The sequence below is a fragment of the Paenibacillus sp. CB74 genome (genome assembly GCF_055687625.1).
The window spans coordinates 5,419,858-5,535,200 of record NZ_CM146009.1; the positions used below are offsets into that span (position 1 = coordinate 5,419,858).

Annotated in this window: 89 protein-coding genes and 1 pseudogene (2 of these 90 only partly in view); 69 read left to right on the plus strand and 21 right to left on the minus strand. The window is 46.1% G+C overall.

Annotated elements, in window-relative coordinates; all coding sequences use genetic code 11:
- On the plus strand, nucleotides 1-1,472 hold the final stretch of the coding sequence (locus ACX9NY_RS24055; RefSeq protein ID WP_472475468.1) for an Ig-like domain-containing protein. It extends 4,807 nt beyond the left edge of the window; 1,472 of the gene's 6,279 nt are visible here — the last part of the coding sequence; its start codon lies off the left edge, out of view; its stop codon occupies nucleotides 1,470-1,472.
- Nucleotides 1,473-1,682: 210 nt separating this feature from the next.
- On the opposite strand, the gene ACX9NY_RS24060 is transcribed toward ACX9NY_RS24055, so the two are convergent.
- Nucleotides 1,683-2,309 carry a hypothetical protein gene (locus ACX9NY_RS24060; protein WP_253442194.1) on the minus strand — a complete coding sequence of 209 codons (627 nt, stop codon included), beginning with the start codon at nucleotides 2,307-2,309 and terminating at the stop codon, nucleotides 1,683-1,685.
- Between the two features lie 529 nt (nucleotides 2,310-2,838).
- Between ACX9NY_RS24060 and ACX9NY_RS24065 the strand changes: the two genes are divergently transcribed.
- The 6 genes from ACX9NY_RS24065 to ACX9NY_RS24090 all read left to right on the plus strand — a co-directional run bounded on the left by ACX9NY_RS24065 (nucleotide 2,839) and on the right by ACX9NY_RS24090 (nucleotide 9,967).
- Nucleotides 2,839-5,520: an Ig-like domain-containing protein gene (locus ACX9NY_RS24065; protein WP_472475470.1), complete on the plus strand. Its 2,682-nt coding sequence runs from the start codon at nucleotides 2,839-2,841 to the stop codon at nucleotides 5,518-5,520.
- A 222-nt stretch (nucleotides 5,521-5,742) separates the two neighbouring features.
- Complete coding sequence (locus ACX9NY_RS24070; RefSeq protein WP_472475472.1) at nucleotides 5,743-7,866, plus strand: 5'-nucleotidase C-terminal domain-containing protein; 2,124 nt, start codon at nucleotides 5,743-5,745, stop codon at nucleotides 7,864-7,866.
- 223 nt (nucleotides 7,867-8,089) lie between these two features.
- A complete protein-coding gene (locus ACX9NY_RS24075) occupies nucleotides 8,090-8,221 on the plus strand; it encodes a hypothetical protein (protein ID WP_339238836.1) in 132 nt (43 codons plus the stop codon).
- A 1-nt stretch (nucleotide 8,222) separates the two neighbouring features.
- Nucleotides 8,223-8,768, plus strand: a complete 546-nt coding sequence (locus tag ACX9NY_RS24080) for a 50S ribosomal protein L25 (protein ID WP_472475474.1) — start codon at nucleotides 8,223-8,225, stop codon at nucleotides 8,766-8,768.
- A 123-nt stretch (nucleotides 8,769-8,891) separates the two neighbouring features.
- Nucleotides 8,892-9,509 (plus strand): hypothetical protein, encoded by a 618-nt coding sequence (locus tag ACX9NY_RS24085; protein ID WP_472475476.1) that lies wholly within the window; start codon nucleotides 8,892-8,894, stop codon nucleotides 9,507-9,509.
- Nucleotides 9,510-9,634: 125 nt separating this feature from the next.
- Nucleotides 9,635-9,967 carry a hypothetical protein gene (locus ACX9NY_RS24090; protein ID WP_339238833.1) on the plus strand — a complete coding sequence of 111 codons (333 nt, stop codon included), beginning with the start codon at nucleotides 9,635-9,637 and terminating at the stop codon, nucleotides 9,965-9,967.
- Nucleotides 9,968-10,073: 106 nt separating this feature from the next.
- Here ACX9NY_RS24090 and ACX9NY_RS24095 read toward each other — a convergent pair whose 3' ends face one another.
- Complete coding sequence (locus tag ACX9NY_RS24095; protein ID WP_472475479.1) at nucleotides 10,074-10,796, minus strand: YheC/YheD family protein; 723 nt, start codon at nucleotides 10,794-10,796, stop codon at nucleotides 10,074-10,076.
- Nucleotides 10,797-11,126: 330 nt separating this feature from the next.
- Between ACX9NY_RS24095 and ACX9NY_RS24100 the strand changes: the two genes are divergently transcribed.
- The 4 genes from ACX9NY_RS24100 (at nucleotide 11,127) to ACX9NY_RS24115 (ending at nucleotide 17,247) form a co-directional block, all read left to right on the plus strand.
- Nucleotides 11,127-12,221 carry a GtrA family protein gene (locus tag ACX9NY_RS24100; protein WP_472475481.1) on the plus strand — a complete coding sequence of 365 codons (1,095 nt, stop codon included), beginning with the start codon at nucleotides 11,127-11,129 and terminating at the stop codon, nucleotides 12,219-12,221.
- Entirely contained in the window at nucleotides 12,221-14,512 is a 2,292-nt protein-coding gene (locus ACX9NY_RS24105; protein ID WP_472475483.1) for a glycosyltransferase family 2 protein, read from the plus strand. The genes ACX9NY_RS24100 and ACX9NY_RS24105 overlap by 1 nt, the downstream gene beginning before the upstream one ends.
- 10 nt (nucleotides 14,513-14,522) lie before the next feature.
- Nucleotides 14,523-16,382 carry a hypothetical protein gene (locus ACX9NY_RS24110; protein WP_339258054.1) on the plus strand — a complete coding sequence of 620 codons (1,860 nt, stop codon included), beginning with the start codon at nucleotides 14,523-14,525 and terminating at the stop codon, nucleotides 16,380-16,382.
- Between the two features lie 100 nt (nucleotides 16,383-16,482).
- On the plus strand, nucleotides 16,483-17,247 hold the full coding sequence (locus tag ACX9NY_RS24115) for a leucine-rich repeat domain-containing protein (RefSeq protein ID WP_472475486.1): 765 nt from the start codon (nucleotides 16,483-16,485) through the stop codon (nucleotides 17,245-17,247).
- Nucleotides 17,248-17,421: 174 nt separating this feature from the next.
- On the opposite strand, the gene ACX9NY_RS24120 is transcribed toward ACX9NY_RS24115, so the two are convergent.
- Nucleotides 17,422-18,513 carry a GntR family transcriptional regulator gene (locus ACX9NY_RS24120; protein ID WP_339261568.1) on the minus strand — a complete coding sequence of 364 codons (1,092 nt, stop codon included), beginning with the start codon at nucleotides 18,511-18,513 and terminating at the stop codon, nucleotides 17,422-17,424.
- A 439-nt stretch (nucleotides 18,514-18,952) separates the two neighbouring features.
- On the opposite strand from ACX9NY_RS24120, the gene ACX9NY_RS24125 reads away from it, so the two are divergent.
- From ACX9NY_RS24125 to ACX9NY_RS24150, 6 genes are all read left to right on the plus strand, one after another.
- Nucleotides 18,953-20,578 carry a xylulokinase gene (locus tag ACX9NY_RS24125; protein WP_472475488.1) on the plus strand — a complete coding sequence of 542 codons (1,626 nt, stop codon included), beginning with the start codon at nucleotides 18,953-18,955 and terminating at the stop codon, nucleotides 20,576-20,578.
- Between the two features lie 175 nt (nucleotides 20,579-20,753).
- Nucleotides 20,754-21,449 carry an L-ribulose-5-phosphate 4-epimerase gene (locus ACX9NY_RS24130; protein WP_047840995.1) on the plus strand — a complete coding sequence of 232 codons (696 nt, stop codon included), beginning with the start codon at nucleotides 20,754-20,756 and terminating at the stop codon, nucleotides 21,447-21,449.
- Nucleotides 21,450-21,764: 315 nt separating this feature from the next.
- Nucleotides 21,765-23,183: an L-arabinose isomerase gene (araA, locus tag ACX9NY_RS24135; RefSeq protein ID WP_472475492.1), complete on the plus strand. Its 1,419-nt coding sequence runs from the start codon at nucleotides 21,765-21,767 to the stop codon at nucleotides 23,181-23,183.
- Between the two features lie 164 nt (nucleotides 23,184-23,347).
- Nucleotides 23,348-24,229 (plus strand): AAC(3) family N-acetyltransferase, encoded by an 882-nt coding sequence (locus ACX9NY_RS24140; protein WP_472475494.1) that lies wholly within the window; start codon nucleotides 23,348-23,350, stop codon nucleotides 24,227-24,229.
- 42 nt (nucleotides 24,230-24,271) lie between these two features.
- Nucleotides 24,272-24,499, plus strand: coding sequence for a hypothetical protein (locus tag ACX9NY_RS24145; RefSeq protein ID WP_472475497.1), 228 nt, complete (start codon nucleotides 24,272-24,274; stop codon nucleotides 24,497-24,499).
- A gap of 132 nt (nucleotides 24,500-24,631) precedes the next feature.
- Complete coding sequence (locus tag ACX9NY_RS24150) at nucleotides 24,632-26,326, plus strand: histidine kinase N-terminal 7TM domain-containing diguanylate cyclase (protein ID WP_472475500.1); 1,695 nt, start codon at nucleotides 24,632-24,634, stop codon at nucleotides 26,324-26,326.
- Nucleotides 26,327-26,400: 74 nt separating this feature from the next.
- Here ACX9NY_RS24150 and ACX9NY_RS24155 read toward each other — a convergent pair whose 3' ends face one another.
- The gene (locus ACX9NY_RS24155) at nucleotides 26,401-26,748 is read right to left on the minus strand and encodes a helix-turn-helix domain-containing protein (protein WP_339238826.1); all 348 of its coding nucleotides are present in this window, start codon (nucleotides 26,746-26,748) and stop codon (nucleotides 26,401-26,403) included.
- A 165-nt stretch (nucleotides 26,749-26,913) separates the two neighbouring features.
- Here ACX9NY_RS24155 and ACX9NY_RS24160 point away from each other — a divergent pair, with 165 nt between their 5' ends.
- From ACX9NY_RS24160 to ACX9NY_RS24205, 10 genes are all read left to right on the plus strand, one after another.
- Nucleotides 26,914-27,717, plus strand: a complete 804-nt coding sequence (locus tag ACX9NY_RS24160) for a DNA-binding protein (RefSeq protein WP_472475503.1) — start codon at nucleotides 26,914-26,916, stop codon at nucleotides 27,715-27,717.
- Nucleotides 27,718-27,903: 186 nt separating this feature from the next.
- Entirely contained in the window at nucleotides 27,904-29,040 is a 1,137-nt protein-coding gene (locus ACX9NY_RS24165) for a WXG100 family type VII secretion target (RefSeq protein ID WP_472475505.1), read from the plus strand.
- Nucleotides 29,041-29,052: 12 nt separating this feature from the next.
- Nucleotides 29,053-29,598, plus strand: a complete 546-nt coding sequence (locus tag ACX9NY_RS24170; protein ID WP_339238823.1) for a hypothetical protein — start codon at nucleotides 29,053-29,055, stop codon at nucleotides 29,596-29,598.
- Between the two features lie 120 nt (nucleotides 29,599-29,718).
- The gene (locus ACX9NY_RS24175) at nucleotides 29,719-30,123 is read left to right on the plus strand and encodes an Imm7 family immunity protein (protein WP_339238822.1); all 405 of its coding nucleotides are present in this window, start codon (nucleotides 29,719-29,721) and stop codon (nucleotides 30,121-30,123) included.
- Between the two features lie 223 nt (nucleotides 30,124-30,346).
- On the plus strand, nucleotides 30,347-31,897 hold the full coding sequence (nikA, locus tag ACX9NY_RS24180) for a nickel ABC transporter substrate-binding protein (protein WP_472475508.1): 1,551 nt from the start codon (nucleotides 30,347-30,349) through the stop codon (nucleotides 31,895-31,897).
- Complete coding sequence (nikB, locus tag ACX9NY_RS24185) at nucleotides 31,897-32,844, plus strand: nickel ABC transporter permease (protein ID WP_472475511.1); 948 nt, start codon at nucleotides 31,897-31,899, stop codon at nucleotides 32,842-32,844. Before nikA ends, nikB begins: the two co-directional genes overlap by 1 nt.
- Nucleotides 32,841-33,695, plus strand: a complete 855-nt coding sequence (nikC, locus tag ACX9NY_RS24190) for a nickel transporter permease (RefSeq protein WP_472475513.1) — start codon at nucleotides 32,841-32,843, stop codon at nucleotides 33,693-33,695. Before nikB ends, nikC begins: the two co-directional genes overlap by 4 nt.
- The gene (locus tag ACX9NY_RS24195) at nucleotides 33,692-34,492 is read left to right on the plus strand and encodes an ABC transporter ATP-binding protein (RefSeq protein ID WP_472475515.1); all 801 of its coding nucleotides are present in this window, start codon (nucleotides 33,692-33,694) and stop codon (nucleotides 34,490-34,492) included. Before nikC ends, ACX9NY_RS24195 begins: the two co-directional genes overlap by 4 nt.
- Nucleotides 34,489-35,487: an ABC transporter ATP-binding protein gene (locus tag ACX9NY_RS24200; protein ID WP_472475517.1), complete on the plus strand. Its 999-nt coding sequence runs from the start codon at nucleotides 34,489-34,491 to the stop codon at nucleotides 35,485-35,487. Before ACX9NY_RS24195 ends, ACX9NY_RS24200 begins: the two co-directional genes overlap by 4 nt.
- Nucleotides 35,488-35,896: 409 nt before the next feature.
- Nucleotides 35,897-37,402: a malate:quinone oxidoreductase gene (locus ACX9NY_RS24205; protein WP_339238815.1), complete on the plus strand. Its 1,506-nt coding sequence runs from the start codon at nucleotides 35,897-35,899 to the stop codon at nucleotides 37,400-37,402.
- Between the two features lie 225 nt (nucleotides 37,403-37,627).
- Here the strand turns inward: ACX9NY_RS24205 and ACX9NY_RS24210 are convergent, their stop codons facing one another.
- The gene (locus ACX9NY_RS24210) at nucleotides 37,628-40,723 is read right to left on the minus strand and encodes a hybrid sensor histidine kinase/response regulator (protein WP_472475519.1); all 3,096 of its coding nucleotides are present in this window, start codon (nucleotides 40,721-40,723) and stop codon (nucleotides 37,628-37,630) included.
- 176 nt (nucleotides 40,724-40,899) lie between these two features.
- Here ACX9NY_RS24210 and ACX9NY_RS24215 point away from each other — a divergent pair, with 176 nt between their 5' ends.
- The gene (locus tag ACX9NY_RS24215; protein WP_472475521.1) at nucleotides 40,900-42,036 is read left to right on the plus strand and encodes a response regulator; all 1,137 of its coding nucleotides are present in this window, start codon (nucleotides 40,900-40,902) and stop codon (nucleotides 42,034-42,036) included.
- 286 nt (nucleotides 42,037-42,322) lie between these two features.
- On the plus strand, nucleotides 42,323-47,440 hold the full coding sequence (locus tag ACX9NY_RS24220) for a DUF8202 domain-containing protein (RefSeq protein WP_472475523.1): 5,118 nt from the start codon (nucleotides 42,323-42,325) through the stop codon (nucleotides 47,438-47,440).
- 83 nt (nucleotides 47,441-47,523) lie between these two features.
- Here ACX9NY_RS24220 and ACX9NY_RS24225 read toward each other — a convergent pair whose 3' ends face one another.
- Nucleotides 47,524-48,609, minus strand: a complete 1,086-nt coding sequence (locus ACX9NY_RS24225) for a hypothetical protein (protein ID WP_472475525.1) — start codon at nucleotides 48,607-48,609, stop codon at nucleotides 47,524-47,526.
- 399 nt (nucleotides 48,610-49,008) lie between these two features.
- On the opposite strand from ACX9NY_RS24225, the gene ACX9NY_RS24230 reads away from it, so the two are divergent.
- The 8 genes from ACX9NY_RS24230 (at nucleotide 49,009) to ACX9NY_RS24265 (ending at nucleotide 57,284) form a co-directional block, all read left to right on the plus strand.
- Nucleotides 49,009-51,117 (plus strand): TerD family protein, encoded by a 2,109-nt coding sequence (locus tag ACX9NY_RS24230; RefSeq protein WP_472475527.1) that lies wholly within the window; start codon nucleotides 49,009-49,011, stop codon nucleotides 51,115-51,117.
- Between the two features lie 167 nt (nucleotides 51,118-51,284).
- Entirely contained in the window at nucleotides 51,285-52,169 is an 885-nt protein-coding gene (locus tag ACX9NY_RS24235) for an AraC family transcriptional regulator (protein WP_472475529.1), read from the plus strand.
- Nucleotides 52,170-52,497: 328 nt separating this feature from the next.
- The gene (locus tag ACX9NY_RS24240) at nucleotides 52,498-53,670 is read left to right on the plus strand and encodes a rhamnogalacturonan lyase B N-terminal domain-containing protein (protein WP_472475531.1); all 1,173 of its coding nucleotides are present in this window, start codon (nucleotides 52,498-52,500) and stop codon (nucleotides 53,668-53,670) included.
- A gap of 9 nt (nucleotides 53,671-53,679) precedes the next feature.
- Entirely contained in the window at nucleotides 53,680-54,123 is a 444-nt protein-coding gene (locus ACX9NY_RS24245) for a polysaccharide lyase family protein (protein WP_472479387.1), read from the plus strand.
- A 213-nt stretch (nucleotides 54,124-54,336) separates the two neighbouring features.
- On the plus strand, nucleotides 54,337-55,314 hold the full coding sequence (locus ACX9NY_RS24250) for an SMI1/KNR4 family protein (RefSeq protein WP_472475533.1): 978 nt from the start codon (nucleotides 54,337-54,339) through the stop codon (nucleotides 55,312-55,314).
- 343 nt (nucleotides 55,315-55,657) lie between these two features.
- Nucleotides 55,658-56,392 (plus strand): SDR family NAD(P)-dependent oxidoreductase, encoded by a 735-nt coding sequence (locus ACX9NY_RS24255; protein ID WP_339238801.1) that lies wholly within the window; start codon nucleotides 55,658-55,660, stop codon nucleotides 56,390-56,392.
- Between the two features lie 66 nt (nucleotides 56,393-56,458).
- On the plus strand, nucleotides 56,459-56,878 hold the full coding sequence (locus ACX9NY_RS24260; RefSeq protein WP_339238800.1) for a MarR family winged helix-turn-helix transcriptional regulator: 420 nt from the start codon (nucleotides 56,459-56,461) through the stop codon (nucleotides 56,876-56,878).
- Nucleotides 56,879-56,909: 31 nt separating this feature from the next.
- Nucleotides 56,910-57,284 carry a winged helix-turn-helix transcriptional regulator gene (locus tag ACX9NY_RS24265; protein WP_472475536.1) on the plus strand — a complete coding sequence of 125 codons (375 nt, stop codon included), beginning with the start codon at nucleotides 56,910-56,912 and terminating at the stop codon, nucleotides 57,282-57,284.
- Between the two features lie 60 nt (nucleotides 57,285-57,344).
- On the opposite strand, the gene ACX9NY_RS24270 is transcribed toward ACX9NY_RS24265, so the two are convergent.
- Nucleotides 57,345-58,415: an SDR family oxidoreductase gene (locus ACX9NY_RS24270; RefSeq protein ID WP_339238798.1), complete on the minus strand. Its 1,071-nt coding sequence runs from the start codon at nucleotides 58,413-58,415 to the stop codon at nucleotides 57,345-57,347.
- A gap of 257 nt (nucleotides 58,416-58,672) precedes the next feature.
- Nucleotides 58,673-59,170, minus strand: a complete 498-nt coding sequence (locus tag ACX9NY_RS24275; RefSeq protein ID WP_472475538.1) for a DinB family protein — start codon at nucleotides 59,168-59,170, stop codon at nucleotides 58,673-58,675.
- 171 nt (nucleotides 59,171-59,341) lie between these two features.
- Between ACX9NY_RS24275 and ACX9NY_RS24280 the strand changes: the two genes are divergently transcribed.
- From ACX9NY_RS24280 to ACX9NY_RS24310, 7 genes are all read left to right on the plus strand, one after another.
- Nucleotides 59,342-60,505 carry a response regulator gene (locus tag ACX9NY_RS24280; protein ID WP_339238796.1) on the plus strand — a complete coding sequence of 388 codons (1,164 nt, stop codon included), beginning with the start codon at nucleotides 59,342-59,344 and terminating at the stop codon, nucleotides 60,503-60,505.
- Complete coding sequence (locus ACX9NY_RS24285; protein ID WP_472475540.1) at nucleotides 60,451-63,645, plus strand: hybrid sensor histidine kinase/response regulator; 3,195 nt, start codon at nucleotides 60,451-60,453, stop codon at nucleotides 63,643-63,645. The genes ACX9NY_RS24280 and ACX9NY_RS24285 overlap by 55 nt, the downstream gene beginning before the upstream one ends.
- A 168-nt stretch (nucleotides 63,646-63,813) precedes the next feature.
- Nucleotides 63,814-65,133 (plus strand): ATP-binding protein, encoded by a 1,320-nt coding sequence (locus ACX9NY_RS24290; protein WP_472475542.1) that lies wholly within the window; start codon nucleotides 63,814-63,816, stop codon nucleotides 65,131-65,133.
- Entirely contained in the window at nucleotides 65,105-65,998 is an 894-nt protein-coding gene (locus ACX9NY_RS24295; RefSeq protein WP_339238793.1) for a response regulator, read from the plus strand. The genes ACX9NY_RS24290 and ACX9NY_RS24295 overlap by 29 nt, the downstream gene beginning before the upstream one ends.
- 314 nt (nucleotides 65,999-66,312) lie before the next feature.
- Nucleotides 66,313-67,110, plus strand: coding sequence for a transporter substrate-binding domain-containing protein (locus tag ACX9NY_RS24300; RefSeq protein ID WP_472475544.1), 798 nt, complete (start codon nucleotides 66,313-66,315; stop codon nucleotides 67,108-67,110).
- Between the two features lie 17 nt (nucleotides 67,111-67,127).
- Nucleotides 67,128-67,784: an amino acid ABC transporter permease gene (locus ACX9NY_RS24305; protein WP_074092820.1), complete on the plus strand. Its 657-nt coding sequence runs from the start codon at nucleotides 67,128-67,130 to the stop codon at nucleotides 67,782-67,784.
- Complete coding sequence (locus ACX9NY_RS24310) at nucleotides 67,781-68,503, plus strand: amino acid ABC transporter ATP-binding protein (protein WP_339238791.1); 723 nt, start codon at nucleotides 67,781-67,783, stop codon at nucleotides 68,501-68,503. The genes ACX9NY_RS24305 and ACX9NY_RS24310 overlap by 4 nt, the downstream gene beginning before the upstream one ends.
- A gap of 98 nt (nucleotides 68,504-68,601) precedes the next feature.
- Here the strand turns inward: ACX9NY_RS24310 and ACX9NY_RS24315 are convergent.
- Nucleotides 68,602-69,220 (minus strand): annotated as a pseudogene (locus ACX9NY_RS24315) (NUDIX hydrolase).
- A 111-nt stretch (nucleotides 69,221-69,331) separates the two neighbouring features.
- On the opposite strand from ACX9NY_RS24315, the gene ACX9NY_RS24320 reads away from it, so the two are divergent.
- Both ACX9NY_RS24320 and ACX9NY_RS24325 read left to right on the plus strand, forming a co-directional pair.
- A complete protein-coding gene (locus ACX9NY_RS24320; protein ID WP_339261566.1) occupies nucleotides 69,332-69,418 on the plus strand; it encodes a DUF4180 domain-containing protein in 87 nt (28 codons plus the stop codon).
- A gap of 23 nt (nucleotides 69,419-69,441) precedes the next feature.
- On the plus strand, nucleotides 69,442-70,566 hold the full coding sequence (locus ACX9NY_RS24325; RefSeq protein ID WP_339261565.1) for an SGNH/GDSL hydrolase family protein: 1,125 nt from the start codon (nucleotides 69,442-69,444) through the stop codon (nucleotides 70,564-70,566).
- Between the two features lie 116 nt (nucleotides 70,567-70,682).
- Here the strand turns inward: ACX9NY_RS24325 and ACX9NY_RS24330 are convergent, their stop codons facing one another.
- Nucleotides 70,683-71,243, minus strand: a complete 561-nt coding sequence (locus tag ACX9NY_RS24330; protein ID WP_339238790.1) for a dihydrofolate reductase family protein — start codon at nucleotides 71,241-71,243, stop codon at nucleotides 70,683-70,685.
- A gap of 75 nt (nucleotides 71,244-71,318) precedes the next feature.
- Between ACX9NY_RS24330 and ACX9NY_RS24335 the strand changes: the two genes are divergently transcribed.
- From ACX9NY_RS24335 to ACX9NY_RS24350, 4 genes are all read left to right on the plus strand, one after another.
- A complete protein-coding gene (locus ACX9NY_RS24335; protein ID WP_472475548.1) occupies nucleotides 71,319-72,227 on the plus strand; it encodes a helix-turn-helix transcriptional regulator in 909 nt (302 codons plus the stop codon).
- A gap of 58 nt (nucleotides 72,228-72,285) precedes the next feature.
- Nucleotides 72,286-73,212: an oxidoreductase gene (locus tag ACX9NY_RS24340; protein WP_472475550.1), complete on the plus strand. Its 927-nt coding sequence runs from the start codon at nucleotides 72,286-72,288 to the stop codon at nucleotides 73,210-73,212.
- A 262-nt stretch (nucleotides 73,213-73,474) separates the two neighbouring features.
- On the plus strand, nucleotides 73,475-73,744 hold the full coding sequence (locus ACX9NY_RS24345) for a CD3324 family protein (RefSeq protein WP_472475552.1): 270 nt from the start codon (nucleotides 73,475-73,477) through the stop codon (nucleotides 73,742-73,744).
- Nucleotides 73,745-73,932: 188 nt separating this feature from the next.
- On the plus strand, nucleotides 73,933-74,481 hold the full coding sequence (locus ACX9NY_RS24350) for a hypothetical protein (protein ID WP_472475554.1): 549 nt from the start codon (nucleotides 73,933-73,935) through the stop codon (nucleotides 74,479-74,481).
- Nucleotides 74,482-74,571: 90 nt separating this feature from the next.
- Here the strand turns inward: ACX9NY_RS24350 and ACX9NY_RS24355 are convergent, their stop codons facing one another.
- Nucleotides 74,572-75,432 (minus strand): GNAT family N-acetyltransferase, encoded by an 861-nt coding sequence (locus ACX9NY_RS24355; protein WP_472475556.1) that lies wholly within the window; start codon nucleotides 75,430-75,432, stop codon nucleotides 74,572-74,574.
- 250 nt (nucleotides 75,433-75,682) lie between these two features.
- On the opposite strand from ACX9NY_RS24355, the gene ACX9NY_RS24360 reads away from it, so the two are divergent.
- The 5 genes from ACX9NY_RS24360 (at nucleotide 75,683) to ACX9NY_RS24380 (ending at nucleotide 88,212) form a co-directional block, all read left to right on the plus strand.
- Nucleotides 75,683-76,276, plus strand: a complete 594-nt coding sequence (locus ACX9NY_RS24360) for a hypothetical protein (protein ID WP_342571448.1) — start codon at nucleotides 75,683-75,685, stop codon at nucleotides 76,274-76,276.
- A 200-nt stretch (nucleotides 76,277-76,476) separates the two neighbouring features.
- A complete protein-coding gene (locus tag ACX9NY_RS24365; RefSeq protein WP_472475559.1) occupies nucleotides 76,477-78,627 on the plus strand; it encodes a sensor histidine kinase in 2,151 nt (716 codons plus the stop codon).
- Nucleotides 78,628-78,631: 4 nt separating this feature from the next.
- Nucleotides 78,632-79,330 carry a response regulator transcription factor gene (locus ACX9NY_RS24370; RefSeq protein ID WP_472475562.1) on the plus strand — a complete coding sequence of 233 codons (699 nt, stop codon included), beginning with the start codon at nucleotides 78,632-78,634 and terminating at the stop codon, nucleotides 79,328-79,330.
- Between the two features lie 397 nt (nucleotides 79,331-79,727).
- Nucleotides 79,728-80,531: a septum site-determining protein MinD gene (minD, locus tag ACX9NY_RS24375; protein ID WP_339257988.1), complete on the plus strand. Its 804-nt coding sequence runs from the start codon at nucleotides 79,728-79,730 to the stop codon at nucleotides 80,529-80,531.
- A gap of 592 nt (nucleotides 80,532-81,123) precedes the next feature.
- Nucleotides 81,124-88,212, plus strand: a complete 7,089-nt coding sequence (locus ACX9NY_RS24380) for an InlB B-repeat-containing protein (protein ID WP_472475565.1) — start codon at nucleotides 81,124-81,126, stop codon at nucleotides 88,210-88,212.
- A 179-nt stretch (nucleotides 88,213-88,391) separates the two neighbouring features.
- Here the strand turns inward: ACX9NY_RS24380 and ACX9NY_RS24385 are convergent, their stop codons facing one another.
- A complete protein-coding gene (locus ACX9NY_RS24385; RefSeq protein ID WP_472475567.1) occupies nucleotides 88,392-90,260 on the minus strand; it encodes an AbfB domain-containing protein in 1,869 nt (622 codons plus the stop codon).
- A 361-nt stretch (nucleotides 90,261-90,621) separates the two neighbouring features.
- Between ACX9NY_RS24385 and ACX9NY_RS24390 the strand changes: the two genes are divergently transcribed.
- A complete protein-coding gene (locus ACX9NY_RS24390; RefSeq protein ID WP_339257984.1) occupies nucleotides 90,622-91,398 on the plus strand; it encodes a glucose 1-dehydrogenase in 777 nt (258 codons plus the stop codon).
- 269 nt (nucleotides 91,399-91,667) lie between these two features.
- Here the strand turns inward: ACX9NY_RS24390 and ACX9NY_RS24395 are convergent, their stop codons facing one another.
- Together ACX9NY_RS24395 and ACX9NY_RS24400 are read right to left on the minus strand one after the other, a co-directional pair.
- A complete protein-coding gene (locus tag ACX9NY_RS24395; RefSeq protein ID WP_472475570.1) occupies nucleotides 91,668-93,113 on the minus strand; it encodes a DEAD/DEAH box helicase in 1,446 nt (481 codons plus the stop codon).
- 221 nt (nucleotides 93,114-93,334) lie between these two features.
- Nucleotides 93,335-93,691 (minus strand): hypothetical protein, encoded by a 357-nt coding sequence (locus ACX9NY_RS24400; RefSeq protein WP_472475572.1) that lies wholly within the window; start codon nucleotides 93,689-93,691, stop codon nucleotides 93,335-93,337.
- 430 nt (nucleotides 93,692-94,121) lie between these two features.
- Between ACX9NY_RS24400 and ACX9NY_RS24405 the strand changes: the two genes are divergently transcribed.
- Both ACX9NY_RS24405 and ACX9NY_RS24410 read left to right on the plus strand, forming a co-directional pair.
- Nucleotides 94,122-95,060, plus strand: a complete 939-nt coding sequence (locus ACX9NY_RS24405; protein WP_472475575.1) for a macrolide 2'-phosphotransferase — start codon at nucleotides 94,122-94,124, stop codon at nucleotides 95,058-95,060.
- A gap of 43 nt (nucleotides 95,061-95,103) precedes the next feature.
- Nucleotides 95,104-95,790: a hypothetical protein gene (locus ACX9NY_RS24410; RefSeq protein ID WP_339238772.1), complete on the plus strand. Its 687-nt coding sequence runs from the start codon at nucleotides 95,104-95,106 to the stop codon at nucleotides 95,788-95,790.
- A gap of 135 nt (nucleotides 95,791-95,925) precedes the next feature.
- Here ACX9NY_RS24410 and ACX9NY_RS24415 read toward each other — a convergent pair whose 3' ends face one another.
- On the minus strand, nucleotides 95,926-98,055 hold the full coding sequence (locus ACX9NY_RS24415) for a 5'-nucleotidase C-terminal domain-containing protein (protein WP_472479390.1): 2,130 nt from the start codon (nucleotides 98,053-98,055) through the stop codon (nucleotides 95,926-95,928).
- Nucleotides 98,056-98,472: 417 nt separating this feature from the next.
- On the opposite strand from ACX9NY_RS24415, the gene ACX9NY_RS24420 reads away from it, so the two are divergent.
- Complete coding sequence (locus ACX9NY_RS24420) at nucleotides 98,473-99,435, plus strand: endo-1,4-beta-xylanase (protein ID WP_339238770.1); 963 nt, start codon at nucleotides 98,473-98,475, stop codon at nucleotides 99,433-99,435.
- Nucleotides 99,436-99,570: 135 nt separating this feature from the next.
- On the opposite strand, the gene ACX9NY_RS24425 is transcribed toward ACX9NY_RS24420, so the two are convergent.
- Together ACX9NY_RS24425 and ACX9NY_RS24430 are read right to left on the minus strand one after the other, a co-directional pair.
- A complete protein-coding gene (locus ACX9NY_RS24425) occupies nucleotides 99,571-100,908 on the minus strand; it encodes a glycoside hydrolase family 30 protein (protein ID WP_472475579.1) in 1,338 nt (445 codons plus the stop codon).
- Nucleotides 100,909-101,219: 311 nt separating this feature from the next.
- Nucleotides 101,220-102,737, minus strand: coding sequence for a leucine-rich repeat domain-containing protein (locus ACX9NY_RS24430; protein ID WP_472475582.1), 1,518 nt, complete (start codon nucleotides 102,735-102,737; stop codon nucleotides 101,220-101,222).
- 372 nt (nucleotides 102,738-103,109) lie between these two features.
- Between ACX9NY_RS24430 and ACX9NY_RS24435 the strand changes: the two genes are divergently transcribed.
- The 7 genes from ACX9NY_RS24435 to ACX9NY_RS24465 all read left to right on the plus strand — a co-directional run bounded on the left by ACX9NY_RS24435 (nucleotide 103,110) and on the right by ACX9NY_RS24465 (nucleotide 109,183).
- Nucleotides 103,110-104,000, plus strand: a complete 891-nt coding sequence (locus ACX9NY_RS24435; RefSeq protein ID WP_339243251.1) for a diacylglycerol/lipid kinase family protein — start codon at nucleotides 103,110-103,112, stop codon at nucleotides 103,998-104,000.
- A 147-nt stretch (nucleotides 104,001-104,147) separates the two neighbouring features.
- Nucleotides 104,148-105,065: an aldo/keto reductase gene (locus ACX9NY_RS24440; RefSeq protein ID WP_253442051.1), complete on the plus strand. Its 918-nt coding sequence runs from the start codon at nucleotides 104,148-104,150 to the stop codon at nucleotides 105,063-105,065.
- 274 nt (nucleotides 105,066-105,339) lie between these two features.
- Nucleotides 105,340-106,722 carry a transcriptional regulator gene (locus ACX9NY_RS24445; protein ID WP_472475586.1) on the plus strand — a complete coding sequence of 461 codons (1,383 nt, stop codon included), beginning with the start codon at nucleotides 105,340-105,342 and terminating at the stop codon, nucleotides 106,720-106,722.
- A gap of 243 nt (nucleotides 106,723-106,965) precedes the next feature.
- The gene (locus ACX9NY_RS24450; RefSeq protein ID WP_339238766.1) at nucleotides 106,966-107,136 is read left to right on the plus strand and encodes an aspartyl-phosphate phosphatase Spo0E family protein; all 171 of its coding nucleotides are present in this window, start codon (nucleotides 106,966-106,968) and stop codon (nucleotides 107,134-107,136) included.
- 99 nt (nucleotides 107,137-107,235) lie between these two features.
- Complete coding sequence (locus ACX9NY_RS24455; protein ID WP_339238765.1) at nucleotides 107,236-107,616, plus strand: GntR family transcriptional regulator; 381 nt, start codon at nucleotides 107,236-107,238, stop codon at nucleotides 107,614-107,616.
- Nucleotides 107,613-108,488 carry an ABC transporter ATP-binding protein gene (locus tag ACX9NY_RS24460; protein WP_339257969.1) on the plus strand — a complete coding sequence of 292 codons (876 nt, stop codon included), beginning with the start codon at nucleotides 107,613-107,615 and terminating at the stop codon, nucleotides 108,486-108,488. Before ACX9NY_RS24455 ends, ACX9NY_RS24460 begins: the two co-directional genes overlap by 4 nt.
- Nucleotides 108,485-109,183, plus strand: coding sequence for a hypothetical protein (locus tag ACX9NY_RS24465; RefSeq protein ID WP_339257968.1), 699 nt, complete (start codon nucleotides 108,485-108,487; stop codon nucleotides 109,181-109,183). The genes ACX9NY_RS24460 and ACX9NY_RS24465 overlap by 4 nt, the downstream gene beginning before the upstream one ends.
- 169 nt (nucleotides 109,184-109,352) lie before the next feature.
- Here the strand turns inward: ACX9NY_RS24465 and ACX9NY_RS24470 are convergent, their stop codons facing one another.
- The 3 genes from ACX9NY_RS24470 to ACX9NY_RS24480 form a co-directional block, all read right to left on the minus strand.
- A complete protein-coding gene (locus ACX9NY_RS24470; protein WP_472475591.1) occupies nucleotides 109,353-109,868 on the minus strand; it encodes a hypothetical protein in 516 nt (171 codons plus the stop codon).
- A 52-nt stretch (nucleotides 109,869-109,920) separates the two neighbouring features.
- Nucleotides 109,921-110,706 (minus strand): isocitrate lyase/PEP mutase family protein, encoded by a 786-nt coding sequence (locus ACX9NY_RS24475; RefSeq protein ID WP_339257966.1) that lies wholly within the window; start codon nucleotides 110,704-110,706, stop codon nucleotides 109,921-109,923.
- A gap of 74 nt (nucleotides 110,707-110,780) precedes the next feature.
- Nucleotides 110,781-111,842, minus strand: coding sequence for a bifunctional transcriptional activator/DNA repair enzyme AdaA (locus ACX9NY_RS24480; protein WP_472475593.1), 1,062 nt, complete (start codon nucleotides 111,840-111,842; stop codon nucleotides 110,781-110,783).
- 306 nt (nucleotides 111,843-112,148) lie between these two features.
- Here ACX9NY_RS24480 and ACX9NY_RS24485 point away from each other — a divergent pair, with 306 nt between their 5' ends.
- Complete coding sequence (locus ACX9NY_RS24485) at nucleotides 112,149-112,526, plus strand: LysM peptidoglycan-binding domain-containing protein (protein WP_339238758.1); 378 nt, start codon at nucleotides 112,149-112,151, stop codon at nucleotides 112,524-112,526.
- A 453-nt stretch (nucleotides 112,527-112,979) separates the two neighbouring features.
- Nucleotides 112,980-113,549: a hypothetical protein gene (locus ACX9NY_RS24490; protein ID WP_339257963.1), complete on the plus strand. Its 570-nt coding sequence runs from the start codon at nucleotides 112,980-112,982 to the stop codon at nucleotides 113,547-113,549.
- Nucleotides 113,550-113,901: 352 nt separating this feature from the next.
- On the opposite strand, the gene ACX9NY_RS24495 is transcribed toward ACX9NY_RS24490, so the two are convergent.
- On the minus strand, nucleotides 113,902-114,819 hold the full coding sequence (locus tag ACX9NY_RS24495) for a phosphatidate cytidylyltransferase (protein WP_124116831.1): 918 nt from the start codon (nucleotides 114,817-114,819) through the stop codon (nucleotides 113,902-113,904).
- 96 nt (nucleotides 114,820-114,915) lie between these two features.
- On the opposite strand from ACX9NY_RS24495, the gene ACX9NY_RS24500 reads away from it, so the two are divergent.
- Nucleotides 114,916-115,343 carry the 5' portion of a hypothetical protein gene (locus ACX9NY_RS24500; protein ID WP_339238756.1) on the plus strand. Its footprint extends 127 nt past the window's final position, so the window shows 428 of its 555 coding nt (coding positions 1-428); its start codon is at nucleotides 114,916-114,918; its stop codon lies off the right edge, out of view.

A 115,343-nucleotide genomic window follows, 5' to 3' on the forward strand; every position in this document is an offset into this window, starting at 1 on the left:
CAGACGGACAAATCAGTATTAGTGAGGTACTCATTGACCCATACGGTACAATTACCGATTCCGTAACCGGTCGTCCAATATCCGGTGCAATCGTTACGCTTCATTACAGCAACGGAACGGTGGTCAACTTGCCACCTGTGGTCAATTTCCCACCAGCGGATAACGCGAACCCACAGACGAGCGATGCGACTGGGCAGTATGCGTTCATGGTATTTCCGCATACAGATTACTACTTAACCGCGACCAAAGCAGGATATAAGGACTTTGATAGCAGAGTTGTCGATACGAACCAGCCGCTAATTCATGTAGGTACGGAGATTGTGCTGTACGACTTTAGCATGACGCCACTGCCGACATCCAACGGAGGGGGTTCTCCAGTTGTAACGACTGATTCCGTCAGGCCGCCAGTCACAACGACCGAGCCTCCGACAACCATAACGACCAAGCCAATCGACTTTGCCACAGCCATTCTTGTGGACAAAATGAAGGGCAGAGAAGACGATATTCTAACCTTTACGGTGATTTACGCCAATAAAACGTTAACTGAGGCTGATGGATTGTATGTTAAATCTACGATCCCGGCGGGAATGAGTGTAGTTGATGCCAACGGCGGCGTTGTTACCGGCCAAGAAATAAAATGGAATGTTGGTAAGCTGGCGGGAGACACGCGTGGCCAACTGACGTTTAAATTAAAGGTTAACGAAATGACAGAAGGCGAGATCTATGCTTCTGTTACCGCAGAGGTCGGCTCAGATCATAAGCTTACGCTTATAAATACACAAGACGATACGTCCTTGATTAAAGTGATGTTGTACTCTAATCGTTATGAGCACAAACATGACCGTTATATTATGGGGTACCCAGACGGTAAGGTGAAACCGGAAAAGCTCATCACTCGTGCAGAGATTGCAGCTATTTTTGCCCGGACGCTTCATTTGCAAGATGAGGTTCGACACGTCGAGCGGTACAGTGATGTTGCTACAGATTACTGGGGTGCCGATTATATCGAAGCTGTTGCAAATAAAGGAATATTTAAAGGCTATGCGGATCATACATTCAGACCGGATCAGCCCATTACAAGAGCAGAGCTGGCAACAGCCATTGCGCGTTATCTTGGTGTTGCCAAAGAGCTGAAGATGGACCATATCTTGAGAATCAGTTCGTTTACAGATATTGAGGGGAACTGGGCGGAGCAGTCCATCGATGAAGTTTTTCGTTTCGGTATCGTATCAGGGTATAAAGATGCTTCCTTCCAACCTGGAAGTCAGATTACCCGAGAGGAAGCCGTTAAGATGATTAACGGAATGCTGTATAGAGGTCCTCTGACTGGAGCGGAACCTTCATATCCAGACAACCGTTTGGACAAATGGTCATTTGGACATGTTGAGGAAGCAACGAGAACCCATACGTTTAAGATCAATGAAGATGGCTCCGAAACGATGCTGAAGTACATCCCCGAAGATCTGTGGTAATCTTGCATCGTGAACATACTTGAACTTAATAGAATGTGCACGCTATCTTGAGCTAATCTGAGGAATCGAATAGATTCCTCAGATTTTTTTACTATCCGGTGAGGTGCATACAAGTTGGTGAGTGGATCGGAAAACGTTAGATACCAGAAAAGAGCCGCAAAGTATGCGGCTCATTGTACTATAGTTATTCCGTGCCCATCCATTTACCTTTTAGCGACCGCCCGTATTCGAAGCCCAGACAGGAATCCAACTATTTGGATAATAGTCATTGGTCAGAGTTGTGTTATAGAGAACTAGATTACCATCACTTTGCATGACTAGTGTGTCACCTGTTGTGTTAGATGGTAAGCTGCCCCCATGATGACCTGGAATCCATGAGGTGGTGTTGGGAGACCAAGCAGCTACCTGTACAGAAGTATCAATCACCAAAACTTTATCCCATCCCCAACCAGTGTAATATTCGTATTTACCTGTAGCCGGGTTGAAACCATAACGATAACCATATTGGTACACATCTTGATATTTCATGCCATATTTATACATGACAGGTTTTCCGTATTGTGGTTCAAACTTGAACGAAAGAGCCCCACTGTTACTGGTACCGCTACTCCAAAGAGAAGAACCATTCTGATAGATGACAAAATTCCCGTCATTCTGCCAAATGGCTGAAAATCTGCCATCCTGCGAAGTGAGATAGTCTCCCTTAGCCATACTTTGGCCGATCGTGAGCTTATCTCCAAGATAGCCGGCAGAAGCGGTCGCTGGTACGGCAAATGCAAGAATCAACAAGCAAGCCAAAAAAACTCGAAAAGATTTGGGGAAAAATAAATGATTCATTGGACACACTCCTATATTCCTTAGAATGGTTGAGACTTCATACGTAATACCATAAACTCTTACAGATCATGCATATGGCGACGCAGTGTTCGGTTAGGAGTGGTGAAAGAGCAATCAACACATCCCCCAATAATAATTAAAGGGAAATCAGATATACAGCGCTCTCCGGTTCACCTCCTTTAATAGACAAAATTAGTGGCTTGAATGCACTATATGTAAATGGATGTGTTGCCTGGAGTGGAGGGGTTGAGAGCTCAATGGAAACTTGTTATTCAGCTGACTATGTAGGTGATTGCTTCAAATATATTACTTTTTATTCCATTATAGCAACTAAAAAGATAAAATACATTATTTTCTATGAAAATCTATCTATTCAATAGAGGAAGACATCTGCTTGGGAAATGATATATTTTTATTTGTGGGTATAGGAATTCGAACGTATGTGTCGAATTGATTAGATTAAATTTGAAGTATTTAAGAGGGAATTGATTTTATTGAGTAGTCCAGAGAGCGTTAAGAGGAGGAGCATATGTATTTAAGGAAGAAGATTGGAATTATTGTTCTGGTGGTATCCCTAATGGCAGGATTGTTGTGTCTCAAAGCATCAGATAAGGTGTATGCTGCGGCTCCAACATCAACAATTTCGATGGAATATGCGCTGCTGGGAATTGGCAGCACCGCAAAGGTATTCTTTACGTTCTCAGAACCGGTACAAGGGTTGGACAATGGAGACTTAACGGTTCCGGAAAGCGGCACACTGACTGCACCGGTCTCTTCGGATGGAGGTTATACGTGGACGGCAACTCTCACACCTAAACCAGATATTACAGATGCGACCAACGTCATAACCCTGAACAACGAAGGTGTGATGAATCTAGACGGTATTGTAGGTGTGGGCACGTCCACTTCGAGTAATTATACTATTGATACATTAAGACCGACAGCAACCATTGTTGTAGCCGATACGGCTCTAACCGCTGGGAAGACATCACTGATCACCATCGCATTTTCCGAAACAGTGACCGGCTTTAACGTTGCCGACCTATTAGTAGAGAATGGTACGGTGAGAGGCCTTAGTTCCTCCGATGGAGGTATAACATGGACCGCGACATTAACGCCAGATATTGGTATCGCCGATGCGACCAACATTATCACGCTTGATAATACCGGTATTCGTGATATTGCGGGCAATACGGGTACGGGGACAACGCCTTCGAATAATTATGAGATCTATACCGCCCGGCCAACGGCAACGATTGTCGTAGCCGAGACAACGTTGAATATTGGCAAGATGTCTGATGTGACCTTCACCTTCTCTGAAGCAGTGACCGGTTTTACGCTAGCCGACCTTGTGGTGACGAATGGAACTATTACCAATCTGGCTACGAATGACAATATTACGTATACAGCAAAATTTACTCCTACCGCCGGCATCACTGCGGGAACGAACAAGATTACACTCCATAATACGGGTGTAGTGAATCAGGGCGGCATATCAGGTACAGGTACAACGGATTCCAATACCTTCGCCATTGATACGGTCAGACCGACAGCAACCATTAACGTCGCCGATATGATTCTGACTGCCGACAAGACATCAGAGGTCACCTTTACATTTTCGGAAGCAATTACAGGATTTACTAATGAGGACCTGACCGTTGCAAATGGTACGCTGAGTACTGTGCATACATCTGATGAGGGGATTACATGGACTGCGACATTGATACCAACTGTAGGAATTGATGATGGAACCAATGTCATCACGCTTGATAATTCGGGCATTAGCGATATGGCAGGCAACGCAGGCACAGGAACGACTACTTCGAATAATTACGCAGTCTATACCTCCCGACCAACGGCAACGATTGTTGTAGCTGATGGAACGCTGACTCTTGGCAAAACATCCTTGGTAACAATCACATTCTCTGAGGCAGTGTCAGGTTTTGATAACACAGATCTGACGATTGCAAGCGGTACACTGACTACTGTCCGTTCAACCGATGGGGGAGTGACGTGGACAGCAACGTTAACCCCGCATGCGAATGTGAACAAATCGGTCAATGTCATCACCCTTCAAAATACGGGAGTGTCCAATGGTGCAGGTAACGCAGGACAGGGAATAACGGAGTCGAATCCGTACTCTGTTTTTACTGTACAGCCAGCACAAACAACAAGTCCGAGCAGTCCTTCTTTACCAATCGCCCCGATAGACAATATAGTCAAATCAACAACAGGTAAAATAACCGTTCCGATTGGTAAGTCAGGGTTGGTTAGCCTGGGCAAAGAGATTGAAATCTCAATTCCAGCAGGGGCATCATCTCGTGAGCTGACTTTATCCATTGATAAAGTTTCCAATACGGAACCTTTGCTAACACATAAAGAAATTCTGGCCAGCCCGGTATTTGAACTTATGAAGAATTTTACGGAGAACTTCCTCATACCGATAAAACTGACGTTTACATTTGATTCAACAGGTCTTGAGCGTCATCATTCGGCAGCTGTTTTTTATTTTAATGAAGTGAACAAGACATGGGAGAAAGTAGATGGAGGTATTATTCAAGGGAATCAAATCACAGTCGAGGTCAATCACTTCACGAAGTATGCTGTCCTTGTTGTTGATCAAACTAGTGGAAAGCCCATCTTGAATACTCCAGTTGAACCGGCGACGGGATTGGACTTTAGCGACATCTCGGGACATTGGGCTGAAGCAAGAATTCAACAAGCGTTAAGCAGCGGTATAATCACCGGATATCCCGATGGAACGTTTAGTCCGGGGAAGAACGTTACACGTGCTGAGTTCTCAGTCATGCTGATGAACGCGTTGAATTCACAAAAAGCTGGGGCAGAACTGGTATTCTCAGATACAACGGAAATCGGATCTTGGGCCAAATGGGCAGTCTCGCAAGCAGTGCAGGAGGGCATTCTTAGCGGTTATCCCGACGACACGTTCCGGCCGAATGCCAATATCACACGTGTCGAGATGGCCATGATGGTTGCGAATGCGCTTAAGGTACCCACTACAGGCAATGCTGCAACATTTTTTTCAGATGATAAATCTATTCCTGTGTGGGCAAAAACCTCTGTGGCCGCGCTGAAGGAACTTGGCCTTGTCGAAGGAATGGGAAACAATAATTTCATACCTAAATCACCAACCACTAGAGCAGAGGCCGTTGTTCTATTAATGAACATGTTAGAGCATAAAGAATTATAGTTAACCGAGCAATATCTCGATCTCTATATTTTATGAGCCGTTATATGAAGGTAATAAGGGCACCCTGCGGGGTGCCTTTATGTTTAGCCAGTAGTAAACACACCTCTTCTCTATCATTCTCCCAAATATTTTTACAACCATTTGATATTTTCTATGACTTTTCTGAATTGAACTATGGTAAAATATCTCAGGATCGATAATTGGAGAGGGGTTATGTAATTCATGTCTTGGAAAAACGTTCTGGGCAAAAGCACAATTCGTATCGCTACTACTGCACTATTACTCACACAACTACTGGGGGCAGCAGGTTCAGTCTCTGCCGCAGGCAATGATGTAGAAGTACACTTGATTGGAATCAATGATTTTCATGGTCAGTTAGATACCACATCGATCGTTGGTGATAAAAAGGCAGGATCGGCTCCAATTCTAGCAACCTACCTGAAAGAAGCTCAAGCCAAATATGAAAACTCCCTACTCTTCCATAATGGAGATTCTGTTGGTGCATCGGCTCCGGTCTCATCTATGGATCGCGACGAGCCTACCATGGAATGGATGAATATGATGGGATTTGATGTAGGGTCTCTGGGGAATCATGAATTTGACCAAGGTGTTGCTGCTTTGAAGGCACAGATCTTTGGTGGCCTGGATCCAAAAGAAGGTAAGGTGACACATGCTGGTGCAAAATTTGATTACGTTAATGCAAACGTCATTGAAACCGCTACCGGAAAAACACTGATCAAGCCTTATGTAATCAAAGAAGTAGGCGGAGTCAAAATTGGATTCATCGGACTAGTGACCAAATCAACACCTGGCAAAGTATCCCCATCGGGTACAGCTGGTGTGCGTTTCTTAAGTCCGGAAGAAGAAGTTGAAGCCGTTAATAAATATGCAAAAGAATTGCAAGATCAAGGTGTAGAAACGATCATCGTGTTGGCACATGATCCAGCAACCACCAAAGAAGGCGTAACGACTGGAGAAGCAGCTGATCTGGCAAAAGCTTTACCAGCAGATTCCCCTGTTGACGTGATCGTTGCAGGTGACAATCATGCTTTGGCTAACGGTGAAGTGAACGGAAAGCTAATCGTTCAAGCGTATTCTTATGGTACGGCTTTTGAAGATATCAAGCTGATGATTGATCCTGCGACGGGAGATGTAACTGAAAAATCAGCTACGGTTACTACGACTCTCCAAGAGGGTGTAAAAGAAGACCCTGAAACATTGGCAATTATCAAGAAATCATTGGACAAGCATCCTGAACTGACGAAGCCAGTGGGTACAACAGATGGTTCTGTTTTGCGTACAGATGCCTACAATAATGAAGCGCCTCTAGGCAACCTGATTGCAGATGCGATGCGTGATGCTGACTTTGGGGATAAAGCAAGCGCTGCTGACTTTGCATTTATGAATCCAGGTGGGATTCGTGCCGATTTGCCAAAAGGTGATGTAACCTTTGCTGATCTTGCGAAAATTCAACCATTCGGTAATACATTAGTGAAACTGGAGCTGACTGGCGAACAGGTTAAAACCTTGTTGCAACAGCAATGGGGTACCAATGCTGACGGTACACCAAACACCAAGACACTACAAATCTCGGGTTTGAAATATGCTGCAGACTTCAACAAGCCTGTTGCAGAGCGCATTACGGGCCTTAGTCTGGAAGACGGCACAGCCATTGATCCTGCAAAAACATATACGGCTGTCGTTAACAACTTCATGGCTGCAGGCGGAGACAACTATAAAGTGCTGATGGATGCCAAATCATCCTTGGCAGGTCCGATCGATCTGGATGTATTCTACGATTACATTGTCAAAACATTTAAAGGCGGTAACATTGAAGCTAAGAATGAAGGACGTATCACTAACGTGGCTGCATCTACTGAGCCAACAGAAACACCTGCGACTACAGAAGTCATTTCTCGTGCTGAATTTGTAAGTGCGCTGGTGGATATGTTGAAATTAAATGAAGTAACTACAGCACCTGCATTCAAGGATGTAGCGGCTGATGCGACCTATGCAGATGCGATTGCTGAAGCTACGCATGCTAGATTCATCCAGGGCTATGGTGGAAACTTCTATCCTGATCGAGATATCACACGCGAGGAAGCTGCTACAATTCTTGCTAAATTGGTAAAAGGTCAAGCGACCGATAAAGAGACTGCCACGATTATTGCTAGTTTCGAAGATGGTAAGTCCGTGTCTACCTATGCAATGAAACCTATGGTAAAACTGATTAATAAAGGTATTCTTGGTGGAACAGATCAAAAATCACTTCAACCAAAACAAGGCCTTACTACTAATGATGCCAAAGCATTAATTGAGAAAACAGTTGCAGCTAAAGCTTCATAATGTAGAACTTATTTAAACCTTATAATCGAAGGGGTTCTTCCTGGTAAAGGAAGAGTCCCTTTTCCTTTTTCCCTATGGCGTCTGGATGAGGTAGACGATACTCTATCATATACTTCAGGTTGATCGACAAAAAAGTGTTTCTATGATAGGGTTGAGGCATCCCAAAGGCATTCTACTCTTCCGAGTAGAGTGCCTTCATGTATATCATGGGAGCTTACATTAAATGTATTTTAAAATCAAATGGATGGTATTTGGAGGTGGTGATGCTATGTTTCTTTCTTTAGCCCCAACAGGGGATGGTTGGATGTGTATGAAAAATGTAAAAATATCATTTATTAAAGAGGAGCGAACATAGCATGACTACTACTTTTCAAGCGGAAAACCGCATTCCATTAAATTCTTCCCGACTTAGGGATCTACGTAAATCCGGGCGTTTGCCAGGCATTGTTTTTGGCAGAAATACGGAGAATGAGATGGTTCATATTCCAACAATAGATTTTCAAAAATGGTTGAAGCAAGGGGCAACTGGTTTTATTGAGTTGCAGTTTGAAGGTAAAGACTCAGTGACCGTATTATTGGAAGACCTCCAACGTGACTCGGTTACACGAGATTTGATTCATGTGGATTTTCAACAGGTGCAGACCCATGAGATCATGCGCACTAAAATTCCTGTCAAGTTCAACGGCACACCGATTGGCACAAAACAGGGCGGAGTCGTACAAGTTCAATTAGCTTCTATTGAAGTGGAGGCATTGCCGAGACACTTGCCAACGTCGATTGAATTTGACATTAGCACGATGGAGCTCGGAGAAACACTACATGTCAGTGATGCAACGTTTGCACCAGATGTGACGGTGATCTCTGAGGGTAATGAGTCTCTTCTCTCTGTAGTTAAACCTTAACAATTCCAAATTCGCAGAGCCGAACAACTCGAAATTAGCCGTACGGATAATAATCTGTACGGCTAATTTGTGCATCACTATAATGGAAATAAGATACATATATAGGACGGTGAGCGAAAAGAAATGGACAAATTAAAGAATGGTGGATTCTATAAACTGAAGTTTTTCATCACTCCTGAAGAGTTGAAAGGTCTATTACAGATTTTCGAGCAGAGACAGGTGCAATTCCGTCATACCAATGCTGCCCGGACAGAGCATGATTATAGTCAGGTGTATGAGGCGTATCAGACGTTCTATCAGTATTATGTGGCAGGAGAACAGAGAAATGATGTTCGTCCCTTCTTTATATATTCCATTTCTGTTGCGTCCAATCAGGAAAGTTCAGGATTTTTTGTGAGAAATGAAGGTGTTTCTTTCCCATATCACGCTCAATGGGCAGAGGATGAACTGCCGTACATCATGCTTTCATTTCCGAAAGGCGTTCAGGTTAATTTGGAAGACGAAAAAGGAAAATACTATATATATGAGGATATCCGGGATCATATGCCGCTGACCTATGCGTTTTTCGATGAGATTAGAGACTCTATCCAAAAAATAACAAAGCCGCTTCGCTTCTCGGCACAGGACACAGATGCGATGAAGGAACAGAAGCCCTCTGTGCGTATAAGCCATGATGCAATGCAAGAATTGAGCCAATCCTGGATTTTTAATAAATATGGACTTGTGATTCATGGCAAATAGTCAAGCGAAAATTCCCCTCTTAACCATCGGACAAACACACTTTTTCAACCTTGTCCACTTCTATCCCTGACCAAATCTCAATCTATTGCATTTACTAAACTATCAAATTAAAGGAGGTTTTGAGAATGGGAAATAGAAGAGTACGGAGTTATCCCCTGGTTCGAATATACAATTCCACATCATTTAATGCTTCAGGAAAAGTAGAGTATGCATCTCTCTTTTGCAGCGATGACAACTATGTTGTACAGCGTGATGAGACTTGGCAGGCTTCTTCACGTGGGGTGTGCTTGGTGACAAGAATTACGGCAACGGTTAGAACACCGAGTGGCAACATCGAAGCTGAACCATATACGTCCTCGGGCACGTCTTACAGCCAGTTTGCCATCATACAGGTAGGACCAAACCGTTTCCAGGTTACACGTGTAGTAAGTACACCGAGACGAGGTTGCCGGAAATAAGATTCAGGATATGAACGTAATCTGAGCAGTAGCTCCCATTCAACCCAAAGCAACGACTCGCCCAGTCTACTAAGGGCGAGTCGTTTCCTTATCATGAAGTGGCAAATCAATGCTTCTGATACCATAATATGCGGCGATACATGGAGGAATCTTTCAAGCGCCGAAAAGGGCGCAAGTCGGGTTGATAATTCCCTTCAATAATCCAAATCCGAGCTTTCTGATCGATTCCAATGTCAAAGCCGACTTGTCTAAGATCAGGGTTGTGTTCTGCCAATTGTTTGGCAGCGAGGAGTGCAGTTCGTTCTGCCTGGACCAGTAAAGTCCGGCCTCCGACACCTGCAAGTTGCAGTGCCTTAAGCGCAGGCAAGGTACGGCTGGTCACATTCGTGACTAGATATCCTCGCGATGCGACCTTGGCATAAGCGCCAGTTACTTTCCACTTCGAGGGCGCTTCCCTTTTGCGTTGAACCATGATCCGAAGATCAAACGGTTTGTTGCGAATTCGGGCCAATTGCAGGCGTTGCTGGACAATGTAGGTGCGATCTTTATAGGATTTGTCGAGCCATTCGAGCAGCTGATCTGTATTCAACAGGGTAATGGTATGATTCTCATTCTGAATTCGATAGGTATTAGAACGCTGACGTTTAATGAACACGATATCCCTTCCATAGCTTCCATTGCAAGGTTTCAGAACCAAGCTTGGGTAGTGTTGCAGCATATGTGTTAACGATTGCTTCTCAAGAAGCTGTGTCTCGGGTAACCGCTCGGCAAGTAAGGGCACACTGTGGAGTGTGCGATACTGCAGCCATTTGTCTCGTTGAAATAACATCGAAATCACTGCCTTTTTAAGGGTCTATACTTATTCTAATGTATATAAATCATCCATATAAGCTGTCATTCGTCTAAATTGGAGCGGAAAGTTAGTACATACTTTACAACTTTCATGAAGATTCAACGTAAAACCAGGATCACTTTTCTCAACCATGTAAGCTACGCTATGATCTAGTATTTTTTGACTATGTTCGCATACATAAAGGTATAAAACTTTTTTACCAGTAGATTGCAAACTTGTTCGTTTACTGTCCAACCTTACGATGGTATACTCACAATATTCAATCCAGATTTTTGAGAAAATATGTCGAATTGAGGCTTAATTAGGATGATTACAACTGAACAAAAGGACGGAACAATCATCCTTATTCCATCACTGGAACCAGATGAGAGACTTCTATCCTATGTCCGTCAATTGAGAGACTACGGGTTTATCAATATTGTCATTGTAGACGACGGATCTGGTAAGACATATCAGCCCATCTTCGAGGAGCTTGGAGAGAACGGATGCGCGCTGTTGAGACATGCGGAGAATCAGGGAAAAGGTGCTGCACTCAAGACAGGCTTCCGTTATATTGCACAGCAATATGGAACGGCTTCTTGTGTCATTACTGCCGATTCGGATGGACAGCATGCAGCGGAGGATGTATATCGTCTTGCCCAGGAAGCCAAGCTTTATCCCGACTCGCTGGTTCTCGGAGTCAGGAATTTCAGTGAAGGGAACATACCGCCGAAGTCTCTGTTGGGCAATCGGATGACCTCCTTTATCTTTGCTATGTTATATGGAAAAAAGTTATCAGATACCCAGACCGGCCTTCGTGCCTTCGGTCCAGGGCTACTTGCATTTATGCAGGATGTTCGCGGGACTCGATTCGAATATGAACTGCAGATGCTTATTTCTTGTATTCAATCGGGCATTCCGATTCATACCATGCCGATTCAAGTCATTTATGAGAATGGCAATGCAGGAACACATTTTAAAGCAGTTCAGGATAGTGCCCGAGTCATGGGTGTATTGTTTTCGAATTTCTTCCGCTTTATCTCTTCCTCTGTAGCTAGTTCTGTTGTTGATTTGGGCATTGCCTGGTTTTTGATCGACGCGTTGCGGCCTATGTTGGGTGAGCAACATTATCTAAGAATTTTACTCGCAACCGTGATTGCCAGAATTATTTCCATTGTCGTCAACTATGCACTGAACAGACACTTTGTATTCCGCAAGGAGAATAGCCAGGGAAGTCTATTGCGTTATCTGACGTTATGCGGAGTGGTGATCGTGCTGTCCAGTACCGGCGTATATCTATTCCATACCGTTCTCTTCGTAGATGAGAAATTGGCGAAATTCGTCTGTGATGCCTTGCTGTTCCTGCTCAGTTTCCAATTGCAGCGAAGATGGGTATTTGCAGCAAGGAGGAAGCAGTTGTAGTGCAAAACGAAAAAAGGCAGAATATCTTTTTTATCATCACGATGATTCTAATGTCGATTTATTTGGTATGGCGTACGTTCTTTACGTTGCCATGGGGTGAAGGTGTGCTGAACGTCATCTTCGGTATGCTATTGATTGTGGCTGAAACGGTAACCGTACTGACAACTTTTGAATTATTCTTTCAGAAGATGCAAAAAGAACGTACACAGCTCGACTTTCCAATCGTGCCGCCGGAATATTATCCGGATGTGGATGTATTTATCGCTACGCATAATGAGCCTGTTGATTTGTTGTATAAAACGGTTAATGCCTGCACGTTCATGGATTATCCGGACAAGCAGAAGGTTCATATCTATCTCTGTGATGACGGAGCAAGACCCGAGGTAGAGGAACTTGCCAGACAATTTGGTGTGGGATATCTGGGGTTCCCCGGTAACAAGGATGCCAAGTCTGGTAATCTGAACAATGCACTGAGCAAAAGCTCTTCTCCACTCATTGCAACGTTTGATGCAGATATGATTCCACAGCATACCTTTTTGATGAAAACGGTCCCCTATTTTATGCTCTCCACTTTTATTAAGGAGAACGGGGAATGGCGTCTTCGCCGTGAGGATGAAATGGACCCTACATTCAAGCTTGGTCTGGTACAGACCCCGCAGAGCTTCTACAATCCGGATCTGTTCCAGTTTAACCTGTATGCAGAGCAAGGCATCCCGAATGAACAGGACTTCTTCTCCAGAGAAGTAAACATCCTGCGTAATGCCTCCAATGCGGTAGCCTATACAGGAAGTAATACGATCATTTCCCGGCAGGGCATGGAAGACATCGGAGGTTTTCCACTTAATACGATCACCGAAGACTTTGAGACAAGCATCCGCTTGCAGCAGGAAGGTTATATTACCTATGCAACTCAAGAGGTACAAGCTGCCGGGCAGACGACAACCACAGTCAAGAGCATGATTAAGCAGCGGATTCGCTGGGCAAGGGGTATCATTCAGAGCCTGCAGAATACGCGTGCACCTATATCGGGGAAGCTTCCCTTTTGGACGAGAGTAACCTACTTGAGTAGTTTCTTATACTGGTGGTCCTTCTTTAACCGCTTGATTTTCATTTTGGCGCCTATTTTGTTTGCGTTATTTGACTTCCAGATTGTGAATACTACCTTCTGGCAAATCTTAATTTTCTGGCTCCCATCCTACTTCTTCTATAGTGTATCCATGCGATATCTGTCCAGCAATATTCGGAATCAGCGATGGAGCCAGGTTATCGATACGATATTTATGCCTTATCTGATCTGGCCTGTTCTCCTGGAAACGGTGGGCATCCGCGAGAAAAAATTCAAGGTTACCAACAAAAGCAGAGCGAACGGTCGACAATGGATGTCTTCTCTGTTATATGCACTTCCGCATATCTTCCTGCTGTTGCTCTCCATTGCAGCCGTGATTCGGTATGTCAACGGCAAGTATGGGATCGCGCTGTTCTTCAGCAGTATTATTATTTTCTGGCTGGTTCATAACATGATCGCGCTATGTTACGCCCTGTTCTTCATGATTGGCCGTCGTGCGTATCGGGAGACAGAACGGATTCGGGCGCAGGAAGATGTCGTGATCCACGATCAAGCCAACAATCTGCGGTATCAAGCCAAAACGGTGGATGTATCTGAACAAGGGATTGCCTTCTATGTCCCTTATCCCATTTATTTGGCTGAGCAGAAGGTCATCTCTCTGGTCGTCAAAACCGAGCGATATGAGGCCAACCTTGATGCAGTCATCGTTTATGTGAAACAGGATGGCGAGGGCTGGCGTTATTCGGCAACGGTTCAGCCAGTCGATGAGCATGATAACCGCCAATATATGCAGATCATCTATGACCGTAAACACTCGTTGCCAGAGCAGATGAACATGTGGGATACGGCTTATGACGATATGTTACGTAATGTGAAAAAACGAATTGTTCAACCCAGATCGGATCAGCGAAAAATGCCGCGGCTTTCCCTTCAGCTTCCAGTTCATTTCACCAATGGTGCCAGCTGTACACTGCGAAGCTTCAATTATCGCTTCTTTTCCGCGACGGGTTTCCATGGGGATATTGCTTCGGGAGCGGTGGTTACTTTTTATACGAAGAGTAATATTGAAGTCATTCTGCAACATACGGGAAAAACGACAGCCCGTGAGCGCGAAGTGCTTCTCTCGGTGGAGAATATCGATGATATTGTAGAAAAGGGCCTGATCGACCAATTGCTGACTGATTTGATTCAGCCACATTCCGATCGTTCCACCAGAGAGGGTTAGGAGAGATACAATGCTCATTGTGCTTCATTTTGTGATGGGAGTTTTATTGATAATCTCCTTTGTTGGTTATATGCAGTTTGTTCGGAAGACACTTGCACTACGGTGGGAGTTTATCCCTGTATTTGTGTTTTCCTCGATTGCCTGCATCGTATATTTCGCTGGCTTGGCAGGTCAGCTCTTTATAGGAAGTATCATTGTGTTGATACTAGGCTTGGTGTTTGTTAGAGGTACGCTGGTTCGAGCTGTCCGACAAGGGACCAAAACCAAACCGAATGTATTGTTCTCGTTATTTCAGTTTTCTTTTCTAGGCGGAACGTTCATCTTTTTGCTGATTCTGTTCCAAAATGAATTGACACACTACGATAACTTTTCGCACTGGGCCATTGTGGTGAAGCAGATGCTGAGTACGAATGCCTTTCCGACACCAGACTCTAGCCTGATTGATTTTAAAAACTATCCGCTGGGGACTTCGTCATTTATTTATTACGTCTGTCGCTTCATGGGGCATTCCCAGTCCGTGATGCTTTTGGCACAGGGTCTGCTGATCTTTTCCTGTTTTTATGCCATGTTCGGCATCGTTTCGGAGAAGAAACGCTTTCTCCTGTACGCGTTTCTCGGACTCGGGTTATCTACGCTTTCTTTTTTCAACCTTACGATTCGGATTACCAATTTACTCGTGGATTTCTTGCTTCCGATTTACGCGCTCGCGATCCTGGCGGTGATATACCAATATCGGAATGAGATCATAAAGGCATGTATTGTTGTTCTTCCGCTTGCCGGATTGCTGACCATTATCAAAAGCACAGGGATTATTTTCGCCGCAATCGGCCTAATCTTCCTGGTGTATACGTGGTTGAGAAATGGGCAGCGCTCGAACTGGAAAGTCGGACTGACTGTGCTGGGTACCCTTGGTGGTTCATTACTTCCGTATTTCGGCTGGAGCTGGCGAATGGCGACGGTATTCCAAGGGATTGATAACAAGTTCGAGGGAACAGCGGCGGTGATCAAAGCGGGCAAGACGGGAGAACAGAAATGGGAGATTCTGACGCTCTTCCTGAAATCAAGCATGGATATCACGTCCAGGCCTGTGCTCGGCATTGTACTTTTCCAGATTGTAGCGATCGGTGCTTCGATATTTGCCGTTGTTGTACTCAAGAAGAAGTGGAACTTATGGAAAGCATTAATTGCATTGGACGTTGTAGTGTTACTGTATTATGCAGGTATTCTGGCGTTATATCTCTTCTCCATGCCTCTCGACGAGGCCATTGTTCTGGCAGGCTTTGAGCGCTATGCATCGAGTATCGTGGTGCTGTTCGCCGGTGGGCTGGTGTTGTGCGCTGCGATCGACCTGGAGCGTTCATTCCACTATCGGATCGGTGAAGTGCCTGATTATCAATCCTTTAAGACGGTCAAGACGAAGGGTCATTATCAAAAAGGCATTATCGGCTGTATGGCGGTTGCAGCCACCATTCTTTTGTCGGAATACAATGGTATCTTGTCTATCGCCAAAAATTATGATACAACGCTCCCTTACAAGGTTCATGCGGTTACCGGTGATCGGTGGTACCCAGGCGGGCAGGAGGATGAGAATAGATATCTTTTCTACGCCTCAGACAGGAACCAGCAGGTCACGAACTATTACATGCAATATGTAGGAAAGTATTTCTTGTATGCTCCACATGTGGACGGGATCGTGTTGTTCTATGAGGACAATATGGACAACCTTCTGAGCGGCTACGATTATCTGGTGGTCGTCGAGACGGATCTCAACGCCAAGTATTTGTTGAAAAAGCACTATGGCATCGACATGCAGGAGGGTATTTACAAAATAACCCGTTCCGGGGATCAGATCGTTCTTACACGTACTTGAGATCCTAGGTGTTGTAATCCTGCCCGTGATAAAGGCAGTATCCATTCATTTCATTCCAGATAACGGTGTATTGCCAGTATAAAATGTAGGGAGACTCTATATGCGTAATTCATTCATCAGAAATTTGATCGTGATATGTTTGGTGTTAGTTCTATTACCAACAACGAGTGTATTGGCTGCGTCGTCGCTTATTAAGGACCCGGTCCTGGCCAAAGTTATTCGAGCAGATTTGAAGCTGCCCGCTAAGAAGGAAATAAAGGCTGGCGATTTGAAGAAATTAAAATCCATATATGCTATGGAAACGAAAAGCAAGATTTCTAATTTGCAAGGTCTTGAACATGCCGTTAATATGACAGATCTATTCTTGCCTGGCCAAAATATAAAAAATATCAAACCTCTCAACAAGTTAAAGAAATTAACGTTCTTAGCGGTTGAGGGCAATCAGATTACAGATATCTCGCCACTATCAGGTCTGACCAATCTGCAAAATCTGGTTATGGACGATAACAAAATCAAAAGTCTAGCTCCATTAAAAAATATGCGTAAGCTGACCAGTCTACTCGCCAGTGGTAATCAGGTGACTGATCTGAGTCCTCTTCAGAAATTAAAGTTGGAATGGGTCATTATGAATGATAATAAAATTCAGGATCTGACACCTTTAAAAAATCATCCGACCTTGGAGTATCTATATGTAGAAGATAACCTCATTAAGGATATTGCAGTGCTCGAAACCATCCCACATCTGACAGAGGTGTATCTGGCGAACAATCCGTTAAATGATCGTGCTGAGCAGGTAGTAGAGAAACTGGAGAAGAAAGGCGTCGTTGTAAGTTTGGTAAGCGAAGATGCGGATCAGGCGCAGTAAGTGGTGTCTGTTTCGGCTAAAGCAGATTAAATTATTTATATCGGAAAAGGTTAATCCCTCATTATATGGAACAAAAACAAAGAAGGCCACAGATCATTCTGACGGCCTTCTTTCGGTATGTTGGATAGGAACGCTCGGTAACAACTTTCTCGCTTTTCCGTTTGCCCACCAATATTACTCCACTTCGATCTCCTTCACCGTCTCCCCCTCAACCAGCACCGGCTGATAGTAGGTGTTCGTTGGCAGATCCTTTTTGCCTTGCAGATTCTTGATTACCCAGTCGGCAGCATCACGGCCCATCTGCTCTTGCGGATGAGTTAGTGTGGTGAGCCGGATGTTGGCGTTCTTGGCGATATATGAATTGTCCTGTCCAATGATGGATAACTCATCCGGGATCGAGATACCTAGTTGCCTACAGGCGTGCACGACTTCAAGTCCTACTTCATCGTTGTAACAGACGATTGCGGTCAGCGAATCCCTGTTTTCGTCCAGATACGCTGCCACATTAGAGGATAACTCCGGTTTCGATGCGGTATCAAAGGAAAGCACTTGATCAGGATGGAACCGTAACTTGGCTTCACCAAGTGCCTTGATATACCCCTTCATCCTATACTTACCTTGCAAATCATCCATTTTCGCAATAATGCCGATCTGGGTATGGCCTTTGGCGATCAATTCACGTGTGGCGAGATAACTGGATTGCACGTCATCTAGACAGAAGAAAGGGACCTCCAGCTCTTCATAAAAGGCATTAATCATCGTAAACGGTACATCCTGCTCCTTGAATGACAGGTAGTATGCAATATTGGGATTATACAGATTACTTTTGGTCGGTTCGACGATCAGGCCATCCACACCGTAGGAGAGCATCATTTCGAGTGCTTTTTTCTCCTGTGACACATCATTATTGGTGCTGGCGAGCAGTAGCGAGTAGTTGTCCTCATTCAGACGACTCTCAATACCGCGGATAATGGAAGGAAAGATGTAATCCGAGATGTATGTTGTGATTACGCCAATGGTTTTCTTTGACGTATTGCCGCCTGATCGTGATCGATACTGATTACTAACGTAAGTTCCTGAACCCTTTTCGCTTCGTAAAAATCCTTCGTTTGATAACTCCAAAATGGCCTTCCGCACCGTCTGGCGACTTACATTGTAGCTTTCCTGTAATGCCAGCTCGGTTGGAATCTGTTCGCCTATGCTATATGCCCCCGAGAGGATATGACTCTTTATATCATCAATGATGACCTGGTATTTTGGCTTCACGTAGTCCACTTCTTTCATCGTTACTCATCTATATCAACCTTGTTATTCAAATAGTTGTACGTACATATTTTAGCATGATTCAGTTTGAATGCATATAAAACAGCATATTTTTCGAAATGAACCGTACATATCCGGCCTTTTTGCAAAGAGGTGTACCTTACAGCATAACCATTTTATAGCCGTATAAGACCTTTGAATGGTCAGTTAGAGTACAATATGTGTCCTTTGTAAGTATAACTATTATATATTATTGACAAATGTACGTACAAAAAATATACTAAGGCTGTCAGAAAAGGAAAGCGCATTCTTTGAAAACACAGATTTTTGAACAACCTCTTATACAAAATTCATGAGTAGTTACTGCATAAGTAGAAGCTTCACCTTATATATGCATCCTTAGGGATGTGAAATCACAACCGGAGAGGGGATACACGTGATTATGAGTCAATTGGACTTGAAAGAAGCCATTACTAATGGCGCTACTTCGCTCGGAATTGAATTTGGATCCACGCGGATTAAGGCGGTGTTGATTGACGAGCGTTTTGAGACCATCGCGTCAGGCAGTTATGAATGGGAGAACCTTCTGAAAGACGGATATTGGACGTACAACCAGGAAGATATCATCACAGGTCTGCAGACGGCTTATCGTGAGATGAAGCAAGATGTGGAACAGAAATATGGAATTACGCTGCGAACGGTCGGTTCGATCGGGTTCTCGGCCATGATGCACGGATATGTGGCATTGGATAGCGCGGGCGAACTGCTGGTACCTTTCCGCACCTGGCGTAACGCAACGACGGGAGCAGCTGCTAGGGAGCTGACGGAACTTCTGCAATTCAATATTCCTGAACGCTGGAGCATTGCCCACTTGTACCAAGCCATCTTAAACGAAGAGGTACACGTACCTCAGATCGATCATCTGACTACTTTGGCTGGGTACATCCATTGGTTGCTGACAGGCAATAAGGCGATTGGCATCGGCGATGCTTCAGGCATTTTCCCAATTGACGAGGCTACACATAATTACCACCCATCCATGATCCAACAGTTCGATGAACGGATCGCAGGCAAAGGTTATCCGTGGAAGGTCGAGGACCTGCTTCCGAAGGTATATCTCGCTGGTGAGAATGCAGGTGCATTGACAGAAGCGGGAGCCAAGTTGCTTGACCCTTCGCAAGATCTGCAAGCAGGCATTCTGCTCTGCCCGCCAGAGGGCGATGCCGGAACGGGTATGGTGGCAACGAATAGCGTGAAGAAACGCACGGGGAACATCTCGGTCGGCACCTCGGTATTTGCCATGATCGTACTGGAGAAGGAACTATCCAAAGTGTATCCGGAGATCGATATGGTCACCACGCCGGATGGCAGTCCAGTAGGGATGGTACATGCCAACAACTGTTCCAGTGATATCAACGCCTGGGTGGGACTGTTCCGTGAGTTTTCTCAAGCGATGGGATACGAAGTGGATAACGGCAAGTTGTTCAGCGTGTTGTTTAACAAAGCCTTGGAGGCAGACCCAGATGGTGGTGGCTTGCTCAGCTACGGTTACTACTCCGGTGAGAACATTACGGGACTTGAGAAAGGCCGTCCATTATTCGTCCGCTCGCCGGAAAGCAACTTCAATCTGGCGAACTTCATGCGGACACATCTGTTCAGTGCATTCGGTGCACTCAAGCTAGGTATGGACATTTTGACAGAGGAAGAGAATGTAGCCATTGATAGTATTTTGGCTCACGGTGGTCTGTTCAAGACCCCTGTCGTCGGACAACGGATTGTAGCTGCTGCGATGAACGTACCGGTCTCGGTAATGTCTACCGCTGGTGAAGGCGGCGCATGGGGCATGGCACTTCTGGCTTCGTACATGATTAACAAGGATCAAGAGGAGAGCCTGGATGTGTTCCTGGAGCAGAAGGTCTTCAACGATGTTGAGGGAGTCGAAGTGGCGCCAGATGCATCGGATGTGAAAGGGTTTGAAGCATTTATCGAACGCTACCGGAGTGGGCTCGCGATTGAGCAATCAGCTGTAGATCATCTGGTAGAGGTTGTTCAAAAAGACCGCTTTTGATTACGAAGGATGCCTAGTGGCATCATCAACGTCGAATATGGAATTCAGCCGAAATGTCCGTTGCTCACGTAGCTCAATCTACGCTCCGCTACTCCATTTCTAGCTTCATCCCATCTTCTCGGTACTGAAAACCGACTTTTTGAACACGAACTATTAGAGAACGGGAGGGAATAACATGTTAGAACAACTGAAAGAAGAGGTATTCCAGGCGAATCTGGAACTGCCCAAGCATGGACTTGTAAAATTCACTTGGGGTAACGTTAGCGCAATCGATCGGGAAAGCGGTCTGTTCGTCATTAAACCAAGTGGCGTTAGCTACGATGTGATGAAAGCAAGCGACATGGTTGTGGTTGATCTGGACGGTAACGTGGTGGAGGGTGAGATGAGACCTTCCTCGGACACTGCAACACATGCCGTACTATATAAGCATTACTCGGAGATTGGTGGCATTGTGCATACACACTCCACGTGGGCGACCATCTGGGCGCAAGCCGGACTTGATGTTCCTGTAATGGGAACCACACATGCGGACACGTTCTATGGAGCGGTGCCTTGCGCACGTTTCCTGAACCAGGACGAGGTGGATCGCGGATACGAAGCGGAGACAGGACGTGTCATTATTGAAACGTTCGAACAACGTGGAATTGATGTGATGGCGGTCCCGGCAGTGTTGCTCCATGGTCACGCACCGTTTACGTGGGGGAAAGATGCCAAGTCAGCGGTGGTGAACAGCGTTGTACTGGAGGAAGTGTGCAAAATGAATCTGTACGCGCGGCAGTTGAACAACTTCGCGAAGGAACTACCACAAGGCATTTTGGATAAACACTATCTACGCAAACACGGCAAAGACGCGTATTACGGACAGAAGTAATCTGATTATGTATCGATCGGATGACACTAATCCAATCGAATAGGTCTTGTGCTACTACTGCCAACGAAGTTGTATGAAACTTTACACGATAACGGAGAGTGCAGAACCAATCTGAAGAAGCGAAGCTAAAAGCTTTCTGCAAGAAAGCTACTTCGGAAGGATATACTTCGCCTTTATAACCGGAATATCATCATTATTAAAATTGATCAAAGAAATCCGGGGATAACCAGCGATCGGAAGATGGTACTGCAATCGGAGTGGCAAAGTGTAAACCCATATTGTTCAACTATAAAAAAATGAAATGAGGATGATTATATGTCAGCAGCAAAAGAATTCTGGTTTGTGGTCGGTTCACAGCACTTGTACGGAGAAGAAGCACTGGGCGAAGTAAAGGCCAACGCACAGAAAATCACGGATGCCCTTAATGCCAGCGGCGTACTGCCGTACCCGCTTGTATTGCAGGATCTGGCGGTAACCGCAGATAAAATCACGAGCATCATGAAAGAAGTCAACTATCGCGACGAAGTAGCAGGTGTCATCACATGGATGCATACCTTCTCCCCGGCGAAAATGTGGATTCGTGGTACAAAATTGCTGCAAAAACCTTTGCTGCACTTGGCAACCCAATTCAACGAAAGCATTCCGTGGGCAACCATCGATATGGATTTCATGAACTTGAACCAAGCGGCACATGGTGACCGCGAATATGGCTTCATTAATGCTCGTTTGAAAAAACAAAATAAAATCGTTGTTGGCTACTGGGAGCGCCCGGAAGTGCAGCAACAGGTTGCAGACTGGATGGACGTAGCGGTTGCCTTTAACGAAGGCTTCAACCTCAAAGTCGCTCGCTTCGGAGATAACATGCGCAACGTTGGCGTGACCGAAGGCGATAAAGTGGAAGCACAGATCCAATTCGGATGGACGGTTGATTACTTCGGCATTGGCGACCTCGTGCAATACGTGAACGCCGTAACGGAGCAGGAAATCGATGATCTGATTGCTCAGTATAAAGACCTCTACGAATTCGATTATGGTACGAACAGCAAGGAAGCTTGGGAAGCCAGTGTACGTGTGCAAGCAAGCTATGAGATTGCGATCAAACGTTTCCTGGACGATGGTGGGTATAGTGCCTTCACGACAAACTTTGAAGATCTGCATGGCATGAAACAACTTCCAGGTCTGGCTGTGCAACGCCTGATGGCGCAAGGGTACGGATTTGCCGGTGAGGGTGACTGGAAAACAGCTGCACTGGATCGTTTGCTGAAAATCATGGCCCATAACGAGAACACGGGCTTCATGGAAGATTACACCTACGAGATGGCTGCTGGACAGGAAGCAATCCTGCAATCCCACATGCTTGAAGTAGACCCGACACTGGCTAGCACGAAACCAAGAATCATCGTGTCCCCACTGGGCATTGGCGATCGCGAAGATCCGGCGCGTCTTGTATTCGATGGCAAAGCAGGCGAAGGTGTAGTGGTATCCATGGCAGACTTCGGTACCCACTACAAACTGTTGATCAATGAAGTGTCTGCGTTCGAGCCTACTGTGGAAGCACCTAATCTGCCGGTAGCGCGTGTATTGTGGAGCGTGAAGCCGAACTTCCAGGATGGCGTTAGAGCATGGATCGAAAATGGTGGCGGTCACCATACGGTCGTATCCTTGAACCTGACGACAGATCAGATCGTGACGTATGCGAAGCTGGTGAATCTGGAGTACGTTATTATTAAGTAAAAGTGGATTGGCAGCTACTGCCTGAACTTATACAAATCTTTCTCTGTGGCCGGGGGTTAACCCTCGGCCCTTTGTTTGTTATGCTGAGAAGCATGATGTAAAACTGAGCATGGGTTTACTTTTCCATCGAAAAGGATAAGAAATGAAGGAGGTAAGAAAAGGATATGTACACAAAAGAAAGCTTGATGCAGCAACTAGAGCAGCTTGGTTTGGATCGCCAAGGTACATTGCTTATGCACTCTTCAATGAAGAGTTTGGGCGAGGTTGAAGGTGGAGCAGATACGGTGTTGGATGCCGTTAGCGATTACATGGAAGACGGATTGTTGGTGCTTCCCACTCATACGTGGTCTACCATTAATGCGGATAACCCAATGTTCCACGTGGAAAATTCTGTATGCTGCGTAGGCATTCTGCCTGAGCTTTTCCGTAAACGTCCGGGCGTGGTTCGTTCGTGGCATCCTACGCACTCGGTAGCGGCACTCGGAAGAGATGCAGAGGTGTTTACGAAGGATGATCATCTCTTCGATACACCGTGTGCGAGAGGTTCAGCATGGGGGAAACTGCTGGATCGGAAAGCGACAATCTTGTTAGTGGGCGTTGACTTGAAGCGGAATACATTTATCCATGGGGTCGAAGAGTGGGTGGACATCCCTGGCAGAATGACGGACGAGCATGAGATGCTTTATACGGTTTTACCGGATGGAAGCCAGATTTCAGTACCGTCCCGCAGACATAATGGGTTGCCATGGTCGGAGCATTTCTGGAAAGTAGACGATGTGCTGGTTCGCGAAGGCGCGATGCGTAAAGGACAACTTGGGGATGCCGTTGTTAGAGTGTGCGATGCGGTTAAGACGTCAGAGGTAATTACGGAGTTGCTGAAGGAAAATCCAGACTTATTCTCAGACAATGAACCCTTTTATTCCCCTAAATATGAAGCTGATCTGGTCGGAATGAGTCATGAAGCATATCTCAGAAACGAGGCACGTTATAAGCAACAATTGGAGCTGTTGATCGCTGAGAAGCAGATCGTTGAAGGCGAACGTTGACTTGATCATGAACAAGCCATAGCCAAGATACGGGAAGAGTAGATGTTCCTGATCAGAAGGTTAAGTACTACTGCCGGAGAGATGAACTCCGCGAAAGATATGGGTCATTTGAATCAAACCAATTGCTGGCTGGCCGCTCGTTTGGATATGGGCGGTTTTTTTTTGTGGAACAGTCAGATTCCTTCACAAAAACGCAAAATAGATCAGGATTTCGATCAGAGGTTGGTCAGACTTCCAGTGTATGGGCTACTCACCCTTATGGCGGTGTGATAAGATATGGTTAAATTAACCAATGTTTGACGTAGCGGTATTGTATAGGTGTTTATTGAAGTTTTATATAGGTATCACATAGAATTATGAGCAATCACGTTGTCATTGTAGCATCTAAGAAGGAGAAGATTCGTGAACCCATTAGTATGGTATGATCTCTTTTTATTCGTCCTATTGTTCGGTGTAGGTGTATATGTGTTTGCTACGGTTAGAATTACGAACTTACATAAGGTGTACTTTTTGTTTCACGGGTTGATGATGCTCTGGCCTTTCTGTCAATTTGCCAGTACGCTCACGGATGATTCCGGCTTACAGTTGTTCTATGTTACGTTGTCTTTCGTTGCAGTCTCTCTGCTTGGGAGCGGGTGGCTTCTACTGACGATCTTTATTACCGGTTACGCGGAACGTTTGAGTGCAAAAGGAACCTTTATGCTATTTGTCCCTGCGGTAATCGGTGCTATAGGTGTGGTCGCCAACCCATGGAACGAATTCGTCATTCCATTGGAGGGTGGGTACATCGAGCGGGCTTACGGCCCTTGGTTCTGGGTAGTGATGGTTATTCTGGTGAGCTATTTCTTGACGTCTCTCGTCGTTCTGTTCCGGGCGGTGTATTCATCGCAGACGTCTGCCATGATCAAAAAACAGGTGCGGATCACCCTATGGGGCATCTTGGTCTTGGCTGTGTTTGCAACGATTGATGCGATCCTGAATGTGGTTCTAGCCCGCTGGTTGCCCATCATTCCTGGCATGACTTCGCTGGGGATCTTTCTGTCAGACCTGTTCTTCGTCTATGTGATCAAAAGATACAATGTGTTCGATCTGGTCTCCATCGCGCATGAGGACGTGATCAATACGATTCCATATGGCATCCTGGTACTGGATGAGAATGAAGTCATAGTTGAAGCGAACAAGGCCTCGCGATCCTTTATGGATCTGCATGTGGGGGATTCTTTTGATATGGAGGTATTTCTGGAGTCTGTTCAAGTTGTGGGCAGCTGTCGGGAGTTCGTGAATCATTATAAGAAAAAAGAAAATACCCTCTCTCATATTGAAGTGATCGTGGAGCGGGGTAACAACATTCGGCACTATATTCTGCAATCGTCTCCGATTGTGGATTCGGCGCTTGTGCCGATCGGTCATATTCTTACGTTCCAGGATGTCTCGCAGGAGCGTTTCTATGTGAAAGAGATGAATCGTCAGAACGAGACGCTTCAGGAGCGTAATCAGGCGCTGGACCTGATCCGTCAGGAGTTATCCGAGGCCAATCGCAAACTGGAGGAACTCGCGCTGACGGACAGTTTAACCAACTGTTACAACCGTCGTTATCTGACGCAACACCTGAATCATGAGGTCATTACCAATATTCAATACAAAACACCATTTTCACTCCTGCTGCTCGATATCGACTATTTCAAAGCGATCAATGATCGCTTTGGACATGTCATCGGTGATGAAGTGCTCGTCCACACGGCAGAGGCGGTCAAACAATCCATTCGCAGCACCGATATCCTGACGCGTTATGGCGGGGAAGAGTTCATGATCTACCTTCCACACACGGAGCATGACTTGGCGAACCAAATCGCGGAGCGTGTGAGATTAGCTGTAGAGTCCAACCACATTACGGTGGATCACGAGATTACGCAGGTGTCTATTACGATTAGTATTGGAATTCTGTCTTTTGAGGACTTTGAAGTGGAGCATGTACCGGATAATCCGGAGGGGTATTTGACTCAGCTATTCGCTGCGGTGGATAAGGCACTGTATCAGGCGAAGCAGAATGGGCGGAACAGAGTGGAGTTTGCGGAGTTTGAGCGGGAAGTTATTTGAAAAGAGAGATAAGAGAAGAGTGGGACGTACTCCACTCTTTTTGGTGTTAGCGTATGATTTTGATGTAGAGATATTTATTCGGAATTTTTATGTGATTTGTCGATAGCATTTAAAACTTCTTTGCTAATTTTGGTCAATGATATGATTGTATCTGTACTTTTGCCGCTTATTAAAGTTATATGTTCATCCAAGGCTCTTTTGTACTCAGAGTCTTCTTTGAATTTAAAGATTTCTTCAGCAGTGACCTGCAATCCATTCATTATTTTCTCAAGAGTCTCCAAAGAAATGTTACGATCTCCCCGTTCAACTCCACCAATATAGCTGTAATGAAGACCTGCTGCTTCAGCTAGTTGTTCCTGAGTCCAGCCTTTTGCCTTCCTTAACTCACGTATTCGATTTCCTACGTCCTCTGGTAAACTCATTTGATCACCTCCACTTAAGGTTAGAAGAGGTTATGGAATCCTTACAGACTAATAAATGAAAAGGGAATCATTAAATAAAAGTACTTATAAGTACAATTTAGATTGATCTTTTTTTGATTTATCTATACAATTATAAAAAAGTGGATAATTAAGGAGGGCTTCTCTTTGCGAACTTCTATCCTAAAATCACTCAAACCGGACATTATTGTTGAAATGTTGGACATGGCTGTGGCTTTTGAAAATTGGAACAAGGTGATGGAGAGGGGGGACATGTTATATCAATGTGTTCAGTCGATTCATGAAGAGCGGCAGGAGTATCAGTCAAAGGGAGTGCCTGCACCACATATACACATCGAGCGGCCCTTGGTTTACTATTACGGGTTCAGTCACCTAATGCGGGGTGTGGCTCACCAGAAGATGGGACAGGTAGATCAGGCGCGGGCATGTATTGATCTATATGCAGAACTAGGGTGGAGGGAGGATCTGGATGAGGTAGGTATGCAGGTGGTGCAGGAGTTCAGGCATAAGGCACAGATGAATCGGTATGCTCTTGAGATTGAAGCCGGGCAGGTGCAACTGCTGGAGGAGTTTGTGAACTTTTTGCTTGAGCATCCGGAGGAATGGTTGGTGGGTCTGAAAGTGATTATGGAAGCAGCAGTGCGGCATAGATGGCAGATTGATCGGGATTTACATATGTTTGAGGATCAGATACAGGGTATTGGCAAAGAATTGGATTCTTCAAACAACGATGATATGTACCATTACTGTTATCAGCGGGCTCTGTATGAACAGTGGATGGGAAGACCGCAGGAGGCTGTGGAGTTCATTTTGCAGGCGATTCGGTTAGCGGATAAGCTTGGGATGGATCGGTATTTTATAAGGTGCACGGCATTGTTGGAATCATTGCGGGAAGAGGCGACAGCGGAGCAGATTGGGCGGTATCGGGTGATCTTGGAGGGGATGAAGTAGGAAAGGTATTTACTGAAACTGGTAGGATATGCCTTGAAGTGGGTATATGCATATAGGACCATAGCACCGATGAGGAGCACAGTTTGTGTTTTTACCATGGTGAAATCAGGATGTTAGCCGGATAGTTTACATATTACACTTCTGCTAACATTGGATAATCCTATTTTGAATGAGCGGAGAAACATTATGAGTACAATCAAAGTTACCCCTGAACAACTACATCACGTATCGAATCAGGTGGATCAAGCCAGACAACAGTTGGAGAGTATACGAAGTGATCTGATGAGACAGATCATGTTCGTTCAGATGATGTGGATGGGCGCGACGCAGGAGCGATTTTACTATGAGTTCGAGCAGTCACGACCTATACTGGATAAAGCGCTGGAGAGTATGGTGAACACATCCAAGGAATTGAAGGATATCGCCACGCGTTTCCAGGATGCAGATGCTCAGAAGGTAAGTCTGGGTGGTGCGTTTGGAGCAGTCGGTGCCGCAGCTATGATGACCAAATCATCAGGTGATTCAAATTCGGGTGACAAGGGCTATCGGATGGCTTATAACGCGATGTTTGGTAAAATGATGCCTGTGAACGAGAAAGGTGTTACAGATCAGGCTGCCCTTCAGGCTTATGAGAGGGATCAGGGACATCTGGACTTTAATCGTATGCAAGCTGTGAACGTTGAACCGCCTGGGGAAGATATTTTTGCGTTACAGATCAAGGCGTTTGAGATGGGCATTCATCCTACGACGGGAGAGCCTGTATCAGATAAGTATGCTCAGATGATGGTGGCGTCTCTGAAGTTCAGTCAGATTTTCATGGGGATTCAGATGGTTCGTGGGAGTATGCCGGGCGGCAAAGGTCCGTTTCGATTGCCTGCTTCTAATCCTGCTGTGGTGAAGATTAAGCAGCATATTGAGGCTGCTAAGGCTAAGAATGGGAGTATAGAAAAAAATGTACTAGAGGGAACTTCAAAAGCCACAGTGCAGAGATCTCAGTTAAGCCAAAATCTGATTGACCATGTTATTAATAGGCATTCTGTTAATAGTACGAAGCAACAACTTCCATATCTCCAAAAGAAAATGTCCGATGAACAAATCAATGAAATGCTAAGTAGAAAGTCTTTCTTTAATAAAGAGTGGTCTGATAGTAAAATAACTGATGCGTCTACCGAGGCCGTTAATCAGTTGAAACAACAGGGAATAAAGGATGGATTGCATACTGTTACTGTATTTGATGAACAGATTAAAGTTTTCATTAGAAATGATAATGTTGATTCTGTTTATGGTACACATATATATAAAATTAGAGATTTAATAGATTAGGGGGGTTCAAATATGTTCACTATTTCATTTAAAGCAATTGATAACTTTGATGAAATCAAACAAATGTCTGCAAAGCAGTTTGATCTAACGAAACAAGATATCGAGGGAATTATTGAATTGGACTTTAACGGAAGTAAGTACGGTATGTTCTTTGACGATTGCCCATTTGGTAATGAAAGACTTATTAGATGGTTTGTGGACTTACTGACTATAGTCCAGAAGATTAGAATACATCAATATGTTGCTTATCGAATTCCTGATAGTGCTAATTTGTGGCTGGAGTTTAAACGGCAGGGAGTGGAACTACAAGTTAGTTTAGTAGAAGATATTGATCGGGAAGTTATTCTGGACTTATTTATTACTGAACCAAATGAGGAATTTAGATACTCAAATTGGAATGGTGTTAATGTAAGTTCGGCATCCTTTACAGAAGAAATTATGAAAAGTGCACATCAGTTTCTGGATTTTGTTACTGAATTGAATCCTGACATACTGCAGAGTACGAGTATTCAAATACTTCAGGAAAAGTTAAACGATGTAAAGCGATTGACTTCATAGAGAACGACTTTACTGAAAAATGTTAAAATCGATCATGCTCCATTCCACGCGACTAACAGAAGATAAATAGTTTTGAAGCACTGTCTACATAGTTTACGGATAAAGGAGCTGTGAAAGGTAATGTACGAATATCATGGCTGGGCAACTATTAGAGAGTGTGCGTCGCTTGAAGAAGATGAGTATAAATATGGTTTAGTTATTCAACATCTGCGGGAATATGTAAAGGAGCTAAATTGGCCTACAGGTGTTTTGGACTTGAGAGCAGTTAATGGTGACTTTCAACTATGGATAGCGGGCCTAGATAATCACAAACCTTTATCAAAGTATGATCCCGCCGAAGTAATGAAAAAGATAGGTGAGATAGCTCAAGGTTCTTATGGAGTCCTTTATGTAAGAGATAGTGATGATGCGGAATCCTCCAATCAGTTTAAGGTCTACACACTAATTCGAGGTAAAGTAACAGAGAATGATGATCCGTTTCTTTCCCCATTCATACCAACACTAGAGGATGATTATGAAGGATAATCTGTACAAATAGTTCATACCACATTGAAGTATAGGCAACCAAAATTTATAGTTGATAGCCCTCATATGTAACAAAAAACATGAAGAATCCGCTCTCATCCGAGAGTCGGATTTTTTCTCGTTCTAACACCAATATAACTCTTGTCAAAACGTAATCATTACGATATGATAATACTCATTGTTCAGATCATAATGATTACGATTAAGAGAGAGGGGCATTACCTTGAATAAAAAGACGCCACTGCTAGCGCTGGTCTCCTTGGCCTTGAGCGCTGGACTGTTGAGCGCCTGCGGATCATCTGAGTCCAGTCCCGCTGCGCAGTCATCCACCGATAATAAAAATGTTCACTTCCTATATAACTTCTCCACGAGTTCGCTAGATCCACATGTGGACTCCAGCTATGTGCCGCTGCGCGCGGGCATTACAGAAACGTTGGTTCGTCTCGATGAAGAGAATCTGACGGTTGCTCCATGGCTCGCCGAGAGCTGGGAGAGCGAAGACGGGCAGCATTGGACGATTGACCTGCGAGATGACGTGACCTTCCAGAACGGCAAACCAATGACGGGTGAATCCGTTAAGGCATCGCTTGAGCGGGCACTGGAAGAGAATGTAGCCATCCAGAACGCGCTGAAGATCGATACGATTGAAGCCGAGGGCGATAAGCTGGAGATCACCACAACGCAGCCGTTCCCGGAGTTCGCTTCGGAACTGGTGAACCCCAACACGGCGATTATCGACGTGAGTGAGCCGGACATTGTGAACAAGCCGATTGGTACAGGCCCGTTCAAACTGACTTCTTTTACCCCAGGCAGCAAGTTGGAACTGAATCGCTATGATGAATATTGGGACGGAGCATCCCCGCTTGATTCCATCACGTTCTCATTCAATGAAGATGCCAACGCTCGCACACTAGCGCTCAAATCTGGGCAGGTAGATATCGTATACCGTCCAGAGGTCGAGAGTCTCGAATCGCTCAAAGCGATAGACGGCATGAAGGTGGAGTCTACATCGACGTTCCGCGTGCATCAGCTGACCATGAACATGCAGCGGGAAAGTATGAAGGACCTCAATGTTCGTCGTGCGCTGGATGCGCTGATTGACCGTCAGGGTATCGTGGACACGATCCTGCTTGGTTACGGTGAAGGAGCCATCGGCCCGTTCCTGCCATCGCTGCCATTCGCACCAACCTATACTGATACTACAACAGAATCCGGAGCTGATGTGGCTGTAAAATATCTTGACGAAGCAGGGTACACCCTGCAAAACGGCGTGATGATCAAGGACGGCAAACCGTTGCAGTTGACGTTGCTGACGTATTCGGCTCGTGCCGATCTGCCATTGATTGCCCAAGTGTTCCAATCGGATGCGAAGAAGATCGGGATCGACGTCCAGATTCGCCAGATCGACACACCGGAAGATTATATGGCGTCCAATCGGGACTGGGATATTGCAACGTACAGCAATCTGACCGCTCCTCGTGGGGATGCCGGTTACTACCTGAATGCAACGTACCATCCGAAGGGTGCTCTTAACTTCAGTGGATCGGAAGATCCGGAACTAACCAAGATCATCGACGAACTGAATCTCACAGTTGCACCGGAGAAGCGCGCAGAGCTTGCCGAGAAGGCAGCCAACTACGTGCATGATAACGTGCTGAATTCATTTGTGCTGCATCCAGGTACAATTGTTGCCTACAACGGCAAGAAGATCAAGAACTGGGTTACCACTCGCAGTGAATATTACATGATTACCAATAAGCTGGATGTGATGTAATGTTTCGCATTTTGCTTCGAAAGTTCCTTCAGGTATTTATCTTTCTGTTGTTCATTATGTTTGTGAGTTTCCTGTTCATTCGTCTGGCTCCCGGTGATCCCGTACTGACGATCCTGAATGTGGACGAACTGTCCGTTAGTCAGGAGCAGGTCGAAGCTGTACGCGAGGAAATGGGCTTCAACGATTCGCTTCCTGTCCAGTTCGGCAACTGGTTGCTCGATTTCGTTCGGCTCGACTTCGGCGTATCGTATTCGACTGGCCAGCCCGTCATGCAGACCCTTATGCGTGCACTGCCAGCCACGGCTGAACTGACGATTGGCGCGCTGTTGGTCATGCTCGTCATTGCGATCCCGCTCGGCTCGCTATCAGCGCTTCATCGTGGAAGTTGGATTGACCGCGGCAGCCGCATGCTCTCCATTGTGGGTGCGGCGGTGCCAAGCTTCTGGCTGGGTCTGATCCTGATCGACATGTTCGGCGTACGCTTTGGCAATCTGCCGACCATGGGCCGGGATGGATTCACCTCACTTATTCTGCCATCTCTGACGCTGGGACTTGCCATCTCCAGCGTTTATGTGCGTCTTTTGCGTTCCAGCTTGTTGGATTCTCTTAGCCAGGAGTTCGTTCGATCCGCCCGGGCAAGAGGGTTATCCGAAGGCCGGATCTTCATGCTACACGCGTTTCGGCACAGTCTGCCGCCTGTGATTACGGTATTTGGTGTAAGCCTTGGTAGTCTAATCGGCGGAGTTGTCGTGATTGAAGTGTTGTTCGCTTATCCGGGGATTGGCAAGCTCGTCGTTGACGCTATCCGCCAGCGTGATTATCCACTGATTCATGGGTACATCCTGATCATGGCTGTCGTGGTATTCCTCGTGAATACGGCGGTTGACCTGTCTTATCGTTATTTGAATCCTGAAATGAAACTCAAGGAAAAGGAGGCCCACCGATGAAAACCATACCCCTGCCCATTTCAACGACAAAATCTAAAAAACATAGCTGGCAGGCGATCATCGGTCTGTTATTTGCACTGCTGGTCATCGGGGCCTCCTTATATGCCTTTTTATACTTAAAACATGACCATACGTTAACCGATCTGCGTGGACGATTGCAGGGGGCAAGTGCTATCCATCCGTTCGGCACCGACCATCTGGGACGTGATGTTATGACACGTCTGTTGCTTGGCGGCGGCCAAACGCTGGGTTATAGCCTGCTGGCACTCGGTGCTGCACTACTGATCGGTATTCCGTTTGGCTTGATCGCGGGTTACAAACGTGGCTGGGTCGACAAGCTGTTCATGCGGATTGCGGATGCTTTTCTTGCTTTTCCTGATACCATTGTTGCTATTGTGCTTAGTGGTCTGCTAGGGGCTGGAATCGGCAATCTGGTGTTGGCGATTGTGATCGTGAAGTGGGTTAGTTATGCACGTCTCGTTCGGAGTACGGTTTTATCGGAGTCCCAAAAGGATTACATTCGCATCGCCCGCACCAACGGACTATCGGATGGTCGTATCATGAGAAAACATCTGCTTCCACATATCGCGGGCCATGTACTCGTGCTAGCCAGTCTTGATCTGGGCAAAATCATCCTGCTCATCTCATCATTGTCCTACATCGGCCTTGGCGCACAACCGCCAACACCTGAATGGGGAGCGATGCTGAACGACTCACGGCCTTACTTCCAGTCTCGGCCGGAGCTGATGATCTATCCGGGGCTCGCTATTGTCTCGGTAGTCCTGCTTGCCAATATGCTGGGCGACTATCTGCGAGACCGCTTTGATGTGAAGAAGGAGGTGCAGCCGTGATTCTCTGCATTGAGGAACTGAGCATCTCCAGCCGGGATCGGACTATTGTAGATCGAGTCTCTCTGGCTGTTCGCGAAGGTGAATTCATGGCACTCGTTGGACAGAGCGGTAGCGGCAAAAGCTTGCTCTCGCAAGCCATTGGTCGTCTGCTGCCGCCCAACCTGCATGCGTCGGGGCGAGTCATGTTCGAGGGCAGCAACCTGCTCGAACGGAAGCCTAAGGAGATGCGAGCCCTGCGGGGAAGCCGCATCTCATATATTTTTCAAGACTATCAGGGAGCGTTTACGCCATTTCGCAGTATTGGTGGGCACTTTGATGAATACCAGAAGGTACATGGGGAAAAGTCTTCTGCCATCCGTAAGAAGCGGGCGGAGGAAGCATTGGAATCGGTTGGACTTGGTGCTGAATTGCTGCGCCGCTATCCGTTCCAGTTGAGCGGTGGACAGCTTCAGCGGGCTTCTATTGCCACATCGCTGATGCTCTCCCCTCGTCTGTTAATCGCTGACGAAGCGACAACAGCACTGGACAGCGTGTCCGGGCATCGCGTGTTGGAGTTGCTGGCACACAAACAAGCGGAGACGGGCTGTGCGATTTTATTTATTACACACGACTGGCGCCATGTACGCCGCTATGCCAGCCGCTTGGCTGTTATGAAGGAAGGGCAGATCGTCGAATCGGGCGGCAAGCATCGCATTCTTGACCATCCTCAGCATGAATATACACGCCAGTTAATCGAAGCAGCTCCCGTTCTGAGCCGCTCACTGAAGTCGGGATTGAAGGAGGTGGGGACGGAATGAAGACGACTTCAAATGAAGAACGCGATGAACTTGTGAAGTCCGAAGAATCGGTTGAGCGAAGCCATGACCTTGCTACAGGCGCAAAACATGCAGTTACAGACCATGTGGTCATAGATACTATAGATACAGATCAGGCAGTCATAAATGCTACAGATTCAGATCATGCGGATACAGATACCGTTATAGATAACGCCGTTGCAAAGACTGCTTCCTCTCCCAGCATCCTAAATCATCCCGTGCTTCAGGTGGAACATCTCAGCCGAACGTATGCAGGTGCAGACCGACCAGCTGTGCATGATATTTCCTTCACCCTGAACCGTGGCGAGTGTCTTGGTCTGGTTGGGGAGAGCGGGTGTGGCAAGAGTACGCTCGCCCGCTGTCTGCTTCGGATCGAAGATGCAGATACAGGCTCGATTACACTGGGCGGACAGGATATCGCGCGGCTGAGCGGCCGACGGTTGCGACCTCATCGGCGAAAGATTCAGATTGTATTTCAGAACCCAATGGCTGCACTGAATCCAAAGCTCAAGATATCCGACTCGCTAATCGATCCTTACGAACAGCTTGGACGGGACGCAGAACTGTCCCACTTTACCTACACATCGAAGGAGGCTTACGTGCAAAAGCTGCTTGAAGCGGTCGAGCTTCCTCGCGATGTAGCTGGACGTTATCCGCACGAGCTAAGTGGTGGACAGCGTCAGCGGGTCACGATCGCACGTGCCATTGGCATTGAGCCGGACGTTGTCGTTCTGGATGAACCGACGGCCAGCCTGGACGTTATCTCTCAAGGTGCCGTTTTGCAGTTGCTCACCGACCTGCGGACATCGCTTGGTCTGTCATACGTGTTCATCTCGCATGATTTGGCCGCGGTACATCGGATGAGTCAGCGCATCATTGTCATGCGGGAAGGCCAGATCGTTGACCGCTTTGGCGCAGATGCGTTGTTCGCTGAAGAACGCCATCCGTATACAAAGGAACTGATTTCGATTTTCTGAGTACTCCCGGAAACGCCGGGGGTGGTAAGGGGTAATCTTTAATATAAAGCCGCCATGCGAAGCGATTCGTAAGCGGCTTTTGGTGCATCCCTTTTCACGAGTTAAGTAAGGCTATACAACATTTGATATGCCAAGTCCCACTAAAACCGGGCTCCTTTCTTTGTTTTGAACAAATATATCTTTCAGGCCTATAACCGGGCTAACGTTCCGATGTAAACTAGCGTATACTGATGGAATAGCAAATATCTTGAAATTGCATATTTAAATTGCTCTATATTATTGATACACTAGATCAAGGTTATAATCATTCAGAGAAGGTGCGACCCCGTTCAAGAATGGGCTTGCTGCAAATGCCAAATCGATAACGCTTACATCCTTTTGGCAAATATAGGATATAAGGACGGTAGACATGAGCCAGGGACAAACGAGTACAGATGTTATCTTGATTGGTGCCGGAATTATGAGTGCAACTTTGGGAACTTTGCTAAAAGAATTGGCACCAGACTGGAATATTAAGGTTTTCGAAAAGCTAGCCACTGCAGGAGAGGAAAGCTCCAACGAATGGAATAATGCCGGAACCGGGCATGCTGCATTGTGCGAACTTAACTATACCGTTGAACGACCAGACGGAACCGTAGATATTAGCAAAGCGATTAAAGTGAATGAACAATTTCAGATCTCAAAGCAATTTTGGTCCTATCTCGTCAATAGCCGTCTGATTCGTAATCCGCGGGACTTCATTATGCCGATTCCTCATTTGAGTTATGTACACGGAGAGAGCAACGTCCAGTTTCTAAAAAGACGTTATGACTCCTTATCGAATCACCCGCTGTTCGCAGGCATGGAATTCTCGGATGACAAGAAAGAGCTGGCGAAATGGATGCCGCTGATGATGAAAGATCGTACAAGTAATGAGCCTGTTGCGGCGACCAAAATTGACTCCGGTACGGACGTTAACTTTGGTGCTTTAACGCGTATGCTAATCGGACACCTGAAGGAACAAAACGTGGCGATCCACTACCAACATAGCGTGAAGAATATGAAACGTACCAATGATGGACAATGGGAATTAACTGTGAAAAATCTGGAGAGCGGTGCAGTCGAACGCCATAAGGCGAAATTCGTATTTATTGGCGCAGGCGGCGGAAGTCTGCATCTGCTCCAGAAGACGGGCATTCCGGAAGGTAAACATATCGGCGGATTCCCGGTCAGTGGCATCTTTATGGTGTGCAAAAATCCAAAAGTCGTGGAACAGCATCACGCCAAGGTATATGGCAAGGCTTCGGTAGGGGCTCCGCCGATGTCCGTTCCGCATCTGGATACCCGATTTATCGACAATAAGAAGTCGCTGTTATTCGGACCGTTTGCCGGGTTCTCGCCGAAGTTCCTGAAGACGGGCTCCAATGCCGATTTAATCACGTCGGTTAAGATGCACAATCTGCTTACGATGCTCGCAGCAGGTGTCAAAGAAATCTCTTTGACCAAATATCTCATTCAACAACTCATGTTATCCAAAGAACAACGCATGGCAGAATTGCGTGACTTTGTTCCGGGTGCGAAGAGTGAGGATTGGGACATGGTTCTGGCAGGGCAGCGTGTACAGGTCATCAAGGATACCGTTCAAGGTGGCAAGGGTACGCTCCAATTCGGTACAGAAGTAGTCACATCTGCTGATGGAACAATCGCGGCTTTGCTGGGTGCATCACCGGGTGCATCCACTGCGGTTCAGGTCATGCTTGAGATTCTTCAGCGTTGCTTCCCGCAGCATATGGAGGCATGGGAGCCGAAGATCAAGGAAATGATTCCATCCTATGGCATCTCCCTTGTGGAGAATTTGGATCTTCTCAAAGAGGTTCATTCTTCAACTGCCAAGGCACTGGGATTATCGGATGAAAAACAAGCCCTGCATGTATAACATCTAGCTTATCGAGTTAGATAATAATCAAGCGAAAGAAGAGCTAAACCGGGATGAAGCCCGTGCGTAGCTCTTTTTTCGTTTTATTTGATATGACTGAATTTGGAGTTGAACCAGAACATGAATATGTCCTTCACTATCGCGTTCACCTTAGACATTACACGAAGCATACGGATACGGACTGTGCAGAATGCCTGTTGTAGCGTTACAGAACTATCTTATCATTCAGACTCCTGTGCTGCGGTCCAAAGGGATGACAAAGGATACTTTCGTACCTTGGCCTGGTGAGCTGACGATGCTTAAGCCCTGTCCGTACATCTGAGTCAACCGGCGATGTGTATTGGTTAATCCGATCCCTCCAGTTCCCCCAGATCCTCTCTTAGGCCACGCAAGTGCCCGTTCAATCTGCTCGGGCTGCATCCCCACACCATCATCCTCAATCTCAATGAGGGTGGACGCTGTTTGGTTGATAATCCGGATATGCACGGTCCCACCCTCAACTTTGCTTAGAACGCCATGTCGTACTGCATTTTCAATGAGCGGTTGAATGGTGAGTGGCGGCAGCGAAAGATCAAGATCATCTGGAATATCCCAGATGACATTCAGCCGATCCATGAAACGTTCTTTCTCAATGTAAAGATAGGCGCGGGAGAGATCCAACTCATGCGTGACCTCAACCATTTTCTCCGAATTGACAAAATGAAAGCTGGTCTGAAGATATTCGATAAACGTATCACCCAATCTCTGCATTCGCTCCGTGTCTATCTCACTAAGCACCATGATGGAATTGAGCGTATTAAAAAGAAAATGGGGCTGAATCTGTGCCTGTAAGTAGGCAGCTTCCATACGCAGTCGCTCATCGATGGATTGTTTCAGCACGATTAGTGATCCGATGCGATGCCTTAACTCAACGGCATCCACGGGTTTGGTAACATAGTCCGTTGCACCAGCCATGAATCCGGCGTAAACATCCGCTGGTTCGTTACGAGCCGTCAACAACAGGATGGGTAGCTCTGATACCGAATAACGTTTGCGTACGTTCTCTGTCAGTTCATAACCAGACATATGAGGCATCATGACATCGGCAATCAGTAAGTCCCACGGCTCCTGATCCAGCAATTGAAGTGCTTCAAGCGCCGAGGCCGCAGGTTGAATATGATAGGGTTCATTCGCCAGCATGGAGATTAGCACTCGCAGGTTTACAGGATCATCATCAACGGCAAGAATGCGGGCGACAGTCTTGTCATGAGAATGGGACAAGTTCTGCTGCTGCGGCTCTGCAATCGCGATTTCGTCAAAGCTGTGAGCCTCCCATCGCTGTTCAGTCTGATCCGTTTGCGATGTGGTATCTTCCCGTGGAAGCGAGATTTGGAAGCTCGAACCTTGTCCAGGTACAGATTGCACGGTGAGCTGGCCCCCATGGAGTTCGATGAGCTGTCTGCTGATATTAAGACCGAGGCCGATTCCTCCACTTAAGCGAGCCTCCGGGGTTCCCTGTTCATAGGCCTCGAATATTCGCTGTTGTATCTCCTCACTTATGCCCACACCTGTATCCAGGACTTGAATTACAATGCTATCTCCATGTTCCCGGACAGATACGGTAATCGTACCTTGATCGGTGAATTTGAGTGCATTATGCAACAAATTGTAGAGCACCTGAACAAGTCTTCTCTCATCGGCCTGGATAAATGGCAGTGTATCTGGAATGTCCACCTCCATATGGACAGGCTTGCCCTCTGCCATGAATCGGAACATGCCGATTACGCCTGGAATGACAGATGCAAGAGACAAAGGTTTCTTCTGAAGCGTAATCCGCTTCTCCTTCAGGCGAATCACGTCAAGGAGATCATCAACCAGTTGGGACATGCGTCGGCCAATGGTAACCAACAGCTTCATGTCTTCTGCTTGCTGTCCGCCTGATTTACGCCGTTCACGGACCGCGATGCTTTCCGCAATATTGATGATGCCATGCAGCGGTGTACGCAGTTCATGAGCTGTATTCACAAGGAACTGATCTTTCTGTCGATCCTCCTCTTTGAGCTGTTCGTACAACTTCTCGATTTCGCTTGAATTACGGAAGTACTTTCGGAACCAATAGGCAGAGAAGCCGAATATGGCTGCAATCACATCAATGGGGTAATACACGTTGGTAATTTCATTACGCGAATTCACGATTCCCCACAATACGCTGGATAAGCTGCTGGTTGCCGCGAAGAGCAGAAAGCTTGCGTCACTTCGCTTCTCCGCTGCCATGCGGAAGAACAGGTACACAGACCAGCCAATGGCAAACAGATACAGGAAATCAGATAGTCCAATTTTAAGGACATGGTAGATCAAGGTCACCGGTGCAATTAGCAAAAATACACAGTACACACCAAGCACGCTGGCGTAGATACGAAACAGTTTACGGCCTTGTAGACTATGGGAGAAACTTCGAGCCATCTGTACAAGAAAGAATGCGAACAATGGATAGGAGAATGCTTTGGCCTTAACGATCCAAGTGAAGTTGAGTGGAATCCAACTCAATAACAGATTGTCATGGTCAGAGGTGACCGTTAGGGCAGCTACTAGTGTTAGCATCGAGAACGTCAGCAGAGCTCGTTCCTTGCGGATAAACAGAAACATAATAAAAGCGTATAAGCTATGCAAGACCAGTATGGCAAATGTAATCTTTTGCAGATCGATAGATAATCCCCGTTCACTTCCAATGGCTTCTGGAGAGCCAAAATAGAGAGAGCGCGTGATCCCTCCGCTATAGGGGTCATCAAAGTTAGCTGTCTGCACCAGGAGATTGATTTCGGAAGAACCGTCAAGCGCATAGGAAGTCGCAAATGCAGTCCTTTCTGGTCGGTAGGCTTCGGCATGGGTGGCGGGTTGACCAAATTCGGCAACAACGGTCCCGTTCATCTCGATAATGGATGAAGTCTGGATTTTCTGAGCCCAGAGAGAGACTTCCTTCACGGATGGATCTACAAGTATGCGAAGACGGTATGTTCCATATCCAAATGATGATGAGGATTGGGGTAACACATTCCGCCAGTCACCGGGAACTTGTATGGGTGCGGATGAGTAGTCTGCTACTTTAATATCACGATTAGAGATTAACGCATGGGGGTAAAATTCCCATTCTCCATCGAGGGATATGGGTGAAGCGTTGGCGATGTCCCAGCCTCGAAGGTCCAATATGCCTTTGGTGGGTTCAGGATGTTCGGGTATAGCGAAAGACTCGGACCATATCCAGCGAAAGCCAAGCAAAATAGTGAGAAATAGAATCGACAGCAATACATATCGGGGTATCTTTTTATAGGTTATAAGTTTCATGGCAGACTTTAGTTTTCGACAGTTTACTTCAAAATCCTGCATGCCGTTTGGTATTGAAGAACATTTTTTTGAATACAGAACATAGATTCTATATTCAAATGATAGCGGTACCACATCAGGATTTATGGTAAAATTATAGATTAAAGGATGATCAGTGAGCCAGAGGAGTTGTGCATATGAGAGTGATTTTGGTAGATGATGAATATCTCGCTCTGAGCAGGTTGAACAAACTGTTGAAAGAGAGAGAGGATTGCGAAGTGATCGGCTCTTTTCTGACGGCACAAGAAGCTATCGATCAGATCGGAATTCATCTGCCGGAAATCGTCTTCATGGACGTACAGATGCCGGGGATGAACGGGATTGAGGCGACCGAACGGATTCATGAGGTTTCCCCTGGAACAGAGGTTATTTTTACAACTGCTTATAACGAACATGCATTGACGGCCTACGGGCTTGAAGTGCTGGACTATATCATGAAGCCTGTAACGCGTGACCGTTTGGAAAAAACGATGAAGATGTATCAACGCCGAATGGTGCCCGCAACTCTGAATACAGCAGAAGGGCCATCCATGGTCATCCGCTGTCTGGGAATGCTTCAGGTCCAACTGCACCCGAACGAGCCGCCCAAACTTATGAAGTTCAGAACAACCAAGATCAGAGAGTTATTTGCCTATTTACTCCACCATCGAAACAAACCGATTAAACGGGATACGCTACTTGAGCTATTGTGGCCCGAGTTGGATGAGCGGAGAGGCATATCCAATCTGCATAGTGGCATCCATCGCTTACGCAGCATGATGAACGAATTCATGGGAGAAGACAAAATTTTTATTCGCTATCAGCAGTTTGGTTATCTTCTGGAGACGGGAGAATTCAGAATTGACGCGGAAGAATGGGAGAATCGGCTGCACCTATTGCCTTTATTATCTTCTTCCACAGTAGTCGAACATCGGCAGACCTCAGATCAGTATGAAGGCAAATATTATGGCGAGGACGATTACGTATGGGCCGAGCTGGAGCGTCAGCGGCTGCATGCACTTTGGCGTAACCACGCCATGCAGCTTGCACAATACTATATTGAGCTTGGACAGCACACGGAAGCACTCACGTTATATCATCGGGTACAGCAATTCGAGCCATCATTGGAACAAGTTGGACTGGCGTTAATGAAGACTTATGATCAATTAGGCAATAAAGATCCCGTGATCGCACAATACAATCAGTTGGTTACTGCATTAGAACAAGAGGCGGGCCTCCGTCCTGGGTTGGAAGTGGAGTTGTGGTACCAGCAATGGAAACAATCAAATATGTAATTGAATATCAACAGCCTTGCAGCTTCATGTGCAGGGCTGTTTTTTGGTTGTGTTTGTTAGAGAAAGGTTTGGTAAGAGTTTGGTAAGAGGCTTTGTGTAAAATAAGTGCGATGTGGTGAGATTCCACAACGGAGCACAGATCATTTAGGAGCGATGAACATTTTCGAATAAGGGAGGCATGTTCATTAAGCAAAAAAAGGGGACATTTCAGCAGGACGAGTTCGATTTTTAAGTGCAATTGATTCGAATTATAAAATGATAGTGAACAAAAGGAGGAAGTACAGCGTTGAGAATAATTAAAGTAATGCTAATGTCGATATTGTCACTTGTAATTGTGACCACATCTGCGTTCACACCAATGCCTATTGCCATGGCGGCGGACAGTATATTCTATGTATCATCAATCGGCAATGACGAAAACGAGGGAACAGAGGAAGCCCCCTTTTTAACAATGAATAGAGCTCTAACTGAAATTACAGGCTCAGGGGAGATTGTTTTATTAAGCAATCTTTCACTGAATGACGTGTGGACTGTTGCTGCTTCAGGAAAAACAGTTACGATCACATCTGAGGAAGGTAACAGATACTCTATTCTTCGAGGTGAGGAATTTAAGAACAGAGATCTGATTCGGGTCCCGAATGGAAACATTACATTTGAGAATGTGGATATAGACGGTAATCATGTTGCCACCAACCAAGCGATCTATGGGATGCAAGTAACGGGCGGTAAGGTGATGCTTAAAAATGTTGAGGTCCGGAATCACTATGTCACAACTGGAGGCTCAAGTACGGCAAGCGTTATTGCAGCACTTGGAGGAACAGTAGTCATTCAGGATGGCACACGGATCCACCACAACCGGATCACGGGAAAGCTGGCAAATAACCCTCCTTCTCTCCTTGGTGCAGGTAGTGGGGGAGTTGTAGAGATTCAAGACGGAATCATTACTGAAAATGAAATTTCTGCAGATGGTAATGGTGTCATAGTTGGGATTGGGTTATCTGGCAAGCCCAGGTTTATTATGACAGGTGGGCAGATTACGGGTAATATTCTGTCCGGTAATGGAATAGATGCTGATGGACAAACGATTGGGAATGTTGCTGTGTATATGCGGGGAAGTGCCGCCGATGCCCGTTTCGATTTCGGAGGAACAGCCTATGTATATGATAACTTGAATACCAAGGGTGAACAGCGTAACGTTTACTTGAAAAACACGTCGGCCACCGGCAGTGCATATCTGACATTGGTTAACCCTTTGCAGACCGGTGCGAAGGTTGGTGTATACGCTAATATTATGCCTGATGATGTAACGAATCCAGTCGTTGATATTGCGATTGGTGGGGGAGGTTACCTTGCACAAACAGCGGATCAATCCTATTTCGTATCAGATATCAATACGACCGCAGCGGTTGCATATGATAATCAAGCGAATAAGGTTATTTTGACGTACCGATTGCCAGTCAATCTGGAACTGGATACTCCTTCGGATCTTTCTACGGTGAGTGCCAAACCTACCTTGAAAGGTTCCGTTACATCTGGGGCCGTGGTAACCATTACAATGGTAAACAAATCGGACCCAGCTAAGAACGTTGTCGGTGAAGCTACAGTCAACCCAGACGGAACATGGGAGTTCACACCTTCCTCTGCATTGTCGCCTGGAGAATATACATTGAAGGTTACAGCAACGAATGACGGGATCTCTGCTGAACCAATACGCAGGGATATTACTGTAGTAGACAAGTCAGTTCTACAAGGCAAATATGACGAAATTACAGGTGAGAACCTGGAAGAATCAAAATATACATCAGACAGTTGGACTGCACTTCATGATGCGCTGAACACAGCAGAACAAGTGCTAAGTGAACCGAATGTAACACAAGAGCAAATCAACAACGCGCTTCAGGAAATAACAAATGCACGGACAGGGCTTACCCTGGTGAATGGTGGAAGTACAGCGGGTCCAGGTGGAGTGGGTTCTCCTTCACTATGGCTTCGATCTGATCTGGGCATGGAAGTTACCAGCGGCCAGAAGGTGAGTACTTGGGAAGATCAAGGCAGTAAAGTAAATAACGCAACACAAGATGAGGTCGATAACCAACCGACTTATTGGGATGACAAGAATCATAATATTAATTTTAATCCGGTATTGGAATATGACGGAATGAAAACTTTTATGAATCTGGATGTAAATAAGCTTCCACAAGGGAAGACTCCCAGATCAATTATTACCGTTAGTAAAACCAGTAAACCTGGAGGCATCAATTATATCATTTCCTGGGGAGCCCAAACGAGTGGTTATACTGGAATAGGAATGCTTCAGAATAACACAAGAGGCGGCTTGACGACATTTAACAGTGATAAGAACCAGACATTATATACTGCCGAAGGATTTATGGGAACGACATTCCCGAACGAGCAATTTGTTACTTGGACAGGCGGGGATACGGGTATAAACCAAGCCAGATTGTACAGTAAAATGAAGCAGGTACAGCAATTAAATGACTGGGGAAAAGATAATGTTAAGCTATGGGATACGGGGAACTCTGGCGGAGCAGTAGTCGGTAAACTGATCCCAGCAGCTACAGGCATTGAGCATTGGCAGGGCACGATTGAAGAAATTATCGTATACGATCATGCGCTGACGGACGAGGAACGCCAAAAAGTGAGCACATATCTGGCGATCAAATACGGCTATACGCTGGATCAGACGACAGCCAATTCATATGTCGATTCAAACATGGCTACGATCTGGGATTCAAATGTGAATGCAGCCTATACCCATCGCGTTACAAGCATCGGTCGAGATGACCAGAGCAACTTGCTGCAGAAACAAGCCAAGGCGCAGGAATTGGGGTCCATGTTAACGATGGCATTGGGCAACAGTATCGAGGATACCAATTCTGCGAATCAAAATAGTTTTTCAAACGACTCTTCTTTCTTTACGTTTGGTGATAATGGAGCAAGTACTGAATTCAAAACACCGATGACGAAGGATCAAGTAAAACTGCTTGGAATGGAGCGGATCTACAAAGTACAGAAAGCAAACTGGACTGAATCACAGATTACTCTTCAGTTAGACGATACCGAAGGTATTTCAGCGTTGCCTCAGTATCTTGTGATCAGCGATGATGCTCAATTTGGTAATCCAAACTCGTTACATTTAATTCAGAACGGCCAAGTAACGCTTAATACCTCGAATTTTGGTCCGGATTCGTACTTTACCATTGCAACTGCTGTGACTTCTCTGACAGCACCAGACGTCACACTGACCGATGATGAATTGAAATGGGAGACCGTTGAGCATGCAGATAAATATGAAGTAACGATCGAAATGGAAAATGGTACGAAGCGTACAGTGGAGGTGCCAGGAACGGTACTGAACCTGTCGCAATTGGAACCTCCGTTGAAGGCTGGCGCCTACACGGTGACAGTTACAGCGAAGACGAACAATCCAGCATATGCAGACTCAGAAGCATCAAATGGGAAAAGTTATGTTGTTATTATTGACAAGGCGAAGTTGAAAGCCAAAATCGATGAGATTAACGGTAAGATCGAAACAGGCGAACTGGACACAGAGGAGTACACGCCAGAAACATGGCAAACGCTGCAAACGGCGTTAGAAGTTGCTCAATCCGTGTTCGATGACGAGAATGCAACTTCGGAACAAGTGGAAAAAGCGTATCAGGATTTGGTAGATGCCCAGGAGGGTCTGACCAAAGTGATTGGTAATGACACATCAACGCTGCAAACGTTGATCCCATCCACAGGAAGCTTGTCACCGGCTTTTGATCCGGCTAAAGACACGTACACCATCTCTGTGCCGAATAGCGTATATCAATTCCAGTTAACGCCAACGGCACTTGATCCACTTGCGAAGATTGAAATAGCGGTTGGAGATGGAGAATGGAACGAGGTTACAAGTGGTAGTGCCAGTGAGAATTTACCGCTTCAAGTTGGCGGAAATACCATTGTTGTTAAAGTCACAGATTCACTTGGTCATGTTACGGAGTACAAAATCAACGTAAACAGAGCATCCAGTGACAATGGTAACAATGGTGGAGGCAATAATGGCGGTGGTGGTAATACGGGCGGCAACAGTGGAAGTACGCCAGCACCTACACCTGCGCCAGTACCAACGCCAACTCCGGCACCCGTGAAGGATAATCTGGAAACAACCCGGGATGGCAGTCATCAACCATTTGCTACATCCAAACCATCTGACAACAAAGAAACAATGGTTCAAGTTGATCCAGCCAAGCTGAAAGATGCTATGTCACAAGGCACAGGTCAGCAATTCGCCATTCATTCGCCGAATGATGGGGATATGAAGGTGGATGGATTAACCCTTGAAACACTGAAACAATTAGTAGATCAAGGTTCCAAACTAAACATCAGCAATCCGCTGGCAATCTATCCGGTACCTGGTGGTAAAATGGACTTGAATGGTGTATCTGGACAGCTTGGTAATGCAGCATTGAATGATATTGATGTCCGTATCGATATCGCACGTTCATCGGATACGTTGATTGACAGCGCCGAAACGAGAGCCGCATCCCAAGGATACGAGCTACTTGTCACACCGGTTGATCTGGATCTCACCTTCTCAAAAGATGGACAAACGGTTCGATCCGGTCAGCTGAACGGCTATGCACCGAAGTATATTGCACTTCCGGAAGGGATCGATCCGAACCGGATTACAACAGGCGTAATCATCAACCCGGACGGTAGCATCTTCCATGTACCAACGGTTGTCACCAAGATCGATAGTCGTTACTATGCACTCATTAATGACTTGCGCAGTAGCGGAAGTTATTCAGTTATCTGGAATCCGCAGGATTTTGAAGATGCCAGATCCCATTGGGGCAAAATTGATGTGAACAACATCGCTGCGAGATTAGATCTGAAAGGTAACGGAGATAACACGTTCTCCCCGAACCGTCAGGTTACTCGTTCTGAGTTTGCCGAGATTGTAGTACTTGGACTGGGCTTAATGCGTCAGGATGCACCACAGAATCTATTCCCTGACGTTAACAATTCGGCATGGTTCCGCAATGCGGTATCCCTTGCGAATGAATTCGGTATCGTTCGCGGTTACGATAATGGAAACTTCTACGGTAATCAGGAAATCACACGTGAGCAGGGATTTGCCATGGTGGCTCGTGCTTATCGTCTGATTGAACCGGATGCGGCAATCAGCCCGAATCAGATGAACTCTGAACTGGAACGTTACAGTGATGCAGCGGATGTATCGAATTGGGCGAAAGAAGATGTAGCCCAGTTGATTGCAGCGGGAATCATCCAAGGGAACGGACCGGAAGTTCTGAGTCCGAAGACCACAATGACCCGTGCTGAGGTCACTGCATTGATTGCAAGAATGTTGAAAGTAACCAACTTGATTGATCAATAAACAATTTAAAATGAAAAGCCTTTGCTGACATTGGGGGTCGGCAAAGGCTTTTTTAGGCATTTTTTTGTAGGGCCAGATCGTTGCTACAAAATCATCTTTCGTGCCTCTTCATTAAAGAACATAGTGACGTCTGGATAAGCGTCAAGATTGACCTGCTGTAGTCTCATGATCTTTTCAAGGAAGATGGAGTCGTTGAACAGTTTACTAACAATTATTTCGCACCAAGCCGGGGTATGCCTGAAAGCATCTACCAGCAATTGAACCTCATCAAATCGGAAAAACAGGATATATGAAGCATAGTTCTGAAGCAGTGTCTTGAAACAGTGGTTAGCGTATGTACTGGAGTGACCTTCAGCTTGAATAAGGAAATCCCGCATGATCTGGAATAATGCCTCCGGTTCCTCTGTATACAACTGTAACATCTGACTCACGTTGTTGATTAACATGATGATTGGTTCCAAACCTTCCTCTGAAGGCATGTTTAACTTGGGAGATCGGCCTTCAATGGTATATAGCAGTTCCAGCGTCAGACGTTTGCAGGCTTGGATCTCTTCAGCAGTGATTACGATTTGTTCCCTGTATTCATTTCGAAGTAAGGTGTAGTGATCATGGTATGCTGAAAAATAATCCTCCAATGAAATGTCGGTCTTCGTATGTACAAGGTGTTGTTCGCTTAATGAGCAGGCATATAATGTATCTTCATTAACCGGGTGTGCATAGAGGTAAAAAAAGAAGAAAAAGTCACGTAACAGATGCTTTTGTTCCTCGCTGAATTGGGGAATTTCGCTTAGCTGAGACAATTGGAAGAAGCTATAGCTTTTCATAAATTCATTCATGGCACTGTAGGTGTTATACGTGTTGATCGACAGCGTGGTGTTGATGGTAAATAACAGATAATACATAATCATTTCGTCATAAACATCGAGCTGTTCAAATGGTTCTGAGAGAGTCGGCTTCCAGTCTGGCCTTGATCCATAATAGGGATCTTTCGGACGCAGTCTCGACATCCAGTTTGTAAATGTCTCATCTGGGTGGGATACCATAAACAGTTCGGCACTATTATCCTCATACAAACCATACTCCATATAATCTGTGCACGAAGGCTCAGGCTTAACTCCACAATTGAATTTGAGCCGTATATAATCAGAATATAATTTTTGAAGTTCCATCGTCCTAACCTCGTTTCTGCATCATTCTCTAGGGTTCTTCTTTGTTATATTCGACACAATTTTGAGCACTCCCCCTGGATTTGGGAAAGATCATAAACCACATATATCTTTTGGTGGATATAAAAAAGAATTTCAATGGTGTGTCGTAATACTTTCACCCTGTTGGCATATCGTGGAATCTGAGATGATGGGTTCACCAGAGATTCGGGTGACGAACTTCGAATCGCTGGCCTTCAGGCTATTGCGATCCTTCCTTCTACAATCATTGGAGATCATAGGGTCGCAGCTCTCCTGAAGATTTCATTATCAGAGAGGAGGCGTCCAGGCTATCACATTCCTTCCTTCTAACCCTAACCTTTCATGTTATATAGGGATGTGGCTTTCCTGGACTCTTTTATCATGAACAATACGATCTATTTGCGCAGAGCGAACAAACTCATCATTGAACCCAACGAAGGGAAGCAACAGTTGCCGAAGACACACCTGGCGACTGCCCTCAAGAATATTGAAACGCTCGGATACACCTTCTCGGATAAGTTAATGCAGGCGATGCGGCAGCTGTCCAAGGAACAATTTGAAACCGTATATATTCAACTTGTGGCTGATCTGAGAGTAATGGTCGGCGCACATGTGAAGTACACACCGATGTATGCAGGATTCCCGATGCAGGTGATGCAAGCGGATGAAGCGGAGTTATATCTCAATGCGATTATTCATTATCTGACCAATCTGACTGTGGTCTACCCGGATCAACCATCTGTGGAGAGAATGCCTTTGCTGGAGAAGACGGACTTGAAAGTCATTGGTTTGGGAAACAAACAAGCCTTCCAGACACTCATTCGTCAGATCATTGAAGCGAAAGGTTCCATCTCGGAAACAGACAAGAAAGATATCGATACCGTGTTGGAGCATGCAGATCCAAGTGAAGTGGATGCGATTCTGCCCGCCGAGATTCCGTTCAAAGAAAATGTAGGCTTCGTGGTCTCCTCGTTGCTGAAGCATGAAAAGGCGAACATCGACCGGATCGGTCCATATTTTAAAACGGCAAGTGATGTTCTGCGTCTGGCTGTTGCCTGGTCGAATGGTGATGTCAGTCTCGCTGCGGCGTCTCCCTTCCGGAGGTTCAAACGGCGCGAGCGACGCCTTTTGCTTGGATTATTGGAGCAATGTGGCTCCATCACGGAGGATATGCTGCGTTATAAGGATCGCTGGATTCGCCTTGGCGAAATTCTGCATCCTTCGGAATATAAGCTTCGGTATCCACGATGCGATGAAGCCTTTGATATTTTGCGTAATAATAAGCCTTATTCGACCTTCAACGGAAGTGTGGAGCTTGCCTTCCAATATCGAAATGTATGGAGTCTAATCGATCTGTTGTCGCAGCGTCCAGGTGAATTTGCGAGAAAACTGGATCACATGCTGCGGATAACTGAAGATGAAGCGTATGTACTGCTGGCCTTTGGTGAAGTGGCTGCACAGGTATCCACACCCGTGTTATTGCAGGTGAGACAGCATTTCGCACAGCGGAATGAAGCCTCGGATGTGCGGATCTTTTTTCCGAAAGGCAATGTAGCAAAGGTTTTTGGCATCCCGAATGAGCTGCCGGAACTTGACGAGGCGGTCTGTCAGGAAGTCGTGAAATTGTGCGAGCAGGCCTTGATTACACGGTTCGCTGACTTCCCAGCACTCGGAAAGACGTATATTGATGAACGTCTCCAGCATTATCTGGTTCCTTTTTCACAACGATCCGCGAGCAAAGCTCTACGAACCATTGTGCGTGGAAGCCGCATCCCGATGGGTGAAGGTGACACGATACGTTTCTTCAGCTGGTGGAAAGAGGGCGAGGTGGACGGCACACCTACGGGGCGTGTGGATATTGACTTGTCGGCGGTCATGTATGACGAGAATTGGAATTACGTTGAACATATCTCCTATACCAATCTGCGATCCGTCAAATACAAAGCGGCTCATAGTGGGGATATTGTGACTGCACCTTATGGTGCAAGTGAATTTATTGATCTGCATATCCCCTCCATCGTGAATTATGGCGGACGTTATGTGGTGACAACACTACATTCCTTCACCAGCCATCCGTACTGTAACTTGCCGGAATGTTTTGCAGGCTGGATGATGCGCAAGAAGCCCGGTTCAGGCGAAATCTATGAACCAGCTACCGTCCAGAACAAAATTGATATCACTGCCGACACCCAGATTGCCATTCCTGTTATTCTCGATCTAGTTGAGCGAACAATCATCTGGACGGATCTGGCGCTGACCAGATATCCCGATTACTACAATAACGTCGAGGGGAATCAGAAAGGTATCGTGCTGATGGGTAAGGCGCTGACCACATTACGCAAGCCCGATCTGTATGACTTGTTCATGCTGCACGCCAAAGCGAGAGGGGAACTGGTGGACACGAAGGATCAAGCCGATACCATCTATGCGGTCGATGAAGGCGTGACGCCGTATGATATTGAGCAGATTATGGCGGAGTATCTTGCCTGACCTGTTTGACTTGAAACCGCGATATGTATGTATCAACATTAAAAGAGTAGCTGATGCTGCTCTTTTTTTCTGGTATGGGTGCACAGAGCCTACAGAAAGGTGCAGGTAATGTCGGATGCAGAGAGAATGACTTTGATAAGCTTGAATTAACGTGTGGGAGGGATGATATGGATACGTTGAGACGGTTAAATGAAGCCTTGAATTACATGGAAGAACATCTGACGGACGCCCTGAATATGAAAGAGATTTCCCGAATCGCCTGCTGCTCGGAGTATCATTTTACACGTATGTTCTCTTTTCTAAGTGGTGTAACGCTCTCGGAATATATTCGGCGTCGCCGCTTGACACTTGCGGCTATGGAGTTAAGTCAAAGTGACAGCAAAATTATTGATATTGCGCTGAAATACGGGTATACATCGCCCGATTCTTTCACTAGGGCATTTCAAAGCTTGCATGGCACTACGCCCTCCGAAGCGCGGAACCATGGCCCATCTCTTAAAGCCTTCCCGCGGATGACATTTCAACTGACCATTCAAGGAGGAAACGAAATGAACTACCGTATTGAAGACAAAGAGGCTTTTCGAATCGTGGGTATTCGTAAAAGGGTGCCGATCGTATTCAATGGGGTGAATCCGGAGATCGCTGCGATGTACCAGCAGCTTACACCGGATTTAATTGATACAATTAAGGGGGCATCGAACGTCCAGCCTCTGGGCTTAATTAGTGCTTCGGCCCATTTTAGTGAGGGGCGTATGACGGAACAGGGAGAACTGGATCATTACATTGGCGCAGCTACGACCAAAGAAACGCCTGAAGGTCTGACACAGCTTGAGGTTCCTGCTTCGACGTGGGCCGTATTTACGGTCGTGGGTCCTTTCCCTGACACGCTTCAGGAGGTCTGGGGCCGGATCTACGCAGAGTGGTTTCCTTCATCGGACTATGAGCTGAGTGAGGGTCCTGAAATGTTATGGAATGAGCACAAGGATGTTACTGTTGAGCAATATAAAAGCGAGATTTGGATACCTGTTCGGAAGAGAGGATATCTTCTCTAGATGGGTATCCGCGAACGCAGCTTTTGAAGCTGCGTTTTTCGTTTTCAGAATTACTAACGGATCAATTCGTCGTTTTTATTGCGATTATATGTAATATAATGGTATTATTTTATTGAAATTGTAAGATTTCTTTTATTCAGCAATGTGTTTTAAGAAGGGGGCGAGCATAAATTGAAATGAAGTGGTGACCTATACGTAATCGGATATAACATTCCATGGATTGTGGACATGCCCACATATGCAGACATATAGATATGAGACGGAATTAAGTTGTTATACATCATATTGTAAGCGCTTCACAAATTAATCTGACAGGAGGAGTATTTGCGTGACTCAACGTTTCGTTAAAAAGGGAATAGGTATGTTTTTACTCATCGTCATGTTTTCCACGATTTTGGTTTTCCCTGCCTCCACAAGCCATGCAGCCACCATCCAAGTCACAGACAACGGCTCCAGAATTGAAGTGAACACCGGTTCGGGATTAGTCTATGTAGTGAACAAAACGAATGGTGATATTATATCAGCCAAAATGAATGGCACGGAGCTGAACAGCAATAGGGGATCACATATTGGCTCAGGGTTGGGATCATCTGCAAATGTAACGTGGAATAAGTCACCTTCGGGTTCAACGGTGTTAATTACCGTTTCCACCAACACATTGACTCACTATTATGCTTCGCGTGGTGGCGAGAACATCATATACATGGCAACGCATATCACGGCTCAACCTTCGATTGGAGAGTTACGGTACATTTTCCGCGGTAATGGTAGTGTGTTGACAGGTGTTCCGGCGAATTCTAACAACCGGGGTAATACTGGAGCGATTGAAAGTCAGGATGTGTTCGGGTTTGCCAATGGACAGTCTGCCTCTAAATATTATGGTAATGATCAGGCCAAAGACTTATCCGTTCGTGGAGTGACGGGTAATGGCGTTGGTGTATTTATGGCCTACGGCAATCGGGAAAAAAGCTCTGGCGGCCCATTCTTCCGTGACATCCAGTTCCAAAGTGGAACGGAGACGGAAGTCTATAATTATATGAACTCGGGCCATGCACAGACGGAAAATTGGCGCCTGGGTCTGCACGGACCATACGCTCTGATCTTCACCACAGGGGGGACGCCAAGTGTACCTGATTTCAGTTGGATGTCTGGTTTGAATCTGCAGGGCTGGGTATCCAGTCGGGGGAACGTGGTGCTTAATGGTCTCTCCGGGATGGATACAGGGTACGCGTACACGATTGGGTTCGCCAATAGCAATGCTCAGTATTGGGTGGGTACCTCTTCAAGTGGGGCAGCCGCCAAGTATAGCATGATTCCAGGGACATACACCATGACAGCCTATAAGGGAGAACTGGCGGTATATACAGAAACGGTTAATGTCACGGCAGGCCAAACGACGACGCTGAATACCCGTACGATCAACAATGATCCGAGTCAAGCCTCCAGCATCTGGCGAATCGGTAACTGGGATGGTACACCACGGGAGTTCTTGAATGGATAGACCATTCCGATCCGTCACCCGTCCGATAGTCGTAATCCAAGCTGGGGGCCTGTCACCTATGCTACGGGCAGCGCGACCAATCGATTCCCGGCCATCCAATTCCGTGGTCAGAATTCACCCACCACAATAACGTTTAACTTGAATGCATCTCAAGCGGCATCTTCCCATATGCTCAATATCGGGATTACCGCAGCCTACAATAATGGCAGACCTAGCGTAACGGTTAATGGACATGCATTAACCAACCCTGCCGCGTCTTCACAGCCCAATTCTCGTAGCTTCACGATTGGTACCTACCGTGACAACAACACAACGTTTAGCTGGAATGTCCCAGCATCTTACTTCGTGAATGGTTCCAATACGATCACCATTACACCGATCAGTGGTTCCAGTGATCTAGGGAATTGGTTAAGTGCAGGATGGGTCTACGATTGTGTGGAGTTACTGAATTGAGTTAAGAATGCAATATCGTGGAAGAAATGAAGGAGGTAGCCTGCCTGGTTTTCTTAACTGGGTCCAGGTTACCTTTTTATATTTTGCATTGCGAATGAGTAGATATTGATTCATGACAGGCTCAAGGATCTGGCTTGGCTGGAGAAGGTGATCTAGATAGTGGTATAATTTTCAATACGTAATCATGAGTAAATGAACGGGGAGGCCAAAGGAATGAGAGACGATCTGTTGGTTCAATTGCAGGAGTGGCATGAAGAAGATGAATTTCAGGAAATTGTAGATTCAATTCAAGCGATTCCTGTGGAAGAAAGGGATTATGAGCTGGTTAACCATCTGGGACGAGCGTTGAATAACCTGGAACGGTACGACGAAGCGGTTGAACAATTCCTGACGGTTGCTGAAGAGGGTACAGGTGACCCACTCTGGCATTATCGGATTGGACTGGCTTATTACTATCTGGAGCAGTATGCGCATGCACAGCAGGCGTTCGAAAGAGCGGATGAATTGGAGCCTGAGGATGAAGATACGCTGGAGTTTCTAGAGTGGATTAAAAGTAAAATGGAGGAGGAGCCCTCAGAGGAACTCTTAGAGGAATCCGTAGATGAATCGGTGGATACCGTCCCATCTGTTACTGAAATCTCATATGAACCTGTTAGGGATAGCCATCTGGAACCAACAGGTTTTTGGAATGACAGTGCTGAAGCCGTGGATCAATATGTGTTGGCCCCACCTACCGATGGACAGATCGAGTCAATGGAGGAGCAGTTGGTGTTCAAGCTGCCAACATCCTATATAAACATGATGAAATTACATAATGGTGGTGTTCCCCACTATCGGTATTATCCTGTTAGCCAAGCAGAGGCTGCCAAGAAAATTCGCGTTGAGGTCAAGGGAATACTGGGTATTGGACGTGAGAAAGCACATTCGTTAGGTGGTCAATCGGGTAGCCGGTACATCATCGAGCAGGGAGGGTACCCCGAGATTGGTGTTGTGTTATGTGAGTGCCCTTCCGATTCGGAGATCGTGATGCTGGATTATCGTGAATCCGGCAATGCTGGTGAGCCCGAGGTTGTTCATGTGGATAAAAATGAAAACTACAAGATCACTTGGCTTGCGCCCAATTTTGAGACCTTTATTCAAGGTCTGGTGAATGAAGAAAATCAACCTGCAAACCTTCAAGGTGTACTGTAAGGAAGAGCTGGAGTTCCTCTTTATACAAATCGTTGAAATTTTGAAAAGGCTGCACCCTAGCGAAGGGAGCAGTCTTTTTGCTGTCCGGTTATTGGTGTACACGGCCATGTTGCCGAGCTATGCATATGTCAAAGAATGAAAATAGATGAATGAGATCTGTTATACAAATCCAAAATAAGGATATATGGGTATGCTCGTTGCATAAAGGAAGTGACTCTGATAATATTTAGATATGCAATAGTTAGACATCTAAATATAATAAGTCTAAATAGCTTGGTTTCTTCACGTAAGGAGCTTAAACATCATGGTAAGCATGAATGACAATACGTTAGGAGTGATCCACATGGGAAAATTAGATCATAAAGTAGCTATTATTACTGGCGGTGCCTCGGGAATCGGAGAGGGCATGGTAGATCTTTTTGCGCAGGAAGGCGCCATCGTCATTGCAGCAGATATTAATGAGGAAGCACTGGAGAGAGTAAGCCAAAAAGAGAATGTGTACGGAATGAAGTTGAATGTATCTTCGGATGAAGATTGGCAGGCACTGGCGAAAGTCGTGAATGAACGATTTGGGAAAATTGACATTCTGGTCAACAATGCAGGCATTTCTTCAGAGAAGCCATTTGAGGAAATCAATGCACAGGATTGGGAGAAAATGCTCTCCATTAACGGTTACGGCCCATTCGCTGGCATGAAACATGTCACTCCCTATATGGCAGCCCAGAAAAAAGGTTCCATCGTCAATATCTCCTCATACACGGCTATGATTGGACAAGGTTTTAACCATTACTCGGCATCCAAAGGCGCGGTACGTGCATTATCCAAAGCCGCTGCGACCACCTTTGGTCGTCAAGGCATTCGGGTGAATGCACTTTTTCCTGGGATCATCGAAACACCAATGACCCAATCCTTGAACACATCGAAAGAACTGCTTGAACGGTTAATTCAGGCAACGCCTTTGCAGCGTCTGGGCCAGGCTATCGATATTGCCAAAGCCGCGTTGTTCCTGGCGTCGGATGATTCTTCGTACATTACAGGATCTGAACTGGTGATCGATGGTGGCTACTCAGCCCAATAGCGTGTAAAATGATGACAGCCCTTAAGTTAAATGAGGGCTGTTGTTTTATTTTTCAAGGAGGATCTAATGGAAGAACAGAACATTTTTGAGCTTATACACAATATGGATAATTTCACCAACAAGTTGATTATACAATGGAACAAAGCATTTAATGAGGACCTTGGTGTCTCTCATGTGCTTGTACTCAGTCATCTCCATCAGAATGGAAAAAGCCGACCTTCGGATATTGCAAAAAAATTAGGATTCACGCCGCCTACACTCAGTTATTTATCGGACAAGATGGTAGCCAAGGAACTAGTCGTTAGAATGGTTGATGAAGCGGACCGTCGCATTATTTATTTGAACATTACGGATAAAGGGACCGAAGTCCTCGGAAGAGCAATCTTGGAGGGCCAGCAGCTGCGTAAGAATTTATTCCAGAAATTAAACGAAGAGGATCGAGCGCAACTAGTCCGTATTTTTGAGAAGATGAATCGGGAAGATTAAGCAATAGACTCGAAGGGAGACCGAAGGTGATATGGAGGAACCGCTCAAAGTATATAACACCGCAGTTGAAGCTTTTCTTGAAGTGATCGGGGGAAAGTGGAAGCCCGTTATTCTATTCCATCTTACCTTTGGCAAGAAACGTAATGGTGAACTGATGAAACTGATCCCTTCGATCACCCAGAAAGTATTGACTCAGCAACTTGGTGAATTAACGGAGGCGGGGGTCATTGTCCGAATTTCTCATCACCAGGTCCCGCCTAAAGTGGAGTATGAGTTAACAGCATATGGGTGGACTCTTAAAGAGATTCTTCATCTGATGTGTAGGTGGGGCGATATACACGTGGAGAATGTTTATGGTGATCGAGGAAAAATTCTGTTTAAGCCACCAACGACTACGGAACGTTGAGGGACTGCTATGAGCCGATTCTGGAATTCAGGAATCGGCTTATTTTGCATTTTATTTACGTTACGGAAGGATATTGCGATCACGTAGATTTCTAAAAATATCCATAAACATAGCCTCAGTGTCAATGAAATCATGAAATCCGAAGCGGCGAGCCTTGGAACCATCTGCGAAGAAATCGTAATCCCACGAGAAGACAAAGTCACCAAATGCCCAGGAAGAGACATCATCATAAAGGGTGTTCACCAAACCATACTTTTCAATCATGGACTTCCATAGATCTTCTTTATCTGCCATCACAGTTGCAAGTGAGAGGGGGAGTGGAGGTGCGGTTTCCATTTCAAAAAAAGCAGCGATTCGGGGCCAAAGCTCATTCCAGCGAAACAGATCGCCATTGGTGATATTAAATGCCTGATTGGCACATCGCGGATCGGTTGCTGCCCATACGGTTGCATGAGCGAGCAATGTGGCATCCGTCATTTCAAGCAGCGAATGATACGCTCCTGGTTTTCCAGGGAATCGAAGTGGTAAGCCAAGTTCCTTGGAGATAGCCGCATATACGCCAATAACCATGGCAAGATTCATTGGATTACCCAGGGCAAATCCACACACCACAGACGGGCGAAGGGCTGACCAGGTCCAGCTGTTTCCGGGTTGCCGTTCCTCGAGAAACTGCTGCTGATTGACGTTGAATTCGGGGGGCATATGATGTGCATCCGTTTCTTTGGCAGGTGTTTTGAATGGGCCCAGATGCGCACCGTATACTTTATAACCTTGCATTAGGCTAATATGTTGGAGATTTGGAGCGATCGGTTCAATCGTATTCACCACATTAACGAGCATGGCCAAGTTGGGCTGTACCAATTCGGCCCAGGTTGGGCGATCCTGATACGCGGCGTAGAAAATATGCGTAACGGTCGTTAAATGACTTAGTTTGTCTTGTGTGTCTGCTTCATTCAGTAAATCAGCTGATATATAACGTAATCTGGGGGCATCTTCCCCTCCGCGGCGAGATACACCAATGACATTCCACTCGGGAAGTGTCATCAGATAATCAATAAGGTTTCTTCCAATGACGCCTCCAGCACCGATAACAAGGGCAGTGTAGCGGATAACAGATGGTTCGGTTTGCAATGGACATGCTCCTCTCTTCTTCTGTTCATATTGTGGGCCAGAAAAAGAAGGATGAGAAGTACGCACCTCAAAGTCATATACGTACTTTGAAGTAATATATGAGCCTGGAGCAGGATACGAGCGTTATAACCTGTACGTTCAATAGGTGTTACTTGTAACTTGCCTCTAACGACAAGAAGCTGTAAAAGGAACAATCGCTCCTTTCACAGCTTAGATGTGTCTGTATATTCGTTCACTAGATATGATGTAAATATGATTTACGCCGGATATCCGCCACCTGGAGGCGGCCACGCACCGTAGAAGCGACGTAGTAGAACAATCTCCCCTAGATGGTACGAGTTATGGGAGGCGATATTGCGCAGAAGTCCTGCTTTGGTTTCCCCCGGGAAATAAAGTAGTGGCTCATCTAATTGTGCTGTTTCTGCAATGGTTACCGCTTGATCAACCCCAGCCAGGAATGCCTGAATATCTGCCTTCCAGGTTGCTTCGTCCTGAGGGCCTTTCTCCTCAGGCCAGCTCTCACTCGCGTTAGCAGGGGGCTGTGGCTTGCGTCCTTCCAAGTGTTCGAGCATGAATTGCTGCCAATAATGCATATGTTTCACCAACTGATAGATCGTATAAGGCATGGCCTCGTGCGTACGAGCAGCAAGTGTGACATCGATATCGGGTAGAGCATGGGCGATGCGGATATGACCGCGTTCCCCCACTAATGATTTAACAAGGGCTTGCCCGAAGCTTTGATTCGCATCTGACATATGAAACCTTCCTTTCTTCCAGACCGGATTGTTAACCTGTCTTCTATTTAATATTATACAATTAAATTGCTAGAAATTGAAATTGGGAAATGATAACCATAATACTTAAAATGCCTATGATATAATAATGAAAATAAATCTCAAGACCTCAGGGTCGAGGAGGAAGCTCCTGTGAAAGTGATATTGGTTGACGACGAACGTCTAGCGTTGATAGGCCTTCAAAAATCACTAGAAAAAGAAGTAAGCGACATCGAAATTATTGCTACATATATGAATCCAACAGAGGCTATCGCAGGCATTGTGGAGCACAGACCTGATGTTGTATTTCTGGATATCCATATGCCAGAGATGGATGGGATGGATCTGGGTAGACAGATTCAGGCGGTATCATCCGGCACAGAGATTATATTTGTAACCAGTTACGATCAATATGCGGTACATGCTTTCGAACTTCAGGCCTTGGACTATGTCATGAAGCCTATCCAAAAAGATCGATTGAAGCAGACGGTGAGTCGTGTAAGAGAGAAACTGAGTGTAAAACGCGAGCAGCGTTCAAAGGATACAAACGTACCTTTGATTTGCTGTTTTAATCAGATTCAGTTTAAGCTTCCAGGCAAGGATATTCAGGTTGCCAAATGGCGCACAAGCAAGGCGCAGGAGCTGTTTGCATACCTGCTTCACCATCGGAACCAGGTTATTCATCGCAGTGTTCTGCTGGAGCTTCTGTGGCCGGGAATGGAAGAGGAGAAGACGGCACACCAACTCTACACTACGATGTATCATGTCCGCCAAACCCTGAAAACTTGCAATATGGATATGATTAAGATTCAAAGTGGACACCTGGAGGCAGGTTATCGACTTGAATTGGGTGAGGCTCAGTTGGATAGTGAGCAGTGGGAACGGGAAATCAGGCAATGGAAGGCCGTAGACGCAAGTACCGTTCATGCCTATGAGCAAGCGCTTCATCTATATAAGGGTACCTATCTTGGTAATTATGAATACATGTGGGCTGAACCTGAGCGGGAAAGATTACGCTATCTGTGGCTGTATCATATGAGACAACTAAGTCTGTATTACCAGCAGCATGGACTGACGGATAAAGTGATTGAGAGTACACGACGCATCCAGCATATGCTTCCGGATGAAGAAGAAAGTTATTTTATTCTAATGAAGTTATATGATGAAATGCACAACGATCTCGGTGTGGAGGAGCAGTATCGTCTCTTAACTACCAGAATGGAGCAAGATTTGGAGATACCGATTAGTGAAGAGGTCCGCGAATGGTACAGGGACTGGAAGCTGGGACTGATCAAGTCAGGACAGCGTATCCAATGAGGTTACGACAACCAAAGTCCGCAAGCCGTTTCAAATATGTTCTGATCCTGTCGATTATTTTAGTGGCATTGGTTGGCATGCGTTGGGTCTGGTCGCAGTTCTTCCCTGCGTTGGATGAGCATCACGCTGTGAATGGTGTACTTGACTTGCGAGGTGTTGATCTGGAGCGAACGCCGATCATGTATCTGAATGGAGAATGGGAACTATATTCGAATGAATTACTGACCAGTAAGGATATTTCAGGTAGGGGAGGAGCTGCGGCAGGTGTAGTTCAAGTTCCGGGCAATTGGGAAAATGTCGAGAAGAATCGGGATCTGGAGAGTGCCATTGGCTATGCCACATACCGATTACGCATTTTGACGGATCCCCTCCAAACACCTGTGGCCTTCTGGTTCAAAAACATTCGAAGTTCATCCGAGATTGAACTCAATGGGGATATCACAGGTGGAATGGGGAGGATATCGGAGGATGCAGATACATATGTACCGAGAAGTAACTCGTATACGGCGACCTATGAACATGACGGAACCACCGAGATTGAATTACTCATTCGTGTAGCTAATTATGATAGCCCGTACATAGGAGGGATCGGCAAACCCGTTCGCTTCGGTTCCCAGGCGGCGGTTGATTACGCACGTTGGTATTCCATTGGTTTTCAACTGGCCATTTTTCTCGTTCTACTCCTTCATGGTATGTATGCCTGTATTCTGTTTGTGTTCAACCCCCAGGAGCGAGCCTTACTTGTTGCAGCTATATTAACCTTATCTGTGGGCATCGTGGTTATGGCTGGTCATGATAACATTCTGATGTTATGGCTCCCTATTAACTATACGTGGGGGATCAAGCTTCGTCTGATTGGTCTGCTGCTGCAAAATGCCTGTATTCTGCTGTTGTTCCAGAGATTGACCGTGGTACATATCCCAACAAAGATCCTTCAATTAGGCATTGTCACGACATTGGCTTATATTGCTGTTATTTTGGCTGTGCCCATTCACGTTGTCTATGCCATGGTTCATTACGCTTTCATCGACTTATTCTTTCTCGTCTCTTCTCTCTGGTTCCTGTACATTGTAGGTGTCATGCTCTTTAGGAAACAGGCTGATCGAGATATGGTTTTCCTACTATTGACAGCCGGAGGCATCATATCCAATATGTTGTGGAGTACAAGTGAGACATCGAAAGATGTGACAACAGTCTATTATCCCATTGACATCATCTTTGCCATTACCGGCTTCTCCGCCTATTGGTTCAAGAAATACTTCAGAAATGCCAAGGAGAACATCAAGCTGAATACAGAACTGCAGAAGGGTGACAAAATTAAAGATCAGTTCTTGGCGAATACCTCACATGAACTGAGGACTCCGCTGCACGGGATCATTAACATCGCTCACAATGTAGTCACCCGAGAGAAGGACAAGTTGGATGGACGGAGCCTGGAGGATATGGAACTGCTGATTACGATCGGTCGGCGGATGTCCCATCTCCTCGGTGATCTACTGGATGTAGTCCGGCTGAAGGAACATCGTATTGTGTTACGTCAGGCTCCTCTTTCCATACAGTCGGTTGTGCCAGGTATTATCGCCATGCTTCAATTCATGGCGGAACGCAAACCGGTCCACCTTCATATGAAGATTCCGGAATCGTTCCCGCCGGTCATGGCTGATGAAGAAAGGCTCGTTCAGATTTTGTATAATCTGCTGCATAACGCGCTTAAACATACTGAGGAAGGGACGATATCCGTGAGTGCCGAAATTCGTGAAGGACAGGCTCTGATTCATGTGACGGATACCGGCATTGGCATGGATGAGGACACGCGGATGCGCATTTTCCTTCCGTATGAACAAGGGTCATATGGAATAAGCGATGGACAAGGCATCGGGCTTGGACTGAACATATGTAAAGAGCTCGTTGAATTGCACGGCGGGGCACTAACGGTTCACTCGGAACTCGGAAAGGGTTCGATATTCAGCTTCGATCTGTCGCTCGCGAATGAAACCACCCATCAGACTCAGTCACAGCTTCCTCCGATATGGGAACAGGCCGCGGAGATGATGCAAGATGCACCTAGCGGATTCCTGTTACCCCGCTCAGGTATGGGGGACGAAGAAGTCATGGCGACAGAAGAAATGGCTCCGTTGTTAAAAGAGGGGAAAGCCACCATTCTGGCTGTAGATGATGATCCGGTTAATCTGGATGTGCTGGTCAGCATTCTGTCGAATGAACCCTACACCATAACTACGGCCCGGTCGGGCCAGGAAGCGATGGAACTGCTGGGCACACGCCAGTGGGATCTGCTCATAACGGATGTGATGATGCCCCATATGTCCGGATATGAATTAACCCAGAAGGTGCGTGAACAATTCTCCATGTCAGAACTTCCGGTGTTATTGTTAACTGCACGAAGCCAGCCACCAGATATATATACCGGTTTTGCATCGGGAGCCAATGATTATGTCACGAAGCCTGTAGATGCGCTGGAGCTAAAATATCGGATACGTGCATTGACCATGTTAAATCAGTCCATCCAGGAGCGCTTACGCATGGAGGCTGCTTATTTGCAGGCTCAGATCCAGCCGCATTTCCTGTTCAATACGCTGAATTCACTTATGGTCCTAAGTGATATTGATACAGAGCATATGCGGAAGCTTGGTGAGGCTTTTTCATCCTATTTACGAATTAGCTTCAACTATCTCAATACAGGGGAACTGGTGAAATTATCATACGAGCTGGAACTCGTAGAAGCTTATCTTTTTATTGAGAAAACGCGATTTGAAGATCGATTGTCCGTGGTACTAAACGTAGAGCCGGATCTTCCTCTACTTCTCCCGCCGCTGTCGATTCAGCCCTTGATTGAAAATGCCGTAAGACACGGGTTATTAAGCCGAAATGTGGGTGGGACAGTATGCCTATCCATTACTCGCCATGAGGGTTATACCCGTATTGAGGTGAAGGATAATGGCAAAGGCATGGAACCGGAGAAGGTTGCAGAGCTGCTACATGCTACGCCAGGTGGAAAAGGCGGAATAGGCATTGTGAATACGAACCGCAGATTGTTGCAACGGTATGGTCAGGGATTATCGATCGTGAGTGAGCCGGGTGAGGGGACGATGGTATCCTTTGATATTCCGAACGAAGTATAAAGAAAAGGCCGTAGAAGTGAAAACTTCCGGCCTTTTTGTGTTGCGCTCTTATTCATTCCCTAATTTTAATTATTTCTAATGCATCATTCATATGTTAGTATATTTAACATTAGAAGCGCGGAATCCGGCATTGGGCGCTAAACGTTGTTATAGTGGGTGAAGAGATCGATGCGCAATTGGGTCAAAAACGAGAATGTGCAGATGACGGCCATTGCCTTTGCCACAGCAGTAGGGGCGCAATTCAAGATAAATCCGTTTCGGGAAGATTACTTCCGAATCGGCCTGGGGGTTAGCATCTTTTTATTTCTGCTGATGATTATGCCACATTTGTCTTATGTGAAGACAGGAATCCTGACAGGTATGGCAAGTTTCCTGTTTCAGTCGGCAGATCTCATCAATCATGTACAGACCGTATCCATTCTGGAAAGCATGCGGGACAATCTGGGGGCAGGCGTGTATTATGTAGTCTTTGCCTATGGTCTTAGCAAGCTCAGGCATCGATTCCATGAAATGCAGCCTCTTCTGCTCGGCGGCCTGATTACCTGTATCGACTTTTCCTCTAACCTTGTTGAGCTGCTACTTCGCGGCATGTTAAGTGGGACCAATATCTTTTATATGAAGGAATGGTTGTATCTGCTTGTGGTGGGCGGTCTGCGAAGTTATTTTATAATTGGGCTGTACAACAGCTTTGCGGTGAGACAGATGCGGCTTTTGCATGCAGAGCAGGAGAAACGGATGGAGCAGATGCTGAGTGTAAACTCAGGTCTATATGGCGAGGTGTTTTACTTGAAAAAAGCAATGAATACGATCGAAGGCATTACGGCAGACAGCTATGATCTATATCGAGATCTTCGAGAGCAGGAGATGAACCAATACAGTCAGCGCACACTGGGCATTGCTCAGCAGATTCATGAAGTGAAGAAGGATTCACAACGGATTCTTGCGGGTCTGCTGAAATTATATGATAACGAAAAAGCGGTCAACATGAGCTTGTCCGAAGTGCTGAACTTTGCCAGCAAAGCAAACCGAAAATATAGTGAGATGCTGCATAAGCAGGTGGAGATCGACATCGAGCAACAGTATGATTGTGAGTCTCCGTATTACATTCCTCTTCTAACGGTCATGAACAACCTGATTGCCAATGCGGTAGAGGCGATTGAGTACGATGGGAAGGTCCGAATTCATGTGTATGAGCAGGGAGATGACGTGCATTTGGTCGTGATGGATACTGGAAAAGGCGTACCTGAAGCCAAACGGGATGTGATCTTTGAACCGGGCTATACAACGAAGTTCAATGAAGTCGGCATTGCCGCAACAGGCATTGGCCTGTCCCATGTACGTGATATCGTTCAGTCATTGGAGGGATACATTAAGGTAGACTCGGGCCTTCCGGAAGGGAAAGGGACTACATTTGTTATAGCTATTCCCAAAATGAATCTAATCAAGGGGGGCGATGTCGATGACACTTTCTATCATGATCGTGGATGATGATGTGGTCAGCCGAAGCATGCTGCATGATATCATTGAATCCTGTGGAATCGGCGAGCTTGCAGGCATGGCAGAGGGCGGCATAGAAGGGGCACGGATGATTATGGATCTGCGACCCGATGTGGTACTGATTGATCTACTGATGCCGGATCAGGACGGAATTGAGACGGTTGCGAAACTGAAGCACAGCGGGTATACCGGCAAATTCATTATGATCTCTCAGGTGGAGAACAAGGAGATGGTAGGTGCTGCCTACCAGAACGGAATTGAATTCTTCATTCATAAACCGATTAATCGGGTAGAAGTGGAGCATGTGCTCAGCAAAGTGAATGAACAGTGGAAGTATGAACGCTACGTCCTGGAGATCAAGCAGTCAATGGCCCGATTAAATCTGGTGGAGGTGCCAGCCCCTGCCCAAGGTCGTTCGGTGCGAGATGCGGCTAGGAGCATTCTGATGGATCTGGGGATCATCGGAGAAAGTGGCAGCAAGGATATAGTGGCCCTTATGGAATATGCAATTGATCAGAAGCGCGCCGGGGAGTGGCCGCCGCTGAAGGAGTCATACGAAGCAGTGGCCCAGACGTACAAGTCTACGCCCAAAGATGTGGAGAAAGAGAGTAAGGCGATGGAACAACGTATTCGCAGAACGGTAATTGCCGCGTTAACGAACATGGCCTCGATTGGACTCACCGACTATAGCAACCACAAGTTTGAGCATTATGCGCCCCTCTACTTTGACTTTCAGGATGTTCGAGTGAAGATGAGAGCCATGGAAGAAGATCAGGCAGCCGACAAAGGCAAGGTGAATATCAAAAAGTTCCTGCATGTGTTCTATATGGAGACGATTGAAAAGATGAATAACTGAATAACTGAGATATGATATCTCATATCCAAAAGCCGAAATCCCGGAGGTAACACTTCACGGATGTTCGGTTTTTGTATTTTTAACGCTCATTATTGTTATATAACCTTACATAAAATGCTGAAATAAGATCTTTTATTAGCACTTTTTCGCGTTTAACTATCAAAAAAACACTCTATGTTAATTTAATTTTCATAAGTTGTAATTATTTTATGTAGGATCATGTAAGTTCGCGTAGGGAGCAAATTACAATACGTACATAAATACAAATGGTCGATTCGGTCGATCCCAATCTAATTCGGAAAAGGGGTTTTTCTATGAAAAAGGTAGCATCCATTGTAATGGCGTCCGTTCTTGCTCTAACACTTAGTGCCTGCGGTGCAGCGAAATCGGGTGAAGAGAATAGTGCCCAGTCGGCAAGTGGTTCAGCTGTTGAGAAATACACATTTGGTACCGATGCAACGTATCCCCCTTTTGAGTTCCAGAAGGACGGCAAATATGTAGGAATCGATATTGACCTCATGAACGCGATTGCGGAAGAAGAGGGCTTTGAGGTAGAGATCAAACCGATGGACTTCAAAGGCATTATTCCAGCCATTACGGCGAATCAACTGGACGGAGCCATTGCAGGCATTAGCATTACCGACGAACGTAAAAAAGTGGTGGACTTCTCGGACCCGTATTATCAGGCCGGTCTGTCCTTAATCGTACATGAAGATAACGCGGACATCCAAAGTCCTGAAGGTTTAAAAGGAAAAACGATTGCAATTAAAAAAGGAACCTCAGGTGCCAATCTTGCAGATGAATATGCAAAAACCTATGGGGCAACCGTGAAATATTTTGATGACAGCCCATCGATGTATCAGGAGGTCGCGAACAAAAACGCAGATGCTACGCTGGAGGATTTCCCGGTCATCTCCTATAAGATTGCCATTGACCCGAACGCCAAGCTCAAAATCGTTGGAGATCGATTGAACGGTGACTTCTACGGCATTGCTGTTGCCAAAGGTGACACAGAGTTGCAGAAGAAGATTAATGACGGATTGAAGAAATTGCAGGAAAACGGAAAGTACGACGAGATTGTTGGCAAGTACCTAGGAACAGCGGCTAAATAGAAGGGAATGTGGTACGGATGGACTCCTCCTTGCAAGTCATCATAGACGCACTACCTCTTCTGTTAGAGGGTACAGTTGTTACGTTGAAACTGGTCGTGATCTCGCTCATCATTGCGATGGTAATTGGATTGATCTCAGGTCTGATGAGCACTTCCTTGAATAGATTGTTGCGGCTGGTAGCTACACTTTACGTGGATATCATCCGTGGTACACCCCTTCTGGTGCAAGTATATTTCATCTACTTCGGGCTGCCAGTGTTCCTGGATATGCGCATTCCGGCGATGACCGCGGGTATTATTGCGATTAGTCTGAATGCCGGAGCGTACATCTCGGAGATTTTCCGAGCGGGGATCAATTCGATTAGCAATGGGCAGCATGAAGCAGCGCGATCCCTGGGTTTAACTCGTTTTCAGACGATGCGACTGGTCGTGTTGCCTCAAGCAACCCGGCGCATGATTCCTACCTTTGTGAACCAGTTCATTATTACGATTAAGGATACATCGCTGTTGTCGGCGATCGGTATCGCCGAATTAACGCAGAGCGGGGAGATTATTATCTCCTCCAACTTCCGGGCTTTCGAAATCTGGGGTGTGGTGGGCATATTCTATCTGATCATCATTGTGCTATTGTCCCGGGCTTCCCGGTTCATTGAGAGGAGGTATGCAATCCGATGATTACCGTAGAGAATCTGAAAAAGCAGTTTGGTGCCAATGAGGTATTGAAGGATATCTCCACAACGATTCAGGAAAAAGAAGTCGTATGTGTCATCGGACCTTCCGGGTCTGGTAAAAGCACGTTCTTGCGCTGTCTCAATCTGCTGGAGGGTGTGACGTCTGGGAAGGTGACCATCGGCGGTGTAGAGGTGACATCACCCAAGACGGATATCGATCAGCTGAGAACCAATGTGGGCATGGTGTTCCAGCAGTTCAACCTGTTCCCGCATCTGACCGTGCTGGAGAATATCATGCTCGCGCCGAAGCATATCAAGAAACTGAATAAGGCCGAGAATGAGAAAAAATCAATGGAACTGCTCAGCAAGGTCGGACTATCTCAGAAGAGGGATGCTTACCCCGAGCAGTTGTCTGGTGGACAACAACAGCGTGTGGCCATCGCACGTGCACTCGCCATGAACCCTAGTGTGATGTTGTTCGATGAACCTACGTCTGCACTGGACCCGGAGATGGTTGGAGAAGTACTGCAAGTGATGAAAGACCTCGCTCACGAGGGGATTACGATGATTGTTGTTACGCATGAGATGGGCTTCGCCCGTGAGGTGGCGGACCGAGTGATCTTTATGGATGGCGGATATATTGTAGAAGAAGGCACGCCTGTAGAGCTTTTTCAGAATACCCAGCATGAGCGGACCAAGGCGTTTCTGGGTAAGGTTTTATAGTCTATCAAAGTCAAAGTGATAACCCCTTATGGCATACCATGTACTATAGACATCAGGAATTGATGGACTAAGGTCGGGAAGCTGAAGGGGTTATTATTTTAATCCAGAATTACTTCTTTATCAGGTTGTTCAAGAAATTCAAACATGATTTTAATTTGTTCCAGCGTATTTCGTTCCAATGATAATTCAGGTAAAGCGTCGATAGCAAAAAAAATCAACTGCGCTGGTTTCTACCCCTGTTTCCGCATGCCCTCCTATAATGTCACATCGGATAAACATTTTATATACGTGATATGGCTCAGGTGGGTGTCCATGGAATTTTTTGTCCAATACGGCTAACAACCGCATCGGTACAACATCAAAACCGGCTTCTTCCTTAATTTCTTTCACAGCTACTTCTGATGGTGATAAGCCGATGTCACTCCATCCCCCGGGTAATGCCCAGGCCCCATCTATTTTCTCTTGAACCAAAAGTACTTTGTCTTCCCTGAAAACAACACCGCGTATATCGACTTTAGGGGTCGCGTAACCTGAATCACTAGCAAATGTAAGTGAGATTTTCTCTTTGCTAACAGAGGTATAGTTGCTTAAGATATCAATACTAATACGTTTAAATTCCTCATAACGCTCAATATCATAAACATCCTTGGCATAGGTTAAACCTGTTTGTGAGATAGCTTGAATCTGTTTGGCCCATTCCAGCCACTTTGTGTCCATGGACTCCTCTTTTCTTCGCATGTCACGAGAGTTAGTTTGGTTAGGAAATAACCCCATTGTATCATAGAAATTACAGTCTATAATTCTTGCTTATTATAGAACTGCGAGATTGTGCAGAAATACGTGAACGATCATGTTAAGCTTGCTATTGTGGGAGATTTCGAAGGGTATAACAGCAAGAACCTGCTTATAATCTAAGTCAAACGTAGGAGGTTTGCATGATGATATCTAATGAGAATGTAAAGGTAACTGCTCTGCCTGAGATCGGAAATCTCAAGGTACATGGCAGAACAACTGGTGAGTTGTCGCCGCTGACTTTATTTTGGACGGGAAGTGCGGTTGAACTTAATGTACAGGGCTCCGAACTATGGGTTGAGGTGGAGTCGCAGTATGACATGTATGAGTCATGGATCAGCATTGTAATCAACGGTGTTCCGGTGAGCAGACAGATGTTAACGGCGGGAAGGTACTGGGTCTGTGTATTCCGGGGCATGAACGTGAATGTGGTGAAGAATGTTCGGATCGTTAAGGATGTTCAAGCGATGAGTGGTGATCCGGGGTGTTCCTTGCAGGTTCATGCGGTGAAATCCGATGGAGCGTTCCTGCCTGTGCAGGAAAAACCATACAAGATCGAATTTATCGGTGACAGCATTACATCTGGCGAAGGTGCGATTGGGGCTAAAGCGGAGGAAGATTGGATTCCGATGTGGTTTAGTGCCATACATAACTATACGTATATGACAGCAGAGGCATTGAATGCAGAATATCGGGTCATCTCGCAAAGTGGCTGGGGTGTGCTGACAAGTTGGGATAACAATCCGAAGGGGAACATCCCCGATGTTTACGATCAGGTCTGTGGCCTGCTTGCTGGTGAACGTAACGAAGCGTTGGGCGCAGGAGATCCGCATGATTTTGGATCGTGGCAGCCGGATGTGGTGGTTGTGAACCTGGGTAGCAATGATGGAGGTGCGTTTCAGTCACCTGAGTGGAAAGACCCTGACACCGGCAAGGTGTACAAGCAGCGGCTAAACGAAGACGGTACGTATCATGAAGAAGATCTGGCTGCTTTTGAGAAAGCGGTAGAACAGTTCTTGTTCAAGCTTCGGAAAAACAATCCGGCGGCACATCTCGTATGGGCTTATGGCATGCTTGGTTTCCCGATGATGCCTGCCATCTACCGTGCGGTTAATGCGTATACGAAAAAGACAGGAGATCGCAAGGTTACGATTATCCAGCTTCCCGATACAACCGAAGAGACGGTAGGCGCGCGCACCCATCCAGGCGAGTTATCTCATCGTAGGACGGCAGAGGTATTAGCAGAATATGTGCGAGGCATGTTAGGATAGCTTGAAACATGGGAATGAAAAGACCACTCTTTCATGAATTGTACCCCAAGGGTTAGATGTGTCTCGCTTCATGGGGTTCCTTCATCATAAGAATGGTCTTTTTCTTTTCTTCTTATCTAGACATTTGAGGGCGTGTCCACTGCATCGCTGTTCTGTACCTCATAACGAATCGAGATGATCTGTCCGAGCGTCTGAGTTCGGATCATTTTGAATTGACTTGGCACAGTGCCTGTCGGGAATAAAGGGATGCCATCACCAAGAACTTTGGGAATAATGGCGACTTCAATCTCATCCAGTAATTTTTGGGCTAACACAGCTTCAACCAGTATTCCGCCACCCACAATCCATACGTCTCCGTCAGAATCCTGCTTTAATCGGGGAATGAGCGTATCTACCGTCTCGGTTGTAAACTGTACATGCGGAGCGGGAGGTTGTTCCGAGCGGGAAAGCACATACGTTGGGCGATCCGCATAGAGAAAATCTTCAGAAAGTGTAAGCACCTCTTCATACGTATAACGTCCCATAACAACGCTACCGATCGTTTGATAAAACGCCGCATACCCGTTGTCTCCACCATCACCCTCCACATCAAATAACCAATCTACCGAACCGTCCGGTCTTGCGATATATCCATCCAAACTCATAGCAATGTACAAAATGGTTTTGTTATTGTTCATAGTAATCGCTCCCTTCTACAATGTATGTTACACTTTAACTATGACAAAAGTTGACGTAGTTAGGGGGGTGAATCTATGAATAATCGGAAACTGGCCATCATGCGACTGATGGATTCCAGACAGAAGTTTACAGCCCGGGAACTGGCAGAGCGATTTGACGTATCTGTACGTACGATCCAGCGAGATCTGGATGCATTGCAGGCACTGGGTTTTCCTTTGTACACCGAAGTTGGTGTTAACGGGGGATATCGGGTGTTGCCCAATCGGATCTTGCCACCTCTTCAACTGACACAGCAGGAGGCATTAGGACTATTTATGATGCTGGAGTATCTACAGCAAGTCCCGGATTTTCCGTACGGTTCCATGCGTGAACATCTGGCTGAACAGTATTTCTCCACTTTGCCTCAGGATGTACAGGACCTCATTATGCGGATGAGAGAGCATATCACTTTTGTCCAGCATCCCGGTGAGCATGCCGAACCTTTAACAACCGAGATATTGGGTGCAGCGGTGGAAAAGAGAGAAATCCAGTTTATGTATCATGCCCGCAATGGTCATAAAAAAGTCCGGGTCTTTCCCTATGGCATCTACTATGGGCAGGGGTATTGGTACATGCCAGCACGAAATAAGGATCGCGTGTTGTTGTATCGGGTGGATCGCATGCAGCAGTTGGTTGTAATGGAATCGGTTGATGAATCTGTTCCAAGCCTGAAGGCGTGGCTAGATGCCAAAGAAGACAGAGCAAGCGTAGAAGCGGTGCTGCAATTCACGGAATTTGGAGCAAGGATGGCCGCTTCAGATGTGTTGTTCAAGTCGGTTGAAGGCAACGAGTGGCGCGGATTGGTTCCGCCCGAGGAGTTTTCTTTTACAGCGAGAAAGTTACTCTCCTATGGCCCGGAAGTGAAAGTGATCTCGCCCCCTGAATTGAAACAACAGGTTAGAGAGTTACTCGAACGGAGCATAAGTCAGTATGGCAGGGGATAAAAGCTATATACGCTCGATATTTGGGTAGTAAGAAAAGATAAGAGAGGTGTGTAGAGATATGAGCACAGTGTGGACTAAAGACATCATCCCGACTGTATCCAATAAAGTAGTGATTGTGACAGGTTCGAACGGTGGGTTGGGGTATGAAACGGCATTAGCGTTAGCTGAAAAAGGTGCGAAAGTTATCCTTGCTGTTCGTAATTTGGAAAAAGGTGAAAAGGCAGCTAATCAGATAAAGTCGTCTGTACATGTAGCTGGAGAGGTCATCGTTATGCCCCTTGACCTTAGTGATTTAGCCAGTATCCGTAAGTTCGCAGCCGCGTTTCTTGAACAATACGATTCCTTGTCCATTCTCGTCAATAATGCAGGCATTATGAATCCTCCATTCCAGTTGACGAAGGATGGCTTTGAGTTGCAGTTTGGTAGCAATCATCTAGGGCATTTCGCGCTTACAGGCCTGCTATTGCCCCGATTGATTTCTACTCCAAAATCGAGAGTGGTTACTCTAAGTAGTTTGGCAGCGGGTAATGGTGCAATTGATTTTAATAATTTGGATGGCTCCAAAGGATATGCTCCCATGAAGTTCTACAGTCAAAGCAAGCTGGCCAATCTGATGTTTGCAAGAGAACTGCAGAATAAGTTTAATTCCGCCCATATGGATTCTATGAGTATCGCCGCTCATCCAGGAATTTCGAATACCAATCTGTTCTCTTTTGGTTCGGGGAAACAGACGAATATATTCATGCGGAGTCTTCTGAAAATCATTAGTCAACCTGCACACATGGGTGCATTACCTACCTTGTACGCTGCAACAGATCCAACGATTACGGGAGGAGAGTATATTGCTCCTGGCGGTATGGGTGGTACTAAGGGCTATCCCAAGACCGCCAAGGTTATCGAAAAATTATATAATGCCGACATTTCAAACAAGCTATGGAGCGTTTCAGAAGAATTAACAGGGGTTTATTACCGATTTGAAGTGTAGATTTTGCCATTAAGATAATTATTCCTTATTATGGTATAGATAGTTGAAGTTCTTCAGCACGAATATGAATGGGGGGCTACCATGATTCGATTCATAAGAAGTTTCACGACCCGCTCTATGCAGAGTCCATGTGATGAACAACGGCGGTTGTTTGCATAGAGCCTGAAATTCATTTCCGCCATACCATTGTAGTGCATATTCAATGTGTTCATCGTAAGACTCTGCTGCCTTAAAGATTTTAACTTTTAAGGAGTGGAGCAACATGAAATATATTAATGCGGATACCATCTTCCCGGAAGAATTGCTTAGAGAAATACAGCGTCATATCCCTGGTGGCTTAATCTATATTCCGCGGCCCAAGGGTGCCCATAAGAAGTGGGGCGAGAATTCGGGTGGCCGAAGGGTTATTCAGGAACGGAACGTTGAAATTCGCCATTTTTTTGCTGCAGGAGCGACCATTGATCAGCTTGCAGATCAATATTGTTTATCTGTGGATAGCATCAAGAAAATTGTATATTGCAAAAAGGGATGAAACTATAGAAGCTACGTTCGAGCCATCGAATGTGGCTTTTTTCCTGTAAAGAAGAATAAAGAATGGTTATGAAGGATTCTTTATATATTCGGGGCTGGTGATATTGCGTACAATTCATATGACGGTGCAAGGATGCGAGAGGGAGTTCTTGAAATACGTTTTCAAATTATCTGACAGGGTTGGTGAATATGAATATAGAAGTGAAATTAACGAATAAGGACGAGGCGTATGTGATTAAAAATATGTACCCGCTATATCTTCATGATCTATCCGGTCATTACGGTCTAGGTGGAGAGCATACCCCGAATGAACACGGCATTTTCGAACCAAGTCCTGATTATAAAAAGTTACAGGATCAGTATGATGTACAGAACATCTGGTGGGAGCAACCGGAATGTCTGTATCCGTTTCTGATGATTGTGGATGACGTTCTAGCAGGGTTTGCATTCGTAGCCACGCCGCCATATTGCTCACAAGGAATAGACTTCTTCGTACATGATTTCTTTCTGATGCAGCCGTTTCGAGGGGGAGGTGTGGCTGAACACGCTGCGTCGACAATCTTCGGAAGGTTTAGAGGAAGATGGGAGTTGTTCACCAATCCATCGGAGAACAATAAGATCGGCCAGTCTTTCTGGCGGAAAACAGTGACTAATTATACCGAAGGTCACTATCGGGAAATGTATGGGCAAACGTTCGACGGCTATAAATTGATTTTCCAATTCTCCAATCATCTCTGAAAGTAAATGTACGGATCTGTACCACGTAAAAGAGAGAGAGAGAGAGAGAACGTTTCCCTTTGCGGGAAATGTCTCTCTCTATACTTCCCCCTATAAATTACCGCTGAAATAGTGATACTCTGAATTCACCTCAAAACCTACACTACGGTACAGATTCAAAGCGCGTTCGTTCTCGGTAACAACGGATAGGCGAATATCTGTATAGTGTTGTTTCCTTAGGAGATTCACCAGAATATGAAGCGCAGTGCGTCCTATTTTTCGACCCTGATAAGCGGGTAAAATACAGAAGTTATGAATAAATGCAGTTGTTGCATTAATGGAGTTGACCCGTACCAGTCCAACAGGCTGTTGATCCTGCCATGCAATATAGGTAACTCGGGTGGGTTCATTCGTTTGCATAAAGTAATTGCGTGTCCAGTCCTCCGAATCTCCAAAAGCCTGGGATGTGCAAGTGACCATAAACTCCATATCCTTGGCTTCTGCCACGGACAACGTTAGTTCAGGCGATTCCACAACCCCAACGACTTGATTCACAAGTTGCATCGAATACTCCGCACGATCATAAATGGCTCCATGGGACTGGGCAGTAAGAACACCCGAGGATAAGCCCTGAGGAACGCGATAACTGAGTTGATTAATCCCCTGTGGTTTCATGTCCAGGATGGCTTGTTTCAGTAGGCTGGTGAACACACCTTGGCGACGATAATGCGGATGTACGATGGCATTAATATTCCCGGTTACGCTGTCAGAATTATACCAACTGAGGAGTCCTGCCAAATCACCGTCACGATAACAGAGGAGCGCGTGGTCTCCGTCTTTTTTGCTAATATGATCAAGGTCTGCCTTGAGATGCACGGAATCGAGCTGTTTACATTGTTGTTCGAGCAAAATAATAGCATCAATCTGTTCCTTGGAGTCATAGACCATGGGTACGATTTGATAAATTGACATAGCTTTCACACCTTCATTGTTGAAGGAAACACGCAGTTATTGGACCCGCAGGCGCTATCCTTCGAGAGTTGGTCCATTTGTAATTTTAATCATCATCATCATTATCGCCTCCAAATCACTTCTCGATGACTATAACATAATCTATTACGAAAGGGGCATGTGTTTGTTTGGATGTGTCCAATAACTGGACATTATATCCTATTAAAGGGATAATTGAGAGTAATACAGACGAGAAAGGGAGGGGTTAACCATGCGTAAGTTCGTTTATGTGATGGGTACATTATTTCTTTCCGCCGCCATGTTAATGGGGTGTACACCATCTGAACCAGCAGAAACCACTGAACCTGTCACTCCACCAACAACGGAACAACCGAGTGATATGAGTGATCAGAAGGCGACGGCGGAGGAGCAGCAACAAGCGCTCGAAATGTCGCTGGAGTATAAGACAACAGAACTCACCGTGGATGGCAAGGACTATGAGGATACGTTAGAGATGGAAGGGTTATTGGCCAAAGGAGAGACTATGAAGCCATTCCTAACCTCCAGAAATTATGAGGCTTACATGGCTAATCGATATATTGTCTTACCTCTTCAGGTTGCACACATCGAACAAGCGAACTTGCATCCTGAAAATATTGAAACCAAGATCAAAGACAGCAAGAGCGACTGGATTCTGGTGGAGTACACGCTCGATCTGAAATTCACAGACGAGAACGGAAAGGAGATCAATTCTATTCCGCTATCGGGCGATATCACCTTTTTGCAGGATAAGGGAGAATGGCGCATACAGGATGATACGTACAATAGGGATGCATTCGCAGACATCATTAATAGTTCTCTATAGTTCATGAAGTATGCACTACAAAGTGCATACTTTTTTTGTGGTGTCGTGCCAGCTAAGCGAGGGTTGTCAAAGGGGCGTGATCTTGAGGTTTGCTCTAAGCTATTCCTAGAAATTTGCAGAGTACATTCTTCCGCATTGATGATATTATTTGGGTAATCAGCTTACTTATTGCGCTGTTGTAGAATGGGGTTGGGTTCATCATGAGGGGGATTCTTCGAGTCGGTTATAGTAAAATCTGGTTTTATATCGTTGCTGCCATTGTTGTTGGCTTGGTTGCCGGCTATGTCGTTCTCTCTACACCGGATTCATCCAACTTCCAAAGTGAAGAAGGTGTTCTGGATCTAACACAGGTTCAGCTCCGTACGAATCCCCAAAAGTTAACAGGGGAGTGGGCTTTCTACTGGCAAGAGCTGTTGTCGCCTGAGGATATACGGGTTCGTTCACCAAGGGAGGGACACCAGACCCACTGGATCAATATCCCTAGCTCTTGGTCAGGCTACCGGTTAGAGGGAGAGAAGCTGGGTGGGACAGGCTATGCAACCTATCGACTGATTATTCAATTAAGCAAGCAGGATCAAAAAGAGCGTCTTGCTCTGCGGCTACCCAGCATTTTTCACGCTTATAAATTATGGGTGAATGGCGAGCTCCTGGCACAAGTTGGTAGGGTTGGTCAGGACAAGAACAGTATGATCCCGCATCTGGCAACGAAGCTGTTATTTGTTCAGCCTGAAAACGATACGTTAGAGTTGGTGATGCAAGTATCTAACTTCCAACATAATCGGGGTGGTATTACCAAGTACATCGAGCTGGGCGGCAGTGATGTACTAACGACCAACACCAATTTGAATCTTGCCGCCGACATGTTCATCACGTCAAGTCTGCTGGTGATTGGCTTGTATAATCTGCTGTTGTTCATTCTGCGACGCAAGGACAGAGCGCCATTATATTTTGGCCTATTCGCTGTACTGCTCGGTGTCCGATCCTTACTCAACGGTGAGCTTGTCCTTACACAATGGCTGCCACAATTCCCTTGGGAATTGCAGTTCAAGATCGAGTATCTGACACTTTGTGTCAGTGGATTTATCATCACGATGTATTTTGATTGCATTTTTCCGAATTATGTATCACGCTGGTTTCATTTTGTCACCCGGATCGCAACGGGGGCATTTTGTATCTTTGTTGTGGTAACCCCTGCGCTGATCTATACTCCGTTTTTGCTGGTAATTGGTGTAATGGTAGTTCTACATATGGTGTATCTGATGGTCGGGCTGGTTCGAATGGCTGTGCGACGTATGGAGGGAGCGTTGATCTTCCTGTTGGTGTCGGTGGTTACTTTGATCACTGTTGTCAACGATTTCTTATATTACAACGGATGGTCGCTGATCGGAAATACATCACCGCTTGGTTTATTGATATTTACGATCGCACAGATGATTCTGCTTTCTTCGAGATTTACGAGGACGGCATCCAATGAGGAGAGAATCTCACGTGAGTTGCAGTATGCTAACGACAAGCTGATCGAAATGAATATGAATCTGGAACGGACCGTGCAGGAGCGAACTCAGGCCTTATCTACAGCCCATGAGAATCTCCGCACTTCGTATGACCGGTTGCTCCACTCTGAGCAAGGAAGGAAGAAGCTTCTTGCCTATATTACGCATGATCTGCGTATGCCGTTATCCAGCATGCTTGGGTATGTAGAAGCCATACAGGACAGAGTCAAGCCGGAACGCAATGAACAATATTTGAAGTATATCCGGGATAACACGATAAGGATTAACCGCATGATCGAGGAGTTGTCCTTTTTGTCGCATTTGGAGACCGGACAAGTCTCGTACCGAATGGAGCCGGTTCAGATTATTCCCTTCTTGCATGATCTATTTGAACAATATGAGCTTGTTGTACGTGATGCAGGATTAGATTTCATTTTGGATATTGAAAAAGCAGAGGATCCACGATCTGACTTGCCAGTTGTCGAGATGGATGCCAAAAGAGTAGAGCAGGCTTTATTTAATCTCTTGTCGAATGCCATGAAGTTCACCTCTAGGGGAGGGCTGATACGTATTGCGTTAGCTGTGGTCGAGGTGAATCATACTCGCCATGCGAACATTAGCATACAGGATTCTGGAATGGGTATTCCTCCGGATCAGCTTGAGCAGATTTTTGAACGTAATTACAGATACGATCGTCCGGGCTTGGGGAATGGAATAGACGGCAGTGGGCTAGGGCTAGCGATCTGTAGGGAAATTGTACTTGCGCATGGAGGAACGGTTCGAGCGGAGAGTGACGGTAAGATGGGGGCGACATTCTATGTGATGCTTCCTTGTATCGGGAGCGAAGGAAAGGGATGATGGAATGCAAAATCACAGAATTATGATCGTCGATGATGATCCCCATATATGCGAGATTGTTCAGGTGTATTGCGACAGAGAAGGGTTTAACTCCACATACAGTCATAGCGGGACAGAAGCGATGGAGCTGCTTACAACGTTCAAGCCCGATTTGATTGTATTGGATGTATTGCTTGCTAATGAAAACGGTATTGATTGGTGTAGAAATGCACGTAACTTGACCAGCGCGCCGATCATGTTTCTGAGCAGCCAGGAAGAAGATGAAGTGAAAATTAGCGCATTATCCTATGGTGGCGACGATTATGTGACCAAGCCGTTTAGTCCGGGAGTTCTCATGGCCAAGATCAAGGCTCATCTTCGCAGAGTATCAACGGGTAGAAGGGAACAACTGCTGGAGTTACCGGGTTTGACACTGGATTTCTACACGCAGTCCGTCAACATGGGGAGTAAACCTATCTTTTTATCCAAAAAAGAGTTCAGTCTGTTGTCCTATATGGCGCAAAACGTGGATCGTGTCGTCAGTGTCGACACATTGTTTCAACTCATCTGGGGGATGGAAAGTCTGGAAGATACGAGGACAGTTGCTGTACATATCAGTAATTTACGTAAAAAAATTGAGACTGACCCCGCTGATCCCGAACGAATCATCACGATTCGAGGGAGTGGATATATGCTGGTTGCTACCAGTGTGTCACCAGCATGAATACAGCGTAATCTATTATAAATGGGAAAATCGCGTTGGGACAGTACTTGACGCTATTTTCCCATTTTTTATTCATTCCTCTAGCTTCGTAATTGACTCAAGGTATCAAACCCCTCAACAGAAGTTCCGCGCTTTTCCATCTTCGTCAAAATGATGTGCCATCTCTCCGAAGAATTTAACGATCCAATACGAACGGATTTAAAGTTTTCTTTAGGTTTCTCAAGTAGGTTAATCCATCATGATAAAATCACTATGGTCGATATAACGACATATTTCATCAAATGGCAACTGATTAATGCTACGAGGGCGGTACATTCAAGCCGGATCAAACGATAACATGTGAAGAAATGGTTGTCATGCTGTCTCGCATTAGTACTTGAAGAAGGAAGTGGCTCCAATGGCACGAGTTATATGTATCACATCAGGGAAAGGTGGAGTTGGCAAGACAACGGTGACGGCTAATCTGGGGACTGCCCTTGCCTTATCGGGGAACAGGGTTTGCCTGATCGACGCTGATTTTGGATTGAGAAATCTGGATATTCCGCTTGGTTTGAGCAATAGGGTAAACTATCATATTTCCGATTTTCTGACCGGTCGATGTGCTTTACATCAAGTGATTGTCAAAGACAAGCGAATTAGCACCTTGTTCTTCATCTCCTGTAGTAACGACGTGATGCATCACGATGATCCGCAAGTTTTTCGCGAGGTCGTGCAGCAAATAGCCCAAGATTATGATTATGTGCTGATTGATTCGGCGGCAGGCATTGAAAATGGATTCTGGAATACAGCTTTAGCTGCAGATGAGGCTATTGTCGTCACTACCCCTCATCGAACGTCGCTTCAGGACGCTGATCGCGTAATCGGATTGTTAGAAAATATATTTCAGGCTCCTCCGCAGCTCATCATTAATATGGCCGACAGGCAGGAAGCTCGTTCGGCAACGGTAAAGATGGAGGATATCATCGATATTCTCAATATCGGTGTGATAGGCGTGATTCATAGCGATGTAGAAGTTATACGTTCCGTACATAAAGGCATCCCGATTGCACTTGATCCCGAGTTTGAAAGTGGGCAGCGCTTCCGGCACATCGCCCACAATGTGGCGAAGAATCAGCAGAAGAATTTTATTTCATTAAATTCCAAGAAGCATAGAAGTATTTTTTTGCTTTCTCAAAGACTGCTCTGGGGGAAGAGCAGTTGATATATTTGATTCTGGTATATGGATCGTTTAGATACGGATCATCTGGATGGTCTACAGACTAGCTAAAAGAATTTATGAAAATTAGTGGTGTGGGAGTTACCTTCCCTAGCCGCTATTTTTTGATGTCTATAATGTTCTCGTTTGCGAGTAGTTGCTTAATTAAAGTTTTCTTTATAATTCACAAGTGTCCCTATCTCGCATGATAAAATACGGAAGAAAAAACGACATGATTTGCCTGTGTCGGTCATAATTCGACTGCGACTGATAAGAAAGATCGGTGAACGACTTCATTCTGTGAAGTTGGTAGCATCGTAGCCAGAAGCAGTCAGATCTCTCCAGTTGGATGTTTAGCTGACGTTGATGTTCCGAACGTGCTGAACGCCGCAGCTAGGACAATGCCATGTCTGTATGTAAAGTTTATTTCCCCGCTTGATCTCCACGTGCCGGGCGAACTGACTCGGAGGAAACCAATGATCCCCATCTGGGTCAATGGTTTCCGCTATTAGTCTGGCTTTATTGATTAGCTTGGTTAGCAACAGATTTTGGACGGTATTTTTTTAGTTTGATCTATACATAGAAGGGATGAATGAACGTGAAAAAAGTAAGACAGGGATGGAAGGTGAGCCGTCAGGTCCTGATGTGGATGCTGGTGATCAGCTTAATCGTGTCTGCCGTGCCCATATTACAAGCGCAATCGGCAGCAGCGGCTGAACTGCCGATGCATCAGACCAAAGTTACCACATCCAGCGGGTTCCAGGATGTGAGTCCGACGGATTGGTTCTACGATGCAGTCGTCCATGTGCAGGAGAAGGGCATACTTAGCGGGACCGCTGCAAGTACCTTCTCACCTAAAGGGACAATGACGCGTGCCATGTATGTGACGGCACTCGGACGGATGGCTGGGATAGATACAGGGACGTATTCTACTTCAAGCTTTGCTGATATACAGGTGGGCAGTTGGTATGCGCCGTATGTCGAATGGGCAGTTAAGCAAGGGATTACTGACGGTACGGGTGGAGATAAATACTCGCCGAATGCCACCGTATCCCGTGAGCAGATGGCAACGATGACGTTGCGGTATTTTGAAAGCGAACAGATTCCATATCAGACCGAGAATCTGGTCACGACAGAGCCGGGTGATCTCGCGAATGTATCGCCTTGGGCGGCTGACGCGGTCGTCAAGCTGTGGCAAGCCGGTGTGTTCACCGGAGACGCCAAGGGCAACTTCCATCCGCGTGCGCAAGCAACTCGCTCGGAAGCTGCGGTTCTTTTCATGCGCAACAATGTAGTTGTAGAGGCGTGGAAACAGCAGAATTCAACGCCAGTGACGCCAACACCTGAACCAACGCCGACGGTGACACCAACACCGACATCACCAGTGACATCAACGCCAACGCCGTCACCGGGCGGTAATAACGGTGGCGGAACGCCTGGAGATAACGGAGGTAACCCGGGTACGGGTTCCACTGCGTATACGCTCACGTTTGAGAGCAACGGAGGCACGGCGATTGCTGCGCAGAAGGTGCGAAAAGGCCAGGTGCTAAATAACCTGCCGGCTCCAACAAAAGAGGGATATATATTCCAAGGGTGGTTTACAGATAGTGATTTCTCGCTCATCTTTGCAGAGGGTAGTACGCTAACTGAGGATATGAAGTTGTATGCGAAGTATACAGATAGCATAGATAATGCCGTACAGAGCACACCAAGCTATTCGGTATTGGATGTGGCACCGGACTTCACGATTGCAGTAAACGATGCATCAGGCAACCTGACAGTATCCGAGGTTCAAGCGAATATGACCTTCTCAGACACGGCGAATCCCGACTTTGCTGGAGTTACCGTCACTGGCGGGAACGGGGCTTTCACGGTAGCGTCCGCAGCTGAAGACGGAAGATTCGTTGAAGGCAATACGTATCAACTGAAGTTGAATAGCGATAACCTGTCCTTCCAAGGTCAGGATGCGACGACGAGTATTTACGTTTTTAGTGTTGCTAAGCAAGAGGTTCTGGACATTCCGCTGAACCCTAACATGATCTACCTTCCATTTACGGATGTCACGGATATGATATTGAATGGCGAAGCTGTGGGTTCCCCTGCGATTTCGGTAGTTGCCACGACGGTGGGCGGTAGCGAAAATGCGCTTGCCGAGGCGAATGCGAGCAGTGGAACGTTCGTGTATTCCGGCAGCACCGTGATTCAAGTCGGCAATACTGTCGCCATATATCAAGGGGTTCGTCCCGATCGACGCACGTTAGAAACCACCGGCGCTGACGACGGCGATGTGGCCTATGTCCAGATTACAGCGGTAGACGGAAGCACTTATACCTACGATCATGCGGATATCAAACAAGTATTGCTCAAGCCGGATGTTCTGCCGGTGAGTGTGGAAGCGGACACAGATGGAGATCGGAACAACAATTCCATCACAGTTGAGCATACCCAGATGAACTACAGCGACAGCCTGTATGAGCCTTTCGGCTTGGATGAGTTAACCACGGTGGATGTGGGTGACTTTATCGGCTTTTATGAAGGCAACTTTGCTGAAGATGGTTCTCGAATTGTCAGTTATGGACGTATCACTTCGATTACGCCTGAAGCTGAGATGGACGTCATCGAATATACTGATGCCACGATTGGGGATATTGAGAATGTCTTCAACATCTATCAGCAGCAAGCGATTGACGGCGATGATCTGTTATCGGTAGAGCAGATCGCGGAGCTTGAAGAGCAAATTGAGCAGCAAGCGAGAGACAGCGGATTCGTCAATGAAGCCGCGGATTATCTGTCTGATATCGCCATGGAGACGAAGGAAATTCAGGAGATCAAGGCTCAGTCCTCCCTAGCGTCCGGTAAAGGGAGCCGGGTAAGTGTGGAGAACCTGACCGTTGTTGCTTCACTCGGCACGAGGCTGAAAAATATTGACGGCAGAACCTCAGGCGTAAGCGCTACATTACAAGTGGGCGCCGATATTGTTGTCAATATCAATGAAGACAGCGAACTTGTTATCCATATGACGGGTACTTTCGTCCAGGAGATGAGCCTGGATCTCGGTATTAATGGGGATATGCAAGGGCATTGGCTGAAAAAGTGGGGAATTCCTTACTGGTACAGCATTGATGATTATGTAATTACGGCGAATCTGGATGCTTATAGCTATACCGGAATGAACATCACGGCAGAGATAGCTCTCGTTGAACGCGATAAGTTAAATGATGCACTGAATGACTGGGTGGGCGAAAAGAACGCTGGCAGGTTGGGAAAGGTCCAGGACATTGCGACACAGATTAAAGCGGTAATGGCGGGTGTGCAGGATACTGCCGTAGATGCGGAATCGTTGAAGGAAAAGTATCAAGAGATGTTGGAGCAAGACACGGAATGGGTTCCGTTAATCAAGAAGGAGCTCTTTGAAAAGAGCGTACGCGTGGCTTTAGGTATTGTGGAAGTCAAATTTGAAGCGGAGTTTGTGGTCAGCGCCCAGGTGAACCTGACGGTGGGGGCAGATTTCTACTATAAGATGGCCAAGCGTTACTCGGTTAGCTTGCGCGTATTGAGTTTCAGTGGTTCGAGCAATACGGTCAGCTTGCCGGGAGACGGAGATTACCAATTTACCTTCTATGTGATGGGGACGATCGGTTTACGAGCTGGTATTCATATGGAGGTCAAAGCGGGGATTGGAAGCGTCAAGTTGAATAGTATCGGGCTTGCTGTAGAACCTGGTGTGTATGTGAATCTGTGGGGCTACTTCTATTATCAATTGAAAAATATTAGCGGGGTGGAGAGTACGAAGTCTCTAGGCGCCCTCTTCGTTGAGATTGGCATCTATTTGGAGGTTGAACTCGGTGCTCAATTAGGAGATGGCGCACTCTCTGGCGGCGTGGAGCTGGTCGATGAAGAGTGGCCACTGTATACAATTGGAGAAGAACAGAACGTCTACGACTTCGCCTATCCTCAGGATAAGTCGCTCAAGGTGAACATGGCGGGTTCTGCGTCATCCATCGCTGTACCGGAGTTGTGGGTCACGATGAATACCTTTGATTTGAAGACAGGCGATACGGATGAAAAAGCGTATGATCGCTCGAATTTCGATATTCAGGTGGACAATCCAAACTTCAAGTATGACGCAGCAAACGGGATGATTGAAGTGGTGGACAAGAACATTCAGGTGAGTGATGGCAATCTGGTTATCACCTGGAAGGGATCGCCGGGGTCGTTCACGTCCGATCCGCTCAAGCGTACGATTCAGTTAAGCTGGCTTGCCAGAGTAGGTGACTACATCCTTCAGCTGGATCCTCAGAACGGCGGAGTGACCCAGGTTGTGGCGGCTCCGTATAACGCGCCTATTAACGTAGTCACCCCAGTATATCCAGGATACACATTTGACGGCTGGTATACGGCCGCTTCCGGCGGCACGAAGATCACGATTCCGAGCCGAATGGCTGCGGAGGATCGGAAACTGTATGCGCACTGGATTGCGAACAAGAATACGCCGTATACCGTTGAGCATTATGTGCTAGACCCGAACAGCAGAACATTGGCTCCGCCTGTGGATACGGAGAATTTGACCGGAACAACGGACACGGAGATTCGCATCAGCTCCGACAGGTTTAAGGAGCAAGGATATTCGACAGGTATGGTAAGCGGCGTATTGATCAAGGGTGACGGCACAACGGTCGTCAGAGTGAATTACTCTCCGGCGAATCGTAAAATGACTTTCGTTGGAGGTTATGCCGGCGCGCCCCAAATCTCGGTAACAGAAGCCGTTGGCAAGAACATCGCTACTCGTATACCTGTGCCGACAAGGCAGGGATATACGTTTGCCGGTTGGTCGCCAGAAGTTCCAAGTGCGATGCCGATTGAGGATACTACGTATACAGCGAAGTGGACGGGGAGAGAGGGTACGCCTTATCAGGTCGTATACTTGCTGCAAAATATCGGAAGTGACACCTATACGGTTGCAGATACGGAATCGTATCGTGGAGTTACGGGTACCGAGGCGAATATGACGGACGTCAAGCCGAGATCCTATGATGGCTTCGTGCGGGACGACAGTATTTCGGTACTGACGGATCTAATCACGAGCAACGGCAAAACGACGCTAAAGGTATATTATAAGCGTGATGTATACCAAATGACGGTGGATTATAACGGTTCTGGAGCAGCAAATAAAACGGATAATGTTCCTTTCGGAGCAACGATGCTGTTGCGTCTGGGCACTCCGACATGGCAGGGATATAGCTTTACGGGTTGGTCGCCAACGCCGCCGACCACGATGCCTGCCGAAGATGTCCATTTTACCGCTCAGTGGGCAATGAACGACTACACCGTAAATTTCGACAGTAATGGTGGGTCCGAAGAAGTGCCGGCTCAGACTGTAGGGTTTGGCGCTACGATTAGTACGCCGACTGAACCGACGAAAGATGGTTATGTATTCGGCGGTTGGTACAGTGATAACACGTTGACGAATGCTTACGACTTCGCTGCAGCAGTGACGGCGGATCTCACACTGTATGCGAAGTGGCTGATCCCTTACACGATAAGCTTTGAGAGCAATGAAGGGTCGGAAGTCGCAGCCCAGACAGTGAACGAAGGCGCCAAGGTGGTGGTCCCTACTGCTCCGACGCTGGAAGGCTATGTATTTAGCGGCTGGTACAGCGATAGCGAGCTAACGAACGCCTATGATTTTACGACTATGGTGGTAACGGGAGACCTCACGTTGTACGCGAAGTGGACGGTTTATGTACCGAATACTTATACTGTAACTTTCGAGAGTAATGGCGGATCGGTAGTCACAGAACAGACTGTGAACGAAGGTGCCGTGGCTACTGCTCCTGGTGCTCCGACACTGGAAGGCTATGTATTTAGCGGCTGGTACAGCGACAGCGAAATGACGAGGTCTTATGGTTTCACGGAAGGTGTAACGGCGAATGTAATGCTGTACGCGAAGTGGACGAAGAATAGCTACACAGTGAGCTTCAACAGTAACAGTGGAACGTCAGTGAGTAATCAGTCTGTAAGTGAGGGTGAAACGGCAACGATTCCTGAAGCGCCGACACGTTCAGGGCATGTATTTGAAGGCTGGTATAGCGATGCTGGTCTGAATGAATCTTACAGCTTCACGACACCTGTGATGAACAACCTCACCTTGTACGCGAAATGGACGGCTATTTACACGGTCACCTTCAACAGTAACGGCGGATCACTGGTGGCTGACCAGAATATGCAAACCGGCGGTAATGCTACGGAGCCTGCCGTACCGACAAGGGATGGTTACACGTTCAACGGTTGGTACAGCGACGCTGGACTGAATGAAGTCTACAGTTTCACGACATCGGTGACGGGTAACCTCGCGCTGTACGCGAAGTGGACATTCAACAGCCGCACGGTGGACTTTGACAGTAACGGTGGGGCAGCAGTAGGTAGTCAGACGGTGGTTACTGGTGACAAAGCTGTGGCACCTGCTGCGCTGAAGTGGGCAGGGTATCGATTTGAAGGATGGTACAGCGATCCCGATCTGGAGATCGTCTACGACTTCGGGACGCCGGTGACGTCAAACATCACCTTGTACGCGAAGTGGACCATGACATCATGGCTGCAAGTAGGTGACTTGTTGGAATTGAATAGTAAGTCCAATGTCATCTTCGACAGTCAAGGGACTCCTTACGTGGCTTATATAAAGGACAATTACGAAGTATTTGTAATGCAATATAAGGGAGGCACGTGGCAGCCCTTGGGTAATCAAAGTGATCTTGAAAAAGCGGGAGGATTAGGGAGCTCAGCTATATCGCTTGGAATAGACAGTAAGGACAAGCTTTATGTTGCTTATAGGAATAGCTCAGGTAAAGTAAGCTTTAAGAATTATAATGATGAACATAAGTGGTGGAGAGCAGTATCTACTGTCTCAGACTTCAGTTGGAATGATGGTAAGACGAGCAGAAAAGTAGATACAGTTCAAGATAGCTTCTTCATTACCTTTGATAAGGATGATAATCCTTTTCTGATGTTTAGAGGTGCTTTGGTCGGTAATGCTGCGGAACCGTCAATGCTCATGTCATGGAGGTATTATAGCGATAGGGGACGGATACAAGAAGCGAGAATACAGGCATTCGCAGGTCTAAGAGCCTTCCTCGCACCATTACCAAACAACGGCATGTATTTATTTGCTCCATTCAGGTCATCTAGTACCCCTGTGGCAATAGGATATAGTCTGGCAGATGGGTCATGGAAACAATTAGATCCTAAATTATATCCATATCAAATAACTCCGAATATGGATGCTGCATCTGCGCTTGATCCATCTGGCGTACCTTATATGATCTATCTGAGCAGTTCCAATGGTGTTGAAATGTGGAAATATCCGCACTCCACTCCATCAGAAGATACAGCATGGGAAAAGGTGAGCACTCCCGGATTCTCGGTGGGTTCATCTCAAGAAGTAAGCATGGATATGGCCTTTGACAGCGAAGGAACACCTTACGTTGCTTATCGAGATGCAGCAAACGGCAACAGGGTGACTGTGTTGAAATATGAGAATATGGACTGGAGACCCGTAGGATCTGCCGGGTTCTCCACTGGTGATGTTCTTCAGCTAGACATCACCATAGACAGCACCGATAACATCTATGTGAGTTATAAGGAACAAGGTAAAATGAACATGATGAAGTTTGATCCTAATTTCAAATAACTTTGATAGATCAGACTGGCAGAAGAGCCTACTCCCATCGGAGTAGGCTTTTTTGCATATATTCTATAATTTATTGTAATTCATGCAGCGTTTGTGTCTCCGGCACGTTATGCCTCCCATTGCTTCGCGCAACCCACCAAACCTGGCTAAGCCTAAATTTTCATCTCCAATTCATTTTCTTAGAAATTAGTCCGCCCAAACGTGGCATCACCCTTCACTGTTGCGCTGCTAGTTGCATTGACAGCATCCAACTGCAGTACATAATCATAATGCCGGATGTAATATCCTGGCTGACTGTATGATTGAAGGGAAACTTTGGTGCTGTCAGCCCAACCAGGGCTGCTCAAGAACGTGGCATCACCCTTGTAGGCAGCGGTGTCGGCGTAGGCTTCAAGTACAATTTTGTTGCTGGCGTTGCGCTTCAGAAAGTAGCCGGGGAAGTTGATGGATTCCAGTGAAATTCCCGTGGAACTCGCTAGACCCGGTACGACACGGAACTGGGAGTCCAGCGCAGGAGAGACATTAGCGTCAATCCGTGCGATGTAGTTGGCATGACGGATGTATCGATCCGGAACGTTGTGTGAACTGAAGCGGCTGTACCCTGTGGCTTCCGGTGTGGCTGGACCCAACATTTTGACCTCGTGCAGGGTTGGGGTGTACCAGTTCCCTGGATTATTCCACAAGACGGCGTTCACCATATTAATTCGGACATAACGTGCGGTGAAATGCACAGCGTCCGTGGTGAAACCATAGGTCAGATTGTTGGTGCGATCCAATGTGGAGTAATTGATACCATCGTTGCTAATTTCGATTTTATATTTGTAGTACCCCTCGGAACCTTTATACATAAACCAGGACGTATCGATCTCCGTGATCGTCTTCGGTGCGCCGAAGTCCACCTGCCACCATGCAGGCCAGCTATTGGAGGAAGCTACCCAAGACGTCTGGTAGTTCCCGTCATTGACGTTGGATGCGGATGAGCCGGAGGCTGTGGAGATGGCGGTAGCTGTTTTGCCTTGTGCATGGTTGACGAGAGCAGGCGGGGTTACGATGCCTGTCGCTGCGTCGATATTCCACGTTGTATACCACTCCAGTGATGCTGTTCCATTCGAATCATTCAAGGTTAGCGGTAGCCAGATATGTTTGTGCTCTCCAATACTCATGGGGTTCCAGCGGTCTGCCATGTAGATGTAGGATGTGGTGCTGCTGCCTGTAATCGTGGCAATATCATGAATCTGCGAACCGAAGGCAGATGGATTGCCATATGGTGTAAGTGCAGTCCACGGGCCCGCCATGGAAGTTGCTGTAGCATATGCCCCCTGATTCGGATACCAGCCAGCGGCTTGGGAGGTGAAGAGGTAGTAACGGTTTCCTTTTTTCACAACGGCAGGCGCTTCGCGGTAGGCATTCTCGAACAGCCAGCCTTCGAAGGATTGTATTCCGGTGTAACTTGCATTCATTTTGAAAATAGCCATCGAATCATTGGCACCGCCATTTTTGCGTGAAGCAGTAACCAGATAACCTGTGCCATCTGTATCAACAAAGACGGTCATGTCACGGGATTCATAATTGAGTGGGCGGAAGCTGCCCTCATAGGTGAATTTGCCATTTGGGGTATTGCTCGTTGCCACCGCTACACGCCCGAGGTTGTAGTCTGTGCCATTCTCATAGTGTGCCCAGAGCACATACTGGTTGGTGGAGGCATTATAGATGACTTTGGGGCGTTCGATCTTGCTGGAGGCTAGCTCGGTTGCGGAATCTTTCGTCAGGATGGCATTGCTGAAAGTCCAATTCTTCAGATCGGTGGAGGTGTAGACGTTCACGCTGTCGAATCTGCCGCCCACCGCATGTTCACCGTACAGATAATACATCGAACCTACCTGTAGAATGTTGCCGCTGTTCGCATGGATGGGATTGCCTGCGGTGTCGAGCCAATCGGTACCGTTGGTGATCGTGACACTTGCTGCGTTTGTTCGCTCAGGATGAAGTCCAAACAGGGTGAACGTGAGTGCAAAGACCAGTAACCAGACCGCTTTCCTGTTACCCATTACATACACCTCCACAGATAATAGAAATATAAAAGCGTTTTCATTTATATTGTAGTTGATTTACAATCTTTGGCAAGTGAACATTTCAATGAGAGATGAACTCAGCAGCAGGCAGAGGGCAAGAGCAGCAAGAGCGAGGGCACGAATGCAGAATGAAAATGAAACTGCCTGGTGTCATAAGGAGGGCTAGCTAGCGAACCTGCTGGAGCTTCGGCTACGCTCGGAGGATATACGGATATGATGGCTATCGCTGAACGGAGTGTCCTTACCGAATAGGAGAGCAACATTTTGTATGTCGTCTCGTGATATAACTGTCTTGTGCCCGTGACGGGTGCTACTTATTCAGTAGGGGGATGACGTTATGAACGAGATATGCAGAAGACTTGAAGGGCAGATGGCCTTGGTAACAGGAGCAAGCAGAGGCATCGGTCGCAGTATTGCAATGCGTCTGGCACAGGAGGGTGCACATGTGCTTGTGCACTTCGGGACACGACAAGACGAAGCGGAGCAGGTTGTGCGGCATATTACAGAACATGGTGGACAGGCGCAAGCCATTGGAGCGGATTTGCGCACGCTGGATGGAATTCATGCATTATTTGCGCAGGTCGATGATGCTGTTCGGAAGCATGGACGAGATGGCAGTCTGGATATTCTGGTAAATAATGCAGGCATCGGGCAGATTCTTGGTCTGGAGGAGACGACAGAAGCTTCCTTCGACGAAGTGATGAACATAAATGTCAAAGCCCCCCTGTTTGTCAGCCAGCAGGCCGTTCCGCGTCTGCGGGATGGCGGGCGAATCATTAATATTTCTTCTTTTGTTACACGAGTGGCTTCCCCGGGCGTGTTCGCCTATAGCATGACGAAGGGGGCGGTGGATACCCTCACCAAGCTACTGGCCAAAGAGCTGGGAAGTCGCCAGATTACGGTCAACGCGATCCAGCCAGGCATTATTAATACCGAGATGAATGCAGCCACACTCACGAACCCGCAAGGACAGGCATATGCAGCAGGTTTGTCTGTTCTTAATCGCTGGGGAGAGCCTGAAGATGTCGCAGATGTAGCTGCATTTCTTGCGTCAGCAGACAGCCGCTGGGTTACCGGACAATGTCTCGATGCCAGTGGGGGATCACATCTCTAACATTGCTTGCAGTGTGATGGACTCCGCGTAATGCTGATCCATATCATGTATCACATGAACTGACAGGATAAGGAGGCAATGATTCTCAACAAAAGAGCAAACAAGGGATAACGACCTGCTAAAGGCCTGTTATCCCTTGTTTTGTAACCGGATGAGGTGGGTCTGTTGCTTGGTATGATTTTCTATCTTTTTGTTGCGTTTGCGTAGTTCTCTTTGTATGGTAGCTGCACGGTCCGCTACCCTTGAATCGAATTTCCGATGTAATTCTGCTATTTATGACCTTTACGAACCTTGAGCTGCATCTTTTTGATCGTTGTATTCTGCATAAGCTCCAGTACGAGTGGTCCTTTGCCATTCAGAATCTCCACATCTGTTACATTGTCTTGAATGGTAATGATCCCGATATCGTCTGCAGCAACGCCTTCAAGCTTGGCGATGGTACCTACAAAGTCTACGGCACGAAGTTTCTTTTTCTTGCCTCCGTTGAAGTTCAGCTTCATGATCTGTTGGTTCAACTGTTCGCGCTTGTCCTTTTTACGTTCAGGCACGATCTTCAATCGCTTCTCAAAATCTTCTCTGCGGCGATCCACAGCTTCCTCGGAAGGAGCTTTCACAACAGGAATTTCGAAACCGATATAGGATTCAATCTCGGCCAGACGTCGGCCATCTTTCGGTGTAATCAACGTAATGGCTTTACCTGTTTTGCCTGCGCGTCCCGTACGGCCTGTACGGTGAACATATCCCTCTTTTTCCAAAGGAATATCGTAGTTGATGACATGAGTAATATTGGTGATATCAATACCGCGTGCAGCTACATCCGTTGCGATCAGATAACGGAATTGTCCGCGTCTGAAGGCATTCATGACTTCGATCCGCTCATCCTGCTCCATGCCACCATGGATACGATCTGCTGGATAATCCAAGTCAGCCATGACGCGGAACAGTTTATCTACATTCTCCTGCGTACGGCAGAACACGATGCAGCTATCCGGATTTTCCACAATGAACAAGTCCTGAAGCAGCGCGGTTTTGTTCACCTCTGGAACGTGAATCACAGCATGTTCAATCGTGGCTGTTGTCAGTCCACTTGCTTTGATCTCGATTTCCACTGGCTTGTTCATGTATTTGCGTGACAGCTTGGCTACATCTTCAGGGAACGTAGCGGAGAACAGCATCGTTACTCGCTCCTGCGGCAGTTTCTGAATGATCGCTTGTACCGTCTCAATGAAGCCCATATTTAACATCTCATCGGCCTCGTCAATGACAAGGTATGCAATCCGTTCGAGTGGCAGCGTGCCGCGTTCGATATGATCCAGTACCCGACCTGGCGTACCTACAGCGACATGTGTTCTTTGTTTTAACTCGGCTTTTTGAATATGAAAAGGGGACTGTCCGTATAGTGCGGTTGCTTTAATACGCTTAAAGCGGCCGATATTTGTAATATCTTCGTTAACCTGCAAAGCCAGTTCCCGGGTTGGCGTAAGAATCAAAGCCTGTGGCTTATTTTCATTCCAATCTACCAGCTCGCAGAGCGGAATGCCGTAGGCAGCTGTTTTACCGCTACCCGTCTGTGATTTCACCACAAGATCCTGATTCTCCAGTGCTACCGGTATAACTTTAGTTTGCACCTCGGTTGGTGTCTCATAGCCCAGACTGTCCAGTGCTTTTACGATCTCTTCACCAAGTCCATAATCTTTAAATTGTTGCTCGCTCATCGTTTACCTCTTTTGCGTTAGTTTTTGTACAATTATTGCACCGTACATTTATCGTATACCTTTTCATTATACTCTATATGCAGGCAGGCTAACGGAGTAAATGCATCAAGTGATTAAATTGTTTTCATCCATTCCGATATGAGGAGTAAAGGGGTTGCTGTTCGTAGGTGTATCATAACGTTCCACGTGAAACGAAATGTATCGGTGGATTTTGCTGTTTGTTAATGAATTACCATTTTTACAGCCTTGGTTTGGGGAGGGTAAGATTGAGCGATTATTCCACCAATCCATACGTCTGCACTTCGACCAACGAGTGTCTCATCCAAAGAGACGGTGACAGTCTCTCCTTCGATGATGAGTTCAGCATCCGTGTTGAGCGAGATCCAAATCGGTCCTGATTCAACACCTCCATCTTCTTTATTCTCGATGAGTACCTGACCTCTTTCTTCCTCAAAATCCGTAATCATTCCTCGCACATGTGGCTTATCTTCCCCCTGTTCCTCGGATTTCTCTGCGCATCCGAGCGTTAGCAGAAGTAAGATAACTGGCAATAAGGACAACCTTCGTACAATGGACATCGAGTTGTTCACCTCTCATCCTTTCTGATTAGATCTATAAACTATGGACGTTACCTGAGACGCACAAGTTCCTGTATATCAATAAAAAGAACCAAAAATATTCCATTCGGTCTGGAACTGGGATATGGAATGTGTTAGCATGTGGGTAACTTATTGAACGGAGGGATACGTGTGCTAAATTTTTCCCGATTGAGATAGTTTGGCGAGATGTTTATTTCGCTTGCTGTTTTCTGCCTGTGTGCAGCTCATCGGGATTGGTTTGCCATTGTACACGTATGCCGCTAGTCATCAAAGAATCACTCTGTGAAGGGGTTCTTTGATGTACTACTATTTTTTTGTGAGCATTCGGGTATGCCAATATCCAAAATGAACTGCACAGGCGAACATGTCTGTGTTTTTTAGTTTATCCAGGAAAAGGGGAGTGCCTGATATGACAAAATCGAAATCAAATGAACATTTGGCAATTCAAAATGAACTAATATCTTTAGCCGAACAGAACGGGCTAATTATGGATAAGGAGTCCTTGGAGATTAACGAGTCGGGTATGGATTTTCGTGTAGCATTCGCCACGGATGAAGAAGACCGCAGATGGGTTCTGCGCCAGCCGCGACGTGAAGACGTATGGGAGCGAGCCGAGAATGAGCGCAGGGTGCTGGATGTAGTCCGAGGCAGTATACCCGCACAAGTACCCGATTGGCGGATCTGTACGCCAGAGTTGATCGCTTATCCTTTACTAGATGGTGATCCGATTGCAGTTGTCGATCCTGCAGGGGGAGGTTATGTCTGGCAATTCCCCCAGGAAAGTTTATCTGATACGTTTCTCGATTCCTTGGCTGTGAACCTCGTCGCGCTGCATAACATCGATCCACACGAGGCGAAGAAAGGTGGAGTACGGATCAAAACACCTATGGAAGCTCGCAAGGAATTTGCAGCCAATATAGAAGAGGTTAAGCAGAATTTTACGGTGCCAACCGAACTGGTTGAACGTTGGACGATATGGCTGTCTGTAAGTAGCTATTGGCCGCAGCACTCGGCGTTCATCCATGGTGATCTGCATCCGCCGCATATTATTGTCGATAAGGAACAACGCGTAACTGGAATTATTGACTGGACGGAAGCGGAGATTGCTGACCCGGGTAAGGATTTCTTCATTTACTATGCACTCTTTCAGGAGGAAGGACTGCGTGACCTGTTGAAACGTTATGAGAAGGCAGGAGGAAGAACATGGCCCCGGATGCTGGAGCATATTCGAGAGCAATGGGCAGCCTATCCTGCGATTGTTGCCAAGTTTGCACTAATTACAGGCAAGGAGTCGGACATGGAGATGGCGAGAGGCATGCTCGCAAACTGGGATGTGAAGAGGGGCTGAGCTTGAAGGTATATATCAACCATATCAGGTAAGGGGTGGATGTATGGCACGATTCCGAATGATATGTTGGCTAACAAGTATTGCATTGCTGGTTAGTCTAATGGGATGTACAACTCTGTTTGTCAATTCAAGTGATCGTGCGGAGAACGTGCTCTCCCAAGAGCGAATGAAGGAACTACGTGAGGAATATCCACTATCTACGAACACCCCCGCGACGATATCCATGAGAGAAGTAAGCTTTAGAGAGGTCATGACATATGGGGATAGCGTTGTTGTGGCAGAGGTAATGAAAATTTTGCCGAGCTTTAGTGTGGAGCTGAGTACTGAACCGGGCACACCTGAAAGAATGATGGCTGATAAGGATAAAGCTAATGGAATGACACCATACCAACCTAAATTCATTTCCTATGAAGTGAAGGTACATGAAGTAGTAACAGGAGCTGATGTACCGAAGGATACTTTTTTATTTTACAACGCTGACTTCGCAGGTGTGGAGCCTGAACTTAAACCAGGTATGGAGATTATCGCTGTAGTCAAAAAGGGGACGACCGGGAAACAGGTGGATGGATATTCGTTCACCCGCTACGGCACGTATTATATTGTCGATGGTGACTACGTACTTGCCGCCTACGAGGGGGAGTCGGAGGAATTACGTGATTTTACGGAAAAAACAAATGGCATACAGCTGGACTCTTTCATGGATAAAATTAAGAACTTGCCCTCAGGCTAAATGTCTTCTTTCCCACAGAGCAGTAGAGGAGAGGCAATACGCATAAACATTGGTTAACATAGCAAAGGGCGATCTCGACCATGATTTCCATGGGAGAATCGCCCTTTTTTCGTTAAGCGTGGTGCGTAACGATTGCTATTTCAAAATGCTCACATATTTCCCGTATACGAATGCTACACGTCCATCGATTTTCACTTTGACCCAGCCATATTTGTCTGTACTAAGTACCTCAAGCAGGGTGCCTTTCGGTACGGCAGCAATAACTTTGGCTTTGGATGAAGCGCCAGCACGTACGTTCAGGTAAGCCGCTGTAACCTTGGCTTGTTTACCTTTGGTGATGCTACCCGGTTTACCCGTGTTTGGTGTTGAAGGTTTACCAGGTTTCGACGTGCCTGGAGTCGGTGTTGGTTTAGGTACGGTTGGTGTTGTCGGTTTCTCAGGTGTAGGTGTGGTCGTATCTCCATCGCCACCTGCTGCCTTGCGAGCTTTGTTCAGCTGTTGATAGAACGCTCCCTTGGTTTTCACACCTGCGAATTGCGCTGCATTCACATCGGCTTTGGCGGATAGTGCATCAATCTCTTCTTGCGTCACCGCATCCAAAATGTTAATGGAGGCAATGTTGGTGTACTTGCCATCTTCCGTTGTTGGCACAGACATGATGCCATCGTTAATTAACTCCACCACATCTGCACGTTCTGGTGCAGTCAGGTCTACGCCGGTGATTTTCCAGTTGTGCTGAATCTTCGGTTCGTAGACACCTTTCATGACATCTTTCAAATAAGCTATGGACAGGTTGCGAATCGTGCCTTGAATCTCACCAAATGCAGAAGCATCCTTGGAGGACCAGAGCTGCTTGAACTTACGTCCTTCCATGGCGCCGCCTTTGGCAATCAGGGCTTCCATTCGGTAGGCATTCATGCCCAGCTTCAACGTATCGTCTTCTTTGACGGCTACACCGTTGCTGTACTTAAGATTCGTAATCCGACTGCCGTATGGCTTGGTCAGGTCAATCTCATACGTTACGCCGCCGAAGAAATCATCGGTGCTGTATTTGGAAGCACGCCGATTCGGATCAAAGCTGACAGTCACATCACCCGGGCGTGTGGAGTTGAAGTATCCCGCAGACCACTCCATATAATTCATCAGATCCCGTCCGGTTACTTCATACACGGTTACTTCACCAAAGGTATATTGGTAGTTGAACGCAATATCCTTTTTCTTGATCGGGCCTACATCCAGCTTGGCCTTGTCGTTATCAATCTGGTGCGCGACCACATCGGCATCACTGTAATGCAACATCACTTCGGTGAAGAAGTCAGACAAAGGTGTTTCCTGGATCTGCACAGCAGGGATACCCTTAATCTCATCGGCAGGCACTAGGTTCGTGCCTTTCAGTTCAGCCACTTCAATGTTGGCATCGGCACGAGCGAACTCGTGGAACGGGTGCAAGGTCTCTTCCAGCGCAGGATCGGAGACTTCGTATGTTCCGTCGGCTGCTTTTACAGCGAGTGCTTGAGCTTCTTTGCTTTTCAGCACAACTTTGTCGCCGTCTTTGGCAAATGTCAGATCAATTCGCGAAATATGTGAGCCATATTTATTCGGTTCGGAGATCAATACACCGTTAACCGTTTGGGATTCAATCAGGGTATGCATGTGTCCGGCAAAAATAGCAGCCAGCTCCGGGTTGGCGTTGGCGATATCCGTCACTCCGGTTCCCGGATTTCCGTTCTCGTTATCCAATCCCATATGCATAAGTCCAACCATGACATCGACTTTGCCTTTCAGCTCGGCAATGGCCTTCTTGGTCTCTTCTACAGGATCTTTGACGATGATACCGTCCAGGTGATCCGTACCTTTCTCGAACTCGGTAATCATCGGTGTGTTCATTCCAATGACACCCACTTTGATGCCGTCTTTCTCAATAATCGTATAGGCAGGCATGTAGCGGTCGCCGTTTTCTTTGAAAATGTTACCTACGAGAGGCTGTCCATTGAATTGGGAAGAGATCTTCTCCAGTACGTCCAGTCCAAAGTTAAACTCATGGTTACCCATAACCCATGCGTCATATTTCATTTCATTCATCGCAACCATCATGGGAGATTGAGGTTGATCATTGAATAACTCAGCGGAGTTATCCTGAATCATGTCCCCTGCATCCAGCAGAATCGTATTGGGATTCTCGGCACGCACTTTTTTCACAATGGTATAGAGCTGCGTCATGCTGCCGGTTGGGTTTGGACCGTCCAGAGCATAGTCCCACGGCATAAATCGGCCATGAATATCCGATGTACCCAGCAACGTGATCTTGGTTTCCTTGTCTGCCTCAGCAGCCTGCGCTGGAGTAGAAGCAAAAGGGGCGAACAAAATGGAGGCACATAAAAGGAACGATAAAGGCCATCCGGCGAAACGTTTTGTTGAAATTTTGCGCATGTTGTAATCTCCCTTGTTATCTAGTGTATGTAAAGATATGTGTCATTTTATACTAGATAAACATGTGGTAAATGTAAACTCCAATGTAAGCGTTATGTTGGATTTAAGAGAGAAATCTATAAATATAGCTAACTATTAATTTACGATTTTTGAAAATAGTATAATTTGCAGGTGTTAAAGACCAAAATTATCCAGTAAAATGGTTTTTGTAAGCGCTTAATAATTCTAAATAATGATTAAGGAGGAATTTCATTGTTCAAGTCCAAGTGGTTCAAGACGGTTGGTTCACTAGCATTGGTAGGCGTTCTCGCTGCTTCGGTTGCAGTTGGTAGTGTGAGCGCTGGTTTGGCAAAAGGTAGCAAATTTTTAGGCAATATTATCGCTAGCCAGGTTCCTTCGAATTTTAGCCCTTATTGGAACCAGGTAACTCCAGAGAACTCCACCAAGTGGGATGCTGTGGAAGGTACACGCAACGTGATGAACTGGGGTCAGGCAGATATGGCCTACAACTATGCGGTCAACAACAATTTTCCGTTCAAATTCCATACGCTCGTATGGGGGAATCAGCAGCCAAACTGGATTAACAGTCTCTCTGCCGCCGATCAGAAGGCTGAAGTGACACAATGGATTAACGCCGCAGGCCAGCGGTATCCGAAGGCAGCATATGTGGATGTCGTCAATGAGCCGCTTCATGCCAAGCCTTCTTATCGCAACGCGATTGGTGGAGATGGAGCCACTGGCTGGGATTGGGTTATCTGGTCATTCCAGCAGGCTAGACAAGCCTTCCCGAACGCCAAATTGTTGATCAATGAATACGGAATTATCGGTGATCCGGCTAAAGCGGACCAATATATCCAGATTATCAACCTTCTGAAAAACAGAGGTTTGGTTGATGGTATTGGTATCCAAGCACATTACTTTAATATGGACAACGTCTCTGTGAGCACGATGAACACAGTACTGAATAAGCTGGCTGCGACAGGTCTGCCGGTCTATGTATCCGAACTGGATATGACGGGCGATGATAATACGCAGTTGCAGCGCTATCAGCAGAAATTCCCTGTACTGTGGAAGCATGCTGCTGTTAAAGGCGTAACACTGTGGGGCTACAACCAGAACCAAACGTGGGTAAACGGTTCGCATCTGGTTAATAGCAACGGTACAGAACGTCCAGCGCTGCAATGGTTGAGAAATTATCTGGCGAACAACCCTTAAGCGTGCATTTTGACGAGTCTGAGTTTCCCTTGTGAAATTCGTTATTATATAACACCAAATAGCGCCTGTTCCACATGTTAAGCATGGGAATATGGCGCTATTGGTGTGAGTATGCTTTGTTTCAACTGAGGTTTGTTACTTCGGTTGAATAACCATGCTGTTGAAGGAATCAGCTTCCAACTCCAGACGAAGGGTGTGTCCTTCATATGCCAGATACAAGTCGCGACGATCCTGGAATGGATTGTTGATGACAATGACGAGACTGTTATCCGGGTTGCGGAAAGCCACAGATTTACCGCTCCAGGCCCCAGACAGGCCGACTCTTCGAGCACCAGGGACCACATGATGAGCGAAGTGTTTCATCACATAATACTCCGGGTTTCGAGTAACCTCCTTATTGTCCGGATCTACGGTCATCATGGAGTTCTGCTCCCAGCCCCATGTGCTGCGGCCTTTCGGTTTCAGAACCATGTTCCAGTAGATGTACGCGTTCACGCCGTTGCTGAAGTAATGCTGGTAGAGGTTATATACGTATTTGGCGTAGTTCCAAGAGTTGTTGCCATCGCCGCATTCGTTCTCGGTCTGCATATAACGTAGCTCCGGATAACTTGCCGAGGTACGTTGAATGGCATTTTTGCCAGCCCATTGATACCCAACACCTTTGATATAGGAATAGGCCTTTGGATCACTCAGGACAAGTCCGGCGTACTCGTCGAAGTCGTTTGTTTTTTTCTTGATCAATTCTTCCCATGGATCAGGGGCGTTGATCGTGCCCAGCCAGATCTCCGTATCCAGACCGTGTTTGTCAAAAGCCGGCCCCAGATAATCGGCGATAAACTCACGAAGCTGCTCGCCTGTCCACATGCAAGAAGGGAATTTCTGATCTGCAATGACTTCGTTCTGCACATGCACCTGATGGATGGTAATGCCTGCATCACGATAAGCCTGTACGAATTTTACGAAATACAGGGCGTAGGCCTCCAGAATATCTTTCTCCCAACGAAGTGTGCCGTAGTTATAGGCTTTGGGTGACTTCATCCATGTTGGCGGGCTCCAAGGGGAGGCGAAGAATTGCAGGTTCGGGTTATAACTCAGAGCTTCTTTGATGTAGGGAATCAGATATTTGAAATCACGTTCGATCGAAAAATGTTCCATGGCCACGTCACCGTCCACCTCGTTGTGGCTATACCACTGCTCCGCATAATCACTTGCGCCGATGGGCAGGCGGCAGATGTTAAACTTGTGCTCACCCTCCGGATGGAAGAGGGAATGAAATACCTCATGGCGCTGCTCCTCGCTCAAGTGAGACAGAGCCATATAACCAAGCTCGTTGAAACATCCGCCGAATCCTTCCACAAGCTGATGCTGCTCACCCGTGAGTTTTAAGTTAGCGCTTTCATTTGTCGACGCAAAAGATAACTCTTTCCATGGACTATCTTGGGTTGTTGAATAACCAGTGAACGTAAATGTCATATAATTTTCCTCCTCGCGTGGACTCCAGCTGTCATCTATATTACGTTCAGTATAACAATTATCGCGGCAAAAGAAGATATGCTAAACCGTGTAAAATTTGCCCTAATCCGAGATAGAATGTTACAAGTTCATGCTCGTATAAACAGTTGGTACGGTGCATTTACTTATGATTGATTCTATCCATATACCACTATCCAATGTCGTAACACTATTGTCATAACACATGAAAAATCCCCGCTGATCGTTCAAGGCGGGGACTTTGCTATGTTTCTCATATTCTCTTATGGCTGAAATTGAACGTGAGATGCGACTTAAGGCTGTACACGATCACCGAGCTGTTTATTTTCAAAAATCAGAATCGTTTTACTGCTACCGATGTAACCAACAGAGGCATTGAATTGCTCTGAAATGAAGCGAACAGGAACAAAAGCTTTGCCATTTCTCATCATTAGAGGAGCATCATTGATTGCAAGTGTATCGTCCACGATAACCTGCTTGTTGCCCACGCTCCAGCGTATCGTTTTGTCATTCTGTGTGATCACGGCTTCGCGCGTACCGCTGTTCCAGTTCACACTGGCGTTTAATTGCTCCGAGACAAAGCGCAGAGGCACATAGGTCCGCCCTTCATCGATAAAAGGTGCAGCATCCAGTGCATAAGCACGATCTCCTACATAGGCAGTGGTAGACCCTTCCATCAGCCGCTGGAAGCCGCCTTGCGGCGTCCGTTTCTGCTCCCGCACATTCATCCGGTTCAGAATCTGCATTGTCTGACTGCCACTTGTGACATCCAAATAATTGTTCTGCACGGTAAGCCCCGCAGGCTCAACCTCTGGGACAGATGTCTGAATACCTGAGGACAATAAGGTGGACGCTGAAATATCCTGAATGGCGTTCGTCGCAGACTGGTCACGGGTAAACGTAAAACCTGCAATCGGTGTCAGGTCCCACACCCGGTTGTTGGATAATTTTAATACGTCCAAACTTGATAGTTGCCGAAGAGGTTCCAGATCATAGATCTGATTGAATTCTGCATTCAGTTCCTTCAGACCAGTCAGTCCCTCAAGCCCCTTGAGGTGTTGTACTTGGTTACCAGAGATATCAAGTGTCCGAAGCCGTGTCAGGTGCTCCAGTGGTGTCAGGTCCGTAATGTGATTGCCTGCTACATTCAGATTCCGCAGGGTATTTGGCAATTCAGCCAGTAGTTCCAGTGTCTGAATCTGGTTGTTTGCAACATTGAGTTGTTGGAGCCGTTTCTTACCCATGAGCGGTGTCAGATCACTAATGGAATTGTTTGAAATCTCAAGCCATTTCAGTGCATCCGCATCCGAGAGGGCTGCAAGACTGGCAATCTGGTTACCGCTGGCGTGGAACGTATGTAATCGGTTGAACCCACGTACAACCTCTATAGATGAAATGGAATTGTTGCTGATATACAGCCGTCCCAAGTCTTTCAATTCAGCAAGTGCGTCTATGGATGTAATGTAATTGTTGCGAACATCGATCTCGCGAAGCTGAGTTAGGTGCTCCAGGGGTGTGAGATCCTCAATCTCATTCCCATATAATCGGAGGTGAGTCAGGTTGGTCGCATATTCCAGACCGGACAGGCTCTGAATACCTGCATTGCTCAGGTCCACCACTTCAAGTTGCTCCAGATCAGATGAAGTCAGTGGAACATCGAGAGGTTTATTCAGGATTAGCTTCAATCCGTCTTCAAGTAAGGGATCCTCAATGATTCCCTCACCCGAGTCTGTAGTTGTGTAAGCCATGGCTTGCCCCGATGCCCCGAGACTTAGGATGAATACTAGAAATAATAGAGTCACTCTTCTCATTGCATGTATTTCCTCCGATTTTTAGAATTATAAAATAATCCGAACGATTGAGTTAGATAAGTATCGCATTTCCACCATAACAGAAGGTTGTTATGCCTACGGAGTGTTGCGTGTAGATTGAACAATTTAATGTATGCAGACTCGGCTAAAAACACATCTATAGTTATTAACCCGTCAACAGGAAAAAGGAACACGAAATTTCATAAGGGGTATTCTCTTACTTCTATTCTATATGAAACAAGTCCTGCTCTGCACTCTTCAGAGACATGTTTATCAAAAAAAATAAAGCATCCCTTGCTGGCCCTATTCAACCCACCCTTGAAACGGGTAAAGATGGAGTAAAGATGCCAATTTGGAGGGGAAGATGTGAGTATGCGCCAAGCCATGATCATTAGCAATCCGTCGTCAGGTAAGGAAGAGGCCGATCAGTATGTGTCTCAAGTCAGAGAAATTCTGGAGTCGCAGCAGTATGAGGTAGTTATTAACGAGACGGCCGGGGAAGGTGATGCGGTGGGCTATTGCCTGAACGCCTGCAAGGATGGCTGTGATCTGGTCATTTCCATCGGAGGCGATGGAACACTGCATGAGACGATTAATGGCATGATGGATCAGAACCATCGTCCCCGATTGGGCATCGTACCTTTAGGTACGGTGAATGATTTTGCACGTGCGCTGAATATCTCGCTTGACCCGGAGGAGGCCATTCGGCAGTTACGTTCGGATCAGACCCATATCGTGGATATCGGGAAAATCAATGATCGTCTGTTTGCCAACGTGGTAGCAGCAGGTTCTTTGGCAGAAGCTCTATTCTCTGTATCCTCGGAAGAGAAGTCGAAGCTAGGTTCATTCGCGTATCTCAAGGAAGGTTTGAAAGACTTGGTGAATACACCAGCCAATCAACTGACCATTGAATATGACGGTCAGATCTGGGAGGGAGAATCTCCTCTTTTTCTGGCGGCGCTGACCAATTCGGTTGGAGGATTCCAGAAGTTGTCACCTGATGCTGAGGTGGACGATGGTTTGATCCATTGTTTTGTTGTTCGCAATATTAGTGTGTTCAACAGCCTGACCCTAGGTACTTCCCTGTTTTTTGGCAATCTGAAGGAGCATAAGGATGTGGATTATTTTACAGCCAAAGAAGTTCATGTTCGCTCAGACGAAGCCATTCGCACGAATGTAGACGGTGAGGAAGGTCCTGACCTGCCTATTCATATCACTGTCCTACCAAGGCATATTGAGGTTATCGTGCCGGAAGAAGTATAACTTCTTCTTTTCATAAGTATAGGCAGGAATCAAGAACCTATCATTTCTCCATATGAATGTAGGATAAATCTATTGAAACCGATTGCAGATGTGTGTCACAATCAAAAGAAGATACACGATAATATTCGAATATGGAGGGAAAACATCTTGAGAACCATTAAATTGGGCAGCAGCACACTTGAAGTACCTGTAGTCGCTGTGGGTTGCATGCGGATTAATTCACTAGACGGTAAGGAAGCTGAACATTTTGTTCGTTCTGCAATGGAAGTTGGAGCGAATTTCTTTGACCATGCTGACATATATGGTACAGGAACATGTGAGGAGATCTTCGCCGAAGCAGTACAGATGAATCCACAAGTTCGTGAAAATATGATTCTTCAATCCAAATGCGGTATTCGCAAAGGAATGTTTGATTTCTCCAAAGAGCATATTCTGAATTCGGTGGATGGTATTCTTCAGCGTCTGAAAACGGAATACCTTGACGTTCTGCTGCTGCACCGTCCGGATGCTTTGGTTGAGCCGGAAGAAGTGGCTGAAGCCTTTGATCAACTGGAGCGCGAAGGTAAAGTGCGTCACTTCGGGGTGTCCAACCAGAATCCGAACCAGATCGAACTGTTGAAAAAATACGTGAAACAGCCACTGGTTGCCAACCAGTTGCAGATGAGTATTACCAACACAACGATGATCGACAGCGGAATCAACGTGAACATGGAGAACGATGCTGCGGTTAACCGTGATGGCAGCATTCTTGATTATTGTCGTCTCCATGATATCACCATTCAGCCGTGGTCCCCGTTCCAGTACGGATTCTTCGAAGGCGTATTCCTGGGTAGCGACAAGTTCCCGGAATTGAATGCTAAGATCGACGAGATTGCTGCGAAGTATGACGTGAGCAATACAACGATTGCAATCGCTTGGTTGCTTCGTCACCCTGCGCAGATGCAGCCTGTGACAGGCACGATGAATATTGAACGTCTGCAAGATTGTGTAAAAGCAGGAGATGTTCATCTCACTCGTCCAGAGTGGTATGAAATTTATCGTGCGGCAGGTAATATACTGCCTTAAATGCAAGTTATAGTGAGCATACTGACTAATGAGTCAGTTGAGAGCACGAGCCGATAGATGGCTCGTGTTTTTTTGTCTATTTTCAGGTTTGATGCCGAGTACGTTTCCGATATAAAATAAGGATAGGGGTCTGTATTTTAATTAAAGGATTAAAATGTAATTAATACAAATTAGTTGAAATTATTATATTGACCGATACTTTTTAATTACATATAATTACTTTTGCATACCGATAATCCTGTATATGTTTTTTATTTTGGAGGGTGGTGTTCGTTTGGAGCCGACAACCACGATACGCGATCATTTAGAAAGTTATTTGAAGCGTGAACAGATGTCCATTAGTCATTTTTCGGAAACGTCAGGGATTAATTCGGGTACGCTGAGCAATATTTTGAATAAAAATCGGCCTATTGCCATGCAGCAGTTGGATCGCATTACTTCCGCCATGAGACTGGAAGAAGGTTACTTCTATGAGTTATACATAGATGAGTGTTTTGTACATGCAACCCCGGACTGGCGAAGGTTGGGACCGTTCCTTCATCGCTGCGCCGAGTTGGACAAGCTGGACTGTATTGAAGAGGTTATTCGTCTGATGATGGATAATCTGTCCTATATTCCTTTGTTATTTGATGTGGCTGAAGAATTCTACCAAGCAGGTAAATTCAAACCGGCCATCCTTCTATATGAGAACATCGCTGAAAGCGAGAAAATGCAGCATTCCGAGCGACTTGCACTCTGTCAGTATCGGCTGTTCAGGTTGGGGTTAACCAATGATCAGCAGCGGAATCTGATTATTGCAGCTCGGTTTGAATACTATGTGGATCGGTTGGATGAACGTTATCAGTTGGATGCGCTTAACGAACTCATTAATGCGTTTGCATCGCTCCACAGATGGAGCAAAGTTCAAGAGCTATCAGAAAAACTGAAGATAAAAGCAACCATTCATTATGAGATGAATGGTCGAAGAAAACAAGAAGAAACTAAACGACCTATCGTTTTTTATATTATGTATGCTTATTTAGCATCTGGAAGTGCTCATTTCCATCTGAACAACTATGAAATGGCATTGAAGTATGTTGCATTATACACTGATTACAGTTGGGTAAAAAATCCTGAACCTGAGGAAAAAGTGGTCATACATCAATTTCAGGAATGGGCTGAGGGTAATCGTTATATATATCAATTAATGGCGGGACAGTTTGAGGTATTACCTGCTTATCTGGCATATATCTCGAATAAGGAAAATGAGATATTTCCAGCGCTTTGTGATATTGTAACGGCAGCTAACCGCTATGATATGAATATAGACCATGTACTTGAGCAATATGAATCGTACTTCACTTATCAGGAACAGAGCAATCGGATTGGGAAAGTGAGTAAACAAATTACCGATGATCGATACGTTCGTCTTTTAGCTGGATTAGGAACATATTATCTTAAAAAAGACAGGTTTGCAGAGGGATTAGATTTCGTTCTCCATAGCTTGAGATTTTCTATTGAAATTAGCGATGGACGAGGTATGCTTAGAGGTGTCGGATTGTTTGAACAATATAGGGACTACGCATCTGACACAGCTATAAAGCAATACAAAATCTTGATTGGTGAGGTGCAGAAACTCAATGAAGAGAAAGCTGGCTTTGCTGATAGTTACATGTAGTATCATGTTGAGCATCGTAATCCCTGTTCCTGGTCCTTCCCCGACGGTGGAAAGCCCAGACCCTTCAATCTACCGAACGAATGATCACGGTTTAGGGACATAAGCCTGAACCAACGGACGCTTCTGATTTATTTCAGAAGCGTTCTTTTTGTGTGTATTCAAGTGGAAGAATAAGTATGTCTTATCTCATATGCGCTTTTGATTGGCATAATACACTAAAATATGACAAAAGGGAGGGGTATTATGGATCGCCTGGATTTGATGTCACGGATCGAAGATGCCAGACAGTTGTTATATCGCATGCATATGGAGTACGACAGTCTGCTTCACCCTGAAGTGATCCAGCAATCCGTAGTCCTGGACGGTCTAATTAATCAATATAATAGAACCAAGGTAGAAAAGACGATGAATTAAGTTCGCCTATTTACATTTGCGTTTTTGTATACTATAGTTAGTTACATGAGTAACTAACCGACTAACTAACTAATGAATACGTATGAAAGTTGGAGGCACATGAAATCGACTTTGGATGAATCCCAGCCTATTTTTCATCAGATTGCCACGATGATTATGGACGATATTGTGGAGGGCAGATTGAAGGTGGAAGAACAAGTTCCCTCAACCAATGAGCTGTCACGCTTCTACAACATCAATCCCGCTACAGCCCGCAAAGGACTCCAGGAACTCGTGGACAAGGGGATAATATACAAACAGCGAGGTGTTGGGATGTTTGTTGCGAAGGGAGCAAGAGAAGCCTTGCTCATTGAACGAAAGCAGGATTTTTATGAAGAATACATTAAGCCTTTACTTGAAGAAGCCAGACGTATTCACATGAATGAAGACATGATTATTGATCTGATTCGCGGCAAGCAAGATAAGGAGAGTGAGTTATGATTCATATGGAGCAAGTCAACTACAGTTATCAGAAGACACCCGTTCTGAACCAGGTTACGCTGCATGAGAGTGAGCCAATCATTAGTGCAATCTGGGGAAGAAATGGGGCGGGCAAAACAACCCTGATGAGTATACTCGCAGGGCATAACCGCCCGGACAGTGGAACCGTTCAGATCATGGGCCAAGATCCCTATAATAATCTGGCTGCTCAAGAGCATCTATGTTACATCCAGGAGAATCATCCCTTGGGGAAAAACTGGACGGTTAGTGATATGGTTCAAATGGGGCAATATTTTCATCCACAGTGGAATCAGGAATTGGCGGAGCGGTTAATCGATGTGTTCGAATTACCAGCGAAGAAGAAGATCAATAAATTTTCGAAAGGCATGAAGACGGCCACTCAGATTATATTAGGTCTTGCCAGTCATGCAAAGATAACTATTCTGGATGAACCGACCAATGGGCTCGATGCGGAGAAGCGTAAATTTTTCTATAATGCGCTACTGGAAAGTTACGAAGATGACCCGCGTCTGATCCTGATATCCAGCCATCATATTGAGGAGATTCAGCCTTTATGTGAGTCCCTTATCGTTTTGCAAGCCGGAGAGGTGATATTAAATCAGCCTATGGAAGAAATGCGCGAAAAAGGAGTTCTTCTAACAGGGAGAATAGAAGATGTTAGTCGGGTGACAGCAGATGTTAAAGTTATCGAATCTTCCCAGATGGGATCGACTGTGAAAGTGATGATTGATGAGCCCTACTCGAAAATGTGGAAGGATATCGCTCATGCACAGGGGCTTTCCATTGAGAAAGCGACATTACAGGATTATTTGGTTAACAGGACCCGTAAACAAGAGGGGGTTAAACCGTGAATGCAGTAAAAGGCACCAATCGTTTAATTCAGGATGATATGCGTTTGTATTTGATCATATTTACATCCATCGCTCTAATGCTCACTGTTGTATATCTGGCCATTGGTTTCATATTTGATGTCTCGTATACCACGCAGTTGTTTGGCCCCATGTACGGAGGGATATGCACGTTCGCGATCGGGGGAATCATTACTCTGTTCCCGGTTGCGATTGGTATGGGCAGTACACGAATTCAATTCATGAAATCCTTCTATATGAACTCGGTATGGATGGTTGCAGGTACCATGGCCATTTTACATGTGGTGTATTTCCTCATACACCTGCTTCAGGAAAGTGGTATGGTTGACGTTACCCTCTATCAACCAGGCATGTTGTATTCAAACGAATATCATTTCTTAGCCTACCTATGGATCGATCTGATGTGTGGCTTTCTCGTATTGGGATTCTCTGTCTTCCCAACGGTATGTTGGATGCGATTGGGGTTGCGTAACTTCTTCATTATGTTCTTTGGGGTAGGCTTGGTCATTACGCTGATTATTACATTGGGTGATCTTGGTGAGTTTATGTTGTGGATTGCTGGGATTGATCGCATGACATTGTTTACTGTTCTTGGGTTCATAGGTGGTGCGCTACTTCTCTCTACGTACCCGATGATGAAGAATGCGCCGCTTACCATGAAATCCAAAAGAGACTGACAGCATATTGTTATATGAAGCAACCGGGGCTAATGAAAGTATGCGAAAATTCCTCGAATACCAAAGACACGAGTGCGAACACGCCTCGTGTTTTTGGTATCATCTTAGCTTGCTGACTACTGATTATACTATTCATCAATCGCTGTTCAATTCAAGGAATGTGTATGTGTTAAGCCTGAGCTTGTGGTTTGAATCCTTCGTCTTGGAGATACTCGCCAGCTTCGCTACGTGTTTCAAAGGCCATATCCAGATTATCGCCGGAATACACATACCACATGTCATCTTCATATTTTAAAGTCAGCGTATGTCCATCTTCATCGACCCATGTTCCGCCACCCGTAGAAGTTGGAGCCAATGCAGGAGCAGCTTTTATTTGTTCTGGCTCTTTGAATTCAACTGCATTGGGATTGTGAGACATCGCTTGGATCGTTTCATCTAACAAGGTGCGCAGATCTGCTTCGGAGTAATCGCGAATATTGACGAATCCTTTAGCATCGGTCTCATAGTCAGGCAGTAGACCTGCATAGATATAACCGTTACCGTTAGGGTGAATGTGGAGAGCAACAATTTTTTTATCATACGCACTTTCCTCGTAGTGGAAATTCACACGACCGAGAGAAACGTCTTTGCGTTGCAGTTGGGGATACGATTGTAACACTTCAAGCTTTTGTTCCGCGTTAAGCATAATTGCCTCCTAGTTAATGTTGGGTAGGGGTGATTATACCATAGGTGATCGCTTATGACGATTCGGAACTACTCAGCAAAATACTTCGCCCCAGTTCTTTCAGGTGTTCCATAGCTTGCAGGTAAGGATAAGGCCCATAGCTTACGCGTGCTACACCCAATGTGGCAAGTTGTTTGGGTGAAGGCTCAGGAGACGTAACCATGATGTTAATTGGCAGCGGTGAACGCTCACACAATTCTTGAATCAACTGGTGATCCTGTAAGCCGGGTACGAACAGACCGCTGGCCCCTGCATCTGCATAACGGTTCGAACGCATGAGTGTTTCCTCCAGCAGGGAATGGTTATGGTGTTCCGGTGCATGTTGCAGAAAAATATCTGTGCGGGCGTTAATGAACAAAGGTATGCCTGCTTGCTCGGCAGCTTCCCGGGCGGCGGACAGTCTCGGGCATTGCTCCTCCACAGTGTACAATCCCAAGCCGGTGGGAAGTTGATCCTCAATGTTAATTCCTACAGCACCATGATCGATGACTTGCAGGACATTTTGCTTCACTTCTGACACCAACCTCCCATACCCTCCCTCTATATCGATTGTTACAGGCAGATCCACGCTCGCTGTAATCCGTGCTAGATTGGCAAGTACCAGATGGAATGGCATGGCTTCGCCATCTTGCTCACCATGGGCCGCAGCAACGGACCAGCTTCCGGTCGCAATGGCCGTTGCTCCGGCGGATTGAATGGCTTGTGCACTTCCGGCATCCCACACATTGACCAGAACTAGTGGTTTGCCTTTCACATGGTATTGTTGGAACAACGCTGCTTTCTCTTCTAAGATCCTCATATTAGGATGACTCTCCTTTGTTATATCATGTATTCCTTTGATTATTTGATGCGTACTTTATTGCTTCATTTTCGTTATTCGTGGCTACCCTGTTCCTGTTGTTTCTCATGCGTCAAAAGCCAGTTCTTGCGAGTTAATCCCCCTCCGTATCCGCCTAGTTCACCACTTGCATTGATTACACGATGACATGGAATTACTATCGCAAGCTGATTAGCCCCATTCGCCTGTGCCACGGCTCGGCAAGCAGTCGGTTTACCGAGTGCATTGGCAATTTCCTGATATGACCTTGTTTCACCTGCCGGAATGGCCATTAGCTGTTCCCACACCTGTTTTTGAAATAGTGTTCCTAAACAGAACAACGTTGTGTCGAATGCTGTCCTTTTTCCTTGAAAGTACTCGTTTAGTTCACGCTCAATGGACTGTATGGGAGCCGTAGTACCAGGTACGATAGCTGATTTGGTCCGTTTGCGCAGGCGCTCAACTTCGCGTTCCAGGCCTCTACGATCCACAAATTCCAGTAAATATAGGGCCTCATCATCTGCAATAGCCATCATCGGACCAAGGCGGGTGTCAATCCAGGACGCTTTTAGAACTTGCCCTTCATGCACTTGAGTGGGAGCAGCACCCATGATGCGTGAAAAGGCATCGCGGAAGCCGCTGCTTGACTCGTATCCGGTAGATAATTGACTATCAATCACGGTGCGTCCAGAACGAATATTCTTCAGTGCAAGCCCCATGCGTCGGGCGCGGGCATATTCGACAAAGGTCATGCCGAACCGCTTCTTGAACTGTCGGCGAGCCGTAGATTCATCGATGGAGAGTGCCTTGAAGTCCTGTCCTTTCCAGCGTTTCTCCGGATTTTTCTCCACAGCTTCGACTAATAGGCGAACCACATCGGAGACTTGGTTGGGATGAGAGAGCGGGCGGCAGCGCTGGCAAGGGCGATAAGAGGCCAGAAGTGCCTGCTGAGCCGTCTCATAGAATTCGCAGTTTTCGAATTTTGGTTTTCGTGCAGGGCATGTGGGACGACAGAACACACCTGTGGTTCGGACCCCTACATAGAATAAACCCTCGTATTCCGAATCCTTGGCCACAAGCGCCTCGTAATATTGTTCCTTCAGATCAGCAGAAATCATGGGGGCACGTCCTTACTTCATTAGAATCTTTATCTATAACCTATTATAGAAAAACGTTACGGCATGCATCGCCGAAAATCAGGCATGAATATTGAAAAGATTGCATTGAATATCCCGATGAAATTTGGTTGTTCAGAATTTGTTTAGAGTGAACTGGTAGTATAGACCTATCATCGTGAATCGACTTAGGCAAAGATACCTAGGTGTCGAAAAACATAATTGTATCTTGTTCATTGTTATAGGAAAAACACATAGGTAAACATGAAATTAAAGATTAACGGAATGAAATTTTGGAGGTCGACTAGAATGAAATATTCTACGTACAAAAGCATATATGAATCCGTTTATACCAAAACGTCTGATTCTCGCACCTTGCATATTAAAGAGCAATTCTTGCAGCGTGTGAAGACACCAACCCGGCTATTGAAGATCGCCACCATAACTCTAATTATAATCATAGGGTGCAGTGCTGTATTCACCGTGTTTGCCGGAGATGAGCAAGTGTTATCGGGGGACCGGATCGTTGTATCTCCGGGCGATACGCTGTGGGGCATCTCTGTGGCACATAAACCTCAGCAGATGGACACGCGTGTGTATGTAGAAGCCATTAAGAAAGTGAACAAACTTGAGCATAACGCCATCCGGATTGGAGAAGTGTTAGTTTTGCCGGGGTTTGATCGATAGAATTATCTGTGCATGATGTCATGAACAAAGCTCTTTTTTATTCATTGAAATGCTGTCACATACTGAATTTATGAATCATTTACATATAATGGAGCTTCATGAGGGACGATATGGTGTAGTGATTAATAAGTGGTGTGCTATATAAGTTGAACTAAAGAATATTTACACTGACACTACGATGACAGAATAACCTTCCAATCGCTGTTATCCCCAGATTTTTTCGATTCCCTTTTCCAAAGGGGAAAATCCGGGGATAGCGTATGCTTCCGATGCAGCTTTCTTTCAGAAAGCTTGTAGGCGAAGTGTATGCTTTCGAAGTAGCTTTCTTGCAGAAAGCTTGTAGCTTCGCTTTTTCAGGTTGTTTCTGTCCTCTCCGTTATCGTGTAAATGATTAATTCAACTGATATAGATGTATGTGCTGTAGATGAATGAAGGGAGAATGAGATGATGACCATGAATATAAAGAAATCTGTACTTTGCATGTCTGTGCTCTGTATTTCGCTAGTCGTTAGTGCCTGTGGTGCCAAAAATAATAACGAATCCGTCCAGGAACACGCCTATCCACAATCGAAGCAACCCATAGAGGAAGCTGGAGAGAGCTCTGTGCCAAATGCGGATGCGAAGAATAACAGTGATCAAGGAAGTGCGAGTGGTGATGAGGGCAAGCCTGCGGCTCAATCGGAATCCACTGAACCGTCTGAGCAGATTGATATCGTCATTGACCAGTCGGAGAAACCGACCGAGGGCAACAGCTTTGATTTTGGTATTAAACAAGTTCCGAAGGGCTATACACTAACGGAGATGCGATGGACGTCTAACACGGTGACCATTGTGAATTCGCTACAGGAAGCCATCGAACATGGTGGAAATGGCGAAGAGGGGTTTTACTTTAGCGGCAATGGACAATTCTCCGGATTTATCTACTCGGATGAGATGAAGGGCGAGCGTGGCAAAGCCACATTTGTCTTCACCAATGATGAGGGGAACGAAATCATGGCCGAGAAGGAAATTACGTTGAAATAGCACATACATCATGCAGGCTCAGTCTGGAGCTTGTTGAACAGGAAAAGCAGCCCATTCGGCTGCTTTTTTCGAAGTGTATGAATACAAGGTCACAGACCTTTCTGTTGCTATATCTGTAAAGAATGAACTAAAGATTTACACAAGAACGTAGAGGACAGAAATATCCAGAAGAAGCGGAGCTAAAAGCTTTCTAAAGGAAAGCTGCTTCGGAAGCATAAACTTCGCCTTTATCCCCTGATTTTCACCTTTATAAAAAGAATTAAAAAATCGGGGGATAACAGCGATCTGAAGGTTGTTCTGTCATCGAAGTGGCAAGTGTAAAAATTACTTTTTAGTTCATTTTATATAGTTGCTACATAAAGTCAAAGAAATAACGGACCACGTGGAACATTACCGGAGAGGTGTAGGTCAGGCTGTCGACCCGGCTCAGGTAGCTTTTTTTGAGCGAATCAAACTTGTTGTCATCCCCGATTAACAGATCGCGCTTCAGTACAGACACGGTGAGACTGCCGAAGAATCCGGCCAAACTGATCAGCACCCCGATGAACAGCGAGAATTTCCAATCGAATGGTGTCAGGTAGGGATGGATGAAATAAGACGTAGCTGTCGTTACAATGAACGCACATGCGAACCCCTCCCAGGTGACAAACGGATTGGCGGTGGGTACCACTTTTCGTTTGCCCAGATAGAGAGAGACCAGATAATGCACCACATCGTTAAGCTGTGTTAACACGACCAGGAACAGTACCAGCTTGGACCCATACTCCGGTGTGGCGAACGGGAAATAGGCCAGGTGGCTCAGCCCGAAGACCATCAGCATCAATCCCCATTGTGTGGAGCTGACACTGCGCAGGAATCCGACCGTACCTTTGTTGATCAGGCGCGGCAAGGGAAGCACCAGGAACACATATAGTGGAATAAACACGATAAACATGCCATACCATCCAATGTAGATCCAATAGAACTGAACCGGAATCGCCAGATACGCCCATAGGAACAGCCTGCGGTCGGCTTTGCGTGTACTGCGAATCATGGAGAAGTATTCTTTGAGTGAGAAGAATGCCAATACCATGAGGGAGATCAGGGACACGATGGGGTTGAAAAGGGTAGCGAGGCAGAAGATCACGAACATGCCCCACCAGGTTTTGATTTTTTGGCCGATGCCTGAATAGTCTTTGCTTGGTTGAAGCTTCGCAATCACTTTGTAGACGATATGTATCACAAGTAAAGCTGTGAAGATTAACGTTAGAGTAAAGAGTGAGCTGCTCACGTACCGATCACCTGCTTATTCAAAGTAAGATTCCATTATAGGGCACCTATGTTATTATGAAGGAATAGTGCCAACTTGATAAGGGGAAATTTTGCTATGACAGATGAACGCTCCATCTATATTTTGCTTACGAATACAGGAACGTTGTTTACCAAGGTTATTCAGAGCTATACCCGAGCGCCATATAATCACGCATCAATCGCATTTGACAAGGAATTATCCGAACTGTACAGCTTCGGTCGCAAGCATCCGAGTAATCCGCTGAACGGCGGGTTTGTGAAGGAAGATATTCAGACAGGTACATACAGCAAGTATCCCAATACCACATGTGTCATATATGAGCTTCAGGTCACGGATCGTGAAGTGGAAAAGATGAAACGTGTGCTGCACATCTTCATCCGCAGTCGCCAGAAATATATGTACAATCTGCTCGGCGTGATTGGCATTACGCTCAAGGAGCCGGTGGAGTTCAGCAACTCCTACTTCTGTTCCCAATTTGTAGCCGAGATTCTACAGCGTTCAGG

Coding starts and splice junctions, on each gene's coding strand:
- ACX9NY_RS24060 (WP_253442194.1), bottom strand. CDS start 2,309: ATGAATCATTTATTTTTCCCCAAATCTTTTCGAGTTTTTTTGGCTTGC.
- ACX9NY_RS24065 (WP_472475470.1), top strand. CDS start 2,839: ATGTATTTAAGGAAGAAGATTGGAATTATTGTTCTGGTGGTATCCCTA.
- ACX9NY_RS24070 (WP_472475472.1), top strand. CDS start 5,743: ATGTCTTGGAAAAACGTTCTGGGCAAAAGCACAATTCGTATCGCTACT.
- ACX9NY_RS24075 (WP_339238836.1), top strand. CDS start 8,090: ATGTATTTTAAAATCAAATGGATGGTATTTGGAGGTGGTGATGCTATG.
- ACX9NY_RS24080 (WP_472475474.1), top strand. CDS start 8,223: ATGACTACTACTTTTCAAGCGGAAAACCGCATTCCATTAAATTCTTCC.
- ACX9NY_RS24085 (WP_472475476.1), top strand. CDS start 8,892: ATGGACAAATTAAAGAATGGTGGATTCTATAAACTGAAGTTTTTCATC.
- ACX9NY_RS24090 (WP_339238833.1), top strand. CDS start 9,635: ATGGGAAATAGAAGAGTACGGAGTTATCCCCTGGTTCGAATATACAAT.
- ACX9NY_RS24095 (WP_472475479.1), bottom strand. CDS start 10,796: ATGTTATTTCAACGAGACAAATGGCTGCAGTATCGCACACTCCACAGT.
- ACX9NY_RS24100 (WP_472475481.1), top strand. CDS start 11,127: ATGATTACAACTGAACAAAAGGACGGAACAATCATCCTTATTCCATCA.
- ACX9NY_RS24110 (WP_339258054.1), top strand. CDS start 14,523: ATGCTCATTGTGCTTCATTTTGTGATGGGAGTTTTATTGATAATCTCC.
- ACX9NY_RS24115 (WP_472475486.1), top strand. CDS start 16,483: ATGCGTAATTCATTCATCAGAAATTTGATCGTGATATGTTTGGTGTTA.
- ACX9NY_RS24125 (WP_472475488.1), top strand. CDS start 18,953: ATGAGTCAATTGGACTTGAAAGAAGCCATTACTAATGGCGCTACTTCG.
- ACX9NY_RS24130 (WP_047840995.1), top strand. CDS start 20,754: ATGTTAGAACAACTGAAAGAAGAGGTATTCCAGGCGAATCTGGAACTG.
- araA (WP_472475492.1), top strand. CDS start 21,765: ATGTCAGCAGCAAAAGAATTCTGGTTTGTGGTCGGTTCACAGCACTTG.
- ACX9NY_RS24140 (WP_472475494.1), top strand. CDS start 23,348: ATGTACACAAAAGAAAGCTTGATGCAGCAACTAGAGCAGCTTGGTTTG.
- ACX9NY_RS24145 (WP_472475497.1), top strand. CDS start 24,272: ATGTTCCTGATCAGAAGGTTAAGTACTACTGCCGGAGAGATGAACTCC.
- ACX9NY_RS24155 (WP_339238826.1), bottom strand. CDS start 26,748: ATGAGTTTACCAGAGGACGTAGGAAATCGAATACGTGAGTTAAGGAAG.
- ACX9NY_RS24165 (WP_472475505.1), top strand. CDS start 27,904: ATGAGTACAATCAAAGTTACCCCTGAACAACTACATCACGTATCGAAT.
- ACX9NY_RS24170 (WP_339238823.1), top strand. CDS start 29,053: ATGTTCACTATTTCATTTAAAGCAATTGATAACTTTGATGAAATCAAA.
- ACX9NY_RS24175 (WP_339238822.1), top strand. CDS start 29,719: ATGTACGAATATCATGGCTGGGCAACTATTAGAGAGTGTGCGTCGCTT.
- nikB (WP_472475511.1), top strand. CDS start 31,897: ATGTTTCGCATTTTGCTTCGAAAGTTCCTTCAGGTATTTATCTTTCTG.
- nikC (WP_472475513.1), top strand. CDS start 32,841: ATGAAAACCATACCCCTGCCCATTTCAACGACAAAATCTAAAAAACAT.
- ACX9NY_RS24200 (WP_472475517.1), top strand. CDS start 34,489: ATGAAGACGACTTCAAATGAAGAACGCGATGAACTTGTGAAGTCCGAA.
- ACX9NY_RS24205 (WP_339238815.1), top strand. CDS start 35,897: ATGAGCCAGGGACAAACGAGTACAGATGTTATCTTGATTGGTGCCGGA.
- ACX9NY_RS24210 (WP_472475519.1), bottom strand. CDS start 40,723: ATGAAACTTATAACCTATAAAAAGATACCCCGATATGTATTGCTGTCG.
- ACX9NY_RS24215 (WP_472475521.1), top strand. CDS start 40,900: ATGAGAGTGATTTTGGTAGATGATGAATATCTCGCTCTGAGCAGGTTG.
- ACX9NY_RS24225 (WP_472475525.1), bottom strand. CDS start 48,609: ATGGAACTTCAAAAATTATATTCTGATTATATACGGCTCAAATTCAAT.
- ACX9NY_RS24230 (WP_472475527.1), top strand. CDS start 49,009: ATGAACAATACGATCTATTTGCGCAGAGCGAACAAACTCATCATTGAA.
- ACX9NY_RS24235 (WP_472475529.1), top strand. CDS start 51,285: ATGGATACGTTGAGACGGTTAAATGAAGCCTTGAATTACATGGAAGAA.
- ACX9NY_RS24250 (WP_472475533.1), top strand. CDS start 54,337: ATGAGAGACGATCTGTTGGTTCAATTGCAGGAGTGGCATGAAGAAGAT.
- ACX9NY_RS24255 (WP_339238801.1), top strand. CDS start 55,658: ATGGGAAAATTAGATCATAAAGTAGCTATTATTACTGGCGGTGCCTCG.
- ACX9NY_RS24260 (WP_339238800.1), top strand. CDS start 56,459: ATGGAAGAACAGAACATTTTTGAGCTTATACACAATATGGATAATTTC.
- ACX9NY_RS24265 (WP_472475536.1), top strand. CDS start 56,910: ATGGAGGAACCGCTCAAAGTATATAACACCGCAGTTGAAGCTTTTCTT.
- ACX9NY_RS24275 (WP_472475538.1), bottom strand. CDS start 59,170: ATGTCAGATGCGAATCAAAGCTTCGGGCAAGCCCTTGTTAAATCATTA.
- ACX9NY_RS24285 (WP_472475540.1), top strand. CDS start 60,451: ATGGTACAGGGACTGGAAGCTGGGACTGATCAAGTCAGGACAGCGTAT.
- ACX9NY_RS24290 (WP_472475542.1), top strand. CDS start 63,814: ATGCGCAATTGGGTCAAAAACGAGAATGTGCAGATGACGGCCATTGCC.
- ACX9NY_RS24295 (WP_339238793.1), top strand. CDS start 65,105: ATGACACTTTCTATCATGATCGTGGATGATGATGTGGTCAGCCGAAGC.
- ACX9NY_RS24300 (WP_472475544.1), top strand. CDS start 66,313: ATGAAAAAGGTAGCATCCATTGTAATGGCGTCCGTTCTTGCTCTAACA.
- ACX9NY_RS24305 (WP_074092820.1), top strand. CDS start 67,128: ATGGACTCCTCCTTGCAAGTCATCATAGACGCACTACCTCTTCTGTTA.
- ACX9NY_RS24310 (WP_339238791.1), top strand. CDS start 67,781: ATGATTACCGTAGAGAATCTGAAAAAGCAGTTTGGTGCCAATGAGGTA.
- ACX9NY_RS24325 (WP_339261565.1), top strand. CDS start 69,442: ATGATATCTAATGAGAATGTAAAGGTAACTGCTCTGCCTGAGATCGGA.
- ACX9NY_RS24330 (WP_339238790.1), bottom strand. CDS start 71,243: ATGAACAATAACAAAACCATTTTGTACATTGCTATGAGTTTGGATGGA.
- ACX9NY_RS24335 (WP_472475548.1), top strand. CDS start 71,319: ATGAATAATCGGAAACTGGCCATCATGCGACTGATGGATTCCAGACAG.
- ACX9NY_RS24340 (WP_472475550.1), top strand. CDS start 72,286: ATGAGCACAGTGTGGACTAAAGACATCATCCCGACTGTATCCAATAAA.
- ACX9NY_RS24345 (WP_472475552.1), top strand. CDS start 73,475: ATGAAATATATTAATGCGGATACCATCTTCCCGGAAGAATTGCTTAGA.
- ACX9NY_RS24350 (WP_472475554.1), top strand. CDS start 73,933: ATGAATATAGAAGTGAAATTAACGAATAAGGACGAGGCGTATGTGATT.
- ACX9NY_RS24355 (WP_472475556.1), bottom strand. CDS start 75,432: ATGTCAATTTATCAAATCGTACCCATGGTCTATGACTCCAAGGAACAG.
- ACX9NY_RS24360 (WP_342571448.1), top strand. CDS start 75,683: ATGCGTAAGTTCGTTTATGTGATGGGTACATTATTTCTTTCCGCCGCC.
- ACX9NY_RS24365 (WP_472475559.1), top strand. CDS start 76,477: ATGAGGGGGATTCTTCGAGTCGGTTATAGTAAAATCTGGTTTTATATC.
- ACX9NY_RS24370 (WP_472475562.1), top strand. CDS start 78,632: ATGCAAAATCACAGAATTATGATCGTCGATGATGATCCCCATATATGC.
- minD (WP_339257988.1), top strand. CDS start 79,728: ATGGCACGAGTTATATGTATCACATCAGGGAAAGGTGGAGTTGGCAAG.
- ACX9NY_RS24385 (WP_472475567.1), bottom strand. CDS start 90,260: ATGGGTAACAGGAAAGCGGTCTGGTTACTGGTCTTTGCACTCACGTTC.
- ACX9NY_RS24390 (WP_339257984.1), top strand. CDS start 90,622: ATGAACGAGATATGCAGAAGACTTGAAGGGCAGATGGCCTTGGTAACA.
- ACX9NY_RS24395 (WP_472475570.1), bottom strand. CDS start 93,113: ATGAGCGAGCAACAATTTAAAGATTATGGACTTGGTGAAGAGATCGTA.
- ACX9NY_RS24400 (WP_472475572.1), bottom strand. CDS start 93,691: ATGTCCATTGTACGAAGGTTGTCCTTATTGCCAGTTATCTTACTTCTG.
- ACX9NY_RS24405 (WP_472475575.1), top strand. CDS start 94,122: ATGACAAAATCGAAATCAAATGAACATTTGGCAATTCAAAATGAACTA.
- ACX9NY_RS24410 (WP_339238772.1), top strand. CDS start 95,104: ATGGCACGATTCCGAATGATATGTTGGCTAACAAGTATTGCATTGCTG.
- ACX9NY_RS24415 (WP_472479390.1), bottom strand. CDS start 98,055: ATGCCGTGGGACTATGCTCTGGACGGTCCAAACCCAACCGGCAGCATG.
- ACX9NY_RS24425 (WP_472475579.1), bottom strand. CDS start 100,908: ATGACATTTACGTTCACTGGTTATTCAACAACCCAAGATAGTCCATGG.
- ACX9NY_RS24430 (WP_472475582.1), bottom strand. CDS start 102,737: ATGAGAAGAGTGACTCTATTATTTCTAGTATTCATCCTAAGTCTCGGG.
- ACX9NY_RS24435 (WP_339243251.1), top strand. CDS start 103,110: ATGCGCCAAGCCATGATCATTAGCAATCCGTCGTCAGGTAAGGAAGAG.
- ACX9NY_RS24450 (WP_339238766.1), top strand. CDS start 106,966: ATGGATCGCCTGGATTTGATGTCACGGATCGAAGATGCCAGACAGTTG.
- ACX9NY_RS24455 (WP_339238765.1), top strand. CDS start 107,236: ATGAAATCGACTTTGGATGAATCCCAGCCTATTTTTCATCAGATTGCC.
- ACX9NY_RS24460 (WP_339257969.1), top strand. CDS start 107,613: ATGATTCATATGGAGCAAGTCAACTACAGTTATCAGAAGACACCCGTT.
- ACX9NY_RS24470 (WP_472475591.1), bottom strand. CDS start 109,868: ATGCTTAACGCGGAACAAAAGCTTGAAGTGTTACAATCGTATCCCCAA.
- ACX9NY_RS24475 (WP_339257966.1), bottom strand. CDS start 110,706: ATGAGGATCTTAGAAGAGAAAGCAGCGTTGTTCCAACAATACCATGTG.
- ACX9NY_RS24480 (WP_472475593.1), bottom strand. CDS start 111,842: ATGATTTCTGCTGATCTGAAGGAACAATATTACGAGGCGCTTGTGGCC.
- ACX9NY_RS24485 (WP_339238758.1), top strand. CDS start 112,149: ATGAAATATTCTACGTACAAAAGCATATATGAATCCGTTTATACCAAA.
- ACX9NY_RS24490 (WP_339257963.1), top strand. CDS start 112,980: ATGAATATAAAGAAATCTGTACTTTGCATGTCTGTGCTCTGTATTTCG.